The organism is Desulfallas thermosapovorans DSM 6562 (assembly GCF_008124625.1).
Classification (GTDB): Bacteria; Bacillota; Desulfotomaculia; order Desulfotomaculales; family Desulfallaceae; genus Sporotomaculum; species Sporotomaculum thermosapovorans.
In genome coordinates, this window is the sequence record NZ_VNHM01000008.1 from 1 (window position 1) to 115,343 (window position 115,343).

General features: G+C 47.3%; 115 protein-coding genes, 2 pseudogenes and 2 riboswitches (1 of these 119 running past the window's edge). Of the genes and pseudogenes, 78 read left to right on the forward strand and 39 right to left on the reverse strand.

Features of this window, described 5'->3' with window-relative positions; genetic code table 11:
• Together LX24_RS08030 and LX24_RS08035 are read left to right on the forward strand one after the other, a co-directional pair.
• Nucleotides 1-222 (forward strand): transposase (locus LX24_RS08030; RefSeq protein ID WP_166511638.1); only part of this gene is annotated, 222 nt, incomplete at its 5' end.
• A 215-nt stretch (nt 223-437) separates the two neighbouring features.
• Nucleotides 438-1,001 (forward strand): TetR/AcrR family transcriptional regulator, encoded by a 564-nt coding sequence (locus LX24_RS08035; RefSeq protein ID WP_166511639.1) that lies wholly within the window; start codon nt 438-440, stop codon nt 999-1,001.
• Nucleotides 1,002-1,138: 137 nt separating this feature from the next.
• Here the strand turns inward: LX24_RS08035 and LX24_RS08040 are convergent, their stop codons facing one another.
• Together LX24_RS08040 and LX24_RS08045 are read right to left on the reverse strand one after the other, a co-directional pair.
• Nucleotides 1,139-1,573 (reverse strand): spore coat protein, encoded by a 435-nt coding sequence (locus tag LX24_RS08040; RefSeq protein ID WP_243131669.1) that lies wholly within the window; start codon nt 1,571-1,573, stop codon nt 1,139-1,141.
• A 24-nt stretch (nt 1,574-1,597) separates the two neighbouring features.
• Nucleotides 1,598-1,852, reverse strand: a complete 255-nt coding sequence (locus LX24_RS08045) for a spore coat protein (RefSeq protein ID WP_166511640.1) — start codon at nt 1,850-1,852, stop codon at nt 1,598-1,600.
• Nucleotides 1,853-2,072: 220 nt separating this feature from the next.
• On the opposite strand from LX24_RS08045, the gene LX24_RS08050 reads away from it, so the two are divergent.
• Nucleotides 2,073-2,384, forward strand: coding sequence for an alpha/beta hydrolase (locus tag LX24_RS08050; RefSeq protein WP_166511641.1), 312 nt, complete (start codon nt 2,073-2,075; stop codon nt 2,382-2,384).
• Nucleotides 2,385-2,506: 122 nt separating this feature from the next.
• Here LX24_RS08050 and LX24_RS08055 read toward each other — a convergent pair whose 3' ends face one another.
• Nucleotides 2,507-3,835, reverse strand: coding sequence for a glycosyl hydrolase family 18 protein (locus tag LX24_RS08055; RefSeq protein ID WP_166511642.1), 1,329 nt, complete (start codon nt 3,833-3,835; stop codon nt 2,507-2,509).
• A gap of 278 nt (nt 3,836-4,113) precedes the next feature.
• On the opposite strand from LX24_RS08055, the gene LX24_RS08060 reads away from it, so the two are divergent.
• Nucleotides 4,114-4,311 carry a hypothetical protein gene (locus tag LX24_RS08060; RefSeq protein ID WP_166511643.1) on the forward strand — a complete coding sequence of 66 codons (198 nt, stop codon included), beginning with the start codon at nt 4,114-4,116 and terminating at the stop codon, nt 4,309-4,311.
• A gap of 67 nt (nt 4,312-4,378) precedes the next feature.
• Here the strand turns inward: LX24_RS08060 and LX24_RS15125 are convergent, their stop codons facing one another.
• Both LX24_RS15125 and LX24_RS08065 read right to left on the reverse strand, forming a co-directional pair.
• A complete protein-coding gene (locus LX24_RS15125) occupies nt 4,379-4,504 on the reverse strand; it encodes a hypothetical protein (protein WP_279233193.1) in 126 nt (41 codons plus the stop codon).
• Between the two features lie 189 nt (nt 4,505-4,693).
• Nucleotides 4,694-6,139, reverse strand: coding sequence for an FMN-binding glutamate synthase family protein (locus tag LX24_RS08065; RefSeq protein WP_243131670.1), 1,446 nt, complete (start codon nt 6,137-6,139; stop codon nt 4,694-4,696).
• 355 nt (nt 6,140-6,494) lie between these two features.
• On the opposite strand from LX24_RS08065, the gene LX24_RS08070 reads away from it, so the two are divergent.
• Entirely contained in the window at nt 6,495-8,897 is a 2,403-nt protein-coding gene (locus tag LX24_RS08070) for an ATP-binding protein (protein WP_166511644.1), read from the forward strand.
• A 33-nt stretch (nt 8,898-8,930) separates the two neighbouring features.
• Complete coding sequence (gene larB / locus LX24_RS08075; RefSeq protein ID WP_166511645.1) at nt 8,931-9,722, forward strand: nickel pincer cofactor biosynthesis protein LarB; 792 nt, start codon at nt 8,931-8,933, stop codon at nt 9,720-9,722.
• 133 nt (nt 9,723-9,855) lie between these two features.
• Here the strand turns inward: larB and LX24_RS08080 are convergent, their stop codons facing one another.
• Nucleotides 9,856-11,025 (reverse strand): mechanosensitive ion channel family protein, encoded by a 1,170-nt coding sequence (locus tag LX24_RS08080; RefSeq protein ID WP_243131671.1) that lies wholly within the window; start codon nt 11,023-11,025, stop codon nt 9,856-9,858.
• A gap of 386 nt (nt 11,026-11,411) precedes the next feature.
• Between LX24_RS08080 and LX24_RS08085 the strand changes: the two genes are divergently transcribed.
• From LX24_RS08085 to LX24_RS08100, 5 genes are all read left to right on the forward strand, one after another.
• Nucleotides 11,412-11,951 carry a BON domain-containing protein gene (locus LX24_RS08085; protein ID WP_166511646.1) on the forward strand — a complete coding sequence of 180 codons (540 nt, stop codon included), beginning with the start codon at nt 11,412-11,414 and terminating at the stop codon, nt 11,949-11,951.
• Nucleotides 11,952-11,987: 36 nt separating this feature from the next.
• Nucleotides 11,988-14,606, forward strand: a complete 2,619-nt coding sequence (adhE, locus tag LX24_RS08090) for a bifunctional acetaldehyde-CoA/alcohol dehydrogenase (RefSeq protein ID WP_243131672.1) — start codon at nt 11,988-11,990, stop codon at nt 14,604-14,606.
• A gap of 270 nt (nt 14,607-14,876) precedes the next feature.
• A complete protein-coding gene (locus LX24_RS14815; RefSeq protein WP_207706561.1) occupies nt 14,877-15,047 on the forward strand; it encodes a hypothetical protein in 171 nt (56 codons plus the stop codon).
• A gap of 88 nt (nt 15,048-15,135) precedes the next feature.
• On the forward strand, nt 15,136-15,843 hold the full coding sequence (locus tag LX24_RS08095) for an EAL domain-containing protein (protein WP_166511647.1): 708 nt from the start codon (nt 15,136-15,138) through the stop codon (nt 15,841-15,843).
• 141 nt (nt 15,844-15,984) lie between these two features.
• Nucleotides 15,985-16,263 carry a hypothetical protein gene (locus tag LX24_RS08100; RefSeq protein WP_166511648.1) on the forward strand — a complete coding sequence of 93 codons (279 nt, stop codon included), beginning with the start codon at nt 15,985-15,987 and terminating at the stop codon, nt 16,261-16,263.
• 90 nt (nt 16,264-16,353) lie between these two features.
• Here the strand turns inward: LX24_RS08100 and LX24_RS08105 are convergent, their stop codons facing one another.
• Nucleotides 16,354-17,589 (reverse strand): (Fe-S)-binding protein, encoded by a 1,236-nt coding sequence (locus tag LX24_RS08105; protein ID WP_166511649.1) that lies wholly within the window; start codon nt 17,587-17,589, stop codon nt 16,354-16,356.
• A 416-nt stretch (nt 17,590-18,005) separates the two neighbouring features.
• Between LX24_RS08105 and LX24_RS08110 the strand changes: the two genes are divergently transcribed.
• The 9 genes from LX24_RS08110 to crcB all read left to right on the forward strand — a co-directional run bounded on the left by LX24_RS08110 (nt 18,006) and on the right by crcB (nt 27,660).
• A complete protein-coding gene (locus LX24_RS08110) occupies nt 18,006-19,610 on the forward strand; it encodes a PAS domain S-box protein (protein WP_166511650.1) in 1,605 nt (534 codons plus the stop codon).
• A 277-nt stretch (nt 19,611-19,887) separates the two neighbouring features.
• On the forward strand, nt 19,888-20,499 hold the full coding sequence (locus tag LX24_RS08115) for an FmdE family protein (protein ID WP_166511651.1): 612 nt from the start codon (nt 19,888-19,890) through the stop codon (nt 20,497-20,499).
• A gap of 1 nt (nt 20,500) precedes the next feature.
• Complete coding sequence (gene tsaA, locus LX24_RS08120) at nt 20,501-20,932, forward strand: tRNA (N6-threonylcarbamoyladenosine(37)-N6)-methyltransferase TrmO (protein WP_166511652.1); 432 nt, start codon at nt 20,501-20,503, stop codon at nt 20,930-20,932.
• Between the two features lie 90 nt (nt 20,933-21,022).
• Entirely contained in the window at nt 21,023-22,609 is a 1,587-nt protein-coding gene (locus tag LX24_RS08125; RefSeq protein WP_166511653.1) for an ABC transporter substrate-binding protein, read from the forward strand.
• 173 nt (nt 22,610-22,782) lie between these two features.
• Nucleotides 22,783-23,757: an ABC transporter permease gene (locus LX24_RS08130; protein WP_166511654.1), complete on the forward strand. Its 975-nt coding sequence runs from the start codon at nt 22,783-22,785 to the stop codon at nt 23,755-23,757.
• Nucleotides 23,758-23,971: 214 nt separating this feature from the next.
• The gene (locus tag LX24_RS08135) at nt 23,972-24,811 is read left to right on the forward strand and encodes an ABC transporter permease (protein WP_166511655.1); all 840 of its coding nucleotides are present in this window, start codon (nt 23,972-23,974) and stop codon (nt 24,809-24,811) included.
• Nucleotides 24,812-24,905: 94 nt separating this feature from the next.
• Nucleotides 24,906-26,609 (forward strand): ABC transporter ATP-binding protein, encoded by a 1,704-nt coding sequence (locus LX24_RS08140; RefSeq protein ID WP_243131673.1) that lies wholly within the window; start codon nt 24,906-24,908, stop codon nt 26,607-26,609.
• Nucleotides 26,610-26,763: 154 nt separating this feature from the next.
• Nucleotides 26,764-26,821: riboswitch (Fluoride riboswitch) on the forward strand.
• Nucleotides 26,822-26,879: 58 nt separating this feature from the next.
• A complete protein-coding gene (locus tag LX24_RS08145) occupies nt 26,880-27,314 on the forward strand; it encodes a fluoride efflux transporter FluC (protein WP_166511656.1) in 435 nt (144 codons plus the stop codon).
• Nucleotides 27,307-27,660: a fluoride efflux transporter CrcB gene (gene crcB, locus LX24_RS08150; protein WP_166511657.1), complete on the forward strand. Its 354-nt coding sequence runs from the start codon at nt 27,307-27,309 to the stop codon at nt 27,658-27,660. The genes LX24_RS08145 and crcB overlap by 8 nt, the downstream gene beginning before the upstream one ends.
• A gap of 161 nt (nt 27,661-27,821) precedes the next feature.
• Here the strand turns inward: crcB and LX24_RS14960 are convergent, their stop codons facing one another.
• On the reverse strand, nt 27,822-28,547 hold the full coding sequence (locus LX24_RS14960; RefSeq protein WP_243131674.1) for a lytic transglycosylase domain-containing protein: 726 nt from the start codon (nt 28,545-28,547) through the stop codon (nt 27,822-27,824).
• 379 nt (nt 28,548-28,926) lie between these two features.
• Here LX24_RS14960 and LX24_RS08160 point away from each other — a divergent pair, with 379 nt between their 5' ends.
• Together LX24_RS08160 and LX24_RS08165 are read left to right on the forward strand one after the other, a co-directional pair.
• Nucleotides 28,927-29,286 carry a YnfA family protein gene (locus tag LX24_RS08160; protein ID WP_166511658.1) on the forward strand — a complete coding sequence of 120 codons (360 nt, stop codon included), beginning with the start codon at nt 28,927-28,929 and terminating at the stop codon, nt 29,284-29,286.
• On the forward strand, nt 29,279-29,602 hold the full coding sequence (locus tag LX24_RS08165) for a YnfA family protein (protein WP_166511659.1): 324 nt from the start codon (nt 29,279-29,281) through the stop codon (nt 29,600-29,602). The genes LX24_RS08160 and LX24_RS08165 overlap by 8 nt, the downstream gene beginning before the upstream one ends.
• Nucleotides 29,603-29,693: 91 nt before the next feature.
• On the opposite strand, the gene LX24_RS08170 is transcribed toward LX24_RS08165, so the two are convergent.
• Nucleotides 29,694-29,990: a nitrous oxide-stimulated promoter family protein gene (locus LX24_RS08170; protein WP_166511660.1), complete on the reverse strand. Its 297-nt coding sequence runs from the start codon at nt 29,988-29,990 to the stop codon at nt 29,694-29,696.
• Between the two features lie 221 nt (nt 29,991-30,211).
• On the opposite strand from LX24_RS08170, the gene LX24_RS08175 reads away from it, so the two are divergent.
• From LX24_RS08175 to LX24_RS15365, 10 genes are all read left to right on the forward strand, one after another.
• Nucleotides 30,212-30,784, forward strand: a complete 573-nt coding sequence (locus LX24_RS08175; RefSeq protein WP_166511661.1) for a TerD family protein — start codon at nt 30,212-30,214, stop codon at nt 30,782-30,784.
• A 15-nt stretch (nt 30,785-30,799) separates the two neighbouring features.
• The gene (locus LX24_RS08180) at nt 30,800-31,417 is read left to right on the forward strand and encodes a TerD family protein (RefSeq protein ID WP_166511662.1); all 618 of its coding nucleotides are present in this window, start codon (nt 30,800-30,802) and stop codon (nt 31,415-31,417) included.
• Nucleotides 31,418-31,486: 69 nt separating this feature from the next.
• Entirely contained in the window at nt 31,487-32,065 is a 579-nt protein-coding gene (locus LX24_RS08185) for a TerD family protein (protein WP_166511663.1), read from the forward strand.
• 156 nt (nt 32,066-32,221) lie between these two features.
• Nucleotides 32,222-32,992 carry a DUF475 domain-containing protein gene (locus LX24_RS08190; protein ID WP_207706562.1) on the forward strand — a complete coding sequence of 257 codons (771 nt, stop codon included), beginning with the start codon at nt 32,222-32,224 and terminating at the stop codon, nt 32,990-32,992.
• Nucleotides 32,989-34,176: an HpcH/HpaI aldolase/citrate lyase family protein gene (locus LX24_RS08195; protein ID WP_166511664.1), complete on the forward strand. Its 1,188-nt coding sequence runs from the start codon at nt 32,989-32,991 to the stop codon at nt 34,174-34,176. The genes LX24_RS08190 and LX24_RS08195 overlap by 4 nt, the downstream gene beginning before the upstream one ends.
• A complete protein-coding gene (locus LX24_RS08200; protein WP_243131675.1) occupies nt 34,115-35,524 on the forward strand; it encodes a phosphoribosyltransferase family protein in 1,410 nt (469 codons plus the stop codon). Before LX24_RS08195 ends, LX24_RS08200 begins: the two co-directional genes overlap by 62 nt.
• Nucleotides 35,525-35,687: 163 nt before the next feature.
• Nucleotides 35,688-36,848 carry a cysteine protease StiP family protein gene (locus LX24_RS08205; protein ID WP_341473569.1) on the forward strand — a complete coding sequence of 387 codons (1,161 nt, stop codon included), beginning with the start codon at nt 35,688-35,690 and terminating at the stop codon, nt 36,846-36,848.
• Nucleotides 36,845-37,756 carry an HAD family hydrolase gene (locus tag LX24_RS08210; RefSeq protein ID WP_207706564.1) on the forward strand — a complete coding sequence of 304 codons (912 nt, stop codon included), beginning with the start codon at nt 36,845-36,847 and terminating at the stop codon, nt 37,754-37,756. The genes LX24_RS08205 and LX24_RS08210 overlap by 4 nt, the downstream gene beginning before the upstream one ends.
• Nucleotides 37,757-38,035: 279 nt before the next feature.
• The gene (locus tag LX24_RS08215) at nt 38,036-38,722 is read left to right on the forward strand and encodes a TIGR00266 family protein (protein WP_166511665.1); all 687 of its coding nucleotides are present in this window, start codon (nt 38,036-38,038) and stop codon (nt 38,720-38,722) included.
• A gap of 113 nt (nt 38,723-38,835) precedes the next feature.
• Nucleotides 38,836-40,230, forward strand: a complete 1,395-nt coding sequence (locus LX24_RS15365; protein WP_243131676.1) for a TerD family protein — start codon at nt 38,836-38,838, stop codon at nt 40,228-40,230.
• Between the two features lie 57 nt (nt 40,231-40,287).
• On the opposite strand, the gene LX24_RS08225 is transcribed toward LX24_RS15365, so the two are convergent.
• A complete protein-coding gene (locus LX24_RS08225; RefSeq protein WP_166511667.1) occupies nt 40,288-40,425 on the reverse strand; it encodes a hypothetical protein in 138 nt (45 codons plus the stop codon).
• 407 nt (nt 40,426-40,832) lie between these two features.
• Between LX24_RS08225 and htpG the strand changes: the two genes are divergently transcribed.
• A complete protein-coding gene (gene htpG / locus LX24_RS08230; protein WP_166511668.1) occupies nt 40,833-42,719 on the forward strand; it encodes a molecular chaperone HtpG in 1,887 nt (628 codons plus the stop codon).
• A 145-nt stretch (nt 42,720-42,864) separates the two neighbouring features.
• On the opposite strand, the gene LX24_RS08235 is transcribed toward htpG, so the two are convergent.
• Nucleotides 42,865-43,386: a DUF3231 family protein gene (locus tag LX24_RS08235; protein ID WP_166511669.1), complete on the reverse strand. Its 522-nt coding sequence runs from the start codon at nt 43,384-43,386 to the stop codon at nt 42,865-42,867.
• Between the two features lie 150 nt (nt 43,387-43,536).
• Here LX24_RS08235 and uppS point away from each other — a divergent pair, with 150 nt between their 5' ends.
• The 8 genes from uppS to LX24_RS08275 all read left to right on the forward strand — a co-directional run bounded on the left by uppS (nt 43,537) and on the right by LX24_RS08275 (nt 50,709).
• Complete coding sequence (gene uppS / locus LX24_RS08240) at nt 43,537-44,220, forward strand: polyprenyl diphosphate synthase (RefSeq protein ID WP_166511670.1); 684 nt, start codon at nt 43,537-43,539, stop codon at nt 44,218-44,220.
• Nucleotides 44,221-44,556: 336 nt separating this feature from the next.
• On the forward strand, nt 44,557-45,447 hold the full coding sequence (gene pstC / locus LX24_RS08245) for a phosphate ABC transporter permease subunit PstC (protein ID WP_166511770.1): 891 nt from the start codon (nt 44,557-44,559) through the stop codon (nt 45,445-45,447).
• Entirely contained in the window at nt 45,444-46,412 is a 969-nt protein-coding gene (pstA, locus tag LX24_RS08250) for a phosphate ABC transporter permease PstA (protein WP_166511671.1), read from the forward strand. Before pstC ends, pstA begins: the two co-directional genes overlap by 4 nt.
• 118 nt (nt 46,413-46,530) lie before the next feature.
• Nucleotides 46,531-47,985, forward strand: coding sequence for an N-acetylmuramoyl-L-alanine amidase (locus LX24_RS08255; protein ID WP_207706565.1), 1,455 nt, complete (start codon nt 46,531-46,533; stop codon nt 47,983-47,985).
• A gap of 222 nt (nt 47,986-48,207) precedes the next feature.
• The gene (locus LX24_RS08260) at nt 48,208-48,633 is read left to right on the forward strand and encodes a Spy/CpxP family protein refolding chaperone (RefSeq protein ID WP_243131677.1); all 426 of its coding nucleotides are present in this window, start codon (nt 48,208-48,210) and stop codon (nt 48,631-48,633) included.
• Between the two features lie 310 nt (nt 48,634-48,943).
• Nucleotides 48,944-49,333 carry a hypothetical protein gene (locus LX24_RS08265; RefSeq protein ID WP_166511673.1) on the forward strand — a complete coding sequence of 130 codons (390 nt, stop codon included), beginning with the start codon at nt 48,944-48,946 and terminating at the stop codon, nt 49,331-49,333.
• A 224-nt stretch (nt 49,334-49,557) separates the two neighbouring features.
• A complete protein-coding gene (locus tag LX24_RS08270; RefSeq protein WP_166511674.1) occupies nt 49,558-49,863 on the forward strand; it encodes a zinc ribbon domain-containing protein in 306 nt (101 codons plus the stop codon).
• A gap of 36 nt (nt 49,864-49,899) precedes the next feature.
• Complete coding sequence (locus tag LX24_RS08275) at nt 49,900-50,709, forward strand: serine/threonine protein kinase (RefSeq protein ID WP_166511675.1); 810 nt, start codon at nt 49,900-49,902, stop codon at nt 50,707-50,709.
• A gap of 29 nt (nt 50,710-50,738) precedes the next feature.
• Here LX24_RS08275 and LX24_RS08280 read toward each other — a convergent pair whose 3' ends face one another.
• The 4 genes from LX24_RS08280 to LX24_RS08295 are packed head-to-tail and all read right to left on the reverse strand — an operon-like array spanning nt 50,739 to nt 53,679.
• Nucleotides 50,739-52,400, reverse strand: coding sequence for a bifunctional diguanylate cyclase/phosphohydrolase (locus LX24_RS08280; protein ID WP_166511676.1), 1,662 nt, complete (start codon nt 52,398-52,400; stop codon nt 50,739-50,741).
• 51 nt (nt 52,401-52,451) lie between these two features.
• Entirely contained in the window at nt 52,452-52,583 is a 132-nt protein-coding gene (locus tag LX24_RS08285; RefSeq protein WP_341473565.1) for a cyclic lactone autoinducer peptide, read from the reverse strand.
• On the reverse strand, nt 52,583-53,224 hold the full coding sequence (locus tag LX24_RS08290) for an accessory gene regulator ArgB-like protein (protein ID WP_166511677.1): 642 nt from the start codon (nt 53,222-53,224) through the stop codon (nt 52,583-52,585). The genes LX24_RS08285 and LX24_RS08290 overlap by 1 nt, the downstream gene beginning before the upstream one ends.
• A complete protein-coding gene (locus LX24_RS08295; protein WP_166511678.1) occupies nt 53,221-53,679 on the reverse strand; it encodes a hypothetical protein in 459 nt (152 codons plus the stop codon). Before LX24_RS08295 ends, LX24_RS08290 begins: the two co-directional genes overlap by 4 nt.
• 600 nt (nt 53,680-54,279) lie before the next feature.
• Between LX24_RS08295 and LX24_RS08300 the strand changes: the two genes are divergently transcribed.
• Entirely contained in the window at nt 54,280-55,038 is a 759-nt protein-coding gene (locus LX24_RS08300; protein WP_166511679.1) for a CsxC family protein, read from the forward strand.
• A gap of 53 nt (nt 55,039-55,091) precedes the next feature.
• On the opposite strand, the gene LX24_RS08305 is transcribed toward LX24_RS08300, so the two are convergent.
• The gene (locus LX24_RS08305) at nt 55,092-55,373 is read right to left on the reverse strand and encodes a hypothetical protein (RefSeq protein WP_166511680.1); all 282 of its coding nucleotides are present in this window, start codon (nt 55,371-55,373) and stop codon (nt 55,092-55,094) included.
• A 179-nt stretch (nt 55,374-55,552) separates the two neighbouring features.
• On the opposite strand from LX24_RS08305, the gene LX24_RS08310 reads away from it, so the two are divergent.
• The 3 genes from LX24_RS08310 (at nt 55,553) to LX24_RS08320 (ending at nt 57,614) form a co-directional block, all read left to right on the forward strand.
• Complete coding sequence (locus tag LX24_RS08310) at nt 55,553-55,876, forward strand: hypothetical protein (RefSeq protein WP_166511681.1); 324 nt, start codon at nt 55,553-55,555, stop codon at nt 55,874-55,876.
• Between the two features lie 23 nt (nt 55,877-55,899).
• Nucleotides 55,900-56,628 (forward strand): hypothetical protein, encoded by a 729-nt coding sequence (locus LX24_RS08315; protein ID WP_166511682.1) that lies wholly within the window; start codon nt 55,900-55,902, stop codon nt 56,626-56,628.
• Nucleotides 56,629-56,903: 275 nt separating this feature from the next.
• Nucleotides 56,904-57,614, forward strand: coding sequence for an SIMPL domain-containing protein (locus LX24_RS08320; RefSeq protein ID WP_279233195.1), 711 nt, complete (start codon nt 56,904-56,906; stop codon nt 57,612-57,614).
• A 132-nt stretch (nt 57,615-57,746) separates the two neighbouring features.
• Here LX24_RS08320 and LX24_RS08325 read toward each other — a convergent pair whose 3' ends face one another.
• The 5 genes from LX24_RS08325 to LX24_RS15305 form a co-directional block, all read right to left on the reverse strand.
• Entirely contained in the window at nt 57,747-59,846 is a 2,100-nt protein-coding gene (locus LX24_RS08325) for a DUF6449 domain-containing protein (protein ID WP_166511684.1), read from the reverse strand.
• Nucleotides 59,818-60,720: an ABC transporter ATP-binding protein gene (locus LX24_RS08330; protein WP_166511685.1), complete on the reverse strand. Its 903-nt coding sequence runs from the start codon at nt 60,718-60,720 to the stop codon at nt 59,818-59,820. The genes LX24_RS08325 and LX24_RS08330 overlap by 29 nt, the downstream gene beginning before the upstream one ends.
• Nucleotides 60,707-61,102, reverse strand: a complete 396-nt coding sequence (locus LX24_RS08335; protein WP_166511686.1) for a GntR family transcriptional regulator — start codon at nt 61,100-61,102, stop codon at nt 60,707-60,709. Before LX24_RS08335 ends, LX24_RS08330 begins: the two co-directional genes overlap by 14 nt.
• Nucleotides 61,103-61,224: 122 nt before the next feature.
• Nucleotides 61,225-61,548, reverse strand: coding sequence for a nucleotidyltransferase domain-containing protein (locus LX24_RS08340; RefSeq protein WP_166511687.1), 324 nt, complete (start codon nt 61,546-61,548; stop codon nt 61,225-61,227).
• On the reverse strand, nt 61,518-61,694 hold the full coding sequence (locus LX24_RS15305; RefSeq protein ID WP_166511688.1) for a HEPN domain-containing protein: 177 nt from the start codon (nt 61,692-61,694) through the stop codon (nt 61,518-61,520). The genes LX24_RS08340 and LX24_RS15305 overlap by 31 nt, the downstream gene beginning before the upstream one ends.
• Before the next feature lie 18 nt (nt 61,695-61,712).
• Between LX24_RS15305 and LX24_RS08350 the strand changes: the two are divergent.
• Nucleotides 61,713-62,138, forward strand: a pseudogene (locus tag LX24_RS08350) (type I restriction enzyme endonuclease domain-containing protein); the annotation flags it as partial.
• Between the two features lie 562 nt (nt 62,139-62,700).
• Nucleotides 62,701-63,240, forward strand: a complete 540-nt coding sequence (locus LX24_RS08355; protein WP_166511773.1) for a methylated-DNA--[protein]-cysteine S-methyltransferase — start codon at nt 62,701-62,703, stop codon at nt 63,238-63,240.
• A gap of 187 nt (nt 63,241-63,427) precedes the next feature.
• Here the strand turns inward: LX24_RS08355 and LX24_RS08360 are convergent, their stop codons facing one another.
• A complete protein-coding gene (locus LX24_RS08360; protein WP_166511689.1) occupies nt 63,428-65,560 on the reverse strand; it encodes a YcdB/YcdC domain-containing protein in 2,133 nt (710 codons plus the stop codon).
• A 102-nt stretch (nt 65,561-65,662) separates the two neighbouring features.
• Nucleotides 65,663-66,304 carry a poly-gamma-glutamate hydrolase family protein gene (locus tag LX24_RS08365; RefSeq protein WP_243131679.1) on the reverse strand — a complete coding sequence of 214 codons (642 nt, stop codon included), beginning with the start codon at nt 66,302-66,304 and terminating at the stop codon, nt 65,663-65,665.
• 142 nt (nt 66,305-66,446) lie between these two features.
• A riboswitch (cobalamin riboswitch) is annotated at nt 66,447-66,634 on the forward strand.
• Nucleotides 66,635-66,750: 116 nt separating this feature from the next.
• Between LX24_RS08365 and LX24_RS08370 the strand changes: the two genes are divergently transcribed.
• The 6 genes from LX24_RS08370 (at nt 66,751) to LX24_RS08395 (ending at nt 72,474) form a co-directional block, all read left to right on the forward strand.
• On the forward strand, nt 66,751-67,047 hold the full coding sequence (locus LX24_RS08370) for a 4Fe-4S dicluster domain-containing protein (protein WP_166511691.1): 297 nt from the start codon (nt 66,751-66,753) through the stop codon (nt 67,045-67,047).
• Nucleotides 67,040-68,929: an aldehyde ferredoxin oxidoreductase family protein gene (locus LX24_RS08375; RefSeq protein WP_166511692.1), complete on the forward strand. Its 1,890-nt coding sequence runs from the start codon at nt 67,040-67,042 to the stop codon at nt 68,927-68,929. Before LX24_RS08370 ends, LX24_RS08375 begins: the two co-directional genes overlap by 8 nt.
• Nucleotides 68,913-69,200, forward strand: coding sequence for a MoaD/ThiS family protein (locus LX24_RS08380; protein WP_166511693.1), 288 nt, complete (start codon nt 68,913-68,915; stop codon nt 69,198-69,200). The genes LX24_RS08375 and LX24_RS08380 overlap by 17 nt, the downstream gene beginning before the upstream one ends.
• A gap of 290 nt (nt 69,201-69,490) precedes the next feature.
• The gene (gene vanR / locus LX24_RS08385; RefSeq protein ID WP_423244329.1) at nt 69,491-70,198 is read left to right on the forward strand and encodes a VanR-ABDEGLN family response regulator transcription factor; all 708 of its coding nucleotides are present in this window, start codon (nt 69,491-69,493) and stop codon (nt 70,196-70,198) included.
• Entirely contained in the window at nt 70,176-71,309 is a 1,134-nt protein-coding gene (gene vanS, locus LX24_RS08390; protein ID WP_423244330.1) for a vancomycin resistance histidine kinase VanS, read from the forward strand. The genes vanR and vanS overlap by 23 nt, the downstream gene beginning before the upstream one ends.
• Nucleotides 71,310-71,403: 94 nt before the next feature.
• Nucleotides 71,404-72,474 carry a D-alanyl-D-alanine carboxypeptidase family protein gene (locus tag LX24_RS08395; RefSeq protein ID WP_166511695.1) on the forward strand — a complete coding sequence of 357 codons (1,071 nt, stop codon included), beginning with the start codon at nt 71,404-71,406 and terminating at the stop codon, nt 72,472-72,474.
• Nucleotides 72,475-72,593: 119 nt separating this feature from the next.
• Here the strand turns inward: LX24_RS08395 and LX24_RS08400 are convergent, their stop codons facing one another.
• The gene (locus LX24_RS08400) at nt 72,594-73,817 is read right to left on the reverse strand and encodes an ABC transporter permease (RefSeq protein ID WP_166511696.1); all 1,224 of its coding nucleotides are present in this window, start codon (nt 73,815-73,817) and stop codon (nt 72,594-72,596) included.
• Between the two features lie 3 nt (nt 73,818-73,820).
• Nucleotides 73,821-74,735, reverse strand: a complete 915-nt coding sequence (locus LX24_RS08405; RefSeq protein ID WP_166511697.1) for an ABC transporter ATP-binding protein — start codon at nt 74,733-74,735, stop codon at nt 73,821-73,823.
• 269 nt (nt 74,736-75,004) lie between these two features.
• Here LX24_RS08405 and LX24_RS08410 point away from each other — a divergent pair, with 269 nt between their 5' ends.
• On the forward strand, nt 75,005-75,439 hold the full coding sequence (locus LX24_RS08410; RefSeq protein ID WP_166511698.1) for a YkvA family protein: 435 nt from the start codon (nt 75,005-75,007) through the stop codon (nt 75,437-75,439).
• Nucleotides 75,440-75,861: 422 nt separating this feature from the next.
• Here LX24_RS08410 and LX24_RS08415 read toward each other — a convergent pair whose 3' ends face one another.
• Nucleotides 75,862-76,755, reverse strand: coding sequence for a copper amine oxidase N-terminal domain-containing protein (locus LX24_RS08415; protein WP_166511699.1), 894 nt, complete (start codon nt 76,753-76,755; stop codon nt 75,862-75,864).
• A gap of 266 nt (nt 76,756-77,021) precedes the next feature.
• On the opposite strand from LX24_RS08415, the gene LX24_RS08420 reads away from it, so the two are divergent.
• The 13 genes from LX24_RS08420 to LX24_RS08480 all read left to right on the forward strand — a co-directional run bounded on the left by LX24_RS08420 (nt 77,022) and on the right by LX24_RS08480 (nt 92,460).
• On the forward strand, nt 77,022-77,576 hold the full coding sequence (locus LX24_RS08420) for a helix-turn-helix domain-containing protein (RefSeq protein WP_166511700.1): 555 nt from the start codon (nt 77,022-77,024) through the stop codon (nt 77,574-77,576).
• 61 nt (nt 77,577-77,637) lie between these two features.
• The gene (locus LX24_RS08425) at nt 77,638-78,114 is read left to right on the forward strand and encodes an NADH-quinone oxidoreductase subunit NuoE family protein (RefSeq protein ID WP_166511701.1); all 477 of its coding nucleotides are present in this window, start codon (nt 77,638-77,640) and stop codon (nt 78,112-78,114) included.
• 41 nt (nt 78,115-78,155) lie between these two features.
• Nucleotides 78,156-80,036: an NADH-quinone oxidoreductase subunit NuoF gene (gene nuoF, locus LX24_RS08430; RefSeq protein WP_166511702.1), complete on the forward strand. Its 1,881-nt coding sequence runs from the start codon at nt 78,156-78,158 to the stop codon at nt 80,034-80,036.
• A gap of 32 nt (nt 80,037-80,068) precedes the next feature.
• Entirely contained in the window at nt 80,069-82,084 is a 2,016-nt protein-coding gene (locus tag LX24_RS08435) for a [FeFe] hydrogenase, group A (protein ID WP_166511703.1), read from the forward strand.
• Nucleotides 82,085-82,213: 129 nt separating this feature from the next.
• A complete protein-coding gene (locus LX24_RS08440; RefSeq protein WP_166511704.1) occupies nt 82,214-83,935 on the forward strand; it encodes a [Fe-Fe] hydrogenase large subunit C-terminal domain-containing protein in 1,722 nt (573 codons plus the stop codon).
• A gap of 24 nt (nt 83,936-83,959) precedes the next feature.
• Nucleotides 83,960-85,108, forward strand: a complete 1,149-nt coding sequence (locus LX24_RS08445) for a SpoIIE family protein phosphatase (RefSeq protein ID WP_166511705.1) — start codon at nt 83,960-83,962, stop codon at nt 85,106-85,108.
• A gap of 37 nt (nt 85,109-85,145) precedes the next feature.
• Nucleotides 85,146-85,646, forward strand: coding sequence for an NADH-quinone oxidoreductase subunit NuoE family protein (locus LX24_RS08450; protein ID WP_166511706.1), 501 nt, complete (start codon nt 85,146-85,148; stop codon nt 85,644-85,646).
• Between the two features lie 391 nt (nt 85,647-86,037).
• Nucleotides 86,038-87,069: a methionine ABC transporter ATP-binding protein gene (locus LX24_RS08455; protein WP_166511707.1), complete on the forward strand. Its 1,032-nt coding sequence runs from the start codon at nt 86,038-86,040 to the stop codon at nt 87,067-87,069.
• Nucleotides 87,062-87,748, forward strand: a complete 687-nt coding sequence (locus tag LX24_RS08460; protein WP_423244331.1) for a methionine ABC transporter permease — start codon at nt 87,062-87,064, stop codon at nt 87,746-87,748. Before LX24_RS08455 ends, LX24_RS08460 begins: the two co-directional genes overlap by 8 nt.
• A gap of 4 nt (nt 87,749-87,752) precedes the next feature.
• On the forward strand, nt 87,753-88,580 hold the full coding sequence (locus LX24_RS08465) for a MetQ/NlpA family ABC transporter substrate-binding protein (protein ID WP_166511708.1): 828 nt from the start codon (nt 87,753-87,755) through the stop codon (nt 88,578-88,580).
• Between the two features lie 188 nt (nt 88,581-88,768).
• A complete protein-coding gene (locus tag LX24_RS08470) occupies nt 88,769-89,446 on the forward strand; it encodes an SOS response-associated peptidase (RefSeq protein WP_341473566.1) in 678 nt (225 codons plus the stop codon).
• A 218-nt stretch (nt 89,447-89,664) separates the two neighbouring features.
• The gene (locus LX24_RS08475; RefSeq protein ID WP_243131680.1) at nt 89,665-90,954 is read left to right on the forward strand and encodes an MFS transporter; all 1,290 of its coding nucleotides are present in this window, start codon (nt 89,665-89,667) and stop codon (nt 90,952-90,954) included.
• Nucleotides 90,955-91,266: 312 nt separating this feature from the next.
• Complete coding sequence (locus LX24_RS08480; protein ID WP_166511710.1) at nt 91,267-92,460, forward strand: anaerobic nitric oxide reductase flavorubredoxin; 1,194 nt, start codon at nt 91,267-91,269, stop codon at nt 92,458-92,460.
• A 101-nt stretch (nt 92,461-92,561) separates the two neighbouring features.
• Here the strand turns inward: LX24_RS08480 and hydG are convergent, their stop codons facing one another.
• From hydG to LX24_RS08515, 7 genes are all read right to left on the reverse strand, one after another.
• Entirely contained in the window at nt 92,562-93,977 is a 1,416-nt protein-coding gene (hydG, locus tag LX24_RS08485; protein WP_166511711.1) for a [FeFe] hydrogenase H-cluster radical SAM maturase HydG, read from the reverse strand.
• The gene (gene hydE, locus LX24_RS08490; protein WP_166511712.1) at nt 93,974-95,032 is read right to left on the reverse strand and encodes a [FeFe] hydrogenase H-cluster radical SAM maturase HydE; all 1,059 of its coding nucleotides are present in this window, start codon (nt 95,030-95,032) and stop codon (nt 93,974-93,976) included. The genes hydG and hydE overlap by 4 nt, the downstream gene beginning before the upstream one ends.
• A gap of 16 nt (nt 95,033-95,048) precedes the next feature.
• On the reverse strand, nt 95,049-96,263 hold the full coding sequence (hydF, locus tag LX24_RS08495; protein WP_207706567.1) for a [FeFe] hydrogenase H-cluster maturation GTPase HydF: 1,215 nt from the start codon (nt 96,261-96,263) through the stop codon (nt 95,049-95,051).
• A 43-nt stretch (nt 96,264-96,306) separates the two neighbouring features.
• Nucleotides 96,307-96,558 carry a TM1266 family iron-only hydrogenase system putative regulator gene (locus LX24_RS08500; protein ID WP_166511714.1) on the reverse strand — a complete coding sequence of 84 codons (252 nt, stop codon included), beginning with the start codon at nt 96,556-96,558 and terminating at the stop codon, nt 96,307-96,309.
• Nucleotides 96,559-96,794: 236 nt separating this feature from the next.
• On the reverse strand, nt 96,795-98,129 hold the full coding sequence (locus tag LX24_RS08505) for a [Fe-Fe] hydrogenase large subunit C-terminal domain-containing protein (RefSeq protein WP_166511715.1): 1,335 nt from the start codon (nt 98,127-98,129) through the stop codon (nt 96,795-96,797).
• 2 nt (nt 98,130-98,131) lie between these two features.
• Entirely contained in the window at nt 98,132-98,557 is a 426-nt protein-coding gene (locus LX24_RS08510; RefSeq protein ID WP_166511716.1) for an ATP-binding protein, read from the reverse strand.
• Nucleotides 98,558-98,578: 21 nt separating this feature from the next.
• Nucleotides 98,579-98,935, reverse strand: coding sequence for a DRTGG domain-containing protein (locus LX24_RS08515; protein WP_207706568.1), 357 nt, complete (start codon nt 98,933-98,935; stop codon nt 98,579-98,581).
• Between the two features lie 252 nt (nt 98,936-99,187).
• Between LX24_RS08515 and LX24_RS08520 the strand changes: the two genes are divergently transcribed.
• The 9 genes and pseudogenes from LX24_RS08520 (at nt 99,188) to LX24_RS08560 (ending at nt 108,163) form a co-directional block, all read left to right on the forward strand.
• On the forward strand, nt 99,188-99,649 hold the full coding sequence (locus LX24_RS08520; RefSeq protein ID WP_341473567.1) for a MarR family winged helix-turn-helix transcriptional regulator: 462 nt from the start codon (nt 99,188-99,190) through the stop codon (nt 99,647-99,649).
• 31 nt (nt 99,650-99,680) lie between these two features.
• Complete coding sequence (locus tag LX24_RS08525) at nt 99,681-101,048, forward strand: MATE family efflux transporter (RefSeq protein ID WP_166511717.1); 1,368 nt, start codon at nt 99,681-99,683, stop codon at nt 101,046-101,048.
• Between the two features lie 258 nt (nt 101,049-101,306).
• Nucleotides 101,307-101,552, forward strand: a complete 246-nt coding sequence (gene tatA, locus LX24_RS08530; protein ID WP_166511718.1) for a twin-arginine translocase TatA/TatE family subunit — start codon at nt 101,307-101,309, stop codon at nt 101,550-101,552.
• Between the two features lie 93 nt (nt 101,553-101,645).
• The gene (gene tatC, locus LX24_RS08535) at nt 101,646-102,452 is read left to right on the forward strand and encodes a twin-arginine translocase subunit TatC (RefSeq protein WP_166511719.1); all 807 of its coding nucleotides are present in this window, start codon (nt 101,646-101,648) and stop codon (nt 102,450-102,452) included.
• A gap of 38 nt (nt 102,453-102,490) precedes the next feature.
• A pseudogene (locus LX24_RS08540) lies at nt 102,491-104,075 on the forward strand ([FeFe] hydrogenase, group A).
• 16 nt (nt 104,076-104,091) lie between these two features.
• Nucleotides 104,092-104,886, forward strand: coding sequence for a 4Fe-4S dicluster domain-containing protein (locus tag LX24_RS08545; RefSeq protein ID WP_166511720.1), 795 nt, complete (start codon nt 104,092-104,094; stop codon nt 104,884-104,886).
• Nucleotides 104,887-104,921: 35 nt separating this feature from the next.
• Nucleotides 104,922-106,115: an NrfD/PsrC family molybdoenzyme membrane anchor subunit gene (gene nrfD, locus LX24_RS08550; protein WP_166511721.1), complete on the forward strand. Its 1,194-nt coding sequence runs from the start codon at nt 104,922-104,924 to the stop codon at nt 106,113-106,115.
• A 260-nt stretch (nt 106,116-106,375) separates the two neighbouring features.
• A complete protein-coding gene (locus LX24_RS08555; RefSeq protein ID WP_166511722.1) occupies nt 106,376-107,290 on the forward strand; it encodes a LysR family transcriptional regulator in 915 nt (304 codons plus the stop codon).
• Between the two features lie 144 nt (nt 107,291-107,434).
• A complete protein-coding gene (locus LX24_RS08560) occupies nt 107,435-108,163 on the forward strand; it encodes a helix-turn-helix domain-containing protein (RefSeq protein ID WP_166511723.1) in 729 nt (242 codons plus the stop codon).
• Here the strand turns inward: LX24_RS08560 and LX24_RS08565 are convergent.
• From LX24_RS08565 to LX24_RS08590, 6 genes are all read right to left on the reverse strand, one after another.
• Nucleotides 108,153-109,193: a magnesium chelatase ATPase subunit I gene (locus LX24_RS08565; RefSeq protein WP_207706569.1), complete on the reverse strand. Its 1,041-nt coding sequence runs from the start codon at nt 109,191-109,193 to the stop codon at nt 108,153-108,155. The two genes, LX24_RS08560 and LX24_RS08565, sit on opposite strands and share 11 nt — an antisense overlap.
• A 49-nt stretch (nt 109,194-109,242) precedes the next feature.
• A complete protein-coding gene (locus LX24_RS08570; RefSeq protein WP_243131681.1) occupies nt 109,243-111,315 on the reverse strand; it encodes a putative cobaltochelatase in 2,073 nt (690 codons plus the stop codon).
• 220 nt (nt 111,316-111,535) lie between these two features.
• Nucleotides 111,536-112,498 carry an ABC transporter substrate-binding protein gene (locus LX24_RS08575; RefSeq protein WP_166511725.1) on the reverse strand — a complete coding sequence of 321 codons (963 nt, stop codon included), beginning with the start codon at nt 112,496-112,498 and terminating at the stop codon, nt 111,536-111,538.
• A gap of 41 nt (nt 112,499-112,539) precedes the next feature.
• Nucleotides 112,540-113,295, reverse strand: a complete 756-nt coding sequence (locus tag LX24_RS08580) for an ABC transporter permease (protein ID WP_166511726.1) — start codon at nt 113,293-113,295, stop codon at nt 112,540-112,542.
• Between the two features lie 2 nt (nt 113,296-113,297).
• Nucleotides 113,298-114,047, reverse strand: coding sequence for an ABC transporter ATP-binding protein (locus tag LX24_RS08585; RefSeq protein ID WP_166511727.1), 750 nt, complete (start codon nt 114,045-114,047; stop codon nt 113,298-113,300).
• A 3-nt stretch (nt 114,048-114,050) separates the two neighbouring features.
• Entirely contained in the window at nt 114,051-114,659 is a 609-nt protein-coding gene (locus tag LX24_RS08590) for a TetR/AcrR family transcriptional regulator (RefSeq protein ID WP_166511728.1), read from the reverse strand.
• A 167-nt stretch (nt 114,660-114,826) separates the two neighbouring features.
• Here LX24_RS08590 and LX24_RS08595 point away from each other — a divergent pair, with 167 nt between their 5' ends.
• Nucleotides 114,827-115,006, forward strand: a complete 180-nt coding sequence (locus tag LX24_RS08595; RefSeq protein WP_166511637.1) for a hypothetical protein — start codon at nt 114,827-114,829, stop codon at nt 115,004-115,006.
• A 27-nt stretch (nt 115,007-115,033) separates the two neighbouring features.
• Nucleotides 115,034-115,343, forward strand: the 5' portion of a protein-coding gene (locus tag LX24_RS08600) for a secondary thiamine-phosphate synthase enzyme YjbQ (protein ID WP_166511729.1). 107 nt of this gene lie beyond the right edge of the window; only the first 310 of its 417 coding nucleotides appear in the window; its start codon is at nt 115,034-115,036; its stop codon lies off the right edge, out of view.

Sequence of the window (115,343 nt, forward strand, 5' to 3'; positions counted from 1 at the left end):
CCTGATCGTATGAAAAGGAAGTTGCGAACCCAAAAAGGACGGGCAAAATATGCCTTGCGAAAACAAACAGTTGAGCCTGTTTTTGGCCAAATTAAGGAAGCCCGGGGTTTTCGAAGATTTCTTCTCCGCGGGCTCGACTTGGTGCGCGGAGAATGGGTCCTTCTATGCCTTACGCACAACATTTTGAAGCTATTTGGAAATAAAAAGAAGTTGGCTTGGTAAATAGTTAAAGGGGCACCTCATTCTGCTTAAAATTTTTATATAAATTCATATGAATTTGTTTTAAGGCCCCTAACCACAGTTTTTTAAAGTATCAATTCTTAGACAGGCTGCTAGCGGTTCAATGGATAGAGCCGTTAAAGGGTTTGTTATACGCCGTATTATGCGCAAATCGTAGAGTGAAAAAATATGTTGGAGCAAAGGAGTGCCGGGCATCGATGAGAGAACGAATCATAGCTGCTTTGACCGAGCTGTCCCATACCCGGGGATTTTATAATGTGACCATGGATGAGCTGGCCAGCCAGGCGGGGATGAGCAAAAGGACGGTTTACCGTTACTTTTCCGGCAAGGAGGAAATAATTGAGGCCGTGCTGGATGAATTTATGGCCTCTGTGGCCGGTGGTATTGAAAGCATCGTTAACGAAGAAAAAAGCATTGCGGATATGGTTGCCAGGCTGGCCAAACATTTTACCAAAACCGGCGGGAGATTGCTTAACCCGCTGGTGTTGAATGATTTACAGGTGCATTACCCGCATTTTTGGCAAAAAATTGAGAGATTCAGGGCGGAAAAAATCGAATTTTTAATTAAACAGGCCATGGCTAAACAGGACCTGGCCCGGGATATTCACCCGCAGGTTTTTATAACTGCATTTATAGCCTCCGTCCAGGCGGTGATCAACCCCCGGTTCATCCTGGATCACGGGCTGACCCTGGACGGAGCTGTCCACCAGCTAGTGGAACTTTTTTCCTACGGCCTGGTGGGGAGAAATGATACCGGGTGACGGGGTTGAGGATGACCAGCAATAAAAACAAAACTTTTCAGGGAAAGGAGCTGTTCTTTTAAGGAACAGCCCCTTTCGCGGAGGGGAGAGTAATAACAAGTAAAACGCAGGGTTGGTGTGCCAATGGCAAAACTGTGCTACTGGTACACGGGATAAGGAAACTGGGTGCTGTACTGGCTGAATTGTTGATAGGTTTGGGCCAGTTTTTGCGGCTGTTCGGCTTCCAGGGTGTACCAGCCTTTTCTGAACATCAGGTCAAACAACTCCCGGGTCATGGCATGGGTTTCATTGAAAATACGCATGATATCGTTGTGCAGCTGCCTGTGGCTGGCTTCACGGGCGAAAACATTCAAACTGTCCGTGATATATTTTTCCTGGGACAGGGCGAAATTCAAGGTGTCCCGGTCATTGATGCGGGCGCTCTTTACTTCGGGCACCAGGTGGGACTGGGGGTTTTTAATCATATTTTGGTTCTGCTGGCCGCCCGGCATATTTTGCCGGTTCTGCATACCCTGGGGTGGAATGTGCTGGCTGCCCGGCATGCTCATCATGTATTGTTGTTGATTAAACATATCTCGAACCTCCCTGGATCAGCTTTAGTGACTGGTGGTATTGGCGGGGTTTAAATGATTCAATAAAATTTGATAGTGCATTTGATGCATTTGGCCGGCCCGGTTCAGGTAATCCCGGATTTCCGGGTCTGTGCAGTTGCGGGCACCATGATGGAGCATTTTCATGGCGGTAAGTTCCCAGGACAGGGCGTCCTTCAGGTAAAGATGATCCTTGGTGCTATTTACACTGGGCGGCTCGGGCATAACCTGTCCCTGTTGCTGGTAAAATTGTGCATTCATAAATATATCCTCTCCTTGCAGAAAAGTTATTAATATTTTGCCTGGTCAAGGCAAAAGTATGTAAACCTGTCCACAAAAATGAATTATTAAGGTCATGATAGTTCATAATGTGCCAGTTATTGGTGGATTAACACAAGTTTATACCCGGGACTTGGAAAAGATAGCTTAGTTGATGGGGAAATAAGTGTGGTGGGTATGATTTATGTAGGATGTGTTAAATATGGCGGGAACACTGGTGATGATCCACGGTATGATGGGCGGTGCCTGGTGTTGGGATAACTATAAAAGGTATTTTGAGGATAAGGGGTACCGGTGCGTTACTCCTGTGCTTCGTTATCATAATATAAACCCGCGGGGTAAGCCTGATCCCCGTTTGGGAAGCACCGGTTTATTGGATTACGCTGCGGATCTGGAAGGGGAGATAAAAAAAATGGATGAACCACCGGTGCTGGTGGGACATTCCATGGGCGGGTTGCTGGCCCAAATTCTGGGCGGACGGGGCCTGGCCCGGGCGCTGGTGCTTCTTAAGTAATCAGGCCTGCAACAGTTGGGAGCCCTTGTTATTTTTTACTGAAACAAGGGCTCCAGGCGTTATTGAAGGCGTATCAATTATAAAGTAATAACTGAAAAGGGTGCGCTTTGTGGTTCCAGTTTTTATTTGCCGAATTTACTGGCTATCACCCGCCAGCTGTCGGGGTCTTCCATGCCCAGGCGCCACAGGGCGATGCCCCTCAGGTTATAGCTATTCACCGCGTCCAGTTTGCAGGCCAGGCTGCTGGAGTTTTCAAAGTAAACGCTGTGCCAGTGGCCGTTTTGGTCGGTGTAGCTGAAATAGGGAGCCTGGCTGCCATTATCCCACTGGATGCTTTTTTGATACTTTCTGGCGGTAGCCATGGCCATCTGGTAGGAAAGGTAGCGGGAGTTACCCAGGCCATAATTCCAATCAAAGCCGTAGCCTGCGACGCCCAGCAGAATTTTTTCCGGCGGCAGTTTGGTCAGGGCATATTTAATTACCCGGTCAACGTAGGCCCGGGAGGCTATTGGCCCGGCCTTACTGCCTGCGGAGTGTTCGTCATAAGCCATTACGGCCACCATATCGGCGTACCGGCCCACTTTGGTAAAATCAAAGTTGTCGCCCCAGCCCCCGGTAACCCGGTCGGTGGTTTTGGCGGGCACGCAGACAATTATTTCAAAACCTGCGGGTTTCAGCTGGGCGGATAACTCAGCCAGGAACTGGTTATACAGTTCCCTGTCCCAGGCGTGCATATTTTCAATATCCACGCACACGCCGTCAAAACCCTTTTCTTTCAGCAGGTTAAATATATTCATCACCAGTGTCCAGCGGGTGTTCGGGTTGACCAGGACCGTGTGCAATATATCTTTACCTGCGGAAGTTTTACCGTAAAGCAGGTTATGTACCAGTGCGTAGTTTTTGATATTGTTTTCCTTGGCCAGTTTAAGCACCTGCCTGATTTCTTGCGGTGTGTCGTTGCCGTACTGTTCCAGTTGGCCGGGTTTGTTTCTGTCCAGCCTGTACCAGAATGGTGCTATGGAAGTTATTTTGTCTCTTTGCTTGTCTAGGGTGGCATAAGAAGATGGTATTGAGTACTCATCGCCAACGTAAAAACCCAGCACTTCCTTGTTAAGCTTGGCCGTGGGGGTGTTTGAAGGCGGTGTATTGTATCCCAGTAAGTTGTTAATTAGTTGACTTGTTTGCGGGCCCACTATGCCGTCTACTTTTAATTTGTGATCAGCCTGTAGTTTTACCACGGCATTGGCGGTGATGGGGCCGAAATAACCGGTGGGGTTGGTGTGAAAATAACCCAGAGTTTGCAATTGCCGCTGCAGGGTCAGCACATCTGCACCCCGGTGCCCTTGTTTTAGGGGTAGTGCAGCCTGGGAGGCGGGGACACTGATGATGAGGGAAAACATGAAAAAAACAGTAAGGGCCATAGGAAGAAGTTTTTTCCAACGTGATGTCATGATAGCCTCCTTATAAGTGTTTTATAGCACATATAGATTATAATTTAATTAAACAAGTAAAGCATTGGTCAAATATATGCTAAGTTTACAGAAGTTCCAAGGCATTAGAAAGTTTGGTAAACAGGGGTAAGTCAGTCCAGGGTATAACGCTTTTGAAACGAGGATGGCAGGGGAGGATTAATTTACGTTTATTTAGATTATGTAGCCGGGGATATTTTGCATTTGCTTTTACCACACTAGCAGTATTATTAACTCTGATGATGGGAGGAATACTATAAATGGCGGAAAGGCCGTATCATTTGGATTTCATGCATGAAGAGCCCCGGTTGCGGCAGGATTTGCACCGGCCAGTGGGGGCACCGCGGGCCAGGGAAATTAAATCCCAGAAGGCCCAGTTGAACAGCGGTCACAGGCACGACACCAATAAGGATGTCAAGATGGGCATGTCCGAGAAAACCGGACTGAAAAACGAGTGAAATCAGTTTAAGAAGTTTAAGCCCGATCCCAAGTAAATAAATAAGCCCCGTTAAGGGGCTTATTTATTTACTTGATTCCCTCGAAAAAGTTATTGTCAATGCCGGTCCTGATGCGCAGGTAATCCTGGGCTGCTTCTTCATTGGCTTCCTGGTTGATCAGGTCCATTTCCTTGACATCTTTGTTATCATGCATTTATATCACCTCCGTGATTATTCTTGCAATAAAAGTCTGTTCAAAAGTCCGTGCGAGATATACTTATCATCACTTCGTTTAATCTCTTCGTTGGCTGGCATTTGCAGTGCTAAAGCAAGCTTTTTCGAACAAACACTTCATTAACGCAATGATTATGTGACCGCAGTGATTATGTGACAACTTTTACCGTTATTGCGGATTTATCTCGCCATAACCGGTGTTAGCCGTACTGTTTGTAGCAACCATGTCAGCCGTATTAAAGGAGGCCAGGTTACCCATTTTGCTGTAGAACATATCCTGGCTATCCGGTGCCACATAGCCAAGCTCTATGTCCAGCGCCCGGGCGATAAAGGGGTCCAGGGCGACCAGATCGCTGCGGTCCAGCTCAGCCAGCGCCAACCGGCCTGCGGATATGGCCACCAATTCCATTTCCCGCACGCAGGCATTTAAAAAGTTAAACAAACTCTGCACTGATTTATCCAGATCCAGTTTGTCTGTCAGCTTACCGTTATAGACCACCAGGGTGGTGGGCGGCTCAAAGGGGGTTGCCTTGGTGATCTGGTCGCAGATCAGGGCCATTACCGCTGCCGTGCCGGTGTATACCGCGTCTGCCCCCAGGGCCAGGGCTTTTAGCATTTGCCCCGGGGTGACCAGCCCGCCGGTGGCGATTAAACTAACTTCACCCGCAGCCCCCTTCTGTTCTAAAAACCGCGCGGCCCTGGCAACGGCGTACATGGTGGGCAGGCCCAAATCGTCCTGTAATGTGGGTGCTCCGCCGTGGGTTCCTCCCTCGGCACCATCCACCGTAATGAAATCACAGCCCGCCTCCAGGGCAATTTGTAGTTCCTTTTCCAAATGGTGGGTGGCCGCTATTTTCAGTCCCACCGGTACTCCAGTATCCGCCTTTAGTTCGCTCACCAAGGCTATGAAATCTTCCCTGGAGTTAACCCCCGGTAGTCTGGAGTGGATTACAGCGTTCTGATCTTCTTCCAGCTCAAAAACCTCCCGGTATTCCTCGCCGATGTTTTTAGCCTTGGTTTGCTGGGGAGTCGAGCCCTGGGCCCCCTGGCCCAGCTGGATTTCGATGGCGTCCAGCCGGGTGTACTTATCTTTGGTATTGAGCCACCCGCCCCGGTTATACTGGCCGATCAGTAGCTTTGCCGCCTCCCGCTCCTCTTCCATTAAACCCGCTTCGCCGGTGTTGGTGGCGGTGCCGGCCAGGCTGGCCGCCCTGGCCAGGGCGATTTTAGCGGTTTTACTCAGCGCTCCGCCATAGGACATACCGGCGATCATAATGGGTATGGAGATATTGAGCGGTTTGGCCGCCCTTGGTCCGATGGTCACCGAGGTGTTAATGCTTACATTTTCCGGGGTGGGGAAGCGAAAAAGGTGCACCGGGCTAAACAGCAGCATTTCCCAGGGGGAAAAATGCTGGTGGCTGCCCAGGGGGCGGGGTGCCGGGGTGCCCCGGGCGGCACGCATGGCAATCTCGGCAAAGTAGATCGGGTTTACCTTTTTGCCTGCCGGTATCATTTCATACAGGTTTTCCGTGTACTTGTCCCTGATCATAGTTCTGGCGGCATCATCGGCCATTTCACCGGTGACCCCGCGCAGTAGTTTAGCCAGTAGGTTCAAAAACGTGACCTCCTCCGATAGAAATAATATAAAAAGTCTATTCGAACAAACCCTAATAGTTATAATTCCAATAATGTTGGCAATTAATTCTCTGGCGTGTGACACACTTTTTGCCTCGCCCGGTGCTGGTGATCACATAAAAAGACGGGATAAAAAGCGCTTTATATGGCACCTGTAACGGTTTTTTCGTTAATACCGGCAATACCGGCGTATTTTATCTGAATAAAGGAGGAATTTTAAAATAATAGTAGTATTTGCTGGTAAAGGAAACAAGACACATTATAACAAATACTTGACTAATAGATAATTATAACTTATAAATAAAATAACTAAAATTTATAAATTTATAGCTGGCTTGTTCGCAAAAAATAGTGAGACTCGTTTAAAGATCGATGAAGCTGTTCCGGAAAGCTTAATGGATGTGGCAAAAATAAAACAGCTCATTTTAAACCTTGCCCAAAATGCCATGGATGCTATGGGCGGTAGCGGCATTTTAAGCATAGAAACCAGATACATAGCCAACCGGGATGAAGTGCGTTTGGATATTAGTGATACGGGGTGCGGTATTCCCAGTGATATAATAGAAAAGATCGGCATGCCCTTTTTTACCACCAAAGCGGGTGGGACAGGCCTGGGTCTTAGTATTTCTTACAGTTTTCAAGATGCCTATAAGTCCTACTATACCAATAAACCCAGCGTGGCCTTTTCTATTCCGGTGGCGCGTTTACAGGAGAAAAGTGGACTAAAACCGGATTATCTTGGCGTGCTGGTCTGCCGGGTGGAGATAGATGCAGTTATTCGGCCGCTCCTGGAAAGTAGTGTTAACCTGGGTGATACAGGGGAAGTAATACTAATCAATAATCAAGGCCTGGCCATTACTGAATTGCGCGACCGGCCCGGTTCGGCGCTCAGCTATAAGTTGAGAAGCGAGCCGGCGGTCAGGGTATTAAAGGGCGAGGAAGGTTATTTAACAACCACCGGGTATAATGGCCAGGAGATGTTTTGCGTTTACCGTTACCTGCCTAACGTGAAGTGGGGTTTGATTGTCCGGCAGGAAACATCTGAATTAATTGGCCCGGTAAGAAAACAGGTCTTTGAGCAGCTATATATTGTTATGGCGGTGTTTGCCTGTATACTGGTATTAGTCATGATAACCGTCAACCGGTTTTTAAAGCCTGTTTCGTCCATGGCCGTGATGGCCCGGGATATTTCCCGGGGGGATTTTTCCTCCCGGGTTACGGTTTTGAGCAATGATGAACTGGGGATGTTGGGCCATACCATTAATACCATGGCCGGTAGCCTGGATAAATTATTCAAAACCCAGCAAAACAGGAATTATCTACTGCAGCAGTTGGTTTCCTCCACTCTGGATGTGGAAGTGCGTTTAAGGAAAGGGCTGGCCAGCATATGCGAATTTTTCGGCTTTCAGGTGGGCGCAGTTTTCCTTATGGATGAAGAAAAGGAAATTTTGGTGCGCAGGGCCGAATATTGTCCCGGTTATGAGCTTATGGGCAAGGAAACAATTCCGCTGGGCGACGGTTTGGAGAGCTTGGCTGTCACGACGCAACAGCTTCAGGTATTGGACGAGGTACCGGCGGACGCTACATATACAGTTAACTACCTGGGTGGCAATATATTACCCGGATATATAGTTGCGGTACCCTTACTAATCAGTGGTCAAACTTTAGGGGTTATGAGCCTGGCGGCACTGAAAAAAAACAGTACGATGGATATTGAAGAGCTGAAGGTTTTAGGGGCACTAATTGGTATGGCCGTTCAGCAGCATTTGCTGCATTTGATTGACGGTTTGCTTGATCTTTCCAAAATAGAAGCCGGTAAAATGAAATTAGATATTCAAAAGCTTGACCCGGCGGTTGCTCTGGAAGAGGCTGTAGCCATGGTGAGCGCTAATTTGACCCGTAAACAAATTAATTTGAGAAACTTGGTCCCCCGTAACCAATATTATATTTACGCTGACAAAGATAAGCTAAAGCAGGTGTTCTTAAATCTTCTGACCAATGCGGTGAAATTTACGCCAAATGGAGGTCAAATTATAACCGGTGCCCGTTTAAACGGTGATTTTTGGGAACTGCGGGTTGCTGATAATGGCATTGGCATTGCCCGAGAGGATCATGACATTATATTTGAAGAGTTCAAGCAGGGGGGTAATGCTACCCGGGAGCACGGGGGTACGGGTCTGGGTCTGGCCATATCCAAAAAGTTAATTGAAATGCAGGGTGGGCGAATATCTGTTGAAAGTGAGGAAGGGCAAGGGGCCACCTTCACCATTGCTTTACCGGTTGCCGGCAAAGCAATGCTGCTAAATAATTTGCCGGCCAGTGTCACCTTCTTGACCAAACCGCTGGATAAAGATGTTTTTCTGGAATGTTTGAAAGAGGTTAACGACGTTATAACCGGTAAACCATTGTCATCTACAGCAATATCTGTTTTAGTGGTGGATGACGATCCGGCATTTCGCGATTATTTAGCCACTATCTTGGCCCCCTTCAATTACTTGCTAATTACGGCCGGGGACGGCATGCAAGGTACTGAGTTGGCGATGCGGGAAAAACCGGATATAATGATACTGGATGTTGCCATGCCCAAAATGAACGGGCTTCAGGTATTGGATAAATTGAGTGAACATTTCTGGCCCAAGGGTATGTATGTGTTTATTGTTACCTCGCAACTACTTACTTCCGAGGATAAACAGTTTATAACATCCCGCGTTGAGCTGATTAACAAAAGCTATCAATAATACTGCCATATGCAATGACGGGGAGATTATGTAATGACCAATGGTGAGCTGCGGCAATTATTAACGGATCTGCATACGGGCCGGCTGGATGTCGATACGGCCCTGGACAAGCTTAAGACGTTACCTTATGAAGATATTGGTTTTGCCAAACTTGATCACCACCGGGCGCTGCGCAAGGGGTTCCCGGAGGTGGTTTTCTGCCAGGGTAAAACTACGGGACAAATTGTGGAAATAATGAGCAGGTTAAGCCAAAACAACCACACTGTTCTGGCTACCCGGGCCGGCCGGGAAGTATTTGAGGCGGTGCAGGCTGTGCTGGGTGATGCTGTTTATTCGGAACTGGCCCGTACCATTGTGGTCTATCGCGGCCCTAGGCCGGTACCCAGGGGCAACGTGCTGGTGGTGACAGCGGGCACCGCCGATTTGCCCGTGGCCGAGGAAGCGGCGGTTACCGCCGAGGTGATGGGTAACCAGGTGCGCCGGTGTTACGATGTGGGAGTGGCCGGTATCCATCGATTATTCGATAGATTGGATATGTTTAAATGGGCACAGGTAATTATTGTAGTGGCGGGTATGGAAGGCGCCCTGGCCAGCGTGGTGGGCGGGCTGGTGGAACAGCCCGTTATCGCTGTACCCACCAGCGTGGGTTACGGGGCCAGTTTTCAGGGTCTGGCGGCACTACTTGGCATGTTGAACAGCTGTGCCTCGGGTGTGGGTGTGGTGAATATTGACAACGGTTTCGGGGCTGCCATGTTAGCCAATGCCATAACCCGTTGTGCGAATGTGACCGGTGCCGAGATCCATGCCGGGAATAGTAAATTTTAATATATAACGGCAATAGATGCATAACAGCCGGTCACAGGACCGGCTGTTTTCATCCAGGGCAGGATTTTGCCCGTGTAAATTAAACACTATTTGCCAGGACGGCTTTAACAGGAAAAGATAGTTTATTTTGAGTTCAGGCGGGCTTTTCCGCAACTTCCGGTTTGTCCTCAAGTATGGTTTGTTTGCGGGGCGTTTGTTCATTGCTTAATTCCATTTCCCATTGCATATTTTTAAGCAGGGCGGTGTCCACGCTGCGCAGGTGCAGGTCGCGCTGCGGGAAGGGGATTTCCAGGCCATGTTCCTGCAGCAGCTCATTAATGCGGTAGTTCAGGGCACTTTTTATCCGGGTGCGCAGCACCGGGTCACCGATCCAGTATAGTAATCTGAAATTTAGCGCTGACTCTCCGAAATCAAGAAAATCTACCCGGGGCGGCGGGTCGTCCAGTACATCCCGGTGTTCACGGGCCGCCTGCAGCAACAGTTTTTCCAACAGGCGGACGTTTGAGCCGTAAGCTACACCAATGAGAATTTGCTGGCGTACTATGGGATCGCCGTAGGACCAGTTGATGATTTGATTTTCGATAAACTGGCTGTTGGGTATGATAATGTGTTCATTGTTCCTGGTGCGCACCACTGTGGAACGGATATTGATGTGCTGTACGTCGCAGTGGATTTCACCTATTTTTATTCTGTCGCCCACTTTAATGGGGCGCTCAAATAACAATATCAAGCCCGAAATGAAGTTGGAGGCAATATTTTGCATGCCAAAACCGATACCGATGCCGGCCACCCCGGCAAAAACAGTAAGGACGCTCAAATCGAAACCAATAACGGGCAAAGCCACCAGTACTGAAACTATGATAATAATGTAGTGCAGCAGCCGGCTAAAGGTATACTGCATGCCCTGGTCCATTTCATAGCGGCTGTAGACCCGGTGCAAAAGGAACCGGGAAATAAAGTTGGAAAACTTGACACTGAGGCTGATAATAATTACGGGTATGATAAATGTCAGCGTGGTAACCGGGGTATTACCGATGGTAAACCAGGTTTCCCCCAGCCAAAAGGTGTCTTTAAAATAGATAACGGCGTAAGTAATTATGGCATAAAATGTACCCCAGTTGATCAGTGACTGGATAAATGGCGCCAGGTCATTGTTTTCAAGTTTAGTATTAAATGAGGCGTTTAATTTTTTTATCAACCAGGATCGCAATAGAAAAAACAGCGGTATAAATATTAAAAAATTTACCTCATTATGATAGCGGTAATTTTGCCATACTTCGTACCATTCCCGTATACCTTCCACGCCTGCCCCTCCGTAAATCAACCAATTTTTTTCTATTAACAGCAATATAATAACATAATTTTGCAAAATCCGGCTGCTATTTTTTTAAAAGGTTTTTATTCATACGCGGTTTATTAACCGGCCATAATAAGCATTAGCTGAATAAAACCAGCCCTAAGTTCAAGAGGTTGTTGGAAAATCTGTACAAGATTTTTTGTAATCTCTACGTTGGCCGGCTTTTGCGGAGCTTGTGTACCTGGCACCAAAGCCGCTTTGCAAACAAACTTCAATTAAATATGCCGGTGTGGGGTTGGACGCACCCGCGCAGGCCAAAATTACTTACAACGAAAGTGCGCATATTTACATGTGAATTACCCGTATTTTTTTATGAAAGGACTGGTGGTTTGGTGTCGGACCAAAATAACAAAAACAGGGATAAAGCACTGCAGGACAGAGTTCAGCAAATGCTGGACAGTGATAAAGACTTCAGCAGCTATGCCATAAAGGCCAGGGTGATAGACGGTGAGGTTCAAGTCAGCGGTATAGTGGACGCGCTGGCCGAGGAAAGCCGGCTCAGGGAAAAACTGACTAAAATGCCCGGAGTAAAAAGGGTGGAACTGGGACTGGCGGTAAGTACCGACGGGGCCATTGACGATAATGCTGTGACCGCCGAGGTTCTGGAAGAATTGCAGGCTAATCCCCGGGTGGATCTGCGTCATGTGGGAGCCAAATCCGTTGACGGTACGGTTTTCCTGATGGGACGGGTAAACGACCCGGAGGAGGAGCGGGAAGCGGTGGCCAGTGCCTCAAAGGCCAGGGGAGTTACCAGGGTGGTTAGCCAGTTGAAAAGCAAGCCCGGTGATGGATATGACGAAAACAGCCTGGAAGCGATTTTTCATCACCAGGTAAACAATGACGGGGAAGACGGCGGGACAAGAATTTTTTGAAGACAGGATTGAACCTGCAAGGATGGGGGATGGACAGTGAGCGACAAAATTAACGGGCAGCAGATTGAATATATAGGCGACAAGCAGCAGCTTGCGGTGGACAAGTTGGTGGAAAGAGCGGAGCAGGCGAGGCGGGCTTTAATGCGCCTGTCCCAACAGCAAATTGATGAAATAGTCCGGGCCATGGCTCTGGCCGGGCTTGATAAGCATATGGAACTGGCGCGGCTGGCGGTACAGGAAACAAAAAAAGGGGTTTACGAGGATAAAACAATAAAAAATATCTTTGCCACCGAATCAGTCTACCATAGTATAAAGTACAAAAAAACCGTGGGCATAGTCAGCGTCAACCAGGAAGAGGACTTCATGGAGGTGGCTGAGCCCATCGGTGTAATAGCCGCCATCATACCCGTCACCAATCCCACCTCCACCACTATGTTTAAGTCGCTTATTTGCATTAAAACGGCCAACCCGGTGATTTTCAGCTTCCACCCCGGGGGGCAAAAATGCAGCGCGGCTGCGGCCGGGGTGATGCTGGAGGCGGCGGTGGCCGCCGGGGCACCGGAAAACTGTATATCCTGGATTGAAGAACCCTCCCTGGAGGCCACCCGCTACCTGATGAATCACCCCGGTGTGCAGTTGATTCTGGCCACCGGAGGTGCCGGGCTGGTGCAGGCTGCATACAGCACAGGCAAGCCCGCGCTGGGGGTGGGACCGGGCAACGTGCCTTGCTACATTGAAAAAACAGCACATATCAAGCGGGCGGTCACTGATTTGATTTTAAGCAAAACATTTGATAACGGGCTGATTTGTGCTTCGGAGCAGTCGGTAATTATTGACCGCGAAATTTATAAAGAAGTAACCGGGCTCATGAAGAATTACGGCTGTTATTTCCTAAACGAGCATGAAACAGCCAGGCTGGAGGCCATTGCGGCCAAGGGTGAGGATTGCGCCCTGAACCCGGCTATTGTTGGGCAACCCGCTTGCGAAATCGCGCGGATGGCTGGGTTTGAAGTGCCACGGGAAACCAAGGTACTGGTGGCGCCCCAACAGGGGGTGGGGCCGGGATATCCCCTGTCCATGGAAAAGCTCAGCCCCATACTGGCTTGCTACCAGGTGAAGGATTATCATGAAGGTATCAGCCGTTGTGAAGAAATTGTGGGCTTCGGTGGTCTGGGACACTCGGCGGTGCTGCATACCGAAAACCGGGACGTGGTGGCGGAATTTTCCCGGCGCATGCGCACCGGCCGGATTATTATCAATTCCCCGGCCACCCATGGGGCCATCGGTGATTTGTATAACGTCAACACGCCCTCCCTTACCCTGGGCTGCGGTTCCATGGGCCACAATGCCACCACCTCCAATGTAAGCGTTGATAACTTGATTAATATCAAACGGGTTGCCGGGCGGCGTAACAAGTTACAGTGGTTCAAGGTGCCGGAGCGAATTTATTTCACCTCGGGTGCGGTACAGTACCTGCAAAAGATGCAGGGCGTAACCAGAGCGTTAATTGTTACCGACCCGGGTATAGTCAAGCTGGGTTTTGTGGATAAGGTGGTATACCACCTGAATAAACGCAATAACCAGGTGGCAGTGGAAATTTTCTCGGAAGTGGAGCCCGATCCGTCGGTTGAAACGGTGCAAAAGGGTGTCGAGGTGATGAAGCAGTTCCACCCGGACACCATTATCGCCCTGGGGGGCGGTTCGCCCATCGACGCTGCCAAAGCCATGTGGTTGTTTTATGAACACCCCGAGGTGGAGTTTGACTTTTTGCGCCTTAAGTTTCTGGATATTCGCAAGCGTACTTATAAATACCCCAAATTGGGCCGGCGGGCTCAACTGGTGGCCATACCCACCACCAGTGGCACCGGTTCCGAAGTCAGCGCCTTTGCGGTGATAACCCACAAAGGCCAGGATGTCAAATATCCTCTGGCGGATTACGAGCTCACCCCCGATGTGGCCATTGTTGACCCGGACTTTGTGGGTACGCTGCCCCCGCCGGTGATTGCGGATACAGGCCTCGATGTGCTGACCCATGCCCTGGAAGCTTACGTATCGGTGATGGCTTCCGACTATACCGATGCCATGGCCATGAAAGCCGCAGAGCTGGTATTCAAGTATTTGCCTGCCAGTTACGGGGAAAAGGATAATATCACTGCCCGGACTAAAATGCATAATGCTTCCTGCATAGCGGGTATGGCTTTTACCAATGCTTTTTTGGGAGTTTGTCACAGTCTGGCCCATAAACTGGGTGGTGAATTTCACATTACCCATGGCCGGGCCAACGCTATTTTGTTACCTCACGTAATCAGGTATAATGCAGCGCTGCCCAGCAAATTTGCCTCTTTCCCGCAGTACGAATACTTTCAGGCCCCGGAAAAATACCGGCAAATGGCCGCCTTCTTGGGTATGCCGGCAGGTACCGTGGAAGAGGGGGTAAACAGCCTCATTGCCGGGGTGGAAAAACTGCGGGCAGGCGTGGGTATACCGGCCACCATAGCCCAGTGCGGCGTCGACGCCGAGTTATTTAAAAAGAAGGTGCCCGAACTGGCTGAAAAGGCCTTTGCCGACCAGTCCACCACCGCCAATCCGCGCATGCCCCTGATTGAAGAACTGGCCGAAATTTTGCTGCGGGCATATGATGCCCCGCATGCCTAGTGGAAGCACGGGGACGGTTCTCCCGCTCTTTTTTGCCTCACCGGCTGTTATTTCACTTCCCCGGCCGGGTAGTACAAGGGAAATGTATGAGCTAACACCTCCGCGGTCATCAATATTTAGGGAAGCACAGGAACTATCCCCGTGCTTCCTTGCATGTTTTAAATAATCTTTAATTATTCCGTTATTAAATATTTAATATTTTATGGTAATCTAAATATTAATATAACGTGAATAAATTAATAGCTGGAACCGATGGAGGTAGTTTAAGTCATGCACAAAGGACATTGCAACGGGTTAAATGATGTGATAAATAATGAACTTATTCTGGCTGCTGTTTCAGAACGCATTGTATATTACGACAAAAACATGAAAATTTTGTGGGCCAATAAGGCAGCCAGTGAAATAGCCGGCTTACCTGTACCAGGCCAAGGAGGGAGGTAAAAACAGGGTTGTTCATATCAAAACCGATGAGGATATCACGGCTCATGTATCCCACACCAATGAGATGATCGGTTTAATTAAAAATGCCTTGAAGAGAAATTTTTTTGAGCTGCACTTTCAGCCGGTGGCCGATATTAAAAGCGGCCAGGTGGCTCATTATGAAACATTGTTGCGCCTGCGCTTAAAAAACGGTAAATTAATTATGCCGAATAGTTTTATTAAGGCCGCCGAAAGTTTCGGGTTGATGCCGCAATTGGACCGGTGGGTAGTTAAGTCGACGTTGGAAATTATGAGTAACCACGCGGAGTTGAATACTTTTATCAACCTTTCCGGTACCAGTCTGGGGGACGAAAATTTGCTGGACACAATAGAATATGACATACGTCACAGCGACGTGGAACCTTCCCGGATAGGTTTTGAGATAACTGAAACCAGTGCTGTCAAAGATGTCAAACTAGCGGAATGCTGGATACGCAGGATCAAGAATTTAGGTTGCACCTTTGCCCTGGACGACTTTGGTATAGGTTTTTCCTCCTTTTCTTACTTGCGTATGCTATCGGTGGATTATTTGAAAATAGACGGTTCCTTTGTTCGCAACGTTGCAAAAGACCCCACCAACTGGGCACTGGTGGAGTCCATGAACTCCATTGCCCATACCCTGGGCAAAAAAACCATTGCCGAGTTTGTTGAGAATCATGATACCAGCATAGCATTAAAGACAATGGGCATAGACTTGGGGCAAGGGTTTTACTTCGGCAGGCCCCGTCCGCTGGATTTGATCCCGCGCGTTGGCTGAAGCAAGGAAGCAGGGGGACGGTTCTCTTGCTTCAAAATATAATTGTGAAAGGAGCGAAGGCCTGGTTGGAAGGTGGCGGGTTTAACCCCGTAACGTTTGTAGGGGCTAAGTCAGGGTTGCTTTTTTGAATCAGGCTGTAAAATGGCTAAGGTAATACTGGATAAGGAACGCAACTTTACGTTATCACAGGAAACCATGACCCGGATAAATGAAAAGTACGGTTCCATAGAGGCGGCAGTGGAGGAGTTAAGGCAATTAAACCTGCATGCTTTTATTACCATAGTATGGGCGCTTTTGGCCGAGGACGACCCGGATTTAAACTTTGAGGATACCGCCAGATTGCTTTATGCAAATCCGGAAAACATGAAGCAGGTGGATGCGGCCATAACAATGGCATTTACCGAGAAAATAGTTCCGTAACGGGTACGGAACTGTTTCCCGGTAAGTAGTTTATTTTAATCATTGATATTGGTCTCGTATAATAGTGTAACCCTTAACCATGGTGCCGGTTCAGGGCTTTTCATCCATTATCAGTGCATGGCTGATCAAATGGTGCAGGTGGATGACCCTGGTACCCTCCAGCTCATAGTATTTAATAATATCAGTCAGTTGGTCAAAACAGTTGTGGCACGGGCAGGCTACCAATTTACATTCGGTGGCTTTAATCTGGTCTGCCTTGAGTTTCCCTTTGGCCATTCGATAGGGGTAGATGTCTTTGCCCATGGCCAGCAGCCCGCCGCCGCCGCCACAGCAGTAATTGAAAACTCCGTTGGGATTCATTTCCCTGAAATCCATGACAGTTTTCTTTAATACATACCGTATGGCATCGCCCAGACCTTGCTTGCGCACCGTATTACACGGGTCATGCAGTGTAATGGGCTCAGGGTTTTTGGTGGGGTCAACTTTGAGCAGGCCGGCCTCGAACCACTCTACATATTTTTCAATGATGCTCTTCACGGGGTATGTATTGTCCTTGGTGAGCCATACTTTGGGACCCCATTTATTGGCGTGGGTGGCGTGTCCGCATTCAGTGACCACTAACTCTTTAACTTTAAGACGTTTGACTTCGTCAGCGTAACGTTGGGTAATAATAGCGGATTCTTCGTCATTACCGCTAAATAAAGCATAATGGGTGGCATCCCACCATTTGCTGCTGCAGGTCCAGTTGGCACCTACATACCACATTATCTTGGCTATGCTTTGTACATCGTTGGGGTAATATTTGATTTCCCGGGGGTCCCAGAGGAATAAAAAATCCGCCCCTTCTTTATCAACGGGGATTTTAGCGTTGGGGTCACCCACTTCTTCCTGCAGTTCCTCTTCCATCCACTCCAGAGTTTCCAGGTAATCTTCCGTGGAAACTTCCATCTGGTTACCGGTTTTAATCTGCGCGTCCACCACATCCTGCAGAAATCCGGGTGCTTTCAAGCCAAAGTTGCCCCTGATCGTGCGCACCAGTGTTAACACCTCAACACCCATAGGACATTCCATGGTGCAGCGCCCGCACTGGGTGCAGGCCCAAATAAAGTCGGAATTTAACACCTCTTCCCGCATCCCCAGTACCAGCATGCGAATGAATTTCCTTGGGTCAGCATTATCATGCACTCCATTATAGGGGCAGCCCGCACTACACATACCACAGGCCAGGCAGTTGTAAAAATCATTGGGATCTTTAGTTGTGCAGGCCTTTGATATAACCTCACTTAAAAAGTTGGGATCCAACTTTTCAGCTAAGATCGCGCTCATTATTTTCCCCCCTGTTAAATAGTTAGTTAATTAACAATAGTTTAAAACTATATTGAAACAATGTCAATTATTCAGGCTTGCTTTTTTTACCTTTGGTTGTTATATATTATTTTTTTCATACTTTGCCCGCTGTAAGCATTGCCAGGCAGTCCTATTGCACCTTATTTTTTTTTGTCAAACTCCATTGTCCGGCGTATTTTGGCTTACGCTTATTATTGTTCCATATAATTTAGCCTGCTTAATGTAAACGCTGTTATATTAGTCCCCAGATATGTTTTTCATAAAATTGCGGGCAGGAAAGTTAATCGTTGACGTCCAAATTATACCTTTAAAATTATAATTGTGGCTTTAAACTCCTTTTTACACAGATATTGGGCGGGGTGATTTACAAGCATCGATGAAAGGCAGGTTATATAATGCCTAAGGGTAATAAACAGCTTTATTTGAATATTATTGACTTCCTCCCCGATGCCACCTTTGTGGTCAATCGTGAAGGTAAAGTGATCGCCTGGAACAGAGCCATTGAAGGGATGACGGAGGTAAAAAAAGAAGACATTGTTGGTAAGGGTGATTTTGCTTACTCGTTGCCGTTTTACGGAAAGCGAAGGCCTGCACTGGTGGATTTGATCGGCGTGTATGACGCTGAGATTGCCCGGCAGTATAATTATGTCCAAAAAAAAGGGAACACGTTATATGCTGAAATTTTTGTGCCACAGCTGTACCGGGGCCGGGGAGCCTACCTGTGGGTAACAGCCGCGCCCCTTTATGACAGTGCGGGTAGCCTGGCCGGGGCTATTGAATGTGTCCGGGATATCACTGCAAATAAAGAACTGGAGAAGGAGTTAAACCAGCACCGCCACCGGCTGGAGGAACTGGTGGCGGAGCGCACCCGGGAACTGGCCACTGCCAATGAACAACTCCAGAAGGAAATAAATGAGCGCAGGCGTATGGAAAAAATACTGCGGGAAAGTGAAAACAATCTCAGGGACAAGGTAAATTACCAAAAAACACTCATTGAGAACTTAAATGAGCTTTTTTTGACTTACGATACCAGGGGAGTCATTACCTTTACCAACAATAAATGCACAGAGATTTTAGGGTATAGTGCTGAAGAACTGATTGGGCGGAGCGTACTGGAGAGTATCCCGGACCATTATAAAGAACAAATTTCTCAAGAAATTTTTCAAAAGAGATTGCAAGAGGGTACGGCCAGTAGTTACGAAACTGAAATCATACATAAAAATGGCAGTATAAGGTATTTAAAGTTGAATTCCACGCCGATAAAAATGAATGGCCGGATCACCGGGGGGATGGTACTGGCCGAGGATATAACCGAACAAAAGCGGGTGGAACTGGAAATGGCCCGCCTTGAGCGCTTGCGCATTGTGGGGGAATTGGCCGCCACCATCGGACATGAAGTGCGCAATCCGCTGGCTTCGGTACGGGGGTTTTTACAACTGCTAAGAGATAAAAAGGATTGTCAGAACTATAAAAGATATTATGACTTGATGATTGAAGAACTGGACCGGGCCAATGCCATTATTACAGATTTTTTGGCCCTGGCCAAAAATAAGCGTGTTGAAAAGGAAATGCAAAATATAAATTCCCTGCTGCTTAATCATTATCCTCTACTTCAAGCGGACGGTTTAAAGGGTAACAAGCAAATCGTCCTGGAACTGGGTACGGTACCCGATTTATTGCTGGATGCCAAAGAAATGCGCCAGCTGATCATAAATTTGGTGCGTAACGGTCTGGAAGCTATGTCCGCCGGTGGCCGTATGGTCATCAGAACCACTTTGGAAAAAGGTGAGGTGGTGTTAGCAATCCAGGACGATGGCTGCGGCATTGATCCGGATGCCATGGATAAGCTGGGCACACCCTTTTTTACCACCAAAGACAACGGCACCGGATTGGGGTTGGCGGTATGTTACAGCATAGTCGCCAGGCACAATGCCTACCTAACCGTAGATAGCGGTCCCGGGGGCACTACCTTTGCCGTGCGGTTTAAGCTGTCACACTAAGACGGCAGCAGGATAAAGGTATAGATTCTATTAACTTTAAAGCCAAATTGTCAGAAAAACGGTTGACAAATCCCAGCAAACCCTTTAGCATAAAAATTGTAAATAACCAGCTGGAAGCTGGTTGGCTTGTGCGGAACAAGGTATGTAATTATGTCCCTAGTTGTATTTACTGTGTAAAAATAAGGCCACGAAGGTTTTTCCCGCAGGTGGGAGAGTCTTTGTGGCCTTTTTGTTGTAATGAACCGGTGTAAATATATTAATAATGAGGTGTATAACTATGTGTATGGAAAAGACTCCCTGGGAAAAGGCCATTGAGTTTCACGGGCATGTTTGCCCCGGCCTGGCCATCGGTTACCGGGTATCGGAAATAGCACTGAAACACTTGGAGGAAATGCGTTCGCCGGATGAGGAACTGCTGGCCATTGTGGAAAATGACGCTTGCGGCGTGGACGCCGTGATGGTGATGACGGGGTGTACCCTGGGCAAAGGCAACTTGATTTATCGCGACCGGGGCAAGCAGGTATATGTCTTTGGCAGCCGTAACGCCAACAGGGCGCTGCGCATATCGGTGGACGGGGCTGTCATGCACCGCCCCAATCCCGAAATGGCCCAGCTGCGCAGCAAAGTATTCGGCGGCACGGCCACCGAGGAGGAAAAGGCTAAATTCAAGGCGGCCCAGGGGCGGCGGGTGGAGCAAATACTGCACATGCCCGAGGAGGAGTTCTGTAAAGTGGAGCAGATTGACTTCCAATTTCCCTCCAAGGCTCGTCTTTTCCCATCGGTGCAGTGCTCCCGCTGCGGAGAATATGTGATGGAACCCCGGGCCAGAGTGCGTGACGGTGCCTTTGTATGCCTGGATTGTTTCGAAGATTATACCAGGGGCTGGTAATATGCAGCTGCAGCCCATCGGCGTGATTCACACCCCTTACAAAAAATCAGGCGAAGCTCCCAGGCAAGGACGTTATTCCCGGGATAAATGCGTTATGGAGATATTTAGTGCATATACCCCGGGGCTAAAGGATATTACCGAAGCTTCGCACCTTATAGTGTTGTACTGGTGCAGCCAGGCCAACCGGGAAAAGCTGCAAACCAAAACACCTTATAGCGACGTAATCAGAGGGGTGTTTGCCTGCCGGTCACCGTCCCGGCCCAACCCCATCGCTTTCTGTGTCGCGGAACTTGTGTCCGTTGAGGGCAACAAACTCACCGTGCGGGGGCTGGATGCCCTGGACGGCAGCCCGCTGCTGGATATCAAGCCCTATTCGCCGGGCATTGATGCGTTGCCCGAGGCCAGGCTGAACTGGTTGGATAACAAGAGCTAGTATTTTTATGCCATGAAGGTGTCTCCCGGAAATGGGGGCTTTCATGGTAATTTATTTTTTGCTCTGGATTAAATAAAGGAGAGTCGCGGTATGACAAAAAGTGTGGGCCGCCTGTTATTGATGGTATGCACAGGGCTGCTGGCGGTAATTTTGCTGGCCGGTTGCGGGGAGGGACAAAGGAATAATGGATCCTCCGCGGGTGCACCGGACATTTATACCATTGCCGACACCACCGGTGATTGGGGTTTTCCCAGCCCTTACGGGCATCATCCCCGGGGACCCGGGATTTTGCGTATGAGCATGATCTTCGATACCCTGGTTTGGAAGGATGCCGCCGGTTTTGTACCTGCCCTGGCGGAGGACTGGAGTTATGACGAAGCCGGCTTGACTTACACCTTTAACCTGCGCAGGGATGTAACCTGGCATGACGGCCAGCCCTTCACCGCCGGGGATGTGGTGTTTACCTTTGATTACGTGGGCAAATATCCCTATTCAATGGTGGATACCACAATGGTGGCTCAGGTGGAAGCCATTGATGATTATACCGTACAGGTCAAGCTGCATGAACCCTATGCGCCCTTTTTGGAGTACACTGCGGGAACATTGCCCATATTACCCAAACACATCTGGGAAAACGTGGATAACCCCGAGACATACCGGGAAAGCGATGCCCTGGTGGGCACGGGTCCCTTTAAACTGGTGGACTACAACAAGGAACACGGCACCTATTTGTATGCGGCCAATGAAAATTATTACGGCGGCCGGCCACTGGTGCGGCAAATTCGCTATGTCAAGGTAAGCCAGGAGATGGCCCACTCAGCCCTGCAAAAGGGTGAGGTAAACGCGGCCGAGGTACCGCCGGAAGTGGTGGAAGGCTTGCAAAAGGACGGTATTACCGTCACCAGCGGGCCGCACTTTTGGAACACCAAGCTAATGATTAATCACACCATGGAACCCTTCTCCCATAAAGAATTTCGCCAGGCGCTGGCTTACGCCATTGACCGGGAGGAACTGGCCCGGGTGGTGGGACGGGGGCACGCGGTGGCGGCCAGTCCCGGCATGCTGCCTCCGGACAGCGACTGGCACAATCCGGATGTACAGCAATACCGGCATGACCCGGTCAAAGCTGCGGCACTTTTAAAGGGCTTGGGCTACACGCAACAGGATGGTTATTTTCAAAAGGACGGCCGGCCGCTGGTATTGGAAATGCTGGTTTCCCAGGAGTATACCCGGGATGGAGAAATCATTGCCGCCCAGCTGGATAAGGCGGGTATTAAAGTGGAACTGCGAAGCCTGGAAGCAAAGACCCTGGACAGCAGGGTGCAGCAGTGGGACTTTGAACTGGCTTTCAGCGGGCATGGCGGTTTGGGCAGCGACCCAGTGGTTTTAAACAATATGATCCTCGGTAAAAGTTTTAACAGTGCCAGGTATGCCGCCAGTATGAAGTTGAACGGGCTGCTGGCCGCCCAGTTAAAGGAAACCGACCCCGCAGCCAGAAAACAGCTGGTGCAGGAGGCCCAGGCGGTGTATGCCGGTGAATTGCCCGCCCTGAGCCTGTATTATCCCACCTGGTATTGGGGGCACGACGGCAGTATTGATTTGTATTACACCAAGGGTGGTGTTGCTTCCGGCGTGCCGCAACCGCTGAACAAGCTGTGCTTTGTTGAGTCAAACTAAACTTGGCCCGTGAACATTGTTCTTTTATTTAAATAAATAAATGTTCTCATGCCTTAAGCTTATTTCCATAAATCGGATTAAATACGCTTGGGTATAAAATTTAATCAGTGGTAGGTAACTAAATTTGAATTGTCGGGTTTACCGTAATCTAACCCCGGAGGTGATTTGGTGTTATGAAGGGTAAAACATTGCTGTTTACAAATTATTTCATAGCCCTTTTTATAATACTAAGCCTTAATTTTGCGCTGCCCCGTTTACTTCCGGGGGATCCCCTGACCGCCATTTACGGGGCGGACGTTCATGTGCAAATGACTGGTGAACTTAAAGCCCGCCTGGAGGAGAGGCTGGCCCTCAATGAATCGATGGGTGAGCAGTTTGTGCAATATATGACAGGTCTGGCCACGGGCGATTTGGGTTACTCCTTTTACCACAACGCCCCGGTGCTTGACGTGGTTATGGGTTCATTGCCCTGGACTCTGCTTCTGGCGGGCAGCGCTTTATTTCTTTCCACTTTGTTGGGTATTGTGCTGGGCATCGAGTCGGGTTGGAGCAGAGGCAGCGGTAAAGATGTGGCCCTGCTTTCGGGGGTCATGTTATTGAACGGTTTGCCCGATTTCTTTATTGGTATTTTGCTGCTGTTGTTTTTTGGTGTTCTGCTGGGGCTTTTCCCTTTGTCTGGCGCCGTTACGCCCTATGCCGGTCTGGCCGGAACAGCCCTGATACTGGACGTGCTGCGTCACCTGGCGCTACCCCTGGCGGCCCTGACCATATCCGGCATTTCCGGTGCTTATCTGTTGACCAGAAACACCATGGTCACCGTGCTGAAGGCCCCCTTTATATTAACAGCCAAAGCCAAGGGGTTAAGCCCCCGGGTGGTACGCTACCGGCATGCCGGGCGCAATGCCATGCTGCCCGTGGTTACCCGCACCGGTGTAAGGGTGGGCCGCCTGGCCACCGGGGTACTGTTCGTGGAAACCGTGTTTGCTTATCCCGGCCTGGGGCACCTGCTCTACAACGCCCTGTTGACCAGGGACTACCCGGTACTGCAGGGTATTTTCCTGGTGGTGACGGTATCGGTACTGGCCGTTAGTTTTATTACCGATATGCTGTACATTAAAATAGACCCGCGGGTGGCAGCCGCGGGGTAGGAAACAGGGACGTTTGGTTTTTCTTGCCTGTGGTACCCGGCTCTGCCGAAATAGATGCTCAAGAAGAAGGCCATGGGGACGTTACGTTTTTCCTGCCGGCGGTGCCCGGTTCCACAGAAATGGGCACTTATATTTCCCCTGGGGAAGGGTTCAATTATTAAATAAGTTTTTTAGATTTAAATTAGCCTGTAATTAAATAAGGGAACGGTGAACCATGCACATTAATTATGTTCAGCAGGTTAAACAAAATCGTATTGCCCGGGTTGGTACCGGGCTTTTGGGCCTGATCATACTTGTGGCGCTGGTGGGGCCTGTGCTGGTGCCCCACTCCCCGGTGGAACATTCCGTGGATGTGCTGCTGCCCCCCGGAGACGGGCACTGGCTGGGCACCAATGATGTGGGCCAGGATATCTTCAGCCGCCTGGTGTGGGGTGCCCGGACCTCCCTGGTGGTGGCGGTGGGTGTGGCTGTGCTGAGCATGCTGCTTGGTATAATGGTGGGGGCCGGCGCGGCCCTGGCCGGGGGCTGGGTGGATAACCTGCTGATGCGGTTCACCGATGCGCTGTTAACTATTCCGCCGGTGCTGGTGATCATTTTGGTGGCTGCTTACTTGCAGCCCGGCCTGCCGTTACTGGTATTAACCCTGGCCTTAATCGGCTGGCCCGTGGGGGCTAGGGTAATCAGGGCCCAGACACTGACCTTGAAGCAAAGAACCCACGTTTACGCCGCCCGCACCTTTGGGGCCGGGCAGTGGCAGGCGTTCTACAAACATGTTTTACCTGACTTGACGCCGGTAATTACGGTGGGGCTGGTGCAGAATGCCCGGCGGGCGGTGGTCACCGAGGCCGGGTTGGCCTTTTTGGGTATTACTGATCCGGGCACCGTCAGCTGGGGAATGATGATCCAGCATGCATTGAAATTCAGTTACCTGGATGTCTGGCAATGGTGGCTGCTGCCCGCCGGGGCAGCCCTGGCCCTGACTGTGCTGGCCTTTTCCTATCTTGGCTATGCCCTGGAGGAAATTGTCGACCCCAGGCTGCGGCCCGGGGTATGATTTTCGGCTGTGGCAAGCTTAACGTTCACAGTGGATGATTATAAAAGTTTGTGTTTTTTAACCTGTGCAAGTTTAACTGAAAGGAGGCCCCGGTATGTGTTCCAAAGCGGTACTGCTGCAGGTGAATAATTTATCGGCCAGCTATAATGCCAAAAAGGTGCTGGATAATATCAGCTTTTCCGTTGGCAAAGGGGAAACGGTGGCTGTTATTGGTGAATCCGGAGCGGGTAAAACCACCCTGGGCCTTGCCGTGGCCGGGCTGACCCGGGCTGAGGTTACAGGGCAGGCGCTTTGGGGAGGTAAGGATCTTTTTACTCTGGACGAGGCAGGTTGGCAAGGTATCCGCTGGAATAACATATCCGTGGTCTTCCAGAACGTGTCCGGGGCGTTGAACCCGGTGCAAACTGCGATTAACCAGGTGGCGGAGCCTGTGATCGAGCACGGGAAAATGAAAAAGAAAGCAGCCTTGCAGCACGCGGCCGGGTTGTTATCACGGGTGGGCCTGAATCCCAATAAACACGCCCTTTACCCTCACCAGCTCAGCGGAGGGGAAAAGCAGCGAGTATTAATGGCCATGGCTTTGGCCAATGATCCGGAATTAATTATACTGGATGAGCCCACCGCTGCCCTGGATGCGGTAAACAGGTCCCAGATTACCGAATTGCTTTACAAAGTGGGCCGTGACAAAGCACTACTGCTGGTCACCCACGATATATCCCTGGCGGCAGCCCTGGCGGACACTGTGCTGGTGCTATATAACGGCGTGCTGGTGGAGGCCGGGCCGGCCCGCCTGGTGCTGACCAATCCGAGACATCCCTATACCAGGGGATTGCTGCGCTGCTATCCCAATATGACCACCACCAAGGACCTGGTGGGCATCAAAGGGCGTACCCGGCGGAACACCGGCGGTTGCCGTTTTCATAACCGCTGCACCCAGGCGCTGCCCAGGTGCGCGGCTGAGGAACCGGCGTTGGAGGAGTGCCACGGGCGCCTGCTGGCCTGCCACCGGGGGGGGATAATACCCTTTTTGGAAGTGCAGGGACTGAAAAAACACTACGGTACCATTCATGCGGTGGACGGGGTGGATTTAACCCTTTATGAAGGAGAAACCCTGGCTGTGGTGGGGGCCAGCGGGTCCGGAAAAAGCACGCTGGCCCACACCGTCATGGGCCTGGAAAAACCCACGGCCGGTGAAATTAAACTGGAGGGTAACATTATCAAGAAAAGGGATAAGCATTTTTACCGCAAAGTGCAAATGGTATTCCAAAACCCCCATGATTCCATCAACCACCGCAGTTCCGTGCTGGATGCCGTGCAAGAGCCCCTGGATATTCAGGGTATTGGCACCCGGGAAGAGCGGTTGGCCACGGTAAGGAAGTGCCTGGAGGAAGTGGAACTACCCTCGGATGAGGAATTTCTGGCTACCTATCCCCACCACCTGAGCGGCGGGGAAGCCCAGCGGGTAACCATTGCCCGGGCGCTGGTTTTAAATCCCGGGGTGCTTATTGCCGATGAGCCCACTTCGGCTCTGGATCCCAGCGTGCAGGCCAAGATTTTAAAGCTGCTGCTTAACCTGCAGGAAAAGCGGGGGCTGGCCATTTTATTCATCACCCACGATATTGCCCTGGCCCGCAAGGTAAGTGACCGGATTGCCGTTATGTGGGAGGGCCGCATTGTGGAGGAAGGCCCGGCCGGGGAAATCACCGCCAACCCGCGCACCGAATACGCCAGGCAATTACTGCGAAACGCGGCCAGTCTGGGCGTTCGGGATAGTAAGTTGGAGGTGATTAATTATTAGACGGTTTAAGGCCCTTAAAACCAACAGTTACAGGCGATAAACGCGGTTGGGCACCTTCAATAAATCTTCCTGACCACCGCCTTGAAATATAGTATAACTGGTAGTATAATTTGTGCATATTATCGGGTGTTTGGACGGCAGCTTATCGACTCAATACAATATTGGCGATGGGGCTCGCCCAATGCTGAAAAGCTGATGGCTCCTACCGGGCAAAAGGCCACGGAGGAGCTTTTTGTTTTTCTAAAAATGTTTGCAAGTGGGGGAGTTTAAGTGAGGAATTTACTTAGCGTAGGTGTTGGTGGATTTCTAGGAACCCTGGCGAGATATTATATTGCGGGCTATTTGAATGAACCATATTGGTTCCCGCTGGGGACACTGGCGGTTAATTTAGCGGGCAGCTTTCTGCTGGCATTTTTTTTAACGGTTGCATTGGATTGCATAACCGGTGCTCCACCCTTCGTCACCAACCCATATCTTGTATTAGGCATATCCACTGGTTTTATGGGTTCAATGACCACGTTTTCTGCTTTAAGTGTTGAATTTGTAACAATGGTTCAAAAACTCCCCTTAATTGCCTTATTATACGTTGGATCAAGCCTTGTCCTTGGATTTCTATCAGCTATGGCGGGAAGGGCGCTGGCAAAACATTTGGCGGCAGGCTTGAAGCAAACAACAAACACGGCTGGAGGGATGGAAAATGACTAATACCGTTCTTGTGGGTATTGGTGGTTTTTTAGGAGCGTGCTGCAGGTACTTAGCCGGGAGGTTAATAAACAGGTACTGGAAGAACAGTTTTCCCATGGCCACCTTTATAGTCAATGTCACCGGCAGTTTTTTATTGGGCCTGTTAATCTTGCACCCCGGGTTATTTCAAAAATTTCCAGGAATCGAATTGATTTTCGGCCTCGGTTTTTTGGGCGCTTTTACTACGTTTTCTACCTTTGAATTTGAAGTTTTACAATTATTTGAAAAACGAAAGTATACCGTTGCTGCGCTGTACGTGATTTTGAGTTTTTCGCTGGGTTTCGGCCTGGCCCGGGCGGCGGCGTAGCGTGCACTTCTGGATCGCTAGCGCGGTGGAAGATTGGGGACGGGCATGCTTGTACTTTGTTACAAAGGAGAGCTCCTCCTTTTGATAGTGAAAAAGCTCTCCTCTAGATTAAGGACCTTATAGGTGTTAAAGTTGGGCCGTGGTTGGCGATAGACAGTTTCCTACACTACAAAGTTCACTCTGTTTCTGGTTACCTTTTGCACGTAATCACGGGTTTCCCGGTAATTGGGGATGCCGCCGGCGCGATCCACCGCTCCGGGACCGGCATTATAGGCGGCCAGTGCCAGGGATACATTGCCATCGTAGCGGTTTAGCATTTGTTTCAAGTAGCGCACCCCGCCGTCTACATTTTGTACCGGGTCCAAGGGGTCGGTAACGCCAAGCGAGGCGGCCGTTCCCGGCATGAGCTGCATCAGTCCCATGGCTCCCGCCGGCGATACCGCCCGGGGGTTAAAGCCTGATTCCGCCTGCACCACTGATTTAACCAGGGCTGGATCAACACCGTGTTTTAGGGCCACTTGTTCCACCATTTTTTCCAGCTCCGCTTTGCTCGCACCAGCCATGGTGCCGGCACCTGCGGCTCCGGAGGCGGACGCCGTCCCGTAGCTTTTGTGGCCGGAACCGGTCGCACCGGCGGCGTAATATTTGGCCACCTGGCGGCCGGTGATATAACCTGGACTGGTTGGCAGGAGCAAATCTACTACCTGTGGCAGGCCCAATTGGGTGGAGGACGGGCTTGTTTGCCGGCGTAGCAGGGCCAGCATTAAAATATCGGAAAAGCCCGGGCCAGTCCCAACAGTGCTGCCGGATTGATTTGTTTCTGATAGCGAGGATGACAGCATTTCCATGAAAATTGTTTTCGCAAGGGTATCCAGCTTCATATCCATATCTTTCTCTAATCTCCAGCGGGTATTTTTACAATAAGATAACGATAAAAAGATAACGGTCAAAGTCGATCAGCCTGGTGTTGGATAGATGACAATGGTGGGGTGGTATCCAGGCGATAATACGATAGTGTAACAATTACCAGTTATATATAATTATACTCCAGAGTGTTTAATTCCTGCTTTAGTGCCGGGTGTTAAAATTTTAAACTTCATTCATGACGTTTTGTACCCTGGAAAGGCATGCATACAGGGTTGAAAGAATAAAAATTTTCAACACCTGGCACCGGTATGGTTGTGGATAGTAACTTATGCATTATAATTATAATGTTGTGATTATGCATTTATCCCGTTAATACATCATCTATGTGGGGAGGCTAGCATGGTTGTCAGATCGGTGATTCTTTTCATTCTGGCTGGTTTGGCTGAAATAGCGGGAGGTTATTTCATATGGATTTGGCTCCGGGATGGAGCCGGTCCAATCTGGGGGTTGGCCGGCGGTATAATATTGATACTATACGGGGTGATACCCACACTGCAGAACTTCCCTGATTTCGGGCGTATATACGCGGCATACGGCGGCGTATTTATCATTATGTCCATTTTATGGGGTTGGTGGATTGATGGTGTAACTCCCGATTTTTATGATTGGCTGGGCACATTTGTCGCCCTGGTTGGCACAGCAATAATTTTATGGTTCCCCCGCGGGGGGCAACAAAGGGAGGCCGGCGGCGTTGATTAAATCCGCTATCCTTTTCATCATGGCCGGTTTGGCCGAAATTGGCGGGGGGTATTTTGTTTGGTTATGGTTGCGTGAGAAAAAGGGAATATGGTTGGGTGTTGTCGGTGCCGTAATCTTGGTTCTGTACGGTGTAATACCTACGTTGCAGGAATATCCTCATTTTGGCCGGGTGTATGCGGCGTATGGCGGCGTTTTCATTGTGTTGTCCCTGCTGTGGGGATGGTTTATCGACAAAAAAAGGCCCGATAAATATGATTGGGCCGGTTCCTGTGTGGCCCTTATTGGGGCTGCAATAATTATTTGGACACCAAGATGAGTTGGCTGAAATAAATGGAACCATTTGCTTTCCATGAACGTCAAAATTAGCGGTGGGGTAGTGGAAGCAGGGGAACCGTCCCCTTGCTTCCCTATTTGAACAGGTGTTTCAGGGCTGCCAGCGGGTGGGTAAAGAGCATGCGCGGTCCCGAGTATCGCATTACTTCTTTAATCTTGTGGCGCATATCGGGTTTATAACAGTGGACCGGGCATTTCTGGCAGGTGGGTTTTTCGCTGCCAAACCGGCAGTTATCCAGCCTTTTGTGCGCGTATGCCAGTAAGTTGCGGCAATCATGACACAGGTATTTTTCCGTGCCATGCTTGTTCCGGCAGTAAAGTTTGATCATGGTATGAACAGTTTTTTTTTCTGCTTCAATAACGTTTCTCATGGTATTAGTATATCAATCCTGCAGTGCTTTTCCCATGGAATTTATAAGCAGCTTTGAAGTAGTCTCATTTATAAAATGTAAAATACTTTTTACATGGTGTTAATTAATCAAATGCGTTCTAATGCATGCTTGCATTGTAATGTATAAAATTTTATAATTTAATATATAAAGAAAATATGGCGTTATTTGCTTCCTAAATAGTAAAAAAAGGGGGATTTGTCTTGGCGGTTAATTTACAAAAGGGACAAAAGGTGGATTTAACCAAAGGCCGGCCCGGGCTTACCAAAGTTATTGCCGGTCTGGGGTGGGATACCAACAAATTTGACGGGCCGGACTTTGATTTGGATGCTTCTGTTTTTCTGCTGGGCAAGAACGGTAAATGTGCCAGTGCCGATGACTTTGTGTTTTACAACAACTTGAAACACGTCAGCGGTGCTGTTGAACATTTGGGGGACAACCTTACCGGTGAAGGTGAAGGTGACGACGAGCAAATTAAAATAGATTTAAGTAAAGTTCCTGCTCACATCCATAAAATTGCCATTACGGTAACTATTCACATGGCTAAAGAGCGCAACCAGAACTTTGGTCTGGTATCCAATGCCTTTGTCCGCATAGTGGACGAAAACTCAGGTGCAGAATTGCTGCGCTATGACCTCAGTGAGGATTATAGTATTGAAACCGCCCTGGTATTTGCCGAGCTATACCGACATGGTGGTGAGTGGAAGTTTGCAGCCGTGGGCCAGGGATTTAATGATGGACTGGCGGGCCTGGTGCGTTTGTATGGCCTGGAATAAGAAGGGAGTTTTTCGGTGATTAACCTGCAAAAAGGGCAAAAGATTGATCTAACCAAAACCAACCCCGGTTTGTCAAAAATTATGGTTGGTCTTGGATGGGACCCCGTTGAAAGTAAAGGTGGCGGCGGGAAAGGTTTACTGGGCGGCCTGTTTGGCGGGGGAAGCAAAACCATTGATATTGACTGTGATGCTTCGGTTTTTATGCTTGATGCCAACGGCAAATTAACCAAAAACAAAAATCTTGTTTATTACGGTAATAAGACAAGCCCCTGCGGCAGTGTCCGCCATTCGGGGGACAACCTCACCGGAGAGGGCGAAGGCGATGATGAACAAATCATGGTGGAGCTCGCCAGGGTACCCGCTGATGTGCACCGGCTGGTGTTCGTGGTCAATATTTACGACTGCGAAAGACGCAAGCAGCACTTCGGCATGATTAAAAACGCCTTTATCCGGGTGGTCAACATTGTCAATAACCAGGAATTATGTAGATTTAACCTGTCTGAAGGGTACGAGAATAAAACAACGCTGATTGCCGGAGAAGTATATCGTCACCAGGGGGAGTGGAAATTTGCCGCTCTGGGCGAATCCACCACCGATCCCGGGTTGCAAACCCTGTCCAGAAGGTTTTTATAAAGTATATAAACAAATTTTTTACACGCCAATAATAAAGATAAAAAAGGGTAATACAGGAGGTTTTATAATATGATTTCACTGGCCAAAGGCCAAAAGATTGATTTAACCAAAACCAACCCCGGCCTGACCAAAATTATGGTGGGTCTTGGCTGGGATACCAATAAATATGACGGCGGTCATGAATTTGACTTGGACGCCGTGGCTTTTTTGGTCAACGCCGAAGGCAAGGCTACCGGTGACGGGGCATTTGTATTCTATAATAATAAGCAGGACCCCAGCGGCTCTGTTGTTTTATCCGGGGACAACCGTACCGGTGAAGGGGAAGGCGACGATGAAACAATTAAAATTAACCTGGCTACCGTCCCTGCTGAAGTCCACAAAATAGCCATCTGCATTAATATTCACGAGGCTGACACCCGCAACCAGAATTTCGGCCAGGTGTCCAATGCCTTTGCCCGGGTTGTTAATGAAGATAATGGCGAGGAAATTCTCCGTTACGATTTGGGTGAGGATTATTCCATTGAAACCGGCCTTGTGGTGGCCGAAATATATCGCCATAAAGGTGAGTGGAAATTTAGCGCTGTGGGTAGCGGTTTTCAGGGTGGTTTGGCTGCTCTGGCCGCCACATATGGCTTAAACGCCGGATAAAGAATTACAAACTGTTTCAACAAAACAATCAACCGTATTTTGACAACTGTAAGCAAGGGGTGCTCATTTTAAGCACCCCTTATCTAAATCCTGCTTTAGCCCTGACATTTTGTCGCACTAAAAAGTGATGCACGATTAAGGAGGAATTTTCAACAAGTGGACGTAATAACGGGATTTTTAGCGGGTCTTGCGGCCAGCTACGGGCAATTCTTTTCCTGGGATGCCCTGGTTGGAATGCTTACGGATCCGGTGAATTGGGGCATTATCTTCTGGCTTGTTATACTGGAAGGTTTGTTATCCTGCGATAACGCGCTGGTGTTGGCTGTGGTGGTAAGGCGCCTGCCCAAACACCAGCAGAAAAAAGCGCTGCTTTATGGTATTTGGGGCGCGTATTTTTTCCGCTTTTTAGCTATCGGATTAGGTGTATATCTAATTAAGATACGCTGGGTACAAATACTGGGGGCTGCATATCTTTTATGGTTGGCCGCCAAGTATTTTATTTCCAAAAGACAAGTGGAATCCGAAGCCGGTGAGGATGGTGATGAGCCCAAGGTAAGGAGAGGTGGTTTTTGGGATACCTTCTGGGGTACGGTGGCCACAGTAGAGCTGATGGATATTTCCTTTAGCGTGGATAGTATTCTGGCTGCCTTTGCCTTGAGCGATGAGGCCTGGGTATTACTTCTGGGTGGTATGCTGGGTATTTTGATGATGCGGGGCGTAGCCACCATATTTATTAGAATGCTGGAAAAATACCCGACATTGGAATCCGCCGCCTATGTACTGATTGCTTTAATTGGTGGCAAACTGCTAGCTCAGGCCTTTGGTTACCATGTTCCCCCTTATATGCTTTTTACTGTTATGGCAGCGGTGCTGATAGGCACAATGTTGCTGGACCGTATGCGTGAAGGTGGTAAAAAAGAGGCATGAGTTATTTTGGTTACTTGACCCCTGAACAAAAGCAAAGGATATTTTATATCCCCCCCTGTCAGGAACCTTTGGATAGCGATAAGACAACACTGGCCCATGCTTTGGGGGCTGCTTTATATATGCCCGGCACACACCACAGGGCAATTAGCAATATTCTTGATAACCGGATACCCGGCCTGATATCCACTGTGCTCTGCCTGGAGGATGCCGTTGACGACCGGGAAGTGGACGAGGCGGAAAAAAACCTGGCCCGCGAGCTACGCAGGCTGTGTTATGCGAAAGATAAGGGGAGTGTTCTCCCCTTTATCTTTATCCGGGTCCGGAATATTGACCAGTTTAAGAGAATTACCAGAGATTACGGACCGGCGCTGGACGTTTTGACCGGGTTTGTATTCCCCAAATTTGAATCAGGCCCGGGGTGGGAGTATTTTGCCCACCTGGCTCAAACCAATGCCCGGCTGGGCAGGACATTATACGGTATGCCCATATTGGAGAGCCCCCGGGTAATTCACCGGGAATCCCGGGCCGCGCATCTTTTGGAGATTAAAAAGCTCTTGGATCAATTCAAGGATCTTGTTTTAAACGTGCGCATGGGGGCTACAGATTTATCAGGCTTATATGGTTTGCGCAGGAGCCCCGAGTTAACTATTTACGATATTGCAGTGATTCGGGATTTTATTGCCGACCTGGTAAATATTTTTGGCCGGCCCGAGGACGGCTATGTAATTTCCGGTCCGGTTTGGGAATATTTTTCTTCGGGCTCCAGGGTTTTAAAACCACAATTAAGGCAAACCCCTTTTCGGGAACAGTTTGGCAGCGACGGCAGTAAATTACGGGAAAATCTACTGGGCGGCTATATTGACGGGCTGATCCGGGAGGTGATGCTGGACAAGGCCAACGGTTTAGTGGGCAAGACCATTATCCACCCCACTCACTTGCTGCCGGTGCAGGCGCTGTATGCCGTTACCCATGAGGAATACTGTGATGCAAGGGATATACTGGCCAATGGGGGCAACGGCGGGGTTACCAAAAGCATTTATAATAACAAGATGAACGAAGCCAAGCCACATACCAACTGGGCCCAAAAAATAATGATATTATCCAGGATATACGGGGTGCTCAATGAAGGATATGATTACACGAGCATTATCTTCGAAGGAGAAAAGTTACGATATATTGGATAGCTTAACGGTGGGTATTGAGATCGAGGAAAACTATTACGGCCTGCCGCTGGAGAGTGTTTTTGCCATGGCCGCCAGGAATAACCCCAAAAGGAGCTATTTGTTCGTCAGCAAGTTGATTGGCAAGCATATTCCGGTGCGCACCGGTACGCCTTTTATCACAGGGTTTCTTCTGGCGTCCAGGCTGGCCCGAACCCTGGGGTTGCCGGTTGCACAGCAGCATATCAGAGCCCTGGTGGATACCCTGGTCTATGACCGGGACGACCAGTTGGCTGCGGTTAACGGGTGTGGTCAGGTTTCCGGGTTCTGTGCACCATATCATTTACCTGGCCGGGTGCTGTTTGTCGGCTTTGCGGAAACTGCCACCGCCTTGGGTCACGCGGTTTTCAGCTCCTTTACAGGAGGCCACCGTTACCTGCATACCACCCGGGAAAACCTGGCGGGAGCATTTGACACATTATATTTTACCGAGGAGCACTGTCATGCTCCCGAACAGCGTTGCCTGATCAGCGACCATCTCCTGGTGGAGGGCAATGACCTGCTGGTTTTAATTGACGATGAAATCACTTCGGGCAATACCTGTCTTGATATCATAAGAACTATTCATAGCAAGTATCCCCAGCCGGAATACGTGATTTTAACCATCCTGGACTGGCGCGATAAAAAGGCGCTGCTAAAATACAGCCGTGTGGAACAGGAGTTGGGTGTGCAGATCCGGGTATTGCCTCTCATCAAGGGAAGTTTTCAGTCCAAAGGCACATCCCCGGTATTGGATCATCCCCTTGCCTCCGCAGGCATGGCTGAGTGCCCGGCCGGTGCGGTACATATGCTGCACCTCCCCTTTGGTTTGACTGTGGAGGCGAAGTTGGCTGCGGGCGAGGATAAGGATAACTCCGGTGGCACCGGGAACAGCTACCTGGCATATACCGGGCGGTTTGGCCTGGATGAGCGGCAAAACAGCCGCTTGCATGATGAGGCCATAATGCTGGGACAAAGGTTGGCCAGCCAAAGAAAGGGTAAAAGGACGTTGTGCCTGGGTACCGGCGAGTTTATGTATTTGCCTTTTCTAATTGCCCGCTATATGGGTGACGGTATTTGGGTGCAGTCCACCACCCGCAGCCCGGTGCATCCCCGACTGAGGGAGGATTACGGGGTTAAGTATGCCATAACCTATGAAGATCCTTTTCGCCCCGGTGTGCCCAACTATGTTTATAACATACCGCCCCGCAGTTATGATGAGGTGTATGTTTTTTGGGAACGCCGGGTATTGCCCGGGCAAGTGGCTCCGCTGGTGCGGGCACTGCAGCAGGCGGGTATACCCCATATAACCTTTGTCTATTTTTGTGAATGATTGACATTATCCAAAAACAGAGCGAAGTATTTGAAAAACCGGCACTAAAAGCGTATCAAACGGACTTTTCGAACAGTTCTTTAAACAACCGGAGGTGTCTGTAATTAGTTTCAACACTTCACCTAAACATAACAAAAATGATGCGCGGGCGAATGAACAATTGGTGGATAAACATCCCCCGGGAATTTACAGTTATCCCACCGTTCCCGACCCTGTCCCGCTGGGCAGCTACACAGCCGGGGATGTGGTTTTTTTGTTAAAGGACATAGGCCCCTGCGTGGTGGAACAAAGCAACGAGGATAGGGAAAGGGCCATGCAAAGCGGTTGCCATTACTCTGAAATGTTGCCCATTGAATACCGGCCCACACGGGAATATATTGACTTGTTTCACAAGTCGTTAAAGGAAACCGGTCACCGGCTGGCCCTGGCCACGGCCATTACTGCCGAACACATTATCCGCCGGCGGGGTCGCCGGGTGGTGCTGGCATCCCTGGCCAGGGCGGGTACACCGGCGGGAGTGCTGGTCAAAAGGTACCTGAGGCATTTTCACAACATTGATGTTCCCCATTACAGCATTTCCATCATCCGTGACCGGGGCATTGATCAAAATGCCATTATCTATATACTGCAAAGGCATCCCGGGTGCACTGTTCAATTCATTGACGGGTGGACCGGTAAAGGGGCCATCACTGCGGAATTGATCAAAGCTGTGGATACATTTGAACAACGGTTCCACATCGAGCCCGGCGTACTTGGCAAGGATTTGGCCGTGCTGGCTGACCCGGGGCATTGCGCCAATATTTTCGGTACCCGGGATGATTTTCTAATCCCCAGTGCCTGCCTTAATGCAACCATCTCGGGTTTAATGTCCAGGACGGTATTGCGGGATGATTTAATCGGCCCCCTGGATTTTCACGGTGCCAAATATTATCGCGAACTGGCCGGGGAGGACTTGTCCAATTACTTTGTGGACACGGTGGCCGGGTATTTTACAAGCGCCTGGGAAAAAGCCAGGCGTATACTGCAGGAAAATCACCGCCTGGGGGTGGATGAAAACCCCTCCTGGCTGGGCAGGCGGGAAACACTGCGCATTCAGAAGGAGTTTGGTATCAAAAGTATAAACCTGGTCAAACCGGGGGTGGGGGAGACCACCAGGGTGCTGCTGCGCCGGGTGCCGTGGAAGATACTGGTTAAGGATGTCCACCATGCGGATATAAAGCATGTACTGCTGCTGGCCCGGGACCGGGGGGTGCCGGTGCAGGAATACTCCCGGATGAGTTACAGCTGCTGCGGGCTGATAAAGTCAATGGAGGACAGGAAATGATATTTGCCAGTGACCTTGATCGTACTTTAATTTATTCCTCCAAGTTTACCGGTGATTACCCCGCCCCGGTGAAAGCGGTGGAAACCGGAGATTATTATTCCTACATGACGGCAGCTGCGGCGGAATTGCTGAAGGACCTGGCCGGTAAGGTGTTGTTTGTGCCCTGTACCACGAGGACGATGGAACAGTACCGGCGGATAGGTTTTTTGCAAAAAGAGGTGCCATGCCGTTATGCCGTCACCAGTAACGGGGCGAATATTCTGGTGAACGGGGTGCCGGACACCGCTTACCGGGCTGGTATAATGCGGGATATGGCCGGTGATTGCGCGGCGGGACCGGATATATTAAAGGTTTTCGGCCGGTTGTCCGGTGCCGGTTTTTGGAGCGCCCCCATGCGGCACGCTGATGAAGCTTTTTACTACTGTATTGTGGAGCGGGACAAGGTGCCGCTGCAGGAATTGGCCGATTTTAGCAACTGGGCCGGTAAACAAAACTGGCATGTGTCCCTCCAGGGACGCAAGCTGTACCTGGTGCCCCGGGTGGTTAATAAGTGGTCTGCTTTGCAGAGAGTGGTCCGGATGGCCGGTGACCACCGGGTGGTGGCTGCCGGGGATTCCTTGCTGGATTTGCCCCTTGTGCAGGGAGCGGATTACGCCATATCTCCCGCCCACGGTGAACTATTTGAGCAATATAGCGGTTCTCATCTCTGTGCTTGTAACGACGGGCAGTCCAACCCGAAACACGGTTTATATCAACAAGCACAATGGGTGTTTACCAAGTCTTCGGGCATAGCGGCCGGCGAGGAGATTATCAGGACCGTGCTGCAGTTGGCGCACGGGTTTCTGTGGCGAAAATCCCGACATGTTAACTTGTTTGAATCTGATAAAGGTTTTTGCCGGGACACTTAGCGGTGTCCTTTTTTGTTTATAAAATGTTTGAAATTATATAGTAGAATGTTATTAGAAAACATATAGAATCAAGGATTCAGGGGCCTATTTGTCGAAATAAAAGCATGGACATTACGGTAAAAAGTTGCAAAAACATTACACCGGGTTGAAAAAATTATCAAGGCTGGTCCGCAGTTGTTTTAACCGGACAGCTGTGTGGTTATTTTAATGTACAATAATTTGCCGGAGCACTTGTCGAGAATAGAAAACTATAGTGCCGGGCACCGAAGGAGAAATGGGATGAAATACAGCATACTATACCAGGGCGCTTTTCCCCTGCTGCAGGTAAACCTCCAGAAGGGCGAAGTGATCAAGGCGGAATCAGATGCCATGGTGGGCATGTCCGATACCATAGACGTGGAAGGCAAGATGGACGGGGGACTGCTGGGCGGCCTATCCCGCATGCTGGCGGGGGAAAGTTTTTTCTTCCAGACTCTGACCGCCCGCCGGGGAGCCGGGGAAGTGCTGCTGGCCCCGTCCATACCCGGAGATATCATTGATGTGGAGTTGGACGGGTCCTACAGTTTACTGGTACAAAAGGATGGATTCCTGGCGGGCGCAGCGGAATTACAGGTGTCCACCAAGATGCAAAACCTGGCCCAGGGTATTTTTTCCGGGGAAGGTTTCTTTGTGGTTAAGATTAGCGGCAATGGGATGGTATTTCTGAACACCTATGGCGGTATCCACGTCATTAATCTTGAGGCGGGTCAGGAATATATAGTGGACAACGGTCACCTGGTGGCCTGGCCCGATTATATGCAGTATTCCATTGAAAAGGCTTCCAGCGGCTGGATATCCACCTTTACCTCGGGTGAGGTGGCGGTATGCCGGTTCAGGGGGCCGGGCCCGGTGATCATCCAAACCAGGAATCCCCGTGGATTTGGCAGCTGGATACGCCAATTTATACCTAACAAGAGTTCAAAGTAACATGCCAACCTAGTACCGCTCAAGGTTTCCTTTTTTGTTGCCGGGCAGGAAAACTAAATTGACATAAGTGACAGGTATAGATATAAGAACCGGTAAAACTTTTAAATGAGGTGATGTTATTGTCGTTAACCGTGAAGAGGGGGCAAAAAACTGATCTTACCAAAAACAATCCCGGGCTGGCGGAGGTCATGGTGGCCCTGGGCTGGGAAACCGGTGCCGCTGCCATTGAAATTGATGCTGCTGCCTTTATGCTGCAAAGCAACGGCAAATGCCGGGGGGACGAGGATTTTATATTTTACGGCAACCCCACGGGCCGCAGCGGTGCCGTAACTGTGGAAACCGCCCGGGTGCCGGATAAAGCGTGCATAAAAGTTAATCTGCCCGCGGTTCCCGCCGATGTGGCCAAAATTGCCATTACCCTCACTATTTATGAAGGTCCCCAAAGGGGCCACAACTTTGGACAGGTGCCCGGTGCATACGTCAGGGTGACCGGTAACGGTAACCGGGAGTTGATCAGGTTTAACATGGATGGAGGCTTCTCCGCCGAAACCGCCATAGTGGTGGCCGAATTATACCGGCACCAGGGGGAATGGAAGTTCAACCCGGTGGCCATGGGGTATCACGGTGGATTAGCCGCCCTGTGCGGGGGCTTCGGCATCGAGGTGTCCGACCAGCCGGACAGCGGGCCGGCCGGCCCCGGTTCCGGCCAGCCCGTCCAGCCCTCCGTCCGTCCGGCCCGGCCATCTGGTTCACCGTCCGGGGCGCCGCTTAATCTATCGGCCAGGACGTCCTCCAGACAACCGGCCAGCCAGGCCGGTCAGGAGGGAACTGCCAGCCATGCCGCTTCAGGTTCCCGGGCCGGCAAACCCTCCGGGCAGAGGATTAATCTTAGCAAAATTGAGCTCAAGAAAAAAGGCGACAGAATTAACCTGGAGAAAAAGGCCAACAACAAGCTGGGGGAAATACTGGTCAACCTGAACTGGAACCAGCAAAAAACAAAACAATCCGGTGGTTTACTGGGCTCGCTCTTTGGCGGCGGCGGTGGCGGGGTCGACCTGGACCTGGGCTGCCTTATCCATATGAAAAACGGGCAAAAGGGTGTTATCCAGGCCCTGGGTAATTCCTTCGGCTCATATCACAGTTTTCCCTATATTGCCCTCGATGGGGATGACCGTACAGGTGCGGTGGCCGGCGGTGAAAACCTGCGGATCAACGGCGATCATATTGCCGATTTTAAACGCATTCTTGTCTTTGCTTATATTTACGAGGGAGTGCCCAACTGGGCCCAGGCCGACGGCGTGGTGACCATCAAGCAGCCCGGCGGTCCCGATATTGAAGTGCGGCTGGACGAGCATGACAAGCGTAAAATTATGTGCGCCATAGCCTTAATTGAAAATGTGAACGATGAAACCTTAAGCGTGGAGCGCCAGGTGCGCTATTTCTCGGGCCACCGGGAAATGGACAGTGCTTATAACTGGGGATTGCGCTGGAAGGCCGGGCGCAAGTAATTAAATGCTGGTAAAATCCTTTTTCCTGAACAGGTTGTGCTTATATGGCCATAGCTCTTATTTATAAAGCTCATCTATATAATCCGCACTGTAATCGGCGCGGTTTTTCAATATCTCAAAAATCTTGATGCGCTGGGTAATGGATATGGTAAGTACCAGTGCGGTTAACAATGCGGTGCAAATGATTTCGGTCATAGCGATCACCTGTCTCGTAAATTTATCTTACTATATGCAATGGCTTGACAGAGTGAGACAGGAAACAACACTTAAATTATGCCAAGAGCATGGTTGCGCCGGCCATGCTCTTTAGTTTATCTCGTCAACCGCCGCGAGAGTTAAACAGCGATAAAATCGAAATAAGTGCGGCTAAGGCTCAGGTGGGGTCAAAACCCCACCTGAACCAATTCTTCTTTATAAATCAAAGATAAATGGAGATAATGCTCAATATAATGATAATGCAGCATATTTCAGCCGCTCATAGTATTTGCCATGATTGTGTTAATTGCAATACTATTTCTTGTGAGTTAGCACTCGCTACTAATGAGTGCTGACAAAAGGGCTTTTCAATGCCAGCTTACAAGGCAAAAGGAGGTTTTCAATACATGGCTGAAGCCGGCAAACAACAGACAATGGAATTCCAGGCCGAGGTCAAACAACTGCTGGATATTGTGATTAATTCCCTTTATACCGACCGGGAAATTTTTTTACGGGAGCTGGTATCCAACGCCGCCGATGCGCTGGAAAAATTGAGATACCGGACCATTACCGATAAAGAAGTGGCGGATCCTGATTTACCCCTGGAAATAACCATAGAAGTAAACGAGCAGGATAAAACGCTGACCATCAGCGACACGGGTATCGGTATGACCATGGACGAGCTGGTGGAAAACCTGGGAACCATTGCCCGGTCGGGCTCCAAAGCATTCTTGCAGCAGCTGGCCGAAGCGGACAAAAAGGATTTGAATTTAATCGGCCAGTTTGGGGTGGGTTTTTACTCGGCGTTCATGGTGGCTAAAAAGGTACGGGTATTAACCCGCTCCTTTGCGCCCGGTGCTGAGGGCTGCCAGTGGGTTTCCGACGGGCTGGGCAGTTATTCCATCGAACAGGTTCAGGATCTCACCCGGGGTACCAAAATTATACTGGAATTAAAGGACGATGCCGGGGAATTTGCTTCTCCCGACACCATAAAGCGTATTATTAAGCGCTACTCCAATTTTGTACCCTTTCCCATTATTATGGGGGGCGAAAAAATCAACACGGTACAGGCCATCTGGGTACGCAATAAAAATGAAATCAAGGACGAGGAATATACCGAATTTTACAAGTTTATCGCCAACGCCTTTGATGAACCATTTTACAGGCTGCATTTTTCCGCAGACGCCCCACTGGCCATAAACGCGCTGTTGTTTGTGCCCCAGGAAAACCTGGAGCGCTTTGGTTTCGGCAAGACCGAGCCCGGGGTTTCCCTGTATTGCCGCAAGGTAATGCTGCAGCAAAACGCCGAGGGGCTGTTGCCCGAGTGGCTGCGTTTTGTCAAGGGTGTGGTGGACAGCGAGGACATTCCCATTAACATTTCCCGGGAAACCATGCAGGACAGTGCTTTGGTGGCCCGGCTGCGCAAGGTGCTCACCGGGCGTTTCCTCAAGTTTTTGGGCGAGCAGGCCAAGTCCGACCCGGATAAATACAGCGAGTTTTGGAAAAAGTTCGGTATTTTCCTTAAGGAGGGCGCGGCTTCGGATTTTGCCCACAGTAAAGACATTGCGCCGCTGCTGCGCTTTGAGTCTTCCAAGTCCGAACCCGGTAAGTACATTTCCCTGGATGATTACCTGGGGCGGATGCCGGAAAAACAGAAGCACATTTATTATATCAACGGGCCGACCCGGGAAATAATCGAAGCCGGTCCCTACCTGGAAGCGTTTAAAGCGCGGGATTTGGAAGTTATTTATACCCACGAGCCCGTGGATGATTTTGTGCTGACCAACCTGGCCCAGTATAAAGACAAGAAACTGGTTTCCGCCGACCAGTCGGAACTGGACCTGCCGGAAATAGAAAAGGATGATAATAAAGACAATGACACCGGTGCAGGCGAGGCTAAATTGGAGGGAATGGAGCTCAAAAATCTGCTGGCCTTCATCAAGCAGGCCCTGGGTGACAAGGTTAGTGAAGTGAGGGAATCCAAGCGTTTGGTGGACAGCCCGGCAGTGCTGATCAATATGGACGATGGCATGACCAGCAGCATGCAGCGGGTGATGCAGGCGCTGCACAAGGATATGGGCGGTCTGGGGTATGGCAAAAAGGCACTGGAGGTAAACCCCGGGCACAGGCTGATCAAAAAACTCGAGGCCCTGCGCCGAAAGGACGAGGACTTTGCCACCCTGGCGGTGGAACAAATTTACGACAACGCCCTCATTGCCTCGGGATTGCTCACCGACCCCCGGGAAATGGTGGACCGCATGTACCGCATACTGGAGCGGGCGCTGGGGGAATAAACGGGCGGGCTTATACAAAACAGTCATTTAAAAGTTAAGGGCTTTTATTAAAAGTAACCCCACCGGTTTTTGCACCTGGTGGGGTTGCTCTAATAACGATTATCATTATGCTTATTATAGGCAAACAGGTATAATTGGTGCGGTACTAATGCGAATTTGGCGTGAATTGGGGGGGGACTTCCAGCCACCCTTTAAGCTTGCCGTATTTGCACATATCATTAAATATGTCCAATTCATCTTTAGCAAAATTTATCATAATATCTCTCAATGCATCATTAGTTATTATAGATCTGATAGTTTTGACATGATTATCTAAAAAAGCTTGAATTCCCGTGAAAATCTGTTTAAACATAAACCTGTCTTCCAGTATCCCGGTGCCGGCAGGAATCCTGACGCTCTTGGGGGGCCTGTTGGGCAGGGGTATACGGTATCGATTCAGCTCCTTTTCCATTATATCAACTTCTTTTTCTAAAGTTTTGGTTAAACCCCTCTGCAACAGGATTTTAAAATCAGGATCGTGACCGAAGTTTTGATATATCTGGGTAATTTCAATAATATCGTAACGTGACACCAGCATATCCCACAATAAAAATGCTTCCCCGTTATCTAAAGCAGGCTGCTGTGCCGTTTCCGCCTTGCCGATATGGAAATTGCCAATTTGAACCACCCGATTTCCTCCTTTCCGATAAGGATATTATTAACCAAAAATTTTAGGAATATGAAAATGAAATATTTTATCTACCGGCAAATTGGATACAACCCCAGTTAAAGGGAAACCCTAAAATATCAACATGCTTATCATGCGTGGAGGGTTCCTATGACCAAGACCGGATTCAAAAGACTGCCCAAACACATCGGAGTGATACCGGACGGAAACAGAAGGTGGGCTCAGAGCAAAGGGTTGCCTAAACAGGATGGTTATCAAAACGGGCTCAACCCCGGTTTAATGCTGTATGAATTATGCGTGGAACTGGGTATCCCGGAGCTAACCTTTTATGGTTTTACCCAGGATAACACAAAACGCCCGGCGGTGCAGACCAGGGCTTTCCAGAAGGCCTGCGTGGATGCTGTAAACATGCTGGCCAACCGGGACGCCTCCCTTTTGGTCATTGGGGATTATGAATCCCCCCTTTTCCCCCCGCAACTCCAGGAATACAAGCAGAGAAAAACCTTCGGCCGGGGCTTAATTAAAATTAATTTTCTTGTTAATTACGGGTGGTGGTGGGACCTGCATCATTTTTACAATATGGACCCAACCGGCGGTGGCGGAGTTAAAAATACTAAACGCAACGTGTTGGAAGCCATCGCATCCCGTGATGTTTCCCGCATCGATTTGATCATCCGCTGGGGAGGACGGCGCAGGCTCAGCGGTTTTTTGCCCGTTCAGTCGATATACGCCGATTTTTATGTGGTGGATGACATGTGGCCTGATTTTCGAAAAGAACACTTTTATGAAGCCCTGCGGTGGTACGAAACCCAGGACATCACCCTGGGCGGTTAAAGGGGTCAGGCTTAAACTTTCTTAAACTAACTACTGATCCTTAAGTGTTGGGTATTGTTTCACAGATTGTTTACGGAATATAAAGCACCGCTGATTATGTAAGGCACTGCTGACCCACGCGGCAAAGGTCAGTGGTGCCCGGCCATTAAAAATACAGAACTAGCCCGTTGTGTTAAAACAGCGGGCGTAATTTTTTAACTTAATGCTAAAACAATAGTAATAGCTTTTTAACAAAACTATTATATTATATTTATTTAATATAATGGCAACTTAGCCGGAAGGTTCAATTGAACCGTGATAAACGCCGGCTTAAAAATGAAAGGACCGGTTCCTGTAATGAGCAGCAGACATTTTGTTGACCGGGTGGGACGTGGCTTTACTCTATTCTGTTTGGCATTGGTGTTTTTGTTAACCATTACGGTAATTTATGTCTTCGTGTCCAAGGGCCTGGCCATTTTTTTTATAAACGGGATAAGTCCGGCCGAGTTCATATTCAGTAGCCGGTGGTGGCCGGGCCGTCCGGTGGAAGAAGGTGGGCCGCTGGTGGGGGCCGGGGCTTTCATAACGGGCTCGCTGCTGGTTTCCATGCCGGCGGTGGCGGTGAGTGCCCCTTTGGGGATTATGGTGGCGGTGTTTATCGTGGAAATTGCCCCGGAGTGGGGGCGGCAGGTTCTGCAGTCCGCTGTGGATATGCTGGCCGCTATCCCGGCGGTGGTGTATGGTTATGTCGGACTTGTTTGGCTGGTACCTTTGATTGATAGGCATCTTGGCGGCGGGGGTTTGAGCCTGTTGGCCGGTTTTTTGGTGCTATCGGTGATGATACTGCCAACCATTATTAGTGTCTCCACAGCCGGCCTGCGCGTTTTACCGTTGGAATTAAAACACGCGTCCTATGCCCTGGGTTCCACCCGCTGGCAGACCATTCGCATGGTATTGCTTCCGGCTGCCCGTTCCAGCCTTGTCACCGCCGTGGTGCTGGGTATGGCCCGGGCCTTTGGCGAAGCACTGGCGGTACAGATGGTTATAGGTAACACCCGGGAATGGCCCACATCAATTTTAAGCCCGGTAACGACCTTGACCAGTGTTATTACCATGGATATGGGGATGTCTGTTACTGGTACTGCCTGGAACAATGCCCTTTGGACCATGGGCCTGCTGCTGTTGTTGATGTCCTTAGGCCACATACTGGTGATCAGGCTGGTGATGAGGAAGGAGGCTGTCCGGTGAATGCACTGATCAAGGACCGCCTGGCTACGGCCATGTTTTGGGTGGCTGCCGGCCTGGTTTTGTTTATTATGGGGTCACTGGTGGGCTATATTCTTTATCATGGCCTGGTGTCCATGGACTGGCAGTTTATTACTTTATCGTCACATGCAATCGAGGCGGGTGATGGTATTATCCCGCAGATTTTTAACTCCTGTTATCTATTATTACTAACCATGATTATATCTGTACCTACCGGTCTATTGGCGGGTATTTATCTGGCTGAATATGCGGGGTGCGGTCCCCTGGCCGAAATGGTGCGGGTAGCCATCCAAACGCTGGCCTCACTCCCCTCCATTGCCGTGGGTTTGTTTGGCCTGTTACTTTTCGTCAATACAACGGGCTGGGGGTATTCCCTGGTGTCCGGGGCACTGGCTTTAACAATATTGAACCTGCCCTTTTGGGTGATGCTTTTTGAACAATCCATCCGGGGTGTGCCCAGGGAACTGGCCGAGGGCAGTTTGGCCCTGGGTGCCACCCATTGGCAAACCATCTGGCATGTTATTATACCCAGTGCCTTACCCGCTTTGGTTGCAGGTACTTTTATTTGCTCGGGTCGTGTTTTCGCTGAAGCGGCGGTTTTATTATACACCGCCGGTATGAGCAACCCGCCGCTTAATTTCTCCGATTGGAATATTTACAGTACTACCTCTCCATTAAATCCTTTTCGCCCGGGGGAATCACTGGCGGTCCACATATGGAGGGTCAGTTCAGAGGGTATGGCCCCCGGAGTGCGGCGTGTGGCGGACGTTTCGGCGGCCATACTGGTGCTGGCGGTGCTGGCTTTCAATTTCGCAGCTTGCCGGCTGGGCCGGTACACCCAAAGGCGGGTGACAGGACACAGGGGGACGGTTCCACTGCTTCCATTCCCCTACAAGCCAACAACCTTCCTGAAAAATGATAAAATTTTTTCCCGAGACAGAGATTAATTTTAAAAACTACGGAACAAAAACAGGATTATTATCGTATAAAATATAGATACTGGTCATGCTGCCAGTGCAACCAGTAATTTTAGGTAATTGCGATTTTTTTTCCGAAGGGAGGAAAATGTTGCGTTATAAAAAACTGATCTTAACAATTTTTACTTTGGTGGCTTTTTGGCTGCTGCAGATCCACCAGGCTTTTGCCGGCGGTAATATTTTCGTTTATGTGGATGATAAACAGGTGGAATTTGATGCCCGGCCCATCATAGAAACTTCTTCCAACAGGACCCTGGTACCGTTTCGGCAGATATTTGAAGCACTGGGCGCTGAAGTGTGGTATGACAATAATGTAAAATCTGCTTTTGGTCACAAGGGAGATCTCACCATAGAGCTTCCCGTTAATCAAAAAGTGGCTTATAAAAACAATAGTAAAATACAGTTGGATGTGGCTACCCAGGTGGTCAACGGGCGCACCATGGTGCCATTGCGGTTTATCGGTGAATCACTGGGGTGTCGTGTGGACGCGCGAAATATACCGGCGGGTTTAAGGGTGGATATAGCCTGGATGGATTCCGGACAACCGGATAATTTTCGTTCACTGGAGGAAATAAAAACAACGGCGAATGATCTGGAACTGGTATTAGAACTTAAGGTTGAAGACGGGGAAAACAAAATTTTTCAACTGGGTAATCCCGACCGCCTGGTAATCGATTTGCGGAATACCACCAACCGGGCCAGTGAAATGATCAAATTAGATGATCCCGTGGTTTCTTCCATCAGAACAGGCCAGATGGATAGCACCACCCGGGTGGTCTTGGATTTAAACGATGAGATAAATTACCGGGTGGAAAAAAGTGAGGGATCATTAATAATCAAAATTAATCACCCGGCAGTTGAACCTGGTGAAGGGGATGCCGGTCCGTCCGGACCAGGTGGACAAGCCGGGCCGGGGGAAGCAGGTGAACCGGGTTTGCCGGGTGGATTGGATGAAAAAACCGAACCGGTTGACCCCGCCGGTCAATCCGGACCACCAGCACCGGAGGTAGACGATAATTTAATAATCCTTGATCCCGGACATGGCGGTAAAGATGTGGGGGCCATAGGATACTCGGGAAAATATGAAAAGGACCTGGTTTTTAATATAACCAGTCAACTGAAAACCGCCCTGGAAAACGAAGGATATAATGTGATATTAACCAGAACTGACGACAGCTATGTATCCCTGGAGGAACGGGTCAATATCGCTGATCGCACCAATGCCTTTGCTTTTATCAGTATCCATGCTAACAGTGCGACCAACTCTGCGGTGGAGGGTGTTGAGGTCTTTAAATTCTATGGATCGGATCCCAGGTTGGCTCAAAATGTATTGAATTCGATACTCAGGCAAACGGGACAGGTCAATAGAAAGGTAAAAGAAGCGGGTTTTTATGTGATAAAAAATACTTTAATGCCCGCCATCCTTATTGAGACCGGGTTTATCAGCAATCCCCGGGAAGAAGCTTTTCTTTGGGACCCGCAAAACCAAGAGGCTATTGTCCGCGGCATAGTTAATGGGATAATGGATTATCAAGGGAGATAGGTAAAATTACCTGCAGCATTAAAATGGCTGCAGGTAATTTTTTAGTTTATAGCACTCAAAAGCGCCTTTATTATTAAAATAGGTCCAGCTTATTTTTATCGGGACGTAAATTTAGAATTGCAAATTCCCAATTTTCATTCATATTTTGTTCATAATGCTGGGCAAAATAAAGTCAGCGCAATAAAAGTGCACCAACATTATTGCAATGTGAGGAAAGGAGGTGTGGCTCTGAAGAGGAAAATAGTTTCCTTAACAATTGTGCTGCTTTTGGTGTTTGGCATCGTACAAGTAGCTGCGGCTTCCGGCATGGGCTGGGGTGATGGCCCGCGTATGCTAAAAAGTGAAAAGTGGGTCAATCCGGTGGAGGCACTCAACCTCACTGACCAGCAAATTGCTAAAATGCGGGAAGTTAATCAAAGCACTTACGAGCAAACCCGTGAACTGCGCATTAAAATGATGGATTCCATGCACGAGCTAAAACAGTTGCAGTTGCAGAAGAACCCGGACAAAGCTAAAGTGGAAGCCAAGGTCAAAGAAATTAAAGATCTACGCCAAAAAATTCACGGTATTGTCCAACAGAGTAGGCAGCAATGCCAGTCTGTACTCACCCCGGAGCAGAGGGCTAAAATGAAAGAACTAAAGTATTAAAAAAAAGCATTGCCTTCAAGGGGTAATGGACAGTAAGTATTTGATAATGGCACAGCGGGGGCAGTTTTTCATAGCCCCCCTTTTTTATTTAGATGTTAAAGCTGGTGGGAATGAGGGACCGCATAAAAAAACGCGAGCCTGTGAACTCACGTTTTTACACCGATCGAAGTTATGGCTTTGCTGATGTGTAAATTTTGTATATAATAAAAGTCTATATGGCGATTCATGAGTAAACATAATAAATAGTTATTGATATCAACCCAATGGGACACCATATAAACATTAATGTTTATCAAAGGAGGCAGTTTATGTGAGTGACATAGATGTATTAGTCAGGGAAAAATTTGTACCCTTTAGAAACCGGATTACTGATGCCCTGGGTGAAAAATACCCCCAGCTATTTTCTTTCTTTAACATGTACTTAGCGGGGAAAAAATTTAGCGTTGGGATGCAAATTACAGAGGACGGGCGAAAAGTAAGTGATTATACTTTACTTGTCGAGGGCGTAAAGATTACCGGTGTTGAATGTGGTGTGTTAAGCCCCGAGGTGCAGCATCCATTTGGGGTGATTAAGCCCTATGCCATTGTTGAAAAGGACGCCCTGGAGAAAATGCTGCAGGACGAGCAGAGTTTTATTGATGAAACATTTACCATGATCCAAAAGTATTTACCGGACATTACTATAAAGTTTATGAGATAATCTCTCCAGCCAGGAGCACGGGAGTATGGGGAGGGTTCCCTAAACGGGCAAAAGGTACGGGCACCGTTCCCGTGCTTTATTTTTGTCAATTTGAATCAAGATGAGAATCCCAAGGTCAATATTCATAAACTGGTATTAGGGTTTGTGATATGATAATATAATTATAATCTGCCTAGGAGTTCTTGCGTTTTTAAGAGAGTCATTTTAAAGGAGGTTCTTGATCCATGCAATGCCCTAATTGTCAAAAGGCTCTGCAGGGGGATTTTAAGTTTTGCCCTTATTGCGGTGTAGAATTAATTAATAATAACACTTGCCGGAACTGCCATAAAGAAGTTGACCCGGCTTGGGTATCCTGCCCATACTGCGGCAGCGATTTAAGGGCGCCGGTCCAGCGTCCCGCCCGCCAGCAACCGCCATACCGGCCGCCTCAACAACCGCCATATGCTCACGGCCACGGGCACTATTATGATAGCAGTTCCGGCGGTCGTTACCGTAAGCGTAAAGGATTTTTGGGCCGCCTGTTTTCTTGAAAAGAAACGCCATGTATCAGGGGATATACCATTGAGATGCCCCTCGGCGGCGGAAGTTACGGCGTGGTGCTTAAAGCCACTCGCGGGGGCCGCAGCTACGCTATTAAAGCAATAATCAATGAAGGTAACGAATCATCTGAAGACCTTATAATGAGATTTAATCTGGAGTCGGAAATACTCAGCCGGGTTAATCATCCCCGGATACCGGGATTTGTCGAGGCCTTTTCCCAGGCCAGTGTCCATTACCTGGTCCAGGAGTATATTGAGGGGTTGCCGCTGAGTTACCTGGTGCAGAATGGCCATCGTTTTACTGAGGCGGAGGTAAAAGGAATTATCTATCAACTTTTGGTGATCCTAAAGGCTCTGCATAATCCCCGGCTGCCCAAAAATGCCGTTATACATCGTGATTTGCGTCTTTCCAACCTCATGTTAAATGGCGATAATCTCTACTTGATCGATTTTGGCATGGCCAGGTTTATTGATTCGGGGCAGTGTCCCCAGTGCCTCGACCCGTTGCAAAAAAAATTTGTTCCGGTGCATCACCTTAAAGATAATTATGCAACGGTTAAAGATGCTCCGGCACAAAGACATATACCGGGTCCCCATACCTATCAGTTGTTGCGCCGGGAGATATCACCGCGCAGTGATTTATTCGGGGTTGGGGTGGTGGCCGTCGATATGTTCACAAGCTGGGTGGTGGATGAAATGTTATTTGAAAAAAGGTGGGATGAAGTGCTTCCTTTATCCGAGCCCTTTAAAAAGTTCATTAAGAAACTGCTTAGCCGGGAAGGTTTTACCACCAGTGCAGAAGCCCTGGAATATTTAAGTGCAATAAAAAAGAGTTAAGGAAGCAAGGGAACCGTTCCTGTGCTTCCTTACTTTTCCGACTTGGTAATCTCAATAAATACCTCAACCAGTTTTGGATCAAACATAGTTCCGGAACAACGCTTGATTTCCTCAACGGCTTCGCCCGGAGTCATATTCTTTCTATAAACACGGTGAGATGTCATGGCATCATAACTATCGGCAATTCTGATGATCCTTGCTGCTAATGGAATGGCTTGTCCTTTGATTCCGTCGGGGTAGCCCGAACCGTCATAGTTTTCATGGTGATGCAGAATTATAGCGGAAATCGGCACCAATTGGGTGACGGGTTTAACAATGTCACTGCCCCAGCGCGGGTGTTGCTTGAGAATATTCCATTCAATGTCATTAAGGGCCTCTGGTTTATTTAAAATATCCCTGTCTATTTCAATCTTGCCTATGTCATGTAAAGAAGCAGCATATTTCAGTAGTTTCATTTCATTTTCCGGAAGGTTCAACCTTTGACCTATTTTAATGGATAAATCGGTGACCCTTTCCGAATGTCCGAAAGTGTAGCGGTCTTTTGCATTGATTACTGATATCAGTGTGCGTATCGAATTGAAAAGCTCTCTTTCATTTTCATTTATATCAAGATCTTCAAATACCGAGAAATAAAGTTCAACTTTATTTTTATGAAAACTCTTGGCCTTATAAAGTGCATAATCGGCGTGTTTTATTAATTCTTTGCGGGTAATACCATGGGCAGGGCTTGTGGCTATACCACAGGATATTGTTATTTTTCCTCCGGGTTGATATTCCTCTCCGTAAAATCCTTTGGATTCAACCAACTTGGTTATATTTTCGGCCACCCGTACCGCGTCATTACCATCGCATCCCGGAAGTAAAACGATGAATTCATCACCGCCGTATCTTGCTGCAAAACCTTCTTTTATATTTTCTTTTAATAAACCGCCGATAATCATTAAAACATGATCTCCCTCAAGATGGCCAAAACTGTCATTGTAGTTTTTAAAGTAATCGATATCGATAATTATTAATGATAAGGGGTTCTCCCGGGACACAGTCTTAAAATATTCTTTTAATTTGTCCTGAAAATAACGATGGTTATATAACCCGGTTAGCATATCAGTGTTTGCGATTTCGTTCAGGTGTGCCCTATGTTTTGTTTCCAAGTCTGCTAGTCCACCGATAAACCATCCAACAATAAACATTAAACTGATATATATTAAGATAGACTCCAGAGCCGTTGAGATGCTTATCGCTCCAGGCTCAAAGGTTATTTGGTAAGCTATTAGAACTAAGCTGCATAATGAGGCCATTAAAATACCCGGTATTTTACCCAAAACCGAGGCGGTAATTAAAATGGGTAACAGTAGTATTGCTTCAGAGTAAGAAAAAGTCTTATGGGAGATAAACAATGTTGATATTGCCAGAACAAGCGGTAAAGCAAAATAAATAATGTCTACATATGATAAAGGAGTTGAAAAGCCCGGTAATAAACGAACCCTGGTAATATATAAAACGACAATGATAAGTCCAATCAAACAAAACAATAAAAAGAATACAATGTTGGCAAAGGGATAGAAATAATTTCTCGGAAATATAGTAAAATCACTTAAAATAAAAGCAATGACAAATATGAGAAGACAAAGAATATGGGTAATCGTAATATATTCATATAGCTTTCTTTGCCTTTCTTCCTCCGTAATCAAAATAAACCCACCTCATTGGAAAAAGGTGGTATAAAACCACCTTTACCTGTGCTATTTTCTTAATGCTTTGGGTACTTCGGGCTGGTAATGCCAGGCAATGCAAGTAGGAGTTGCTATAATGGTTGTTATAAACAGCATTGCAGTTACGGAAAAATAACATAATTTGTTGATAATTTTTTTCATCAATGGTTCACCTCCCTTGATCCTATTTTTAAATTATCTATGTATGACATTACATGGTGTCCGAAACGGGTTAAATTAAAGCTCGTCCAAAACACAGACAATACAACCGCTGCCTGTGCTTCAAGCGCATATATCCAGGAACTTTGCCGGAGCAGTATAATAGCTACCGATATAATGCCCATAATGATTAATGCCATTATTTTCAGTCTTTTTCTTCTGGCGTCGGATAAAATGGGCGCCGAGGGAGAATCCACAGGTGCCAGTAGGATAATTAAAAATGTTCCTATCAGCACTGCCGCAATTGCCAGGCTATCAAGATATATTTGTTTAATATGAGACAGGTATGAGGCTGCCACCGATATAGACAAGAAAACCACTGCCGTGATCAAGGCACAGCGCCACGGCGAATTGGAATGTGCCCCCCCGGCGGTTTGTCTTAACATTGCCACCGTAATCAAACAGGTAATAATACCCGGCAATGTGCCGAAAAAAAGACCCAGCAAAAGTATATTTAAAGTATTAAAAATATTAATTAAAGTTACTTCAATAAAATAAGTAACAATTTCTTCTTGTTCATCTGAAATCCCTGTTCGTGCTGATAAATAGCCTGCTATGCGTTTACTGATTGGCAGGTAACTCATATTTTCCACCCATTCAGTACCGGTTTATTAATTTTGGAGATCAGCAAAGCTAGAATAAAAACTATTATGGCCTGCGGAAGTCCGATTAATATCCATAATAATTGATCAGTCGCTGCCGTTTGAAGGTTAAGATGGGTTAGTTTTGAAATAGCCAAATGAATAACTAGTTCGAGAAGTATTAAAATTAGTATACTTGATATGGTTACTATAAAACTTTTAACTGGTGATGTACGGGTTGTTTTAGAGATAAAAAGAACAATCATTAGAAGTACAGCTATTGTGTGAAGGCCAAGCGCAAAGGGTAAAAGCTTAATTGCCGAACCTATAATGGATATGATAGCCCCGCCTATTGCTATAGGAACCCACCGTAGGGGGATTCTTGCAAATGCTAAACTTAAACCAGTGGTAGCGATGGTTTCCGGAATGCCTTGCAATAAAAAAAGGATATCATTCACGACCTTATCTCCTTAATTTATGTACAGCGTTGATACTTACTCCCCTTATCCGGCCTGCCAGAAACGTGTAGCTTCAAGGGAAGGTAAATGTTTCATCCTTTATCACTTGTTTCTTGTTTCATTATTATATCACATTCAGCATAGTTGTCCATTTAGTATATTAAAAACTCAATATGCCCGAAAATAATACCCTTGGTAAAAAATTTATCAAGAAAAAAAACAATATCCTCAACTTAAAACCGTTTGCATATGGGCAATACAACCATTGGGGTAGTGGCACCAATGGTAAACTGTCCAAGGCCCGGGGCCGACAAGGTGGCCCGGATGGCCAGCGATGGCTATGCCTGCTATACATACCATGTTTGACGGGGATATTATATTGGCCATGTTAACCAACAAATTGTTCCGAAACCGGACCCGGAAAAATAGTTTTCGACTTTGCGCGTTTGGGGCAAGAAAAAGCGCTTTAGTAGAACGATGATGTTCTATTAAAGCGCTTTTATTAAATATTAGTTCCTTTATGTCCGAATTGTAACAAAAATGTAATAAAATACATAAATTGGTATCGTAAGTATAAAATCCAAAAGGAGGCCATAAAAAATGTACGAAGTTGATGCTGTTGCAGCGGAAAAGTTTATCAAGAAAAAGGCATTGGATGTTAAGGCTACCGATCAGGCATTGTGTGATAACACGCCCGTTACACCGACACCGATAACAACGGCCATTGCCAAAATACCGGTTGTTCTTGCGGAGTTAACTGTACAAATTAACGTTGACGCAAAGATTAACCTACCTGAACCCGCTATAGAGATAAAGCGTGTAGGAAAGCGCTTAAAAGTTACCCAATGCCGGCTTTTGCAAAATACAAATAAATTATTCATCAGTGGATTTGTACGCAAGAACATTGAATACTCCACTCGTAAATCATCAAACCGCGATGGTATTTGCGGGAACATCAGTCACTGCACAGTTGATGTGCCCTGGAGCTGTGTAACAGCCGTAGATTTCAACGTTGGCACTCCGGCCCCTGCCTTATTTAACTTTGAAAATCAATTTGAATACTTGGTTGAACAAGATCTTGGTCCTAAATTCCCGGCCAAAGACCGGTTAATGTCCGGCGATCTGACCGAGTTAAACCAGGTGAGCACCGAATTTTTTAACGAATTGCCGTTTTGCGAATTAATCAGTGCCACCATTACCGAGTTTAATGAAGCAGTCAACCGTAAGGACCCGTACGGAGAGAATCCTTTCGAGGAATTCGAATTCACAAGCATCCAGGAAAAAATGGTTATTGATCTCACCCTTAAAATACTGCAAAATCAACAGGTGGAAATCAACGGTGTCAGCAACAATGGTTAAAGGGTAACTGCCCGGCAATAAAACCCGGCCTGTTTGGAGGAACCAAGATGATATTATCTTGGTTCCTTTTGATAACAGGTTTTTTGTTTGATTAAAGTCATGGTAACCAGGTTAACTTCAACAGTTGCCTTTTTGACCGGTATAACTCTGTGAACTTTGGCAGGTAGTTCGCAGGTTATTAATGGCTCTGTCTTATTATAAAATCTACCGGGTTTGTTTATTTTCCGCCGGGCTCGTGGAAGCAGTAAATCCAGTTTCATGCTGGATATTTTATTTAAGTCTTCCCTATCTTTTATTTCTATAACAATTGTTTCTCGTGAATTGCTAATATTCATATTGTTCTCCCTCCTTTTATCTCTAAATTACGCAATCAATGGTAGGTCATAGCTGTCCTATATTAAGCATTGTATGTACTTGAGGCAAGGATTTTTTTGTAACGCAATTCGGGGAATAAGAATATTTAATTATTATATGCAAAGTAAATTACAGGAGTCTATTATGGGGGGGTATTCTAATGGCTTGGATACCGGGTTCGATAGAATTTACATCACTACCCGAACAGCAAAGTTGTTTTGAGGGAAACATAAAGATAAAAAAGGTAAACGAAATAGTTTTTCATGGCGTTGTTACCGAAGGTGAAGAACAGAAACCTGTATCAGGGGCAGTGGTTGAGGTATTTGCCCGCTTAGGCGATAACCAGGAATTGCCTCTCAGTCATTCATTTAGTGGCCACGACGGGCACTATTTGCTATATGTTGATAAAGAGGTAATACCGGACGGCACCACCGCAATTATTGTTAGGGCCAGCGCCGGCAATCCTGCCTCTGGCATGGGGTAATTCATATTCAGGGAGCAGATTTTATGGAAGAGAACTTAACCGGTCAGGCCGGTGCAAAGCAATATATAGCGGAACAGAAAAATGACGGGCGTTTATACTTTTACGGTAGGGTTGAGGACAACAACGGTCTGGGCATTGATAATGGCGTCGTACTGTTGTTTGCCTGCTATGGCAATAAAATAGAAAAACTTCTGGCCAATACCTTTACTGACCAGGAAGGCAATTATCTTATTACTATACCAAAGTTTACCAATTATTCCGGGCTTTTAGGGTATAAATTAAGGGCTGGTAAGTCCCAGATACCAAGTAAAGCATTTGGTTACCCGGATATTTGCCCCAAAGAAAAATATAAAGAACCGGAATTGAATACTATTACTGCTGAATGTTATGTGAAAGAATGTGCGGAAAAGCCGGATAACCTCAATTACGAAGTGCGTTTCAACGTATCGGAGCAAGATAAAAATATTAATCAAGAAATTAGTTTTAACTTGCCCGCCGAAGGTCATGTTGTCAAGGTATTCAACCTGGTTGAGGTAGGTGAAAGTGAATATCACTGGCCGGGTGCTAAACAGGCCATGGCATCATTTGAGGCTGTGATAATGGAACCAGAACAGAAGTTAATTAATAAAAAGGAATGTATATATAGTAAAAGAGATTTAACTTTTGATATTGATATCACTCTTGTTTTACTATTGCTTGGTATGTTCGGGATTATTGGCTGCTCGAAGGTTCCGCGGGAGAACAACTTATAACCTCTACGTTGGCCGGCTTTTAGGGTGTTTTTTGCAGGTGGCAGCACCAAAGCTACTATTTGAATAAACGTTATAACAGGGCCTCCCTTGTAAAAAGTGTAAAATTACACTAAAGCAAACCAATTACCCGCCCCAAATCGTAGCTGTTTTGGAACAATATATATTCCTTCATCGTCAGATTATACAAAACCGGCAAAGGGGGATTGGGATTTGATACATGCTCATGTGGTTTTGCACGGTATAGAAAAGGAGGTTGTATATTGAAGCCTAAATACATGTTAATTGCATTACTCTCAGTTTTATGTCTACTTTTCCTTGGCACCGGCTTTGCCAGTGCGGAAACTGAGCCGAGCAACGTTATTACAGTTAGCGGAAACGGGGTTATAAGCGTGGCCCCAAATGTGGCTGACGTAAATTTTGGAGTGATTACCGAAGCAAATGATGCGGGAACGGCCCAAGCCAAAAACTCTGAAATAGTTAATAAAGTTATAGCCTCTTTAAAAAACAGCGGTATACCGGCCAATAACATCAATACCGCTGGGTACTACCTTAATCCAAAATATGTTTACGATGAAGGGAAAGCACCAAAGGTCAGCGGTTATGAGGTGCGTAACGAGATAACAGTGACGGTGCGGGATATCACAATGATAGGTAAAGTTATAGACCTGGCGGTAAAGAGCGGGATTAACCAGGTTCAAAATATCAGATTTTATGCTGAAGGCAGTACGGAACAAAAGGCCAAAGCCTTGACCCTGGCCATACAGGACGCCCGGGCCAAGGCGGATGTTATCGCCGCGGCACTGGGCAAAAAAATTGTCGGCATCAAATCCGCCAGTGGTAACTGGTATGATAATACACCGCAACCCATCATTTTCGAAAAAAGACTGGCTTTGGGGGCCGGAGCAGATGGTGCCATGTCTACCCCGATAAACCCCGGCCTGGTGGAAATCAGGGCAAGTGCGGAGATCGTTTATATAGTCAATTAAACTGTGTTATAACCAGCATCATTCAAGTCCCGATTTTGGCCGGCGCTGGTCACCGGCACTCTTGTGTGCGGTGACCAGTTGTTCCGACCGGGGTAATACTCTGCCCCGCCAATGGAGATAAACGTTAGTTGGTTACTCTGCAAAATAAGCCCTGATAAAGTCAGGTACATTATCACCCACAAAACTACCGTATTCTAAATGCTCTTGTTCCTTTCCATAAAAGCTAATTATATATTTATCGTCACTGGCGGTATTACGGGTAAAAGCTGTATCCAAAACCCATTGATGGAGATATTCCCTTAAACAGGTTTCAATTTGTTTTTTATCCTTGATTTCCAATCTCTTAACGCTTTCATTGCCCGGTTGACCGGTTGGGGCAAGGCCGCGCCTTCTTTTTTCCTCCCATTGCTCCCGGTTTTCCACCCGTTCCACCACGGCATAGGATATTTCCTCCGGTAAAACTCTGGCTTTTTGATAATAACCTTTTTCTTTTAGCCAGCTTTCCAGCAAGTAATCGTATTTATGCCAGGAAGCATGGATTTGTATATCCTTTTCGTGCCGTTCAATTGTTTGTGGTAGGTTCTCAATCAATTGGAGGTATTTTTCCACGTTATTTTCGGTAATCAACAAGCTTATGCTGGCCCATGGCTCTTTTTCCTCCGTCATCTGTTCATAAGTTGCTCTCATAACATCCTGTTTCATAATATCTATCGCTTCTTTTATCTCCGCCGGATCTAATATAACCGCCTCTTTATAACCACCGGTTCTCATATTGGGCCGCAGGGTGATTTTCTCCACGTCAGCGGGATTGACATGCAATATATCATAATACATTTCCTTGTACTCTTTTGATTCTTTGATGGGTTTAATAAAACCAGTGTATTTATCGTAATCAATTTGATAACCCCTGGTCATGGTACTTCCGTCGCTTAGATGGTAAATAAAAAGGGCTTGTCTTTTTTTGTTCTGGTTTCCTGTCAGGTAATTATCTTTTTTGTCTGCAATGATGCTCCGGTGCAGCTGGAAAATGTGCTGCAGGTTGTCTTGATCCGAGAATATATCTTTCCGGTTATCTTCACCGATGTTGTGGTAATAAAAACTGTTGCTGAAATAAACCTGTTGTACTTCCCCCAGCTCCGGCAGCCTTTTCTCATAACCGATCAGGTCGAACCTGACGCTCAGCAGTAAAATGATAACCACTGCGCCAAAAGCTGCATAACCTTTAAAACTCTTTGCTTCCTTAAAGAATCCCAGCGATTTTTGCAATAATATTTCGGCCACTACATAACCAATTAAAGAGCCCGCCAAATATCCAAAAACCGTCCAGGCAAGGTTTTGTTGGGTTTGCTGAAAATAAAGTCCTCCCAGCAGCATAGTACAAAAGGTAACACCGTATTTAAAGATATTGCGTAACTTTTTAAAGGCAATTGACTGGGTGGCAGTTTCCAGATCTCTTATTTTATACAGGTAATTAGCCAGCAAGAATAAAACAGCGCAGATGGTCACATAAGCCAGTACTTCGGTGCTGCTCATGGCCCGTTCACTTAAAGGATTAAAACCTTCCATGATCCTAGTAATGGGGGAGAGTCTTACTGATTGATAATCAGTATTAGGCATAAAGCCATATACAAAAAACTCGAGATTTTGTGTTACTAAAACAATTATACCAACCGGAAAAAGCAAAAGGATATAGGTTAAAACACCTTGCACCGTGGACATGCCCACCAGCATACCAACAAATACACAGGTAAGGAAAATCGTCAAATTCATTAAAGTGGTTATGCCCATCCACCTGAATACATCATTGATACTGTAGTAAGTGCCCAGATCAAGAAATAGCTGTAACATGATAGAGATAATTCCTGTAATCAATACCGGTGATATCAACAATACAATCCCGGCCAGAATATGGCTTCTGTAAATGCTGCTTCTTTTAATCGGAAGGCTGTGCAGCGCATCCGCCGGTATCCTGACGTGCAGGTAGCGAAATAGAAGAATAGCCAGTCCAACCGGTACCGTCAAAACTAAAATACACTGGAATTCTTGGTTTATGAATAAAAAGAGATTTTTAAAAAGGTTTTTGTCAGTAATGTACTCGTTACCCAGCATCATTAATATATTTAACGGAATTACAAAAATTAGTGCCAGGGTGTAAGCCACTGCCACCCAACTATATTTCCTAAAATCGTTTACTAAAAAACCTTTATTTAAAAATGACGTTTTTGATTTCATAACCAATTTCCCCCATCTCATAAATAAATATTTCTTCCAGCGTCAGAGGCAAAATATCCAATATCAGGGGCTGGTACCGGGAGATGTGTTTGATGATTTCATTCTTCTTCCCTCTGATAATAAAGAGCTGGACACTGCCTCTTTTTTCACGGTGCAGGACATCATGATCTTTAAATATATCAATTGGAACATCATGCGGAAAAGCTGCCTGTACCTTATGTATGTCGGATTTTAAATCATCAAGTTCCTTTTCCACAATTAATCTGCCTTGATGTAATACACCTATGCAGTCGCACAGATCTTCCAGTTCCCTCAAGTTATGGGAGGATATCAACACGGTCATTTCCCTGTCGGCTGTATCTTGAATAATTAAATTTCTGACTTTACGCCTCATAACCGGGTCCAAACCGTCCAGAGGTTCATCTAAAATTAAATAATCGGGCTTTATGGCCAGAGCTAGCCAAAAAGCAGCCTGACGCTGCATACCCTTGGACATGCGCTGTATTTTCTTTTTTTCATCAAGCTGAAAAACATTTTTTAATTGTTGATAACGTTCTTTATCCCAGTTGTCATAAACCTGTTGGTAAAACCAGGCCATATCTTCGACAGTGTATTGAGAGAAGAAGTATAACGAGTCGGGGATAAAGACTGTTTTAGATTTAACCTCTATATTCTCAAAAACCGGTTGGTTGTCGATTAGAACCTCCCCCTGGTCCTGGCGATAAATTCCGGCTAATATTTTTAATAAGGTTGTTTTTCCGGCACCATTTGATCCCACCAGGCCGTAAATGGAACCCTTTTTCACGTTGATACTGACACCGTCCAGCGCTGCCACGTCATCAAACTTTTTTCTAATGTTTTTAGCTTCGATCATTTTTTTCTCCCCCCGTGATCAAAACGTCCACCTCAGAGATGATTTTAATAATTTCTTCCTTTTTCATGCCCAAATAGATTGCTTCAGATAAAATCTTGACCAACTCTTCCCTGAGCCTGGCTAATTTCTCGGCATTTCCTTTGCGCGCGACCCGGGCGACAAAATTGCCCTTTCCCGGTATTGAATAGATATAGCCCTGTCTTTCCAACTCCCGGTAGGCCTTTTGGATGGTGTTGGGATTTATAGTCAACTGGCTTGCCAGTGTACGCACCGAAGGCAATTGTTCGTCTGGTTTTAAAACCTCGCTGATAATCAGTTCTTTAAATTTCTCCACCAGTTGTTCGTAAATGGGTTGCCTGCTTCTTAAATCCAGGTCAAACATTAACTCCCTCCTTTCCAGTCTTAACCGTACTATCAGTGTTAGTACAGTTATTGTACAAAAAAATCTACCGGTTGTAAACACTGGTAGAATAATTTAATTATTTTATTTGCAAAGGGTGGGAATTAGACGTCTATATTTTTACCTTTGTTAATTATTTCATCATGTAAGAACTGTCCCGGGTTAACTTTGTTATATTCTTCGGTGGAATAGGGCCTGGGTGAAATATCCAGATCAATGGATTCACTGATTTTTTTTAGCATTACGGCTTCCTCCAAGTAATCCCGGCCAAAATCCGGTGAAATTATAGCAATATCAATATCACTGTCTTTGTTTTCCAAACCACGGGCATAAGAACCAAAAAGAATGGCCTTTTCGACCCGGATTTTTTTTTCTTTTAGGGCGCTGATATATTCTTTTATGATTGCCTCAACTTGTTTTTTAGCCATTCCATAACCCCCTTTGTTGCTGCCAGCAATTCCTCCGTATATTCATGTGTGCATTTTAATTCAAGCTGTTTTCTTTTGTCCGGATATCTTGTCTCAATGTAGTATATTGAAAGGCGGCGCAAAAGGTCTTTAGTTTTATCATCCAATTCATTAAGTAGATTGGCGAAATGCTGAAGGCATCCATTAGAAAGTACCAGAACAGAGCCATTGAAACCACCCAGGTGATTATGGAGTTAATTGAGCTTGCTAAAAAGATCAACGAGGCGGAAAAGCGCGGCGAAAGTACCGGTCTTACGCCGGATGAATTAGCTTTCTATGACGCCCTGGCGGAAAATGAATCGGCCCGGGAAGTGATGGGCGATGAAATCCTGATGCAAATTGCCAGAGACCTGACGGCGGCTATAAAAAACAATATCAGCGTAGACTGGGCCATTCGTGAAAGTGTCCAGGCCAAAATGAAGATGACCATTAAACGGCTACTTAAAAAATACGGCTACCCACCGGATAAAACACCTCAAGCCGTGGATATCGTAATGGAGCAAACTAAATTAATGTGCCAGAATGAAATATGTAATAATGACATGTTGTAATAATCAATAATGAAGTTGAGCCAATTGCATAATTCCCAGCCCATGTATAACACGGGCTTAAGAAGCCAGGAAAAACTGTTTACCCAAAACTAAAAATCGCAAATACCTCTTAAATGTTGCCAAAATGGAAAGGTTTCACCTCATTGCTTGTGGAAATGTTCTTTGTACCCCTACAAATAACATACAAGCGAGGTGAAACCCTATAATGTATATTCTTGAAGGAGTACTTTTTCCCTTTGAGGTTTTTGCAAAAAATTTTAATGAACAAACACTCCCGCGATTATTCGTTTTTTTATTTCGCTGCTCCTTTCAAATATTCATTCACTGGCTTATAGACGAATGTTTCAGGGGAGTTGTTCCTATGGTGTAATGATTTTCACTGATCTGATAAAGACAATCTTATCTGCCGTGGCGAAAATAAATAAATGTCTGAAAAAAACCAGATTTTATAAAAGACATGTTATAATTATTCAAGCTCAAACAAAGGGGCGAGAAAATGTCTGATAGCACCGGCCTTGAAATGGTAGAGGCATGGCGGTGGCGGAAATCAGGGGGGGCTAAAATGTATTACTGGACAACTTATCCTTCGCCTGTAGGTCTGCTTACGCTGGCAAGTGACGGTGACAATCTCGTTGGTTTATGGGTAGAGGGGCAGAAGTATCACGGCGCCGGCATACCCGAAGCAATGACGGAGAAGGACGATATGCCGGTTTTTAACGCTGTGAAAAAATGGTTGGACAGTTACTTTGCCGGTGAAAAGCCTGACGTTTCCCAATTGCCGTTAGCTCCCATTGGCAGCGAGTTTCGTCAAGGAGTATGGAGCATTCTACGGGAAATCCCGTACGGCAAAGTTATTACTTATGGCGACATTGCAAAAAAAATGGCCGTAAAAATGAACAAGGAAAGCATGTCCAGTCAAGCAGTGGGCGGGGCTGTCGGCCACAATCCCATTTCAATCATAATTCCCTGCCACCGGGTTGTAGGTTCTAACGGCAGTTTGACGGGATATGCCGGGGGTGTTGGTATAAAGAAAAAACTGCTTGAATTGGAGGGTGTTGACATGTCCAACTTGTTTTTGCCCCAAAAGGGCACCGCTCTCTAAAACATGCTGCCGGTGATAAAGCGTTTTGGGATGGTGCTGTTACCGACACGACCTTATATGAATATACTTGCGAGAATTCTCAGTTCAAATAATAAATTGATTATAAATTAAATTTAGGCCCTACTATTCTTTATGGAACAGTAGGGCTGTTTTGATAAAAATGGCCGGATCAGGCATTACTAGGCAATTACCTTGCCAGCCGTGGTGCTATCCTGACTGCCACACCGGCCAGTTCCCCCCAGGTAACCGGGTCTTGGGGTCTGAAATTGCCACCGGCGTCTGCGTCCATCAGGTTAAGTCCTGCGGCTATGGCTACATAATTTTTCTTGCCGCTGCCGATTTGCGCGGCGTCCTGGTAATCAAGAACAATGTTTAAGTCCTGGGCCTCGGCGACCTCCCGGTGACCGAGCATGTTCACCAGCCAGACCGCCAGGTCTTCCCGGGTCAAAATTGCGCCGGGGCGGAGTTTTCCCCCTGCTTCAACTATGTTGTAGTGCACGGCTTTCAGAATAACCTCCAGGTCCCCGTCATTATCCGTGACGTCGGAAAAGGGGGAGACGGTGGCGGTACTGTTGTAGCGGTAATCGCTGGGTATGGCGACAAGTACCCGCAGCCCTTCGCGCCTGGTAACACTACCGTTGGGATCAAACACTTCCGGTTCCGGCAGCAGCCCGCTTCTGGCCAGTAGCGCCAGGGGCAGCCGGGCCTGGTGACCGGCAATAATTTTATCATAGGCAATTAAGTCGGGATTATCACCGTATGTTCTGATTATTTCACCGGTCCGGGCATCAACGGCCAGGTTCTGTATATCGGCGTATACCAGCCTGACATTCCCGGTGTTCTCATTTGAATCGCTCTGGTAGCTGTTATATACCAGGGCAAATGGCTGGGCCTTCAAAAATGCTTGCAGTGCTTGATCCGGTGATATGATGTCCCTGGTGCCGGGGAAAGAACTTACAGCTCGTTGTGTCTTGTGGTATTCAGTTACTTCACCTGTATAACGGTCCACGATGATATGCACCATATCATCCATTAAAGGTACCCCGTTTACCAGCCTTACCCAACTGAAACTATAAGCGGGTTCTTTTCCATGAAAAGCGGGGATATTTCTTAGTAACATGTTTTCGGTGTTTTCCGGGCTGGCCTTGGATAGGAATGCGGTCGCTGCGGCCAGGGCCTTATCCCGTGTTATACCTTCTCCGGTGGCACCACGGCTCTCGGCCTGGCGATTGCGATAATCAACCATATCACCGGTGCTGGTATCAATCCCGACACTAATTTCACCGGATATGCGTGAACTATTATTCTGTTCCACCGAATAGTACCAGTATTCCATACTGTAGCCCGGGCCGCTGCTGTGCCCGCTGCCGGAACGCCTGACCGCACCCTCAATGCCTAACTTTTTAAAAAAGGATTCCGCTATTTGCGGCAGTTTGTCCGGGGCAATGGTTCCCTGTTTCGGCTGCCGGTCCGGTTTAGTTTTGGAGGCGGGCACGGGGGTGAGTTGTTGGGTAAACAAGCGGGCTTCCTCGATTGAAATTTCCTTGCCCTCATAATCCAGCGGGTTGCCGCTGGCCGCATCAAAGGCGTTGTAAGCGCTGTTTAATCTGTATATCAATCTGGCGCCTGGGGTTGGAGAACCTGGGTTTATAATATAACAGGGGTATAACCCCAGTTTGTTCACTACCTGGCTGGTAAAAGTATCCCGGTCCATGACAGGGTGTTGCGGTATATCGACATTGTCCATCCACTGGCAATAAAAATGTACCACCTGTTCCGATATGGCGTTAACTCCAACACTTAATGTATTGGCGTCAAACTGTTTCCCGTCAACTAGCTGGTGCCAGCTGAAATAATAAATCAGATTAATGCTGCCGTCATAATAAGCTGCCGGATCTATTTCCTGCTCTGCTATTTTACCGGTTTTATCAGGATGGTGTTTTTTGATAAAATCATCCGCGATTTTTTTAGCCTCGTCCCGGCTGAGCACCCGGGTATCGCCGGGGTACTTGTCGGGAATGTAGTGAAAATTAACCAGTTGTCCCGTTTCGGCGCTAAAACTGATGGATAGCCTGTATGGTAACGGTTCGCTCCGGCTATAAGTAACTGTCCATGTGTGTCCGCCAAAGTGCTGGTCACTGCTGAAGTCTACATGCAGTAAATTTTCCTTGCCCCTGATTATTTCCGGGAACAATTGAACCGCATGGCTAATGGCCTCCTCCCGGGTACTGATTTTACGGTTTTCTTCCTGGGCCGGTGCTGTTGTGCTAAAACAAAGCAGTAGTATAAACGAAACGAAAAGAATTAGTGGCTTGCGCAAGTTGAACCCTCCTTAGAAATAAATGCGGTATTGGTTAATACTTTATGCAACACCCCCTGTACAAAAAAAGTCACCCCGGTGCCTGGTGAGGTGACTGTGCTGTTATCTATCCGTATTGTTATTTTCTTCATATATTAACGTATCCCTGCCAAAGGATAAATTTTGTAAGCTATCCCATAAAAAAGAGCGCACGGTGCTAACAAAACGTTGTCTTAAGTGAACATCATCAAATAGCCGTTTTCTCAGGCCGAAGGTGATTTCCAACTGGATACCTTTACCCCTGCGACCGCGGTTGCAGATATTGGCTTGCCGCCGGCCCCTGTACTGGGCAGTGGTTTCTTTAATGGTGAAACCCGCCTCCCGAAGTGCTTTTTTTACCCCATTACCCAGTTCCTCATCGAGGCCGCCCACCATGATGAACTCCTCGGTACCATTGCGCAGTCCGTGCACGGTTAAAACTATCTCCGCCCGGGCTGCGGCCGCCAGAGCCCGGGGCTCGTCGAAGTTGTGGCTGGTGATATGTAGTTCCTTGCTGCTGGCGGCTTTAACACCTTCAAAAACGTAAAGGGCAAAATCATCCCCGGCAATCCACCCGGCAATGTCCGCGGTATAAGGTTCGATTATGCCACCGTGGGGTGCCATAATCAGGACAGGGTACTTGCCGCTTCTTAACTTGATGCGATAGTCCACGTTTTCTTGTTTATCCGCCTGTAATTCTTGAAAACTTCCATAGCGATCCGGCACATGAATCACCCCTTTTATTTCACTGCTGTAAGTGCAAGATTATATTAACCGGTACATTATACCATCTATATTTGATGCCGGAAAAAAATATTGCAAAATTGAAGGGATTTGGAACTTTAAGTTAAATAAATATAATAAAAGAATAATACTCAGGTTTTTGGGTGTCCCTTTTAAAGGGAAGAATAGGGAATTCAGGTGCAAGTCCTGAGCGGTCCCGCCACTGTAACCGGGGAAAACCTTGAATTAGACCACTCCTTTGTTAAAAGGGGGAAGGCTCAAGTAGTTTAATGATCCGGAAGCCAGGAGACCTGCCCATAAACTATAACACCTACCGCGTAAATACGGTAGCAAGAGATCGGATGATGGAAAAGTCCGGCCCATATGGGGCCGGGCTTTTTTAAATATGTGCAACTAAAGAGTTAGAAAAAATAAGGGAGGTAGTGGCTGTGTTAAACGCATTGCAAAATCGCATAATCATCCATCCGGAAAATTGCCGGGGATGCAGGCGTTGTGAGATGGCCTGTGCTTGGACGGATCAGGGGCTTGTTAATCCACGCTTAGCCGGTATACGTATCTGGAAGCTGGAGGATGAAGGCAAGGATTACCCGGTGTTCAACCAGTTGTGCCTGGACAGCTTCTGCGGAAAGGAACTGCCGGAAGAAAGGGGTTCGGGCGTACCGGCGTGTGTAGGCAGCTGCTTATTTAACGCTTTGGAAATGGCGGGAGGGAATGGCAATGAGTAAACAGTGGCATGGCTGGGCAGGAAAGGTGTTATGGGTGGATCTGAGCTCGAAATCCTACCAAACAACAGAACTACCGGCTGAGCTGGCGTATGGTTACCTGGGGCAATCCGGTGTTAACGCTCGGTTACTCTATGATCTGGCCCCGCAAGGGATGGACCCCTTTGACCCGAAGGCACCCCTCATTTTCGGTGTGGGACCGCTGTCTGGCACGTTGGCTCCCTGCTCCGGTCGTTTTACAGTTACCGCCAAGTCACCCCTTACCGGCATATTCGGGGATTCCAACTGCGGCGGTCACTGGGGTCCGGAACTAAAGCAAGCTGGTTATGACCATATTATTATTACAGGTCAAGCGGAGCACCCGGTGTATTTATGGCTGGACAATGACCGGGTAACCATTCGCGATGCCCGGCACCTCTGGGGCAAAGACACCTGGTCAACTGACGAGGCTATCAAAAAGGAGCTGGGTGATAACACTATACAAATAGCCTGTATTGGTCCGGCCGGGGAAAACCGGGTGCGTTTTGCCGCTATTATATGCAATCTGGCCCGGGCAGCAGCCCGCACCGGTCCCGGGGCGGTGATGGGCAGTAAAAATTTAAAGGCCATTGCTGTCAGGGGAAACATGGGCACTAGCGTGGCCAAACCGGCACAATTTCGCGAGGCCGTCGCACGTGCGGTGGAAGCTATCCGAAACGATCCCCTGTATGAAGTGGCTTCAACATTCGGTACCACAGCTATCACCGGATTGGCCCAAATGCTGGGTTTTCTACCAACCCGGAATTTCCAGCAATCCACCTTTGAAGAAGGGGAAAACTTGCGGGGTGAGGTGCTGCTGGAAAACTATATAACCAAGCGTAAAGGATGCTTCAACTGCCCGGTGAGCTGCAGCAGGTTTTACAAGGTAAGTAGTGGAGATTATGCCGGTACTCTGGGTGAGGGACCGGAATATGAAACCATATCGGCTTTTGGTTCCAAGTGCGGTAATGGTAATATGGAAAGCATATTATTTGCCAACACGCTGTGCAACAAACTGGGTCTGGACACCATATCCACAGGAAACGCTGTGGCCTGGGCCATGGAGGGATACCAGCGAGGTATAATCAAGGACAGTGATACCGGCCTGAACCAACCCTTGCACTGGGGCAGCCATAAACTGATTATAGAACTGATAAATAAGATAGCTCATCGCGAAGGTTTTGGCGGCTTGCTGGCAGAAGGGGCCTTGCGTGCCGCCAAAAAGATGGGTGGAGTGGAACTGGTGGTGCATAGCAAAGGTATGGATTACCCGGCGGTGGATGTGCGCGGCACCAAAGGTATGGCTTTATCTTTTGCGGTTTCGCCCCGGGGCGGTGACCACCTTAAGGGTTTACCCATGTATGAAGTCGGTCCCGAAATATATGCTAAAGATATTAAGGAACTGCTGGGTATTAATGTTACCCCTAATTATTGGATGAAATATGAAACCAAACCGCAATTAATGTATTGGCATGAAAATTGGCACTGTGTAGTGGATTCCCTGGGCCTTTGCAAACTTGAAGGCATTGCTATGAAACCGCTTCTGCCGGTGCATTTTCGGGATTTACTGGCCTTTGCCACCGGTTGGGATGTGGATGTCCTTGAACTGGAGTTGATTGGAGAACGAATATGGAATCTGGAGCGCTTGTTCAACATACGTGAGGGACTGCGCAGGCATGACGATATGCCGCCCGCTCGGATGTTTGAACCCATAGGAAGTGGACCCGCCGAAGGAGAGTCGCTGGACTTTGCTCGTTATAACCAAATGCTGGACGAATATTACTCTTTGCGTGGTTGGGATAAAGCAGGAGTCCCTACCGGTAAAAAGCTGCGGGAGCTGGGATTACATTATGAGGGTAAAAATTAGATACTATACCGTTATTTGCGCAGCGGCCGGTTTCTGTAGGGAAGAACACATAAACCTAAATGAAAGCCTTGACTTATACACTTTGCTGCAAATTATTTCTTCTAAGTATGGTGGCCAAATGGAGAAGGCAGTAGCTTCCTTATTAAATGGTGAAAACAAAATTCTTTGGATATTTGTTAATGGTTACAGGATAAAACCGGACCAATTTAACGTAATTTTGCAGGAAGGTGATGTGGTAGTGCTGACAACGCCGCTACTCGTGGGTGGCTAATCAGTTAAGGCCAAGGTGGCCATGTGTAAATTTAAGGAAGTTTCCATTTCCCTATTATCTCCTTCGTTTACCCAGTTTTACCGGGTAATAAAGGATACTATAACTTGATGTCCTATGATATATAGACATTAATAAATTTTTTAAGGTTTCATCATTCGTATTAGCTATTGCCGAAATTAATACAGTATCGCAGTCTTCAGTAAATCTTAAGATTTCAATAAGTGAAAAGTTATAAAATGATTTTTGCTTCGCAGTATAATTATTATGGGGATATATACTAAAGAAAGGAGATGACGCTTTTGGCTGCAAATATTTTAATAGTTGATGATGAACAAGCTATTGCCGATTTGGTTGAAGTTTATCTGAAAAATGAGAACTATAATATCTTTAAGTTTTATAACGGCAAGGATGCCCTTAACTGTATTGAAAATGAAAAACTAGACCTCGCCATTTTGGATGTCATGCTCCCCGATATAGACGGTTTTTCAATCTGTCAGCGAATTCGGGATAAGCACAATTTTCCGGTTATCATGCTGACAGCCAAAGAAGAAGAAATCGATAAGATTACCGGGCTGACATTAGGTGCGGACGACTATGTTACTAAACCATTTCGCCCTTTGGAACTTGTTGCCCGTGTAAAGGCACAGCTCCGGAGATTTACCAAATATAATTCTGCGGAGCCTAACCAGGAAGAAAACTTGATCGCCTTTTCCGGCCTGGTATTGAACATGGATACCCGTGAATGTACGCTGAATGAGAAAAAGCTGTCCCTCACTCCCACAGAGTTTTCCATTCTCTGGGTCCTTTGCTCCAATCGCGGGCGGGTGGTAAGTTCGGAAGAATTGTTCCAGAAGGTGTGGGGAGACAAGTATTTCACCAACAGCAATAATACGGTAATGGTTCATATCAGGCATTTAAGGGAAAAAATGCACGACAGCGCGGAGCATCCCAAATATATCAAAACGGTATGGGGGATTGGCTATAAAATTGAAAAGTAATAACAGAAGGAATGATTATACAAAATTAAAAGGGAAAGTATTTTTTCAAATGCTTCTGATTACAGTTGCCACCGCTGTGACTGTTTATCTATTGCGCTATATCCTGCGTGGCCAGATCGGAGATCGTACCGTTCTATTTTTAGTCAACGCTTTTCATTTTAATTATTCGGAAGCACTGACAATCTATCAGTTGGTGATTCGCAACAATATTGACATGATCATTTTCATTGTAATCCTAATATTTTTAGTTATCCTTTTTCGATTTTCAATTTCTTGGTTCACAAAATATTTTGATGAAGTAAGTAGCGGAATGGATAAACTTGTTGAGGATTCCGATAATGAAATTATATTATCACCGGAATTGGATTTTATGGAAAAAAAGCTTAATCAGATAAAAAACAACCTGGAAAAACAAAAGAAAGCTGCACTTGATGCCGAACAGCGCAAAAATGATTTGGTAGTTTACCTGGCCCATGATATAAAGACACCTTTGACCTCTGTTATTGGATACTTAAGTCTGCTGGACGAAGCGCCTGATATGCCTCCTGAACAGAAGGCAAAATATGTGGGTATTACCCTGGAAAAAGCTTATCGATTAGAGCAGCTTATCAATGAGTTTTTTGAAATCACTAGATTTAATCTTCAAACCATTGTTTTAAATAAAGAAAAAATCAATTTACTGTTCATGCTTCAGCAGATGGCAGATGAATTCTATCCAATGCTGGCTCCACAGAAAAAGCAGGTGTCCGTCAATGTGCCTGACGGCCTCACTCTGCGGGGAGATGCCGACAAACTGGCCCGGGTGTTCAATAACATTCTAAAAAATGCGCTTGCCTATAGCTATGAAAACAGCGTCATTGACATTTCTGCCACTCAGCAGGATAAAAATATTGTTATAACTTTTACTAATCAGGGAAACCCAATCCCGCAGACAAAGCTGGATACAATTTTTGAAAAATTTTACCGATTAGATTCTGCACGTTCTACAAACACCGGTGGAGCAGGGCTAGGTTTGGCAATCGCCCAAGAAATTGTCAAGGCTCACGACGGTACAATATCTGTGGAAAGCAATCCAGAGAATACTACATTTACAGTAAAGCTTCCGCTATAAGAAAATCTTAAGATTTTCATAAGATGAAATTCCAACATAGCTCCTTGTTCTGTGGTTTAATAATGTCAGTACAGAATGAGGAGTTGTTTTATTTATGGTACGAAGGGTAAGAAAGAAAAAGACAGGCATACGCAGATTTGTAGCACTTCTTTTGATGTTTGGAATTGCCGCTTTTGTTTATAAATCCATCGTTATTCCAGGATACCAACATATATTTGAGAATGAATATGACAATAAAACCTCGTCATATTCTTCTTTAAAGATAACACCCGATTCTTTTGAAGATGGAACAGCACCGGTTCCCCCGGGCGGCAGGCATCTGTTCAGCCTGAGCGCCATTGCCAAGCAAGGCCCAGGCCGGGAACTCGATCCTTACGTTTCCATATCTCCCGATAAGCTGAACAGTCCCAATGTGATTTTGGTCCGGTTAAAAGATCATGCCATCTTGATGCAAAAAAACAGCGAAGAAAAAATCTATCCTGCTTCTTTGACCAAGATGATGACAGCCATTGTTGCGATAGAAAAATTACCTGATCTGAAGGAAGAAATCAAACTTACCAATGCTATGTTTCAGGGGCTGTACCAAGCAGATGCATCAATGGCCGGTTTCCAGCCGGGTGAGCAGGTCAGGGCAATCGACCTGTTATACGGAGTAATGCTTCCAAGCGGCGCGGAGTGCTGTATTGCACTTGCTGACCGGATTGCGGGTTCAGAACAGAATTTTGTAAAAATAATGAATCAAAGGGCGGCGGATCTTGGTATGGACAATACCCATTTTGAAAATGCCACCGGGCTTCACAGTGACAACCACTATACAACAGTAAAAGATCTAGCTATTCTTCTAAGCTATGCTTTGCAAAATGATACTTTCAGGGAGATTTTTACCTCATCACGCCATTCCACACCGCCAACGAATAATCATCCTGGCGGGATAACCTTTCACAGTACCATGTTTGAAGACCTCAACAAGCAAAACATTACCGGTGGGGAAATCCTGGGAGGGAAAACTGGCTACACCAGTGAAGCGGGTCTATGTCTTGCGAGCCTCGCTCAAGTGGGTAAACAAGAATATATTCTGATTTCAGCCGGTGCCAAAGGAGATCCCCTTTCAGAACAGTATAATATTACTGATGCATTGGCTGTATACAACAGCTTAGGAAAATAATAAGGTCTTCATAAGAATTTATTAATTTATAAAAAATAAAAATTGCCTTATATGTGAGTGGCAACTTTTATTTTTTGAAATAATCTGGATGGGGTCGCAAGGCCCCGTCCAGCATGTACCTATGCGCGGATCCATTTCCAGATTTCTTTAGGTGTCGCGTTTTTACCGTACATCAAGATGCCCGTTTTGAAAATCTTACCGGCCAGAATCATAAAGATCCAAATACTTACCACTAGCACGGCAAGGGCGATGAAAATCTCGACCCACGGCCATTCTTCCAGTACCGACAAGCGTAATAGCAGTACACCCGGTGCCGTGAACGGAATATAGGTGGCAATTTGTGCGATCAGCCCGTTGGGGTTGCCAATTACCGGCCCGACCAAGACAAAGGGAAGGAATGGCAGCATTATAATCATGCCCTGGAAGTTGCTTGTTGATGTCATATCCGCCATTGTTGCACCGACCCCGACGAACATGGCTGAGTATAACAGGTAGCCCAGGATGGCGATGAAAACAAACAAAATAATTTCGGGTACCAGTAAATACTCAATAACAGGGATATCCACTTTCCAGAGGGCTATAGCCAATGCAAAACCTAAAAAAACAACTGCCTGAATCATTCCCAGCATGAAGTAACCGATAATTTTCCCCTGCATCAATTCACCCGGCGTCAATGAAGACAGAATTATTTCGGCAACCTTGTCTTTCTTTTCCTGAGATGCACTTTGGAAAATATACATGCCTGAAATAATGATAGAAAGGAGTAGAATACCGGCAAATGCTCCCGGTACAATGCGATTTAGAGCCCCCGGGCCTGTTTTAGCACCTGCGGCCAAATCTTTCGGTTTTGACTCTTTAAACTGGATCCCCCGGGAAATGGCGGCCAGTTCCTCATCAGAAAGGCCGATTTGTTTCATTTGCCAGGCTTTAATGGGAGTTTCCAGCACCTGAATCTGGTTCATAAAAGACCGGTCTATTTTATCACTGGTATAAACAGGTATTATGTGCTCATCGATTGCACGGTCATCCAGAAAAATATAGGCGGTATTATCGCTGGATGCCAGTTCTTTCGATACTTCTTCTTCACTGATATCCGTTACATGCATTTCCCAGTTTAAATCATGGATTTTAACAGTTTCTTGCAGAGTGTCAAATATGCCGATACTATCATGGACATAAACAATTGTCCTGTTGTCCTCTGTATTGCTGGAACCGCCCACAAAAGTGCCCAGCAGCATAAATAATAAAACAATGACGGGTGTTAGGAACATTCCGATGAGAAATGATTTATTTTTTATATTGCGTTTAAATTCCCATTTGGCGACTTTAAATGCATTGCGCACCTGTCAGACCTTCTTTCTTTGAATGTTTTTATTGGTGGCGATATCGATGAAAATTTCATGCAGCGAAATGCGGTCAATGGACAACTCGTTTATTTCCAGATGCTCCGGCAGGTGTTTTAACCAGTGGGCAACCTGAACATCCTTGGCAAGATACAGGATGGTGGTGCCTTCTTTTTGTTCCACACGCTGTACTTTTGGTAAGCCTTTTAGTTCTTGGTGATCATTATTACCGCGGATAGTGCATTTGAAATTTGCGTATTCCCGTTTTACATCTTCCATATTACCGTAGATAACCTTTTGACCGTGGTGAATCAGGAACAGGCGGTCACATATCTCCTCCACCAGGTTCATCTGATGGGAAGATAATAAAATGGCGGTTCCGCCGGCCGCAAGGTTGCGTATTTCCTGTTTGAATAATTCCTGGGCCACAGGATCAAGCCCGGAAAAAGGTTCATCCAGTATCAATAGCTCCGGTTCGTGAAGAATCGAGGCAATAAACTGCACTTTTTGCCCCATACCCTTGGAAAGCACCTCAACCGTTGTATTTTCCTTTCCCTCCAGATCGAACTTTTTCAAATATGCAAGTACCCGGTCCTTTGCTTTGGGGAGCGGGTAATCCTTCAATTCCGCCAAATAAAGCAGGATATCCATGATTTTAACGTTTTTATATAGCCCGCGTTCCTCTGGAAGATAACCTATTTTATTGCGGGGGATATTCTTTCGGTTTATATATTTAACAGTACCGCAATCCGGGTACATAATGCCCATGATATTGCGGATGGTGGTCGATTTTCCTGCTCCGTTAGGGCCAAGTATGGCCATGATCTCGCCCTTTCTTACTTCAAAGGATATATCCTGGATTATGGGAATGTTTTTAAATGATTTCCCCAGGTTTTCAACTTTAAGAATAGTTTCCATTTTCTTGTTATCTCCTTATATGTCCAGTTTGCCGGGTGATAAAGGATATTATAACTTGATGGCCTATTATACATAGACGAAAAAACAACATCTAAGGTTTCATCATACTAATGAATAGTTTCTGTTAACAATGGTATGAAAAGCTGTTCGCTGCTTCATATGAACTCGTGAACTTGTTTTTTTAGTTTTCAGAGGATAGAATTGATTGTGGATTGGTAACCCGTTAATCAAGCTTATTTGAAATATAACGATAACAGTGGGGTGACTATATGTCCAAAGAAATGGACTTTTACCAAAACTTGAGGGTTAAGATAAAGAAGTGGTTGGATAGTAAAAGCGGTGCCGATAACAAGTGGGCCGAGTATATCTTGCTGGCCCCCGATATTTTTCATTTGCTCTACAAATTAACCCTTGATAAGGATGTTTATGTGGCTGATAAGGCCAAACTTGCGGCGGCAATTGCCTACTTTATCAGTCCGGTTGATTTAATTCCAGAGGCATTGTTAGGCCCCGCCGGGTACGTGGATGATTTGGCCCTGGCAGCCTACGTGTTAAATCGCATCATAAACAATACAGATCCCGAGGTGGTAAGGCGAAACTGGGCCGGTGACGGGGACGTGCTGGAGGTTATTCAGTCCATTTTAAGGGTAGCCGATAAAATGGTGGGCAGCGGCCTGTGGAAGAAGCTCAAGGCCAGGATATAAACAATAAAGCCACAAGCATTGCGAGAGCAAGGCATTGTGGCTTTTGTCTTGAAAACCGGGTATGGTCACCGGATGAATTGTCAATTATATTTCCAGGAGGTATTAATCTTTTTTAATAGCAACGGGACACCAAACGCACCCATTAGTACCATGACTACGGCAGTCAACATATTACCAGCTCCTTTAGAATTTAAAACATGGCGGTTGCGCACGTTACTTTTTCGTTTGGTATCGAAATGTCATTGTTCATTTGGTTTAAAAACATTGATTATTTTAGGAAATTTCCCTTTTGATTAATAAGACGGTTTTTTAGGGTGATAAGTTCCATACAATTTATTAAAAAATTACTAAAAAACTATGTAAAAGATCTGCTGTAATTAAAAACGGGAGACTGCCTTTTAACTGTCTCCCGTTTTCAGCTGCTATTCAAAAACTCTAATACGTTCCGCCCCACCCTGCACGGGGTAGATTGTTAACACAGGACCACCAAAGTATGCTTCCACGTAAATACCTTCTTTTAAGTGATCTAAGGTAAGAAGCTCATCAGTATCACCTTTATAAATTTTAGTATTGCTTGTAATCATAACATTTGCTTTATCATAATGGGTTTCCGCCTTGGATTCGTTTTCCACAAATATGCCCGTTATTTCTTTATCATCGTTTACAATCAGTTTGGTGATTTTACCGGTGATATCAACCTTTTCCAGTGCAGATACATACCATTTGCCTTCTTGTTTTTTAACGGTAACATACTCTTCCATTACATATTTCTTTTGGGTGGAATCGGTATAAGTGAAAGCCACTTTATACTTGATGGAATCGTTGTCAATCTTGCTTTTTTCCGTGATATCATATTTTTCCACCCAGGGACTAGATGTGCCTGTGACCCAGTTGTTTTCCTCAAACTGCTGGTACCATTCCTTTTTCAGTTCCGGTGTCATAACTGCATACTGCAGCGCACCGTTTCTTGTTTTAACCCCTTCGGCCCATGTCCGGGCAGCTGATACAGCTTCACTGGGCACCAGCGCACTCTCCAAGCCGTTCACACGCATGTCCGTTTTATCTGGCTCTTGCGATTGGGTAGTGTTAATGTGAACGGTTTTGTTGCCGGCGTCCCAAATTACCTCTGCGCCGAACTTCTCTGCAATAACCCCGAGGGGAACCATTACCCGCCCGTTTGCAATGGCCGGTGCCACGTCGGATTCCAATTCATTGCCGTTAAACACAATTTTAATTGGCGAAAGAGCATAGGCGGATGCCGCTAAAACCAGTGAAAGCACCAGTACGGTAGCAATGGTGAAAACTTTCTTTTTCATTTATACCACCCTTATACATGAAAATTGATACATGAAAATTGGCGCGCCTTTAATTCACATAGACGAATAATTTTATAAAATGTTCCACTCAAATCCAATTGGTACAGGTGCCCCATTTGAGAACATTAAAATCCGTTGCTATTTTAACAAGTATAATTATAGGTACAGGTTTGTTAACTTTTACTTGACATGTGTAAAGTGATTGTTTATAATTTTCGTATAATAGAAATGTTGTAATTTTTGCTTAATTTTTAAGGGGGATTGGTATGGCGACATTGGGAGAACGAATTAAGCAATTACGCCAAAACAAAAACCTTAGTGTAAGGCAGTTGGCCAAGGAGGTTGGGGTCACAGCCAGTTTTATTTACCAATTGGAACAAGATAAAGTTTCGCCATCCTTTTCGACCTTAAAAAGTATTGCCGGCGCATTAAACACCAATATGAGCTTGCTTATTGAGGAGGAATTGCCGGAAGAGTGGGTTATTATCAAAAAAGATAAACGCAGGAAAGTTAAGACTGAAAGCAGTTTAATGGTTCTGGAATTGTTTTCTTTTTTGGGCACCAGGAATAAAAAAATGCAGCCCCTGATGTTTACCCTGGAGCCCGGTGCTGTGGATGTAAAGGTTCCGTTGTTTTCAGGAGAGCATGAGGATTTTATCTACTTAATGCAGGGCGAGGTGACCATAGCTACCACCAACGCCAAATACAGTTTAAAGGAGGGGGATGCAGCCTACATTATGTTTGAGGATCTGGTTGAGATAACCAATACCGGCCGGGAAAAGGCCAGCGGTTTGTGGGTTATCTGCCCCCCGGGAATTTAATTTTTTAGTGTTTCGGAAAGTTAATTAATTCACAATTATCATTGGTTGGGGAGGTAAGATTATGCAGCAAAGAAAGTTTCAAAGGTTGCAAAATATTATTGACAGTCACGAAGGAAAGGTTTCGCACCTTATTGCCATATTGCAGGAAGTTCAGGAAGAATACCGCTATTTGCCGGAAGAAGTGCTTACTTATATTGCCACCGCCATGGGGATACCGCCGGCGACCGTTTATGGCGTAGCTACATTCTATGCTCAATTTTCCATGATACCCAAGGGCAAATATGTGATCAAAATTTGTGACGGTACAGCCTGTCATGTGCGGGGGGCGGAACCCATTAATTTTGCCTTGCGCAAGGAACTCAAGCTGACCGGTGATGAGCAAACAACCAAAGATTTACAGTTTACGGTTGAAACGGTATCCTGCCTGGGTGCCTGTGGTTTGGCACCGGTTGTTACCATTAATGAAAATGAGGTCCATGGCCAGATGACCCCCGAGGGAGTTTTGGAAGTTCTGAGAAAGTTCCAGAAAACGGAATGAAATTAAATAAAAACAGTTTGCAGTAAGGGAGTGGACCAAAAATGCTTAAATCAAAGGATGATTTATTAAACCTGTATAAACAAACCCGAGAGGCTTTGGAACGGGAAAAAATGCGGATATTGATTTGTGCCGGTACAGGCTGCGTGGCCAACGGTTCCCTGGAAGTATATGAGGAATTACAAGATTTGGTAAAGAAGTATAATTTACCGGTAAAAATACACCTGGTGGAAGAGGTGGGCCATGAACCCTATGCTGTTAATATCAGCGGTTGTCATGGTTTTTGCCAGATGGGGCCGCTGGTTCGGGTTGAACCCGGTGGTGTTTTCTACCACCACGTGAAAAAAGATGATGTTCAAGAAATAGTTGAAAAACACATTTTAAACAATCAACTGGTTGAAAGGTTGTTATACACACATCCCGTAACCGGCCAAACAGTGGCTACACAGGACGAAATACCCTTTTACCAGAAGCAAACCAGGGTAGCATTGGAACATTGCGGGCGTATCAATCCCGATGATTTAAATGACTATATCGCCCATGGCGGTTACCAGGCCATTGCCAGGACACTTTTTAATATGACACCGGAAAAAGTTATAAAGGAAGTGCTGGAATCAGGCTTGAGGGGCCGGGGTGGCGGCGGTTTTCCCACCGGCAGAAAATGGCAGTTTGCTGCATCGGCCCAGGGGCCAAAAAAATATATCATCTGCAACGGTGACGAGGGGGACCCCGGCGCTTTCATGGATCGAAGCGTGATGGAAGGTGATCCCCACCGGGTTTTGGAAGGTATGATGATAGCCGGTTTTGCCATTGGTGCCGATGAAGGTTATGTGTACGTGCGCGCCGAATACCCGCTGGCTGTAAAACGATTGAAGCGGGCAGTGGCGGAAGCTGAAAAAGCGGGCCTTTTAGGGGACAATATTCTAAACAGTGGTTTTTCATTTAAAGTCAATATCAAAGAGGGTGCCGGGGCGTTCGTTTGTGGTGAGGAAACCGCCCTGATTGCTTCTATAGAAGGGGAGCGGGGTATGCCCAGACCGCGCCCGCCTTTCCCGGCCAATAAAGGGTTATGGGGTTGTCCTACCATTATAAATAACGTAGAGACGCTGGCCAATTTGCCGTCTATTATCCTTAAGGGTGGTAAATGGTTCAGGGGTTTTGGCACTGAATGCAGTCCCGGTACAAAGACTTTTGCTTTAGCCGGTCAGGTGGCCCACACCGGTCTGGTGGAAATACCAATGGGTATGAGTTTGCGGGAAATAGTCTTTGAAATCGGCGGCGGGTTAAGGGAAAATAAAAAATTCAAAGCGGTGCAAATCGGAGGCCCGTCGGGGGGTTGTTTAACAAAGGACCACCTGGATTTATCCCTTGACTATGATGAACTGAGAAAAGCAGGGGCTATGATTGGTTCCGGTGGTTTGGTGGTCATGGGCGAGGATACCTGTATGGTGGAAGTGGCCAAGTTTTTCATGGGTTTCGTGCAAAACGAATCCTGCGGCAAGTGTGTTCCCTGCCGCGAGGGCACTAAAAGGATGCTGGAAATACTAACTGCCATTACCGAGGGCAGGGCCGGCGAGGAAGATTTGCTGCTTTTGGAGGAATTGGCCCTGGCGGTTCAAGATGGTTCATTATGCGGGCTGGGCAAAACAGCCCCGAACCCGGTGCTGACCACCCTGAAATATTTTAGAGACGAGTATATGGCCCATATCAGGGATAAAAAGTGCCCGGCCGGTGTTTGCAAAGCCCTGTTGGACTATCATATCGATCAGGACAAGTGCAAGGGGTGCGGGCTCTGTGCCAAGGTATGTCCGGCCGAAGCCATCACGGGAAATAAAAAAGAACCGCACGTCATTGAAGTGGAGAAATGTCTGAAATGCGGCACATGTATGGAGAAATGCAAATTTAATGCTATTTACACGGCTTGAGTAACTAAATACAAAAAAGGGAGTGTGTTGAAATGCAAACTGGACAGGTAATAATAGACGGGCAGGCCGTGGAAATTGCGGGGGCAAAAAACCTGTTGGAATTGGTTCGGCGAATTGGCGTTGAGCTCCCCACCTTTTGCTACCATTCAGAATTAAGTGTATACGGTGCCTGCCGCCTTTGCATGGTCGAGGTTGATAAGATGGGTCTGGTTGCCTCTTGCTCCACACCGCCATCCGACGGTATGGTGATTCATACCAACACTGCGCGTACCAGAAGACTGCGTAAAATGATTCTGGAACTGCTCTTGGCCAACCATGACCGGGAGTGCCCAACTTGTATAAAAAATACCAGCTGCAAACTGCAAAAACTTGCCAAACAGTACGGAGTAAATAAAATCCGCTTCGGCAGCCGGGATATCAAGCTGCCCATCGATGATTCCAGCTGCAGCATTGTCAAGGATCCCAATAAATGCATCCTCTGCGGTGATTGTGTGCGCATGTGTAAGGAAATTCAGGGCCTGGGAATTTGGGATTTTGCCTTCCGGGGCAGAAAAACGCAGGTCACCACGGCCTTTGGCAAGGAACTGTCGGAGGTTTCCTGCATTAATTGTGGCCAGTGCATAACAGTTTGCCCCACCGGTGCACTGTCGGCCAAGTCGGAAGTGGAACAAGCCTGGAAAGCTATATTGGATCCGTCCAAGACTGTGGTATTTCAAATCGCCCCGGCAGTACGGGTAGCCCTGGGCGAAGAATTTGGACTACCCGCGGGTTCGGCAGTTACGGGTAAAGTGGTGGCCGCTTTGAAGAAAATAGGCGCTGACAGGGTTTTCGACACGTTACTGGCGGCGGACCTGACCACCATTGAAGAATCAATGGAGTTTATGGGCAGGATGAAAAAGGGAGAAAAACTGCCCCTGTTCACCTCTTGCTGTCCGGGTTGGGTGAAATATTGCGAACAGGCCCATGCCGACCTTTTAGGCAACGTTTCCAGTTGCCGGTCGCCGCAGCAAATGTTCGGGTCACTGGTAAAGAACCATTATGCCCGAGTTATAGGTAAAGAGCCGGGAGAGGTGGTATGTATCTCGGTTATGCCCTGCACCGCTAAAAAATTCGAGGCCCAAAGGCCGGAATTTACCACCGCCGGTGTGCGCGATGTGGATATAGTGCTGACCACCGTTGAACTGGCCCAAATGTTCAAGGAGGCGGGTATTGTCTTTAATGAGCTGGAACCGGCGGGCTTTGACAATCCACTGGGTATGGGCTCGGGCAGTGCATTGATCTTCGGCGCCTCCGGGGGCGTTATGGAATCGGTGGTACGGTTTGTGTCGGGTTACACCAGTGGTAATGAAATAGGCAGAATTGACTTTTATCCGGTACGGGGGATGCAGGGATTAAAAGAAGCCGAGGTTGAAGTTGACGGGCAAAGATTGAAATTAGCGGTGGTTAATGGCATTGCCAACGCCGAAAAGCTTATTCAGCGCATTAAAAACGGCGAAGCAGACTATCACGCCGTGGAAGTTATGGCCTGTCCCGGCGGGTGCATAGGAGGCGGCGGCCAGCCCGAGGTTAATGATACCGCCGCCAGGGTACAGCGTTTAAAAACCATCTATAACTTGGACACCATGGAGCAGGTGCATAAGGCACAGGATAATATCTATGTTAACCATATTATTAACCAGTGGTTGGGAGGTACGGGCTCGACCACGGCGCACCACGAACTGCATACCCGTTACGTTCCCCGGAGAAGAATAACGGGCAGGCCCATAGAATTAACCCAATTGTCGGAAGAGGTCCCGGTTAATGTTTCGGTCTGTGTCGGCACCGGTTGTTATTTGCGCGGCTCCTACGATATACTGAATATGTTTAAGGATATGATAAATAAATACGGCCTTGAAGGAAAAATCAAGCTAGACGGCACATTCTGCCTGGAAAAATGCGATCAGGGCGTTTCCGTCAGGGTGAATGATGAATTAATAACCGGTGTTACCAGGGATAATGCCGAGCGATTATTCAGGACCAGGATAGCTATGCAGGTAGATAGCAAGTAATCAAATAATTATCCGCAGAAAAAGGTTAATTCAAATGCGCCTCGAATATAAAATAATAATGCCGAATGATTGTGTGATAATGTGCAAAGATTTGGTATGTGAAAAATTAGCTGAAAGAGGTAAGTAGAAATGATTGTGACCAATGAAGCCAGGTGCAGGGACTGTTATCGCTGTCTAAGGGGTTGTCCCGTAAAGGCGATTCGTATTAGTACCAGTGAGGAAACAGGTGCCCTTTATGCCCGGGTGATCGATGAGCTGTGTTTGAAGGATGCCCGGTGTGTGTTAACCTGTCCCCAGAAAGCCAAAAGAGTTACCTCCAGCCTGGCTGAGGTCCGTCATTCCATTAAAAACGGAGATTTTTTGGTGGCCAGCGTAGCGCCGTCCTTTGTGGTGGGTTTCCCTCTGGGTGATCCGGGACAAATGCCTGCTTTACTACGCAGGCTGGGGTTTAAAAAAGTACAGGAAACCTCAGTGGGAGCCGCTCTGGTGGCCCGGCAGCACTGTCGTATGGGGTTTGAGCGGGCTTTTATTAGCAGTGCCTGCCCGGTGGTGGTTAATCTGGTTGAACGGCACTACCCGGAGGTGCTTCCTTACCTTGCTCCGGTGGTATCACCAATGATAGCCCACGGGCGTTACTTGAAGGAATCTTACCCGGGTTGCCAAACTGTTTTTATAGGCCCTTGTGCGGCGAAAAAGGATGAGGCGCTAGTAAATGGTGTAGATGATGCCATCGACTATGTGCTTGGTTTTGACGAGCTCTGGGAATGGGTTCTGGAGGAAAATATAGACACTGTCGGCCTGGCAGCGGATGAATTTGACGGTCCGAGGCCGGGCCTGGCCAGACTGTTCCCCATTGACGGGGGTATGCTCAAGACGGTGGGTGTCCCGAAACAGGCCGATGAAAGATTTGTAACGTTATCCGGGCTGCAGAACTGTATAGATTTTATAAAACACTTGGCTTTGGGTGGTAATGTTTTACCGGGTTTGGTGGAATTACTGGCCTGTCCCGGCGGGTGCATCAACGGCCCACTGATGTTGGGCAGGGACGAGGGCCTGTTTAACAGGCGGCGCAAAGTTATCGAATATCAAAGATCCAGATGTTCATCCGAAGGTGATGATACTGCCACCATTACCGATATTGATGTTAAACTTTTGCAAAGAAACTATGTAAACCGCAAAGTGGTGTTACCCGTACCCAGCGAAGCCGAAATTAAAGAAATACTGGAGCGCTCAGGTAAGTTTGAACCGGAGGATGAATTGAACTGCGGTGCCTGTGGTTTTGATACATGCCGCGACAAGGCCGTTGCCGTATACCAGGGGAACGCCCAGCCCGAAATGTGTATTCCATACATGCGTAAACGGGCGGAATCCATGTCAAACCGGGTGCTTGGTGTCATGCCCAACGCCGTTGTTATTTTGGACGATGAACTGATTATTCGGGAAACCAACCCGGCGGCCGGTAGTTTATTTAACCGGTCGATCCGTGAATTAGTGGGACAAAAATTGGATCAATTTTTAGATATAAGTAGTTTTAGGGAAGTTATCGAAACCGGAAAGATGATTAACCGGACCCGTAATTACGACCAGATAGGTAAAATCGTCAGAGAAATTATTTTCCCCATGGAAAAGGAAAAAAGCATAGTGGGAATTCTGGTTGACATAACGGCAGAAAAAAGGCGTCACGAGCAATACGAACTGGTAAAAGGGCAGACCATATCACGGGCCCAGGAAGTTATTACCAAGCAAATGACTGTAGCCCAGGAGATTGCCGGGCTTTTGGGAGAAACAACAGCGGAAACCAAGGTTCTTTTAACTAAATTGATTGAATTGATGCAAGAGGATCCTTTTTAAGACTGAAGGGAGAACCGCGGTTAAATGGATATTTGTGTTGAAATCGGTACTGCTCAATTGAATAAAAAGGGTGAAGAACTCTGCGGTGACAGCATTGAAATTACCAGCAGCGGGGATGATCACATTGTTGTTGTGGCGGATGGTCTGGGAAGCGGAGTCAAAGCCAATATCCTTTCCAGGCTTACGGCCAAAACAGCCGGCACCATGCTGCAAATGGGCGGTTCTATAGATGATGTTATGGAAACCCTTGCTCACACCTTGCCGATTTGTAAGGTGAGAAAGCTGGCCTACAGCACCTTCACTGTATTGCGAGTGGCAGGGGACGGTAACGCTCACTTGATTGAGTATGAAAACCCACCCTGTTTTTGCGGCCATGGTAACGGGCTGGTTAATTTAAAGAAAACCGAGAGAATTCTGGATGGCAAGGCTATCCGGGAATCAAATTTTGTACTGGGTGAGCATGATTGGTTGGTAATGATCACCGATGGAGTACTGCACGCCGGGGTGGGTAAAGTTTGGAACCTGGGTTGGGGTTGGGACAGGGTTGGTCTATATCTGACCCAAACTTATAACCCATCCCAAAAGGCGGCGGATTGGGCGGGGGAGATTGCTCGTTTATGCAATAACATTTACGGCGGACAGCCCGGTGACGATGCCAGTATAGCCGTTGTAAAAACGCGCAGGCCGAATAATGTTGTAGTGCTCATCGGTCCACCACGAAATAAAGACGATGATGACATGGTGGTGGACAAATTTATGCGTTCCGGAGGAATTAAGGTTGTCTGTGGTGGTACCACCGGTAATATAGTGGGAAGAGTATTGGGCCGGGAAGTACGGGTAGATCTTTCATCCCGCAGCCACCGGGTGCCGCCCATTGGTATAATTCCGGGCATAGATCTGGTTACCGAAGGTGCCGTTACACTGGTGGATGCCCTTGACAAGTTAAAAGGGAGTCCTGGTCCGAATAGCTTTAAAGGTAAAGACGGGGCTAGCAGGTTAGCGTCCGTATTATATAACGCCGATAGTGTGCACTTTATGGTTGGAACCGCAACTAATCCAGGTCTATACGGTGAGGGTGTGCCCAACATCTACGTATATAAGGAGTTTATCATACGGGATTTGATCAGGCTCTTGAGGGATACCGGCAAAAATGTGACCGAGGAATATTTTTAAATGGCTGGAATTAAGCGGGGAGGGGAACACATAAACAATGCAGGAAAAGCATTTAAACTGCGGTAATAAGGCAAGGCTGACCGGCGACATTGAAGGTATGGTTGAAAAAATAATAAATAAACATCAAGACAAGCCGGACGGGCTTTACCTGGTGCTTCAGGACGTGCAGGATTTACTGGGCACGATATCCGAGGCGGTTTTACACCAAATTGCCGGTAGTTTTGGTTTGCAGCCCAAAGATGTGTCGGGGATGATTAATTACTTCCCTTTAATTAAGCCTGCCCCGCCTGCTAAATACAAAATTAGTGTTTGCCTGGGAACAAACTGTTATCTGCATGGTTCCGCCCGTTTATTGGAGCGTTTAAGCCAGGAGCTGGCTCTGGAACCGGGGGAAACTTCGCCGGACGGGAAGTTTTCACTGGAAGTTGTGCGCTGCCTGGGCTCTTGCGCTCTCAGCCCGGTTATAATGATCAATGATGTAATATACCCCCGGGTGGAATTGGACAAAATAGCAGAAATTTTAAATTCCTGCGAATAATCCCGCCCTCCTGGCCGGTAGGTTTTGAGCTGAATAATTAAACCACCTGTTTAATTTTTATATTAACAAGTGCAGCGATTGCTTTTATTATGTTCATCCAGTCTACCAAGGCTTGAACATATACTTTTGTGTTTTATTCTTCCTCAAATATATATGGGGAGATTTTTTTGTGTCTTTTTTAAATTTGGTGCATTTTAACAGGACTTTCAACCCTTCAATACCTGGCACCACCGGGAAGTTAATTTTGCATACTTTTAGAACAGGCTCTGGAAGAACACACTTTAAGCCCGCCTGAGACATTGTGAATTTTAAGATCGGTCTACGGGAGGTTTTTCGCCTTTAAGCGACGAAATAATGCGTGGAGACGTATGTATTGCGGGAGGACACTAAATTGATCGAAATTAAAGGTTTAAGCAAAGTTTATGCAACCCCGAACCAGAGAGTTATCGCCCTGGATAAGGTAAACCTTTCCGTGGAAAAGGGCGAGATATTCGGTATTATCGGTTTAAGCGGGGCGGGTAAAAGTACACTGATCAGGTGTATTAACATGCTGGAAACCCCCACTGAAGGCTCCATTATAGTGGACGGTCAGGAAATTACCAGCCTGAACAAGCGTGAGCTGCGTATCGCCCGGCAAAAAATCGGTATGATTTTTCAGCATTTTAATTTACTGTCATCCAGAACGGTCTTTGATAATGTAATGTTTCCACTGGAAATAGCCAGGGTCCCCCGGCAGGAGGCAGCCAAGCGGACCCGGGAACTCCTGGAACTGGTGGGATTGGCGGATAGGGCAGACGCTTTTCCCAGCCAGCTAAGCGGGGGGCAGAAACAAAGGGTGGGTATTGCCCGGGCTTTGGCTAACGGTCCTAAATTGCTTTTATCCGATGAGGCCACCTCGGCCCTGGATCCCCAGACCACCAGATCTATCTTACAGCTTTTAAGGGATATTAATCGCCAGCTTAACCTGACTATTTTACTGATTACCCATGATATGAATGTCATCAAAGAGGTATGTGACCGGGTGGCGGTTATTGATAACTCCCAAATTGTTGAAGTGGGCGATGTCTTAAGTGTCTTTTCCAGTCCCGGTACACCCACCTCCCGTAGTTTTGTCAATACCGTTATAAGCAGGGAAGTGCCTGCCGAATTGCTGCACCGTTCTTGGGCTCAAGGTGAACAGACACATTCCAAGTTTATTCGTATCTCTTTCATCGGTGCTTCGGCCGGGGAACCGGTAATATCATCGATGGTCCGCAAGTACGGTATTGAGGCCAACATCCTTTACGGTAATGTGGACAGGGTCAAAGACATACCCTTTGGCAACCTGGCCCTGGAATTGATTGGGCCGCCCGGAGTACTGCAGGAATCGTTGGATTACCTGCGTAGCCGGGGTCTGGAAATCGAGGTGTTAAATAATGCCTGAAATGCTGGTGAACATGGGCATCAACGGCTGGCTGGCGGAAAAACTGGTTTTGGCCACCTGGGAAACTATCTACATGGTTTTAACATCCACCGTATTGAGTTATTTGTTCGGACTGCCCCTGGGAGTTATACTGGTCATTACCGCCAAAGGCCATATCCTGGAAAGCAATGTAGTAAACCGGGTACTTGGATGGATCATCAATGCCACCAGGTCTATACCCTTTATTATTTTTTTGATCTTGCTTATTCCCGTTACTCGTTTGATTGTCGGCACATCCATCGGTACAGTGGCTTCCATAGTCCCCCTTACCCTGGCGGCCATTCCCTTTGTGGCCCGTTTGGTGGAGACTTCCCTGAAGGAGATTGAATGGGGATTGATCGAGGCGGCCCTTTCCATGGGGGCCAATACCTGGACAATAATCTCCAAGGTTTTATTGCCCGAGGCCAAGCCCTCGCTGTTTTTAGGGGTTGCCATAACAACCATTAACCTGGTCGGTTATTCTGCCATGGCAGGAATTGTAGGAGGAGGTGGTTTGGGTACACTGGCTTACTATTACGGTTACCAGCGTTATGATAACTCCATCATGTGGGCAACCGTGATAGTCCTGATCGTACTGGTTCAGGGTATTCAAATGCTTGGTGATAATCTCGCCGCAAAAGTATCCAACAAAAGGAGGTAAATTGATGAAGAGAATCGTGGCACTGCTGTGCTCCCTGGCGCTGGCCGTTGTTGTTTTGGCCGGGTGTGGAGGAAATAACGCCGGCGATACGGCCAATAACAATGACGCCGGTTCCAGCAAACTGGTGGTTGGGGCCACTGCCAAACCCCACGCTGAGATATTGGAAGTGGTCAAGCCCATGTTGCAAGAAAAGGGTGTGGACCTGGAGATTCAAGTATTCACTGATTATGTATTACTTAACCCGGCTTTGAAGGATAAACAAATCGACGCTAACTTCTTCCAGCACATACCTTACCTGGATGATTATAATGCTAACAATAACGCCGATCTGGTGTGGAGTGTCAAGGTACACACCGAACCCATGGGTGTATATTCCAATAAAATCGATAACCTGGACAACCTGGCCGACGGAGCCAAGATAGGCATACCCAACGACGCCACCAATGGCGGCCGGGCTTTAAATGTTCTTGAAGCGGCGGGTCTCTTGACGTTAAGGGAAGGTGCCGGTGTTACCGCTACCGATGCCGACATTGTGGAAAACCCGAAAAATTTGACCATACAGATGATGGACGCTGCCATGCTGCCCAGAGCTTTGGCGGACCTGGATGTATGCGTAATTAACAGCAACTACGCTTTGGAAGCCAATCTAAATCCGGTGGAAGACGCTATTTTTATGGAGGCAAAGGATTCTCCCTTTGCTAATATAGTGGCGGTTCGGGCAGAAGACAAAGATAAGGAAGCTATTAAGAAACTGGGTGAAGCATTACAATCACCGGAAGTGAAACAGTTTATCGAGGATAATTACAAGGGAAGCGTGATCCCAGCCTTTTAAATTAAACGATACAATAAGAGCCGTGCTTTATAGAGCAGGCTCTTTTTGTATTTGCTCAAGTATTAGTTTTTCATTTTGAAGGATAATAAGTTTGTTTGGCAAATTAAAGTATTTGGCGATGTATTCAGTATTTTAATTGATGTTCGCTAGTTTATATTTTGTGAAAATAATGGACCTACAGTCGAGGGATGATTTTTATGTGCGGGCGATTTACACTGTCGGTTGAACTATCAACTATTCTAAGGGTTTTTCAAGTCCAGTACAAAAAGGAAAGTTTTATTTACAGCAAGCGCTATAATATTGCCCCTGGCCAAAATGTTCCCGTTATTACCGGCCCGGTTGATCACAGGGTAATATCGTTGATGCGGTGGGGCTTAGTCCCCCACTGGGCGAAGGAGGTCTCAACCGGTAACAAATTAATCAATGCCCGGGCGGAAACAATCGACCAAAAACCGGCCTTTAAATCTTCGTTTATTAAACGAAGATGCCTGGTCCCTGCTGATGGTTTTTACGAGTGGAAAAAGCAAGCTGGTGGGAAAACGCCTGTGCGAATTATTCTGCCGGACAAAGAAGTTTTTGCTTTCGCGGGGATCTGGGCGCAGTGGCAATCGCCTGAAGGTAATATCACCCGCTCTTGTGCCATTATTACCACCGGGCCAAATGACTTTATGCGCAGTATTCACAACCGGATGCCGGTTGTTTTGTCCGGGGAAAGTGCCTGCCAAATTTGGTTGGAATCAAATGATGTTGTTGAACTTAAAGAACTGCTGCAGCCATACGGTGGCTTGATGATGGCCTATCAAGTTTCAAGCATGGTGAACTCACCTGAACATGACCACCCAAAACTGCTTGAAAAGTATTCTTGATCTTTCGTATCAAATCTATTATTATAGATAAAGATTTCATGGAAGTGAGGTGTAAAAGATGTTGGTCTTCGCCGGAATGAATAAGGCAAATATCCGTATGATTCCTGTGCTCGATTATGTCTACAGGGATAAGTGCGCCTGTTTTTACAAACTGAATTACAAAAATCCGGGGAAGGCACATCTTTATTACTAAACCTTTTATAACAGGATTAGTATTAATGAAAGGCGATGGTGTTCTCCATCGCCTTTTTGTGTCCTTCTTCCCGATAAACGGAAAGGACGATTTTATGAATATAAACCAGGTGCAAGAAAATAACTCTACATGGAAGCATAAGATAGCTTTATTTATAATCAGCCAGAATCTATCCCTTTTCGGCTCCTCTGTTGTTAGTTTCGCAATAATATGGTATATCACTCTACAAACATCATCCGGTACATGGGTGATGCTCTTTACCATCTTTTCATTGTTGCCCCAGGTGCTGATATCCCTTTGGGCCGGTGTTTGGGCGGATCGTTATAACCGCAAACACCTCATTATGCTGGCGGATGGTTTCATTGCCCTGGCCACGCTGGGCCTGGTAATTGCATTCCTGGCCGGTTATCAAAGCATGGAACTGCTTTTGGTTATTTCGGCTGTTCGTTCTATCGGGGCCGGGATTCAAACCCCTGCCATTGTAGCCATGTACCCGCAAATTGTCCCGGTGGAGAAGTTGACCAGGGTGCAGGGTATCAACCAGACCCTGAACTCGGTATTAATGCTGCTATCTCCCGCAGTGGGCGGGATTGTGCTGGGCTCCTTGGGTATTACCTGGGCCTTTATGCTGGATGTGATTACTGCTTCACTGGCTATCATAGCCCTTGGTTTTATGCATGTCGAAAAGGTTGTCCGGTCTGAAGAAGTTACGGGTGTACTTACCGAGCTGCGCCAGGGAATAACCTATACACTTAATCACAAACTGTTGAAGCGGACCTTAATTATTTTCGGGGTGTCATTTGTGTTAATAACACCGGCGGCGGTATTAACACCGTTATTGGTGGAACGCAGCTTCGGCAGCGATGTTTGGCGACTGACCGCCAATGAAATAGTTTGGACGGTGGGCACTTTAATCGGTGGGGCCTTTGTTTCCCTGCGCGGTGAATTCAGGGATAAAATATTCACCGTGGCAGTTTGTTTGGTGGCCTTCGGTATTACCTTCGCCCTGCTGGGTATTGCCAAGAATTTCACTATATATCTACTTATAATGGGTGCCGCCGGCTTTTTTATGCCCATTATCGCCACTGCCCAGACGGTATTAATTCAGGAAAACGTGGAAGCAGCCATGATGGGGCGGGTGTTCTCCCTGGTGCAAATCGTTACCGGTACTGCAATGCCCGTAGCCATATTATTTTTCGGCCCCCTTGCCGATATCATATCTATCGGCTTAATTTTGCTGGTCACCGGTATATTATTGGCACTGACAGGTGTTCTGTATCAAATTACCAGTAAACGTGCCGGTATCAGCTACTAGGGGCTATTTGCATAGTCCCCGCCAGGTCTGCTCATTATCTCTGTGCAGGCGGGCTTTTGAGGTGTTCAAGCAGGTGCCGGAGTCATAGGGCTAAAAAGGTGAAAATCTTTCAATCCTATGACTCCCGGCACCCAACTATGCTTTTTAAATATATTATTCTGAAAAATCAAATAAATTTGGCCCAGATAGGTTGTATTAAATGGAAAGACAGGTTAATATAAGTTAACAGGTTGGATAAAGTAGTGTTATTTTTTTTAAAACTTGAAACACTAATTGTAATCGGGCTAATAAAAGAGCAAAGGGGTGCAGGTAATGATTGAAATAAGGGATAAAATATACTGGGTTGGGGTAAAAGATTGGGAGTTGAAAAAATTTCATGGCGAGGAATACTCCACCCATCGGGGTTCCACCTACAATTCTTATTTGATTAAAGATAAAAAGATCGCCCTGGTGGATACCGTTTGGACACCGTTTCATGAGGGTTTTGTCGAACAACTGGATAAAGAAGTGGGTTTGGCCAATATAGACTTGATAGTGGTCAACCATACCGAGCAGGATCATGCCGGCAGCCTGTTGTATTTGATGGAAAAAATCCCTGAAACTCCGATATATTGCACCAAAAACGGTGCTGCGATGATCAAGGGGCATTTCCATAAGGATTGGAATTTTAATATTGTTAAAACGGGTGACAGTGTTGAGCTGGGGGATTATAAGCTTGTTTTCGTGGAAATGCCCATGCTGCACTGGCCCGATTCAATGGCCACCTACGTAGCCGGGGCCAGTGTATTGCTGTCCAACGACGCCTTTGGCCAGCATTACGCATCTCCGTATTTGTTTAACGATCTGGTGGATCAGGGTGAATTATTTCAGGAGGCGCTCAAGTATTATGCCAACATACTGACTCCTTTCAGTGACCTGGTAAAAAGGAAAATCAGTGAGATAAAAAGCCTCAATTTGCCCATTGACATGATTGCCCCCAGTCACGGGATTATATGGCGGGAAAATCCGCTGCAAATAGTGGAAAAATACGAGCTGTGGGCCAGCGGTTACCATGAGGGGACCGCACTGGTACTTTATGATACCATGTGGGGTGCTACTAAAAAAATGGCCCTATCCATAGCCAAGGGTTTGGAGAACAAAGGGGTCGGGTCCAAGGTCTTTAATCTGGCTAAAATTGATAAAAACGATGTTGTTACCGAGATTTTTAAAGCCAAGGGCGTTATAGTGGGTAGTTCCACCATAAATAAAGGTATACTGAGCGCCACTGCCGCCATCCTGGAAATTGTCAAAGGACTTAGATTTAAGGATAAGGTGGGGGGAGCATTCGGTTCCTATGGCTGGAGCGGCGAATCCCCCAAACTGGTGGAGGAGCATTTAAGGGATGCGGGATTTGAAATACTCCTTGACCCGGTAAAGATGAAATATGACCCGACACCTGAGGACTTGAAAGAATGTGAGGCATTTGGAGAACAATTTGCTGCGGCAATGAAGGAACAATTGCAATAAATTGACCGGGGCACCTGGTGGTGGATGTTTTCCAGGTGCCCTGGTGCCATTACACTGGTACCGCCTCCGCCTTTTATTACCGGCATGAGGCGGCTTTTTACTTAAAAGTAAAGGTCCCGCTGTCCCTGTTCAATCATTTTCAATCGTTCCTCGGTTAACTGCCTTATTCTAGGGCTTTTTATTTCATTTAAGTGGTCAGCGATGGTTTTGTCCCCTACTTCCCTGGTTTGGGGTAAAGCGTAATCCTCCAGGAATTCCTTGAAAGTCAGGATGGCGTTGGGCTGGCAAACGTTTTGGATTTCACCGCTCTTGGCCAGGGGCATAAACCGCTCACCGGTACGGCCGCTGCGGTAACAGGCGGTACAAAAACTGGGGATGTAGCCTGATTGGCATACGCTGCGCAGTACCTCGTCAATGCTCCTGGTGTCCTCGATTTGAAACTGCGGTGAATCATCGCTATGACAAGTACAGGTCTCTTTTCTGTTTTGTTCTTCCCTGTAGCCACCTACCCCGGTGCATGAACCGGCGCTGATTTGGGATATGCCCACGTTAATGAGCTCATCTCTAAAACCGGCCGATTCCCTGGTGGAAATAATCATTCCGGTGTAGGGAACCGCCAGCCGCAGCACGGCAATAATCTTTTTAAAGTCAGCATCCTTTACCAGGTGGGGAAAGGTGTCGTAGTTGACCCCCAGAGCCGGGCGCAACCTGGGCACGGAAATGGTGTGCGGGCCGACGCCGAATACTTCCTCCAGGTGCAGGGCGTGCATGAGCATGGCTAAAACTTCGAATTTATAATCGTACAGGCCGAAAAGCACTCCGATTCCTACATCATCGATGCCGCCCTGCATGGCCCGGTCCATGGCGGTGGTGTGGTAATCGTAATCGTGCTTGGGGCCCAAGGGGTGCATGGCCGCATAAGTTGAGCGGTGGTAGGTTTCCTGGAACAAAATATAGGTGCCTATGTTGGCTTCTTTCAGCCGGCTGTAATTTTCCACAGTGGTGGCGGCGATGTTTACATTAATCCTCCGGATACTGCCGTTTTCTTTCTTTATTTCATAAATGGTTTTGATGGCCTCGAGAACATACTCGATGGGGCAGTTTTGGGGATCTTCACCGGCTTCCAGGGCCAACCGTTTATGTCCCATGGATTCCAGTACCATAACTTCTTCCCGCAGTTCCTCCATGGACAGCCGCCGCCTGGTGAAATTATTATCGCGCCGGTAGCCGCAGTAGACGCAATTATTTACACAGTAGTTGCTGATATAAAGCGGTGCGAACAGCACCAGCCTGCGGCCGTATATTTTTTCTTTGATCCGGTGCGCTGTCCGGTATATCTCCTCCAGCAATTCCTGATCCTCTATATGCAGCAGCACGGCGCATTCCGCGGGGGTAAGCCCCCCGGCCTTGCCCGCCTTTTCTATGATGTGCAGGGCGTCCTCTTTGGTGGCCTGCCGGGCTTCTTCCAGCCAGGTGTAAATTTGTTCCTCGTTTATGAAGTCTGCTTTCATGCTCATTGTTTCATCCCTCCCGTAAATTTGGGTGCGTGTCCGTGGCTCGTGGCCAGGGGCCTGGCCAGTCCGGCCAGTAACTTTTTGATACTGGTGAGCGTCTCCAGGGGTTTTTCCGTCATGTCTGATTTTTGCGGGTAAATCTGGTATTGCCGCCGCACATCAAGCGGGGTTAAATTGGGCATAATCACGTTGGCACCTGCATTTAGCGCCAGCTTGCGCCCATCGGTGGCCAGGGTGCACAGGGCAGTGGTGGCGGGCAGGTGGGCCCCGGGCAGGCATAACCTGGTTACCGCCAGGGTCTTCAAGGTCAGTTCCGGGTCACCCGCCGCCGCATCTTTCAGGGGCGTGGCGTAATGGGGTAGAAAGGGTCCCACTCCGGCCATTTCCACGTCCAGGTCCCGAAGCAGCGCCACATCACGGGCCAGGGTATCCAGGTCCTGCCCCGGCAGTCCCACCATGTTGCCCGAACCGGTCTGGTAGTCCAGTTCCTTCAGCCAGTGAAGGCAGCGGAGGCGGGTCTCAAAGGTGGTGTCCGGCTTTAAAAACCTGAAAAGTTCCGGGTTTGCTGTTTCATGTTTCAGCAGGTAGCGGTCAGCACCGGCTTCACGCCATAACCGGTAATTCTCCCGCCGGTGTTCCCCCAGTGACAGGGTAATGGCAACGTCATGCTTGTTTTTTATGCTGTACACCAGCCGGGCAATATCCTCCGGGGTGTAATAAAGGTCTTCGCCGGATTGTAGCACCACCGTGCGAAAGCCCAGGGCGACTGCTTCGGTGGCGGTCGTCAAAATTTCATCCAGGGACAAGCGGTAGCGGGCTATGGACTTATTGTCCCGGCGCAGGCCGCAGTATAGACAGTTTTTGCGGCAGTAATTGGAAAATTCAATAATGGCGCGCAGGTGCACTTCATCCCCCACGCCGGTTTGCCGGGTACGGTCCGCAGCACTGTAAAGGGATTTGGTTTGTTCCGGGTTTGCCATCAGTAATGCCTTGATAGCTCCGGTTTCCAGCTTGCTACCGGAAACAGCGTCAGCCAGAGCCCGTGCAAAGTCATACATTATTTAATCAACTCCGTTATTCCTTAAGTACATCCAGCGCAGCGGGAAACGGTGTTAGCGCCCGGTGTAAAATGCCCAAAATGTAAGCAATTAATACCCCGTAATTCACTATGGGGACCCCGGCGTTACGGGCCTCCAGTATGCGGCTGAGCATTTCCCGCCGGTTGATCATGCAGGCACCGCAGTGTACGATAAGCTTGAAACGCTCCAGGTCCGGGGGCAAGGCGATACCGCTGGACCATTCCAATTGTAAGTCGCCGCCCACCTTTTGACGCAGCCAGCGGGGTATTTTTACAGTTCCGATATCATCGGTCACCCGGTGGTGGGTGCAGGCTTCGGAAATCAAAACCCGGTCACCCGGTTGAAGTTTTTCCACCGCCAGGGCACCGGCCACCAGTGTGGCCAAATCGCCTTTATAACGGGCGAATAAAATGGAAAAGGAGGTTAACGGGATGTCCCGCGGCGTGTCGGCATCCACTTGGGAAAATACCTGGGAATCTGTGATTACCAGTGCAGGTGGCTTGGCCAACATTTGCAAAGCTCTTTTTAAATCATTTTCCTTAACTGCCATGGTCAGGCAGTCATGATCCAAAAGGTCGCGGATTGTTTGCACCTGGGGCAAAATCAGACGTCCTTTGGGGGCTGCTGCGTCAATGGGTGTCACCAGCAGCGCCAGTTCACCCGGGGGCACCAGGTCACCGGCGATGGTGGGGGCTGCCCAGTCCTTGGGGGCCACCTGTACCATCAGCTGTTTTAATTTATCTATACCCTGCCCTGTTACCGTGCTGGTGGTGACCACCGGAATATCCGGCGGCAGGTTGGGGCGGGGCGGGATTTCAGTAAAGAGGTCGGTTTTATTAAGTACCGCGATCACAGGTAGTTGTTGCCGCTGTGCGGTTTCCACCAGTTTAAGCTCGGTGGCGCCGGTGCCTTGCCGGGGATCAATCACCAGCAGCACCAAATCCGCTTTGGCTAGTACCGCCATACTTTTGGCCACTCGTTTTTGACCCAGCTCTCCCTCGTCGTCCAGACCGGCGGTGTCGATTAACACCACGGGGCCGATGGGCAGTATTTCCATGGATTTATAAACCGGGTCGGTGGTGGTACCCGCCACGGGTGATACGATGGCCAGGTCCTGATTGGTGAGGGCGTTAATCAGGCTGGACTTGCCGGCGTTGCGCCGGCCGAACAGGGCTATATGCATCCTGCTGCCCCGTGGTGTTTCGTTCATAATAATCATCTCCCAATCAAAATTTTATGTAGCGGCTGACCGGTCAGCGTGTAACCAGGGCACTTTTTACGCTCACCCGGTCTATGTTTCCCAGTTTGCCGGTGAGGGCTCCTATGGTGTCGGTATCGCCGTCTACGATTAGAGAGATTACCGAAAGATCCTTTTCCCGGTAAGGAATGCCCATGCGACCAACAATGACATGACCGTAGGCGCTTAAAATATCGTTGACGCGCGGGGCTTGTTCCCGGTCTTCAATGACAATGCCGATTACACCGATACGCTGTTTTTTTACCAATTAATATCACCTCCGCAAAATATAACAGCCTGTTTTCCCGGGGAAAACAGGCTGTGCAGGGCAAGGGTAATATCATACATCATTTACGCCTGTGCCCCTTGACCGCAGTACCTTAAGTACCTGTTTGCCGCAGGGTTTGGTAACAAATAGCCCTTTCCCCGGGAAATATAATAATCCCCCGGGGAGCAGGCATAATAATTTTAGGCCATAATAGTTTAAATTATATACTGATTATATCATTGTTTATTTTGGTTGTCTTTAAGAGTTTCCCGCCCCATGGCCGGTGGCTTCATTTGGGACAAAACCACCATTTCCCGGGCCAGAATCTGCAATTTCTCCTTAAGTTTAAAAACGCAATAAGATGATTCCCCGTAACCACGCACTATGTCCTCTGCAAGAGCGCGGCAACTGGGTGAACCGCAGGAGCCGCAATCAAGACCGGGCAAATCGGCGGTAATTTTCTCCACCTGTTCCAACATTTTAATGGCTTCATTTATATCTTCACTGAGCATAAGGGTGGGGCGGGGTTTAATGGGTCCCGGCAGTTTGCAGGAATCATAATCCACCTTGATGGGCGGAAGTTGTTCCTGCTCAGCGTGTAATATTTTAACCAGGTTTTCCATGCGCACCCGGGACACAAAGAGATTCTGGGGGACAAGGGGGCCGCCGATGCACCCTCCGGTGCAGGCCTGGGCTTCCACATAATCAATATCTGAAAGGCCGCCCCGCTCAATTTCCTCCAGTAAATTAATAACACTGTGAATTCCATCCACCGCCAGTAATGACCAGTGTTCGGAAATGGCGTGATTTTCACCGCCTGCTTTGCCCCAACCTACCCCCGCAGCCGGGGAACGGTTTTCCCGTATTATAGTCGATGGGGATTGCAGTGCGTTTTTAATATCACTGTAAATAATGGACATGGAGATGGCTCCGTCAACATATGACCGGTTGCCGAAGGGTTGTTTGACAGCGGTTACCTTGGCGGGGCAGGGAGTGATAAAGAAAACCCCTATTTCCTCATCTTTCAAGCCCAGCTTCTGCATGGCTTTCTCCCTGGCCAGGCGAGCTGCAATCTCCATGGGTGTGTCCAGTAAAACAATGTGTTCCAAAAGGCCCGGGAAACGAACCTGCATTAGCCTGACCACCGCCGGGCAGGCCGATGAAATCAGGGGTCTGGGTAAATCACTATCGCGCAGGTATTTAGCTAGGCATGCTGAAATAATTTCGGCTCCCACCGCAACCTCAAAATAATCATCAAAGCCAATATCCAAAAGCGCACCCAGAATATCCCCCGGTTTTACCCGGGGGCCGAACTGAGCATAAAGGGAAGGGGCCGGCAGGGCGATGGTATGCTTGTACTCCGCCAGCCTCTCCAGGGGATCGGTAACGGCTAGTTTGGCCCGGTTGGGACAAATACGGATACATTCACCGCAATCAATACAGCGCTCTTCAATTATTTGGGCCCTCCCCTCGCGCACCCGGATGGCCTCGGTGGGACAGTATTTGATACAGTTGGTGCAACCCTTGCATTTTTCAGTATCGAGCATTACAGAATGAAAGTATTTTTGCATAATCATTCACCACCCGGTCGATTTATAATAACCGCGGTGACTGTGGTGCCGTAACCCGGCCTGGATTCAATATCCAGTTTGTCGGAACAGCGCTGAATATTGGGTAAGCCCATGCCAGCTCCGAATCCCATTTCCCTGACATGGGGGGGGGCCGTGGAGTACCCTTCCTGCAGGGCCAGGGAAACATCAGCAATGCCGGGGCCTTCGTCCGCGGCTGTGATTTGCACCCGGTCCGGTAATAAAACAGCAGACAGGATACCTTTATGGGCGTGGATAACAATGTTTAGCTCGGCCTCATAGGCAACAATTACTGTTTTCCTGATGGTTTCTATTTTCATGCCCACCATTTGCAGGGCCTTTTTAATTTGAGCCGCAGCCTCGCCGGCACGATTAAAATCCATGCCCCGGACCTCAAATTCCATTTTCATGGGGTCACTCTCCAAGGGAAATCAGGAACTGCGCAAGCCGTGCTGGTAAAGCAAACCGCAGCTTTCAAAAAGAAACCGGTTGGTTACCAGCAGGGGAAGTTTCTTTTCGTTTGCTAAACGAATGATCTCCTGTCCGGGCCTTTTACCCCGCACAAATAAAATAGCCTTGGCTTCAATCATATCAGCCACCCGTATGATCTGGATGTTGGTTAAACCGGTGATAAGCAGGCATTCCGGCCTGGAAAAACAAAGGGAATCGCTCATTAAATCACACCCGAATCCCGAGTTGATTTCAATATCAAGTAATTCCCCACCTGTGATAACATCAGCGTCCAGTATTTGTTTAATGGTTGATAGTTTGATAGGCCTCACCGCCATAAAAAAAACTTATTTAAAAAAAGCCATAATAATAAGCGTTGTTAATTATGAATTATAAACTGTTGTTATAGCTTAATAGTAATAGTAATAAATAAATTAAAAAAAAGCAATCATTTTTTACAATTTATAAAAGTGTGGTATTGCTTCATTAAATATTTTAGTTTACAATAAATAAGTATTCTTACCGTTAGAATTCTAATAATTAAATCACTAAATGATTTTATAAGAATAATGATATGCCTGTGGAGGTGATTGAAAATTAATTTTGACACAGCAAAACAAATCCACAACCTGTTATTCACTTTCATGGGGCTATTCCACGAGAAATTCCTTTTACGCTTTCGACAAGAGTTTCACGAGTACAGCCGGGTGCCATGCTTGAAAAAAAACCATATGAAGATATTAAATGTGTTGTACCAAAGAGACCGCATAACTTTGACTGAAATTAGTAAAATGCTTGATATTGAAAAGGGTAGCCTTACTACGCTGGTTGACTTGCTGGAAAAGGAGGACTTCGTAATCCGTACCAGTGACCCCATGGATCGCAGGAAAACTCTAATCCGTCTGAGTTCCCGCGGGAGGGAAGAGATGGATCGCGTGATGGATTTTTGTGCCCAAAAAATGAACGAAATATTACATGATGTTGACTCTGTTGAAATACAGCAATTCGTCACCAGTTTGCAGTCCGCGGTTAAGTTTATGAGAAAAATTTAAAATAATGTGTATAGAGAAAGGTTAGTGTCTTATGGCAAACAATTTAGACCTCGGGAATGGAAATACCGGCAAACTGCTGTGGGAATTCTCCATACCCGCCATTATCGGCATGTCAGTGAATGCCTTTTACAATGTTATATCGCGAATATTTGTGGGGCAAGGTGTTAATTACCTTGCTATCGCTGCCGTTACGGTAGCTATGCCGGTTATGATTCTTTTATTTGCTGTTGCCATGTTAATCGGTATTGGTGCCACAGCATTGATTTCAATACGGCTCGGGGAGCAAAAAAAAGAAGAAGCGGATAAAATTGCGGGTAACGCCACACTACTCTTAATATTACTTCCCTTATTATTTTCAATAGCATATTTTCTCTTTTCCGAACCGGTGTTGAGGTTGTTTGGCGCCACCAGTCCCGATGTTTTACCTTACGCCCGGGATTATATGCATATTATTATGATTGGTGCCGTGCCGGGATCCATTGCCTTTGGCTTGAACAACTTTATCCGGGCCGAAGGAAATCCCCGGTTCGCCATGTTTACTCAAGTCATCGGTGGTGTCATAAACATTATTTTACATTATGTGTTTATCTTTATATTGGGGTGGGGTGTCAAAGGAGCCGCCCTGGCAGTTATTGTGGGCCAAACAGTTTCGGCGGTTTGGGTGATCAGTTATTTCCTCCGGGGAACGAGCATGATTAAAATTAAACTTAAAAATATGAAGCTCCAGATTCCCATTGCTATAAAAATAATGGCCATTGGCTTTGCGCCCTTTGCCATGCAAATAGCCAATAGCGTTCAGCAAACCATTTTAAACAAAATCATCATGTTCTATGGCGGAGATTTAGCTCTCTCAGCAGTGGGTATTGTCATGAGTGTAGGTATGATTTTGATTATGCCCATTGTGGGTATTAGTCAGGGGGCACAGCCCATCATCGGTTATAATTATGGTGCACAGCGTTTCGATAGGGTAAAAGAAACACTAAAAAAAGGAATTTTGGCCAGTACGGTACTGGCTATAATTGGTTTTGCCGGTACTCGCTTTTTTGCCATCCCGGTGGTGGCACTTTTCAGCAAAGGTGATGCAGCTCTGACCCAATTGGCAGCACACGCCCTGGTTACGTTTTTTGCCTGTCTACCCATTGTGGGCTTTCATATTTTGGGCGCAAATTACTTCCAGGCTGTGGGCAAACCAATACAATCCACTATCCTCAGCTTATCCAGGCAGGTGCTCATATTTATCCCGCTGCTACTGATTTTGCCCAATTTCTGGGGAATTGAGGGGGTTTGGAGAACGGCACCAATTGCCGATATCCTGGCTGTACTTTTGACGGCTATAGTGTTATTTTATGAAATGAAAAATATAAATCCAAAACCGACCCTGGCCATGGAGTCAAACTAAAAAGATAACTGTATAATCGCCGCCGGTGATGGTGGTTTTTATTAAAGGTCTGGATGTTAGAATCCAGCTTTTTTTTATTTTTTTGTATAATGTTGAAATTTTGTCATTGATTTTTTGGGACAAAGGAACTATTATAATAAGTAAATTAAATGAATATCAATAAGTATTGATTATGAAGATTTTTGTTTTTGATTAAAAAAACTTATGAGCAAGAATTGGTTTCTGTTATGAATATATCAAAGAAAGGGGGATTTAAGAATGTTTAACGGACTTTTCCAGCCTACACATCTTATCCTCATTCTGGTGGTGGTGCTCATTATCTTTGGGCCGGGCAAGCTGCCTGATGCAGCCAAGGCTATGGGTAACGCGCTGCGGGAAATGAGGAATTCCTTTGCTTCAAATGAGGATGAGGCCGGGAAAAAGGAAAAAATGGAAGGCGTAGCTGCCGCTACTGCTACCACTTCTTCCACTCCCAAAGTATCAACAACCAAAGCGACCGATTAATCAACTGCTGTTTTATTACCTGCGGTAGCGAAAAGCGCCTGTTATTTATAAGGAACATAAAAATCTTAAATGTATAAAAAGGTGGTGGGGTAAATGGCAAACCAGAAAGAAATGACCGTGGTACAGCACCTGGAAGAACTTCGGAAAGTATTGATTATATCGATTATTTCCACAGTTGTTGCAGCTGCGGTGTGCTGGTTTTTCAGCGAGAGATTCCTGGCCATACTGCTGCAACCGGTAACAGGGGCGGGACACGAAATAATTTACATCGGTGTCACCGAAGCGGTGATGACCAAGATTAAGCTTGCTTTTTTCCTGGGATTTCTGGCTGCTTTACCCATCACACTCTGGCAGTTCTGGGGGTTTGTGATTCCGGCGCTGCGTAAAATAGAAAGGGTTTACTTTACCCTGTTTATTTTGATTTCTTTCCTTTTGTTTGTGGGGGGCGTTGCCTTTGGTTTTCTGGTGGTCTTCAAATTGTGTGTTTCCTTTTTGTTGAGTTACGGCGGCCCCCAGCTGGTTCCTATGCTCACCATTGGTAAGTATGTTTCCTTTACGTTGAACTTTTTATTGCCCTTTGGCCTTATTTTTGAAATGCCACTGGCCAGCTTCTTCCTGGCCAGGCTTGGAATTATCAATTATCGTTCCATGGTGAAGGGACGCAAGATTGCTATACTGGTTTCCGTGGTCATTGCGTCAGCGGTGGTATCAAGCCCCGAAATTTTCACCGTGCTCCTATTTGCGGCGCCAATGTACTTATTGTACGAAATAAGCGCCAGCATTGTTAAAGTTGTGGAATGGAGCATGAATTTGAAAAAGTCGGGCCAAAAGTTTAGTATTCTGGCGCCTGTCAAAAGATTAATTGCCAGGGCCAGAGGAATCAGGATCTTTGCCAAGTAGAAATTGCACGGAACTTGAGGAGGAGGTTTAAGCACTTCATGGATGACCGGGTGCAACAGGACAAAAAAATGACCAGGAGGTCTTTCCTGAGGATAATGGGGGGGTTGGGACTGGCAGGTATCACCGCTAGCCTGGCCGGGTGTGGTACCGTTTCTTCCGTGGCTGGCCAGACAGGCGGCGAGGGCTGGTTGCCGCAGCAGTACCAAATACCCGGTTCCTGGCCTGTCCAGGTACGGGGACGGGTGCCCATTGAGCCTGACAACCCTTCTATTACCAGAGATGACCAAAAGTGCGTTTTATGCGGGCAATGTTTAGAAGTTTGTCAAAAAACCCAGACCGTGTTCGGGTATTATGATTTCCCGCTGGTTGACGAAATCGTATGTATTAACTGCGGTCAGTGTGCCCTCTGGTGTCCTACGGCCGCTATTACGGAACGGGACGACACAGAAATTGTGTGGCAGGCGATTAACGACCCCGATAAACATGTGGTTGTACAAACCGCACCGGCTACCCGGGTGGGCTCTGGGTGAGGAATTCGGCCTGGAGCCGGGTACATGGGTGGCGGGACAGCAGGTGGCCGCATTGAAGCGCCTTGGATTTGACGCGGTATTCGACACCAACTTTACCGCGGATTTGACCATTATGGAGGAAGCAACGGAACTGATCAAACGAATTAAAGGGGATATTAAAAAGCCGCTGCCGCAGTTCACATCCTGCAGCCCCGGTTGGGTTAAGTTTTGCGAATATTTTTACCCCGACCTGCTGCCCCATATGAGTACTTGCAAGTCACCCCAGCAAATGCTGGGTGCGCTGATTAAAACGTATTATGCCAAAACCAAAAATATTGATCCGGAAAAGATTTTTTCCGTTTCCATTATGCCCTGCACAGCCAAGAAGTTTGAAGCGGCCAGGCCGGAGATGAGTGATAGCGGTCATTACTGGCATAAACAGAATATGCAGGATGTGGATGCGGTACTCACCACCAGGGAACTAGCCCGGATGCTTAAAAAAGAAAACATTGATCTGACCAAGCTGCCCGAGCAAAATTACGACCCGCTTTTGGGTAAAAGTACCGGTGGGGCAATTATTTTCGGGGCCACCGGTGGAGTGATGGAGGCTGCGGTGCGTACCGCCTACTATTTCATTACCGAAAAGGAACCTCCCGCTGGTTTGTTGAATTTGACGCCGGTTCGTGGTCTTGAGGGTGTTAAAGAAGCGGCGGTGGAAGTACCCGGAGTGGGCACGGTAAAGGTGGCGGTTTGCCATGGTATGAAGAACGGCCGTCAGGTCCTTGAAGCAGTGCGCAAAGGTAATTCCCCCTGGCATTTTGTGGAGTTCATGTCCTGCCCGGGCGGGTGTGTCAGCGGCGGGGGACAGCCCAGGTCGGCGGTACCGCCTTCAGACGAAGTGCGTATGAAGAGAATCGAGAGTTTATATAAGGCCGATAGCAGCATGGTCTGGCGGGAAAGTCATGAAAATTCGGAAGTACTGACGCTGTACCAGAATTTTTTACAGCATCCCATGAGCGAATTGGCTGAAGAGTTGTTGCACACCGGCTATGAGGACCGGAGTATCAGCTTCAAGCAACCGAAGGCTGCCGCTGGATCGGCGGGCATTATTTAAGGGGAGGTGAGCAAAAATGTCCAAGGGTGTACTGGTTGATATAACACGTTGTGTAGGCTGCGGAAGCTGTGCGGTGGCCTGTAAAATGTGGAACTCTCTGCAGTATAACAACGGTGTTGATACTGTGGGTGAAAACGCTGAACTGGCGGCTGAAGAATGGACCGTGGTTAAAAAAGCGGTGGTTAAAAAGGAGCAAAAAACAGCCTGGCGCTTTGTAAAACAACAGTGCCTGCATTGCCTGGAACCGGCCTGCGCTTCGGCCTGCTTTTCCAGGGCCATTCAAAAAACCAAGGAAGGCCCGGTGGTTTATGTCGAAGAACTCTGCGTTGGTTGCCGGTATTGCATGCTGGCCTGTCCCTACAACATACCCAAATACGAGTGGGACAAAACTTTCCCCAGGGTAAGGAAATGCCAGATGTGCGCCAGCCGCGTAAGCAATGGAGAAGCACCTGCCTGTGTCGGGGTATGCCCGTCCGGTGCTCTGACCTTTGGTGATCGTGCGGAGTTGTTACAGCTGGCCAGGGAGAGAATCAGCAGCGGTGGCTACATAAACCATATCTACGGCGAAGATGAAGCCGGGGGAACAAACTGGCTGTATATTGCGGACGTTCCCTTTGAAGAACTGGGCTTCCGCACCGGAATTACCACTAAACCTCTACCGGAGTATTCCGAGAGTATTCTGCGCTTGACCCCTGCCGTGGGGCTGGGTTGGGGCGCTGTGCTCACCGGCCTTTACGTCTATAACAGGCGTAGAAACGAAGTCGCCCGGGAAGAAAAAATAAGCAGTGTAAAAAAAGGTAAGAAAAAATAAATACCGTTTATTCAATGACGGGGAGGTAATGATTTATGGCAGCTACCAACAGCGATGCGGGTAGGTGGAGATTCCCAATGACCTCCACCAGATACGTGCTGTTATTTTTAGCAATAGTGGGGGCACTGCTGATGGTGTACAGGTTGGTGGTCGGCCTGGGTAGCACTACCAACCTTAATGACCAATGGCCCTGGGGCTTGTGGATAGGTTTCGACGTTCTTGTCGGTGTGGCCCTGGCCGGCGGCGGTTACAGTACCTGCCTGCTGGTGCATGTGTTAAGAATTAAAAAGTTTAATGCCATTGCCAGAGCAGCCATGCTTACTTCGTTAATAGGTTATCTACTGGTGATGGCCGGGCTTTTTATGGATATCGGCCGCTGGTTTAATTTCTGGCGCCCCTTTGTTTCCTGGGGCTACCACAGCGTCCTTTTCGAAGTATTTTGGTGTGTGTCCCTGTATACTATGATCCAGTTGCTGGAGTTCGGGGAAGTTGCTACGGAAAGAGTTCAACAGGGATGGCATAAGTATATCAAAAAGATTCTACCGGTGCTGTTTATAATCGGAATCGTGCTGCCTACCTTACACCAGTCATCCCTGGGTTCCCTTTACGTAATTGAGGTGGGTAAATTGTACCCGCTGTGGTGGTCCATGCTGCTGCCGGTATTTTTCCTGATGTCGTCCTTTTTTGTGGGACCGGCCATGGTGACACTGGAGTCATTTTTAGGTGCCAGGGCGCACGGGCATAAACCCGAAACCGGTGTGTTGTCGTCGCTGGTTAAAATCTCAGGTTACCTGCTGGTTGTTTACCTGGTGTTAAAGATTGTGGACCTGTTTTACCGGGGTGCGGCGGGTCTGGTCTTTGCAGGCAATCTGGAGGGCAACATGTTTCTCCTGGAAATGATTGCCGGGGTAATTATTCCCATTATTATTTGCTTTAACTCCAAACTGCGTAATAGTAACGCCGGTTTGATTGGCTTCAGCGTACTGGTGGCAGGCGGTGTTATTCTTAACCGGATGAACGTGGTTTTCACCGGTATGGCCGGTTTTATGGGCGGGTTTTATTTCCCATCACCAATTGAATGGGGCGTAAGCATTGGTCTCATTGCCACCGGTGTACTGGTTTACCTGTTCGTGGTGGAAAATTTCAAAATTTTACCTGGCGAGGGCAAAGGTACAGGAACGATGCCGCTGGTATCGAAGGACAGAACTTCACAGAAGCTTTCAGCTTGATAAAAAACATGTGCTCCAGCATGTTTTTTAAAAAATTTACCTTGGTTTTACTTTAACCCCCTATGATTGTAAATCCCATGATTTGCCGCCACCGGTACCAAAAAACCGGTGGCGGAACCAACTTTTTTGCTCTTATTGTTTGAAAGGATTTTTAGTCACTGTATAGAAAACCCTATAATAATGATATTTCAATACAAATGTGATCCAAAAAAACACCGGGAAGGATAACTTCAATCATCCGGTATAAACGGTGATAAATTTTGAATATAAAACAATTGGAAGCTTTTTTGCATATTGCTCAACTAAAGAATTTTACCAGGGCGGCTGCCCAGATGAATATCAGCCAACCTGCTATTAGCCTGCAGATAAAGGCGTTGGAGGAAGAGTTAAATATAACCCTCTTTGAACGCAACGATAAGAAGGTTGTACTTTCTGAAGCCGGCCGGCTGTTATTTCCCATCGCCATGCAAATGATCCGGCAGTACAACAAAATCAAAGCCGGTATTGACGATCTGCGGGAGGTCAAGGCCGGGCATCTTATGTTGGGTGCCGTTCCGGTGGCCGGGGAATGTTTAATGCCCGCCCTTATCGGCGGTTTCCGAGAGCAGTACCCTGCCATTACGGTTTCCCTGCAAATCGGGGGCAGTGTTCAAGTATCCAGGTGGATCAAAGAGCGGGACGTGGAAAGCGTAATCGTGGGCTATCCCGTTAAGGCCGACGGGATAGAGTGCCGGCCCTGGCTTACTGACCAGATGACGGTGATAACACCGCCCTGGCATCCCCTTAGAGGTGAGGAAGTACCCCTGGCGGCATTGACCAACGAATCCATTGTGGTGCGGGAAGTGGGTTCAGGCGGCAGGCAGGTTTTGGAGCAGCAACTGCTGAAACATAATATTACCCTGGATCAGTTTACCAGTGTATTGGAATTGGGTAGTGCCCAGGCTGTTATCAACGCGGTCAGGTTGGGACTGGGTATCGGTGTGGTTTCCCGCTGGGCAGCAGGTGAACTGATTGAAAAGGGCGTTTTGGGGGAGATAACGGTGCAGGGTCTGAACTTTAGTTACGAGTTTTACTTGGCCTGGAACCAGAACAAGGAGAGTATCGCCGCCAAAGCATTTCGCACCTTTATTACCGACGAAGAAATGATCCGCCGTTTGTTAAGGACCAAAAATTAATAGACGGTGTTTTATGGTGTTTTATTTTTATGATATTTTATTTAAGGAAGACAAACGTTACCGAATAGCAATAACTTCATGATTTGATAAGATAAGATCCGGACGCTTCTTTTGCTAACCGGGTCTTTTTTACTAAGGAAGCTATTGGAAAATTTTGTACTCCCCACATCCACTCCGCCGCCGACCTGGATAGGAAAACGGGAATATCAATTTCGCAAGCACAGTATGCTTTCCTTTGGACCGGATATTACTGTCTTAAACAAAATTGATGCACCTACCCAGGAGTGCGCAAACATATGTTTTAACAGGGATTTTTTTGAGGACATCGCCCGTGAGGCAACTGGGAAAAGGAACATCATCAAAGGTTTGGAGTATGCCCCCAGTTCCCAATTGATGCAAACTATTTTGCTTTTTGAGCACGAAGTGGGGAACTATGGTAATGGGTGTCCGCTGATGATTCAGAGTATTTGCGTACAGTTGGCTATACAGGTGCTACGCTGCATGAATATTAACGGCGTTGGTGGCAGGAAATACAGTCGGGAGAACAATTACGTAAATAAGGCAAAAGATTATATGCATGCTTATTGTAATGCGGGAATTAGTATAAATGATATTTGCAAGGAGATTAATTTAAGCCCCTTCCATTTTATCCGTCTTTTTAAGGCCCAGACGGGAAAAACTCCCTATCAATATCTGTTGGAAGTAAGGATGCAGCAGGCGGAAACCCTATTAAAGGGTGGATGTTCGGTGGAGGAGGCGGCCCGTTTATGCGGTTTTGTTAATCCGGGGCACTTTTCCTCTCTTTTTAGGCGCATTGTAGGCATAACACCGTCATCATATAGGAAAAAATATTTTATAAATTTTAAAGAATAGGGACTTGATTCATGATTTTTCCCAGTTTTTCCCGGTCAATCACCATGTCCTGGAAGGGCTTGCGGCGGGTACGGTGCAGCAGCGCCAGGTTTACCGACTGCCGCACATCTTCTTCGAGTACCTCGGTTCGGCCATGCATGGCGGCCACAGTTTTAGCTGCTTTCATCATTACCAGGTCGGCCCGGTGCCCGTCAACTCCCATCTCCAGGGCGATTTTTGCTATCAGGAATAGCATGGTATCGGAAATGGTGACCCCCGGTAACATTGCTTTGGCGGCTTTTATTTGCCCCCGCATTTTTTCTTCCTCAACTTGCCATGTTTGGCCGAATAGCTCCGGGTTTTCTTCGAAAGCAGCCCGGCGTTTAATTAGTTCCACCCGCAGCGCCGGGTCGGTAATGCCGGTTACATTTACACACAAACCGAAGCGATCCAGCAACTGCGGTCTCAGCTCACCTTCCTCGGGATTCATGGTACCTACTAAAATGAATTCAGCCGGGTGGACAAAGGAAACCCCTTCCCGCTCCACGGTATTTACCCCCATGGCGGCCGAGTCCAGAAGAATGTCCACTATGTGATCATCCAGCAAATTTACTTCGTCTACATACAGTATCCCCCGGTTGGCCCGGGCCAGCACGCCGGGCTCAAAATGCTTTTCCCCCTTTTTAATGGCCTGTTCGATATCCAAAGTACCCACCACCCGGTCTTCAGTGGCAGCCACAGGCAAATCAACCACCCGCATTTTCCGGCTAATCCGGGGCAGAACCTCACCGGATGCCAGCCGCTGCCGGCAACTTTCGCACATGGTGGTTTCATCAATGGGGTTGCAGCTAAAGGGACAGCCGGCTACCACATCAATTTCCGGCAGCAGTGCCGCCAACGCCCGGACAGCGGTGGATTTAGCCGTACCCTTTTCGCCACGGATTAAAATACCGTTTAACCGGGGGTTAATTACGCTCAGTAAAAGCCCCATTTTCATTTCTTCCTGACCGACAATGGCGCTAAAGGGGTAAATCTCGTTGTTTTTAATCAAGACTTATCGCCTTCCTTTTTAAATGGCCTAAAGCCCAACAGCTGTTCTATTAATTAGCCCGCCTCACCGCGTCCACCAGGGTTTTTGCCTTTAATTCCTCCAGTCGATAGAAATCAGCGCCCATAACCCAGGCCAGCTCTCGGGTTACACCGAAGGTTACCCGGGTATTTTTTTCCACATCCACCACCAGGGATTTGATTCTCTTGTCAACGCTTATTATTTCTCCGGCCTGTAGCGCTTCCAGCAGTGGCTTGGCGCCGCCCAGGCTGACGTTGCTTTTGCCGTCTGTAATGATAACCAGCAGCGGCGCTACCTCCGGGTGTTTGCGAAGGTGTATGGACGCCAGTTCATATGATTTTAGGAGCCCTGCTGCCAGTGGTGTTTTCCCGCCCACCGGCAAATCTTTCAGCAGTCTTTGTCCCATATCTACACTGTTGGTCGGTGGCAGTAGAATTTCCGCGGTTTTGTCCCGAAAGGTTACCAGACCGATTTTATCCCGTTTTTGATAGGCGTCCACCAGCAGAGAAAGGATGGCCCCCTTGGTCTCTGACATTCGCTGCCGGGCGCCCATGGAACCACTGGCGTCCACCACAAACAATATCAACTGCCCGGTGTGTTTTTCCCGTACCTTTTCCCGGATATCAGATTTCTCAATAATTACGGCCACATCAACGTCCTTTTGCCGCCGGCACTGGTACGGGGCGGCCGCCCGCAACGTGGCATCAAAGGCCAGATCATTCTTGCCCGGCTGCATGGTGCTGCGTACGTAGCGACCGGAACGCAGTGTAGTTTTAGTCCAAAAGCGCCTCCCGCTGTCCCTGCGTGCCAACCGGTCATGGCCGGCGGATAAATGTTTAACCAGGAAAGGTTCGATGATATTAAATACCATTTGATGTAGCAGTGGGGAGGACCCGTTTTGGAAATTCCCCCGTGCTTTGCCGGTTCCATTGCATGCCGGCGCATTATTCAAAGAATTATTGGCCGTGGGCACCGGCCGGTTTGCCCGGCTGCAATTGCTGTGGTCCACATGGTCCGGGTTAGCCGGTTCACCTGGCTGCTGGTTATTATCACCGGGATTGGCTTTTTCACCTGGCTGCTGCTCTCCCATTTCCCTTTGTCCGGTTGTTTCATGGTTATCCATACCTTCCATATGGGACTGCTGTCTGGACTGCCGGGCACGGTGCAGTAGCACCAGCTCGGCGGCTGCCAAAACATCCTGTTCCTGTACTTCATCCCGCCCGTGCCAGGCCGCTACGGTGCGGGCGGTGGCAGCCAGGGTGATATCGGCCCGGTGTCCCGGTGTCCCCCGGGCAAGGCACAAACCGGACACCAAATTTAACAGCTTACCGGTTATCTTTACCCGGGGCAATAATTTTTTGGCGGCGGTAATTCGCTCCCGCAGCTCTTGCTCCCGGGCTGCCCAGCGGGTGTAAAATTCCCGGGGATCGGCTTCAAATTGCTCCCGGCGCCTGATTATCTTTACCCTCTGCCCGGGGTCCAATTCCCCCTCCACCTGCACACAAAGCCCGAAACGGTCTTTAAACTGTGGCCGCAAATCTCCCTCTTCGGGGTTCATGGTGCCGATCAGTATAAATTGTGCGTCATGGGTATAGGAGATCCCTTCCCGTTCCACCACGTTTACCCCCATGGCAGCTGCATCCAGTAATATGTCAACAATATGGTGATCCAGTAGATTTACTTCATCTATGTAAATAATACCACGGTGTGCCCGGGCAAGCAGCCCCGGCTCAAATGTAGGAACTCCTTTCTTGATGGTTTGCCCGAAGTCAAGCCCACCCAGCACCCGGTCTTCGGTGGATGACACGGGTAATTCGATCACCTGTACCTGCCGCCGGGTTTGCGCCAGTATTTCCCCATTTGCCAGCCGTTTGCGGCAATGGGCGCATAGTCGCTCGGCTTTTTGCGGGTGGCAATTAAAGGGACAGCCTTTAACCACCGCCACTTCGGGCAGCAGCGCCGCCAGAGCACGCACCGCAGTGGACTTGGCGGTTCCCTTGGCGCCGCGAATTAAGATACCTCCTAAATGCTCATTTATAGCGCATAATATCAAGCCCAACTTTAGTTTTTCTTGACCGACAATAGCAGAAAAAGGGTAAACCATTCGGTGATACGCACACATTGGCGGCTCCTTTCCTAACCAGGACAACCAAATACAGTTAAGGCCTACTTGTAGTTTAATTATAACATATGTTCATAACCAGGTGGGCAACTATTAATTAATAAAAATTTTTTTGTATTTACCAGAAGCTATATAATATAAAAAAGGAAGGAGCACGTTGATTATTGTTTCAACGTGCTCCAAAGGCCTTGGAGGATTTTGATTAATATAAACCTTCCTGAACTACACCTTCATAATTAATGTCATTTTGCAGTAAATCTTTATCCCTTAACCAGGCGATAACATTGTTGACGTCCTTTTCAACCGGAAGTTGTGGCTGTGGGTAGCTCTGGACTTGATAACTGTCTACAATTTGTTCCGGGATATTAATGTTTGCCACCATGAGACCTTTATATTTATCGGGTTCACTGTTTATATCCTGCACCGCTCTGGCATAAGCCTTGTAAAAGCGGGAAACCGCCTCGGCTTTTTGATCCAATACCTCTTGCTTCATAATTACTACGGACTGGGAAAGGTTTTCTCCCGTTGTATCATCAGCCACTACCCTGGCTCCCTTGGATACAGCGTAGGATATGTTGGGGTCCGGGACCGTGATGGCATCAATTTGGTTGTTTAATAGCATTTCCACCCTCACCGGTATCTTAGCCACCGTCGTTTTTTGCACATCCGAGGGGTTCATGCCTGCCTGGCGTAAAATGCCGTCCGTTACATATTCGATAATGGAGTTGTTGGAAATGCCGATGCTTTTACCTTTCAAATCCTGCACCGTTTCAATGTCACTGCCGGGGGAGGCCACAATGGCAAAGCGTCCCTCGGGCGGGGTTGCCCCCAGGGCTATGGAGGTTATGCGCAAATCCTCCCCGGAGCTTTTCAGTAAGAGGGCGATCATCATATCTGTAACCATGCCGTCCAACTCACCGGATTGAAAAGCACTCTGGCTTTCCACGGGGCTTTGAAAGGGCACAAATTCCACCTGTACGTTCTCAGCGTCAAAATAACCGTTTTCTTGAGCCACCAGAATAGGCAAATTTTCTTCGATGGTCAGGGAGCCGATTTTTAATTTATTATCCGCTGTGTTCTCCCGCCCGTTTTGGGTGCAGCCGGTGGCCGCTGCCATTAATAAAATCATTGCCAGCAGGGTAGTTACTAAAAACTTGAAACGCATTGACTTACCTCCCGGTATTTAAATTTTTCTTGCGGCCGCTTTTATAAATGAACCCAGGAACACAGCACCCTTTCGCAGGCGTCCAACAGTAAATAAAGCAGAAAACCCATCAGACCCATGGCTATGATCCCGGCGAACATTTGATCATAAGCTAAACTGCTCCAGGAACTCATAATAAAGTAACCGATCCCTTCCTGGGTGGCGTAGGTTTCCACCAGGAAAAGCACGGACATGGCAATGCCCAGTCCCAGCCTTAAGGAAGTTAAAATGGCGGGAAGACAGGCCGGAAAATATACGTGCCGGTACAATTCCCATTCGTTTGCCCGCAGGGATTTAACTGATTGCACGTATTCCCTTTGCAGGTTTCTGGCGGCGTCCCGGGTGGTGACCAGGATTAAATAAAATATGGTTAAAGTGATCAATACAATCTTGGAAAGGTTACCAATCCCCAGCAAAATTAGAAAAACCGGCAGAAATACTACTTTGGGTATGGGGTAAGTAAGATATATCAGGGGCGCGGAAAACTCATCGGCCCTGCTGTTTTTCCCCAAGTACAACCCCAAAGGGACACCCAAAAGAGTGGAAATGACCAGACTAACCCCCACCCGGTAAAAACTAATCTTGATGTGGGGGAGTAAATCACCGGTAATAAGTTGAAAAAAACTTTTGAATGCCTCCAAAGGAGGTGCCAGAGCAGGGGTGTTTAATACTACAGATAGTAAATGCCAACACGCAATCAAAAATAAAATGGATATTAAAACGTTCAAGGGTTTCTGAACAATGTCTTTTTGTTGCATAATTATTTGACACCCCTTAAACACGAGCGCAAAGAGCCGGACATTTCCAGAAATTCCACTTTACCGCGGGCGGTGTATTCACCGGCCAGCGGGTTGGGAAGTTCTTGAATAATAGTACCCGGGCATGCTGACATGATAAAAATTTTTTGTCCCAGGAAAACTGCTTCTTCTATGTTGTGCGTAATGATGAGAATTGTTAGTTTTGTTTCCTGCCAGAGCTCAATAAGAAAATCCTGCATTTCCTCCCGGGTAAGGGCATCCAGGGAAGAGAAGGGCTCGTCCATGAGTAGAAGTTCCGGTTCCAGAACCAGCGACCTGGCAATAGCCACCCTTTGCCGCTGGCCTCCGCTCAGTTGGGCCGGATACCGTTTTCTTAAATGTAGTAGCCCCAACCGGTGGAATATTTTTTCGGTTTTTAAATCGATTTCTGGTTTGGAAAATCCTTTAATTTTCAGGCCCAGTCTAACGTTATCCCATACGGTCTTCCAGGGTAATAAACCATAATCTTGCAAGATTAAAGCTGTTCTATCGCTGTCCCTGGGCGGTTTACCATTTATTAATACCGTTCCTTGGTAGCTTTGATTTAAACCGGCCAGAACGTTTAACAGTGTACTTTTGCCACATCCCGACGGTCCGATAATTACGCCTGTACACCCGAAAGGAAGGGATAGACATACATCTTTCAGGGCGGGGGTTATTTGTTTATTATGAACATATTCCACGTATAAAGATTTAATTGATAAATAATCCATCTTTTAATTCTTCCCCAGCCCTCTCATGTTGAAATTGATTAATGTTTTACATGCCATATCCATATCCGCCGGTTCATCGCCGTTGATCCATGATAAAATAACCTCACGGAAGGCGCCCACAAAGGCGGTAGCGCTAACCCGGGTATCCTGAATTGGTATCAACCGCTGTTCCATTAGTTCATCCAGATCGATTTTGGTGAGCCTGATCAAGTCGTTTTCTATATCCGTAAATTTGGTGTTAACAACCGCACTACTTTGGGGGGAAAGGTCTAAAAGGATTTTGGCCAGGTGTTTTTTTTTCATAAATGTTCTAATACAAGCTTCCATGGAAGCGGCCAGCTTGTCAAAACCGTTGGTATACTGGGTTCTTTCCTTTTTAATAATTTCAAGGAGCTCATCGTAAAACTCTTTGATGATGGTGTCGATTAAAGCTTCTTTATCCTTAAAGTACAAATAGAATGTACCCGTGGCGATTCCGGCCTTTTTGGCGATGGTCTTGATGGAAATGCTGCCCGTTTCTTCCTTAGCCAGGATTTCCCTGGCCACGGTTAGTATTTTCCTTTTACGTGCCTGTTGTTTTTCAATTACTTTCTTGGTCTTGTTGTATACCATTGCAGACTCCCGTAGATCTATGCCAGGTTATGTAAATGCATGAAATGAACTTGGTTCAGTTTATGCATTTGATTTTATCCTGTATATTTTGCAATGTCAAGTATCAAGTAACCATAAAAGGGCAGGTGGTTGTGCATAATAACAAAAACTAAAATATAGGTGATATTATGGATAATAGTAATAATGAAAGAAAAAAGCATGTCCTGGCTATGATAGACCGCAAAAAACCGTCAGTGGCAGCCGGGGACGATAAATTTCTCAAGAAAGAGGCCGGTGGAAAGGACAAAGCCAGGGGTGACTACACACGTGTCACAACCTTTTCCTATGATGAAGTAGACCCGAGCTGACTTGGGTATAATAAGGGGGCTTTTAGGTTGAAAAGTTATAGAAAAGAACTGTGGTTTGAAGTTTCCAAGAGGCGGGAATTGATTAATATTACCCCGCTTGTGGACGAGTGTTTAACGGAAAGCGGTATCAAAGAAGGACTGCTCCTTTGCAACGCCATGCACATAACGGCCAGTGTATTCATTAACGACGATGAAGCCGGGCTTCACCGCGATTTCGAAAACTGGCTGGAAGAACTGGCACCCGAAAAGCCATATTCGCGTTATCACCATAATGGTTTTGAAGACAACGCAGATGCCCATTTAAAGCGTACTATCATGGGAAGGGAGGTCGTAGTTG

Coding starts and splice junctions, on each gene's coding strand:
- LX24_RS08035 (WP_166511639.1), top strand. CDS start 438: ATGAGAGAACGAATCATAGCTGCTTTGACCGAGCTGTCCCATACCCGG.
- LX24_RS08040 (WP_243131669.1), bottom strand. CDS start 1,573: ATGTTTAATCAACAACAATACATGATGAGCATGCCGGGCAGCCAGCAC.
- LX24_RS08045 (WP_166511640.1), bottom strand. CDS start 1,852: ATGAATGCACAATTTTACCAGCAACAGGGACAGGTTATGCCCGAGCCG.
- LX24_RS08050 (WP_166511641.1), top strand. CDS start 2,073: ATGGCGGGAACACTGGTGATGATCCACGGTATGATGGGCGGTGCCTGG.
- LX24_RS08055 (WP_166511642.1), bottom strand. CDS start 3,835: ATGACATCACGTTGGAAAAAACTTCTTCCTATGGCCCTTACTGTTTTT.
- LX24_RS08060 (WP_166511643.1), top strand. CDS start 4,114: ATGGCGGAAAGGCCGTATCATTTGGATTTCATGCATGAAGAGCCCCGG.
- LX24_RS15125 (WP_279233193.1), bottom strand. CDS start 4,504: ATGCATGATAACAAAGATGTCAAGGAAATGGACCTGATCAACCAGGAA.
- larB (WP_166511645.1), top strand. CDS start 8,931: ATGACCAATGGTGAGCTGCGGCAATTATTAACGGATCTGCATACGGGC.
- LX24_RS14815 (WP_207706561.1), top strand. CDS start 14,877: ATGCACAAAGGACATTGCAACGGGTTAAATGATGTGATAAATAATGAA.
- LX24_RS08100 (WP_166511648.1), top strand. CDS start 15,985: ATGGCTAAGGTAATACTGGATAAGGAACGCAACTTTACGTTATCACAG.
- LX24_RS08105 (WP_166511649.1), bottom strand. CDS start 17,589: ATGAGCGCGATCTTAGCTGAAAAGTTGGATCCCAACTTTTTAAGTGAG.
- LX24_RS08110 (WP_166511650.1), top strand. CDS start 18,006: ATGCCTAAGGGTAATAAACAGCTTTATTTGAATATTATTGACTTCCTC.
- LX24_RS08115 (WP_166511651.1), top strand. CDS start 19,888: ATGTGTATGGAAAAGACTCCCTGGGAAAAGGCCATTGAGTTTCACGGG.
- tsaA (WP_166511652.1), top strand. CDS start 20,501: ATGCAGCTGCAGCCCATCGGCGTGATTCACACCCCTTACAAAAAATCA.
- LX24_RS08125 (WP_166511653.1), top strand. CDS start 21,023: ATGACAAAAAGTGTGGGCCGCCTGTTATTGATGGTATGCACAGGGCTG.
- LX24_RS08130 (WP_166511654.1), top strand. CDS start 22,783: ATGAAGGGTAAAACATTGCTGTTTACAAATTATTTCATAGCCCTTTTT.
- LX24_RS08135 (WP_166511655.1), top strand. CDS start 23,972: ATGCACATTAATTATGTTCAGCAGGTTAAACAAAATCGTATTGCCCGG.
- LX24_RS08140 (WP_243131673.1), top strand. CDS start 24,906: ATGTGTTCCAAAGCGGTACTGCTGCAGGTGAATAATTTATCGGCCAGC.
- crcB (WP_166511657.1), top strand. CDS start 27,307: ATGACTAATACCGTTCTTGTGGGTATTGGTGGTTTTTTAGGAGCGTGC.
- LX24_RS14960 (WP_243131674.1), bottom strand. CDS start 28,547: ATGGATATGAAGCTGGATACCCTTGCGAAAACAATTTTCATGGAAATG.
- LX24_RS08160 (WP_166511658.1), top strand. CDS start 28,927: ATGGTTGTCAGATCGGTGATTCTTTTCATTCTGGCTGGTTTGGCTGAA.
- LX24_RS08170 (WP_166511660.1), bottom strand. CDS start 29,990: ATGAGAAACGTTATTGAAGCAGAAAAAAAAACTGTTCATACCATGATC.
- LX24_RS08185 (WP_166511663.1), top strand. CDS start 31,487: ATGATTTCACTGGCCAAAGGCCAAAAGATTGATTTAACCAAAACCAAC.
- LX24_RS08195 (WP_166511664.1), top strand. CDS start 32,989: ATGAGTTATTTTGGTTACTTGACCCCTGAACAAAAGCAAAGGATATTT.
- LX24_RS08200 (WP_243131675.1), top strand. CDS start 34,115: ATGAAGGATATGATTACACGAGCATTATCTTCGAAGGAGAAAAGTTAC.
- LX24_RS08210 (WP_207706564.1), top strand. CDS start 36,845: ATGATATTTGCCAGTGACCTTGATCGTACTTTAATTTATTCCTCCAAG.
- LX24_RS08215 (WP_166511665.1), top strand. CDS start 38,036: ATGAAATACAGCATACTATACCAGGGCGCTTTTCCCCTGCTGCAGGTA.
- LX24_RS15365 (WP_243131676.1), top strand. CDS start 38,836: ATGTTATTGTCGTTAACCGTGAAGAGGGGGCAAAAAACTGATCTTACC.
- LX24_RS08225 (WP_166511667.1), bottom strand. CDS start 40,425: ATGACCGAAATCATTTGCACCGCATTGTTAACCGCACTGGTACTTACC.
- htpG (WP_166511668.1), top strand. CDS start 40,833: ATGGCTGAAGCCGGCAAACAACAGACAATGGAATTCCAGGCCGAGGTC.
- uppS (WP_166511670.1), top strand. CDS start 43,537: ATGACCAAGACCGGATTCAAAAGACTGCCCAAACACATCGGAGTGATA.
- pstC (WP_166511770.1), top strand. CDS start 44,557: ATGAGCAGCAGACATTTTGTTGACCGGGTGGGACGTGGCTTTACTCTA.
- LX24_RS08255 (WP_207706565.1), top strand. CDS start 46,531: ATGTTGCGTTATAAAAAACTGATCTTAACAATTTTTACTTTGGTGGCT.
- LX24_RS08270 (WP_166511674.1), top strand. CDS start 49,558: ATGCAATGCCCTAATTGTCAAAAGGCTCTGCAGGGGGATTTTAAGTTT.
- LX24_RS08275 (WP_166511675.1), top strand. CDS start 49,900: ATGCCCCTCGGCGGCGGAAGTTACGGCGTGGTGCTTAAAGCCACTCGC.
- LX24_RS08285 (WP_341473565.1), bottom strand. CDS start 52,583: ATGAAAAAAATTATCAACAAATTATGTTATTTTTCCGTAACTGCAATG.
- LX24_RS08290 (WP_166511677.1), bottom strand. CDS start 53,224: ATGAGTTACCTGCCAATCAGTAAACGCATAGCAGGCTATTTATCAGCA.
- LX24_RS08300 (WP_166511679.1), top strand. CDS start 54,280: ATGTACGAAGTTGATGCTGTTGCAGCGGAAAAGTTTATCAAGAAAAAG.
- LX24_RS08305 (WP_166511680.1), bottom strand. CDS start 55,373: ATGAATATTAGCAATTCACGAGAAACAATTGTTATAGAAATAAAAGAT.
- LX24_RS08310 (WP_166511681.1), top strand. CDS start 55,553: ATGGCTTGGATACCGGGTTCGATAGAATTTACATCACTACCCGAACAG.
- LX24_RS08315 (WP_166511682.1), top strand. CDS start 55,900: ATGGAAGAGAACTTAACCGGTCAGGCCGGTGCAAAGCAATATATAGCG.
- LX24_RS08320 (WP_279233195.1), top strand. CDS start 56,904: ATGTTAATTGCATTACTCTCAGTTTTATGTCTACTTTTCCTTGGCACC.
- LX24_RS08325 (WP_166511684.1), bottom strand. CDS start 59,846: ATGAAATCAAAAACGTCATTTTTAAATAAAGGTTTTTTAGTAAACGAT.
- LX24_RS08330 (WP_166511685.1), bottom strand. CDS start 60,720: ATGATCGAAGCTAAAAACATTAGAAAAAAGTTTGATGACGTGGCAGCG.
- LX24_RS08335 (WP_166511686.1), bottom strand. CDS start 61,102: ATGTTTGACCTGGATTTAAGAAGCAGGCAACCCATTTACGAACAACTG.
- LX24_RS08340 (WP_166511687.1), bottom strand. CDS start 61,548: ATGGCTAAAAAACAAGTTGAGGCAATCATAAAAGAATATATCAGCGCC.
- LX24_RS08355 (WP_166511773.1), top strand. CDS start 62,701: ATGTATTACTGGACAACTTATCCTTCGCCTGTAGGTCTGCTTACGCTG.
- LX24_RS08375 (WP_166511692.1), top strand. CDS start 67,040: ATGAGTAAACAGTGGCATGGCTGGGCAGGAAAGGTGTTATGGGTGGAT.
- LX24_RS08380 (WP_166511693.1), top strand. CDS start 68,913: ATGAGGGTAAAAATTAGATACTATACCGTTATTTGCGCAGCGGCCGGT.
- vanR (WP_423244329.1), top strand. CDS start 69,491: ATGACGCTTTTGGCTGCAAATATTTTAATAGTTGATGATGAACAAGCT.
- LX24_RS08395 (WP_166511695.1), top strand. CDS start 71,404: ATGGTACGAAGGGTAAGAAAGAAAAAGACAGGCATACGCAGATTTGTA.
- LX24_RS08405 (WP_166511697.1), bottom strand. CDS start 74,735: ATGGAAACTATTCTTAAAGTTGAAAACCTGGGGAAATCATTTAAAAAC.
- LX24_RS08410 (WP_166511698.1), top strand. CDS start 75,005: ATGTCCAAAGAAATGGACTTTTACCAAAACTTGAGGGTTAAGATAAAG.
- LX24_RS08415 (WP_166511699.1), bottom strand. CDS start 76,755: ATGAAAAAGAAAGTTTTCACCATTGCTACCGTACTGGTGCTTTCACTG.
- LX24_RS08420 (WP_166511700.1), top strand. CDS start 77,022: ATGGCGACATTGGGAGAACGAATTAAGCAATTACGCCAAAACAAAAAC.
- LX24_RS08425 (WP_166511701.1), top strand. CDS start 77,638: ATGCAGCAAAGAAAGTTTCAAAGGTTGCAAAATATTATTGACAGTCAC.
- nuoF (WP_166511702.1), top strand. CDS start 78,156: ATGCTTAAATCAAAGGATGATTTATTAAACCTGTATAAACAAACCCGA.
- LX24_RS08435 (WP_166511703.1), top strand. CDS start 80,069: ATGCAAACTGGACAGGTAATAATAGACGGGCAGGCCGTGGAAATTGCG.
- LX24_RS08440 (WP_166511704.1), top strand. CDS start 82,214: ATGATTGTGACCAATGAAGCCAGGTGCAGGGACTGTTATCGCTGTCTA.
- LX24_RS08445 (WP_166511705.1), top strand. CDS start 83,960: ATGGATATTTGTGTTGAAATCGGTACTGCTCAATTGAATAAAAAGGGT.
- LX24_RS08450 (WP_166511706.1), top strand. CDS start 85,146: ATGCAGGAAAAGCATTTAAACTGCGGTAATAAGGCAAGGCTGACCGGC.
- LX24_RS08460 (WP_423244331.1), top strand. CDS start 87,062: ATGCCTGAAATGCTGGTGAACATGGGCATCAACGGCTGGCTGGCGGAA.
- LX24_RS08465 (WP_166511708.1), top strand. CDS start 87,753: ATGAAGAGAATCGTGGCACTGCTGTGCTCCCTGGCGCTGGCCGTTGTT.
- LX24_RS08470 (WP_341473566.1), top strand. CDS start 88,769: ATGATTTTTATGTGCGGGCGATTTACACTGTCGGTTGAACTATCAACT.
- LX24_RS08475 (WP_243131680.1), top strand. CDS start 89,665: ATGAAAGGCGATGGTGTTCTCCATCGCCTTTTTGTGTCCTTCTTCCCG.
- LX24_RS08480 (WP_166511710.1), top strand. CDS start 91,267: ATGATTGAAATAAGGGATAAAATATACTGGGTTGGGGTAAAAGATTGG.
- hydG (WP_166511711.1), bottom strand. CDS start 93,977: ATGAGCATGAAAGCAGACTTCATAAACGAGGAACAAATTTACACCTGG.
- hydE (WP_166511712.1), bottom strand. CDS start 95,032: ATGTATGACTTTGCACGGGCTCTGGCTGACGCTGTTTCCGGTAGCAAG.
- hydF (WP_207706567.1), bottom strand. CDS start 96,263: ATGAACGAAACACCACGGGGCAGCAGGATGCATATAGCCCTGTTCGGC.
- LX24_RS08505 (WP_166511715.1), bottom strand. CDS start 98,129: ATGCAAAAATACTTTCATTCTGTAATGCTCGATACTGAAAAATGCAAG.
- LX24_RS08510 (WP_166511716.1), bottom strand. CDS start 98,557: ATGAAAATGGAATTTGAGGTCCGGGGCATGGATTTTAATCGTGCCGGC.
- LX24_RS08515 (WP_207706568.1), bottom strand. CDS start 98,935: ATGGCGGTGAGGCCTATCAAACTATCAACCATTAAACAAATACTGGAC.
- LX24_RS08525 (WP_166511717.1), top strand. CDS start 99,681: ATGGCAAACAATTTAGACCTCGGGAATGGAAATACCGGCAAACTGCTG.
- tatA (WP_166511718.1), top strand. CDS start 101,307: ATGTTTAACGGACTTTTCCAGCCTACACATCTTATCCTCATTCTGGTG.
- tatC (WP_166511719.1), top strand. CDS start 101,646: ATGGCAAACCAGAAAGAAATGACCGTGGTACAGCACCTGGAAGAACTT.
- LX24_RS08545 (WP_166511720.1), top strand. CDS start 104,092: ATGTCCAAGGGTGTACTGGTTGATATAACACGTTGTGTAGGCTGCGGA.
- nrfD (WP_166511721.1), top strand. CDS start 104,922: ATGGCAGCTACCAACAGCGATGCGGGTAGGTGGAGATTCCCAATGACC.
- LX24_RS08570 (WP_243131681.1), bottom strand. CDS start 111,315: ATGGTTTACCCTTTTTCTGCTATTGTCGGTCAAGAAAAACTAAAGTTG.
- LX24_RS08575 (WP_166511725.1), bottom strand. CDS start 112,498: ATGCGTTTCAAGTTTTTAGTAACTACCCTGCTGGCAATGATTTTATTA.
- LX24_RS08580 (WP_166511726.1), bottom strand. CDS start 113,295: ATGCAACAAAAAGACATTGTTCAGAAACCCTTGAACGTTTTAATATCC.
- LX24_RS08585 (WP_166511727.1), bottom strand. CDS start 114,047: ATGGATTATTTATCAATTAAATCTTTATACGTGGAATATGTTCATAAT.
- LX24_RS08590 (WP_166511728.1), bottom strand. CDS start 114,659: ATGGTATACAACAAGACCAAGAAAGTAATTGAAAAACAACAGGCACGT.
- LX24_RS08595 (WP_166511637.1), top strand. CDS start 114,827: ATGGATAATAGTAATAATGAAAGAAAAAAGCATGTCCTGGCTATGATA.